This window comes from Paenibacillus sp. 19GGS1-52 (assembly GCF_022369515.1).
In the GTDB taxonomy this organism is placed as follows: Bacteria; Bacillota; Bacilli; order Paenibacillales; family Paenibacillaceae; genus Paenibacillus_AQ.
Genome location: NZ_CP059724.1, coordinates 1,730,148 through 1,845,490 on the forward strand (window position 1 = coordinate 1,730,148; position 115,343 = coordinate 1,845,490).

The window sequence follows — 115,343 nt, forward strand, 5'->3', positions numbered from 1 at the left end:
TTCTACTATGAATATCAAGAGGAAGTTTTTGCCGATATTATCAGTTTTGTGAAGTCTACCCAATCTACTCAATTTAAGGGAGGAAGCGGATTATGAGAAGCCTGCTCGATATTTTAGGGGAGAAAATGAAGACCTATAAGGACAAGACCGCCATTTCGGAAAGCAGTCGTTCAATAAGCTACGGGGATTTAAACGCATTGTCCAACCTTTATTTGCAGGATCTGCGTGGAAGAGGAGTCAAGGCGCATGAAGTGGTCGCCATTGAGCTTGAACGCAGTATTGAAGCAGTAGCAGCGATGATTGCCGTTCTGAAGGCAGGTGCTGCCTATACCGTTATTAACAAGGATTATCCAGAGGATAGAAAACAGTCTATGCGGCAGATCATCAATGTTCAGGTAACCATTACTGAGATCCTGCAGACGGACTCTAGCTTGGCGGACGAATGGAATGTTGTAGAACGATCTCAGGACCAGTTATGCTACATTATTTTCACTTCGGGAACAACTTCTACACCCAAGGCAGTGGGGATTCCAGATCGAGGCGTTCTCCGGCTGCTGGGAGATGAACGCTTGGGGCTTTCTCCAGACAAAACTATTTCTCATATCAGCCCGCTTGAATTCGATGCTTCCATTATTGAAGTTTGGGGCGGCCTATTGTCCGGCATGAGCATCTCCTTATTATCCAAGACTGAAATACTTAACATCTTTCATGTAGAAAAGCGGATTAATCAAGGGATAGACCTGATGTGGATTACTTGCTCCCTGTTCAATTTCTGGGTAGACAAGAAGCCGGAAATGTTTGGAAGGCTGTCTCGTGTCATCGTCGGAGGGGAACAGCTCAGCCTATCGCATGTCAACGAAGTTCTCCAATATACAACCGTGGTCAATGGCTACGGCCCTACCGAAAATACGGTGTTCACCACACTGGATGTTATGGAGAAGGGCACAGTGGTGACCGAAGTTGCCATCGGAACAGCGATCTCCGGCACGGAGGTGCACATCGTTGACGAGCATGGGCAGAGTGGATCAGAAGGAGAGTTGTACGCTAGTGGACAGGGTGTAGCACTTGGCTATATTAGCAACCCAGAGAAGACTAATGAATCCTTCATCAATTGGCAGGGCATAGAGGTGTATAAGACAGGGGATCTGGTGCGTCTTAGTCCAGAAGGCAAGATTATCTATCTGGGCCGGAAGGATACTCAGGTTAAGATTAACGGCTACCGGATCGATCTGCAGGAGATTGAATACACAGCGCGTTCTCTGGGGATTCAGAATTGCCATGCTTTTGTCCGCGATAAGAAAATATATCTAGCCATTACGACACGCTCGGAGAATATTAGCCAATTACTAAGAAAAACGCTGCCCATCTACATGATTCCTTCCAAGATAGCTTATGTGTTCCAGATTCCATTAACCGCAAATGGCAAAACAGATACCAAAGCTATCTATGAAGATTACTTCATGACCAAGAGTAAAAAGCTTATGCAGATTATCCAGCAATACTTGCCTGGCGTCTCATTAAACGAGCATACAAATATTTTTGAGCATGGGATCGATTCTATTATTGTATGGGAAATCGCCCGGGAGATTAACGAGCACTTCAATGCAGACATTAGCTTCTTCGATGTTTTTGAGCACCCGACCCTTAGCCAACTATCTAATATGCTGGGAGAGGAACAATATGCAGCGCACTATCTATGATTTCTTATACCGAAAATATGACTTCTCTATGCAAATGGGGAATATCCCCTTCCGCAGTCGTTTCGCAGCGGGCATGAAGGCTTATTGGGGACTCAAACTGCTGGCCGTCACTGTCTATTTTGCCCTTTTTCTTAATTTTGTTGGCGAGGATAAGTACTTACCGAAAGATACGTATTGGTTTGTTGGCAGCGTGCTAGCTGCACTAATCTTGGTCACTCTCTCTTATCTGAATGTGTTTGGGGCCTGGTTTGCCATTACGCTCAGCAAGCATCGAAAGTGGATCGATACGGTGTTGATTATTTCTGGACTGCTGCTGTGTATTCATTTTCCCGTGTATAGCTTTGGAGAGACGGTTCCGGATCTCAGCACGTTGCGTGATACCTTAATTCTGCCGGGAATTCTGCTGATCATCATTGGGCTATACCGTAAAATTCACTATCGGAGTTCAAGGGTTGTCCCTTTAAGCGCATTGGCAAGTTTGCTGGTAACCACAGGAATCCTAATGAAATATCCGCTGCATTCCATCACACATAGTATTTATTTAGGGTTTATACTGCTGATCAATGCCGGATTTATAGCCGACCTGCTTCTGTTCTACTATTGGCATAGCAAATCGGAGACTAGGAATCGATAAGGGGGATGAGTCCATGATTAGTCCGAACTTAATCGAAATGAAGGAGCAGCATCTGCTGGAAGCCAGCAAAGTGTTAAGCGCGACGGAATACGTAGTGTATTGCAATATGGGGAATGAAAGCAGGCGCAAAGAATTTCTATACGGTCGTTATGCTATCAAAAAAAATATTGCCGACCACTCCCCGACCTTCAAGGGGGAACTAAGCCGCATAACGGTTGACTATGGCAGCTTGCGCTTCCCCATTATAAAAGATCACCTGGTCGAAGTAGGCTTGAGCCATTCCAAACAATATGTGCTCTCCGTCATTTATTCTAAAGACAATATTGTGGGCATCGATATGGAAACGATTCGTCTGGATGTACCGATTGAGGAGATGCTGAGCAGCAACGAGAAGTCGATGATGTCGAATTATGAATTCCCCTCCCGTTTCGCCTACATGTTCTTTAGCTGTAAGGAGGCGTTAGGTAAGGCGCTGAAGATGGGGCTGCTGGCAGACTACTCTATTTACGAGATTGCTAGCATGTGCTCGGAGAGAATATCTGGCGAGGAAGTGTATCGCATTCAATTCAAGAAATTCCCCTTCCTAACGGGATACTCATTTATGAAGAATGAGAAGGAAATCTGCAGTCTGGTAGTTCCGCAAAAGGTAGATATCCGCCATGTGCTGGATTATTTAATAACAGCTTGAACCTCATAGGAAGGTCCTACCTCGCAAATCCGTCACCGTGCATTGGGTGCAATCCCACTTGCATAGCAGGCGGATTTTTCTTTTTGCTAAATCTCCTGGAAAATGATTCTAGCAGATAGGTTTATTTTTGGTACATATAGGATATGAAGACTAGTAAACGCAATCATTTAGGACAGTCCTGATAGGACTTGGGAGCGAAACGATCATGCTTATAAAAAACGTCTAATATTAAGGACAAGAGAGGTGAACAAGATGAAGGTTGAACAGACAGTAAACATGAGTTTTACCGAATCGCTTGCTAGTACAATGGCCGAAAGAATGAATAAGGAGCGTGATGGAGAATACATTGATTACTTGAAGATGAAGCTGGGCCTTGAAATGTTGTTGATTAATCTGGCGAAAATAGGATTGGTCTACGGAGTGGCGCTCACCTTTCATCTGATGTGGCAGACTTTGATTATGCACGGTGCCTACTTCGCTATCCGCCGCACGGCCTTTGGACTGCACGCGAATAATAGCATAATTTGCAGCATACTCAGCTTGGCTCTATTCATAGGTATACCGTTCCTTAGCCAAAACTACATAATGCTTGATAACTATAAAGTAGTAATCTTAGGTATTCTCTTCACAGCTCTACTCTACCGGTATGCACCGGCAGACACCGACAAGTTCCCACTGCTAGGTAAGGAAAGAAGAGAGAAGCTTAGACGAATAACTGTAACCGCCTGTCTGATTATTGTTCTTATCGCTTTGGTTTGTCCTAGTCCCGTCGTTAAAAGTCTGCTTATGCTTGGAGTACTGAGTCAGGTCATTATGGTATTGCCTATCACTTATAAACTATTGAAAAGGAGCTATAATAATTATGAAAACTATGAAGCAAAGAATGTTTGACGGGATTAAAGACGGGGTATCCAGATCCATCGGTAATATGGCGATCAAGAGCGGGGATGTAGCTTTGGAGAGATGCTGTGTAACATTTTTACATGAGCCTAAGATCCCTCAAGAGTTATTAAAAAAATATCAGTAATCAATTGAGATTAAGAATATTATGTTGAGCCTTCCTCTTTAGGGAGGTTTTTTTGCATATTCATCTTTACTAGATTGTGGTTTTTGATTTACAATAATACCGACAGGAAAATCTAACCATTAGTGCATAAATGTACATGATAATCCAGACGATGCATTCGATTTGATACTAGTACTAGTAATGGAAACTATGGGCATAGGAGATAACTGAATGTTAGAAATGATGTCAATTTTGGTTCAAATGATTACGCTTGTCTTGTCTATACATATTTTGTATCACAATAGATGGAATATGTCATATGCATTACTGATGATTCTAGGAGCCTGTGCCATTGGTTACCCTCTGTATCTAAAGATCGGAGTAATAAGCATAACAATCGTATTGGCCTTTTGCATTATTATGTCGTATTTGAAATTGAAAAACATTTTTTTGAGTATCCTTATCCCCGTTATTGCTCTAATCATTTCTGTGCTTAGTGATTACATAACAAGTGTTGTGAATATTAGATTATTTGATTCATCACTTGAAGTTATTACAAGCGACCTAATAAGCTATGGTCTTTATCTGTTAGAATATTCCCTTATTGCTTTTCTCTTTAGTTTTGCTGCTCATTATCTTTTTGTTAAATTTCAGGCTTATGATATGTTTTTTCGAAGATACGGTATTCTGTTTACGGTACTTTGTGTAAGCACGATGGTTATCTTTTACGCCAATATCTTGATCGGGAAGCAGCAAGGGTTTACGAACGAGAATATTCAGGCGAATAGCCTACTGTTTCTTTTTTACTTTATACTGTTAATCGGTGTATTTATAGTATTGACGCGAATTGTTATGAAAGAGACTACAATGAAGAGTAAGCAAGTACAATACGAGCGTCTCCAGGAGTATACGGATAATCTGGAAGAGCTGTACACGGACATGCAGAAATTCCGCCATGATTACATTAACATTTTGCTGTCGATGTCGGAATATATACGAAATGATGATATGAAGAGCCTCAGTACTTATTTCGAGAGTAAGATTCTGCCGATCAGTGAAGGGATGCAGAGCAACAACTACAAGCTGGGAACGCTGCAAAATGTGAAATTACAGGAACTGAAGGGTATTTTATCCTCGAAACTGATCCGCGCGCAGGAGCTTCATATTGATGCTGTTGTCGAGGCGGTAGAGCCGATTGATGTGGTCAATATGGATTCGATCAAGCTCTGCCGCTGTTTGGGAATTATTCTGGATAATGCAATCGAGGAAGCAGGTCAATGTGAGCAGCCCACACTGCGGGTCGCGCTGGTCAATCGATCCAAAGGAGTTCTGATCGCCGTAGCCAACAGCTGCCGCCCGGAAGGACCGGAACTGCACCTAATCTTTGAGAAGGGCTTCTCTACCAAAGGGAATGGGCGGGGCTTAGGATTAAGCAATCTGCGGGAAATCGTGGCGCAATGCGCTGGTGTTACTCTGGATACTTATAAAAAGGATGGGCAGTTTGTGCAGGAGCTGGAAGTGTACTAGACAGGAGGATGTTTAATGCTGGAAATATTTGTTTGCGAGGATGACCCTGAGCAAAGGAAACGACTGAACTCGTACATAGAAAATTATATCATGATGGAGAACCTGGACATGAAGCTGGTGATCTCCACAGGCGTCTCTAAGGATATTATTGAATATTTACAGAATAACCGGGTAACAGGTCTGTACTTTCTGGATGTGGACTTGCAGGAGGAGAAGAGCGGAATTGCTCTCGGGGCAGAAATCCGTCAATATGACAGCCAGGGAGCCATCGTATTTGTCACGACACACTCGGAATTGACTTATTTAACATTCACTTACAAGGTTGAAGCCATGGATTATATTACAAAGGATAAGTTTACGGATATTCAGAAGCGCGTAATCGAATGTATCGATACGGCTAGCCAGCGTTATTTGCAGAACAAGCATAGCAACATCAAGAAATTCCAAACCAAATCCGGTGATAAAGTTATTAGTGTCGACTATAATGACATTCTTTTCTTTGAAACGTCGCCGCAGTTGCATAAGGTGATTCTGCATGCTAGAAACCGCCAGGTGGAGTTCTATGGGAAATTAAAAGATATTCTGGCTGCCGATGCCCGCTTCTATCGCTGTCACAACTCCTATGTAGTCAACAAGGACAACATTGCTGAAGTGGATATTAAGAACCGTGAAATCAAAATGATCAATGGTGAGATCTGTTATGCCTCCAGCCGCTTTCTCAGCGGGTTGAAGGATATCATTCCACACTAATGCAATAAATGTATAGTCAATATCGAACACGCACACTACTTTTATATTTTTTCGGGAAACGGGCGTCTCCTTTACCAAGGACGGCGGAGCCGTTTCTTTTGTCTTTTATAAGGATTTATATATTTGGGGGCCCCCCGCAAAGGACTTGGTTAGGCTTCGAAGTCAAAGCTCCACTTTGTGGGGCTATTTTTTGGGTCTTAAGTTCTCTTTTCTGCATATACGGTAAACTTTTACTCTCCCTGAGGAGGTTTTTTGCTATAATAGTTGAAAGGAATACATATGTTCGCTTTCGAATGGGTTACTGGATGAATACGGTGGAAATTCCTGCCTGAAATAGAGGAGAGATAGTTTTGCGTATTTTGGGAATAGACCCGGGGCTGGCCATCGTCGGCTTTGGCTTTGTGGATAAGGAAGGCAATAAATTGACGCCTGTGCAATATGGTTGTATACAGACGGAGGCACATACGCTTGAAGAAGAACGTCTGCTGCATGTCTATGAGGGTATGGTTCAGCTGATTGATAAATATAAACCAGATGCAGTTGCAGTGGAGAAGCTGTTCTTCAGCCGCAATGTAACTACGGCTTTGCCGGTTGCCCAGGCGCGCGGAGTACTCATCTTGGCTGCTGTACAGCGTGGACTGCCGGTATCAGAATATACCCCGATGCAGGTGAAGCAGGCCGTTGTTGGTTATGGTAAGGCAGAGAAGCGGCAAGTGCAGGAAATGGTCAAGCTGTTGCTGAAATTATCTGTAATTCCCAAGCCGGATGATGTGGCCGATGCGCTGGCTGTGGCAGTATGTCATGCCCACTCTGTAAGTTTAAATTCCAAATTAAATGAGGTATTGCGAAAATGATAGATTTCCTAAGAGGACCTGTTGTTCATTTGGAGGCAGAATATGTGGTTTTGGATGTTCAGGGTGTTGGCTATCGGGTATTCTGCCCGAATCCCTATGCTTTTGCCAAGGTGAACGGACCTGTAACCATATTTATTCATTATCAGACACGTGAGGATGCTACCTTGCTGTTCGGGTTTCCTACTCGAGAAGAGCAAAAGCTGTTCCGTAAGTTGATTGAAGTAACGGGCATCGGCCCGCGGGTTGCACTTGGCATACTGACAGGTGGCACACCGGATCAACTGATCTCAGCTATTTATCAGGAGAATCTGACCTTTTTGATTAAGTTGCCTGGGATTGGTAAGAAGACCGCACAGCGGATGATTCTGGATTTAAAAGACAAGTTGGACGGGCTTGGGACGGCATCTATGCAGACGGGATTATTTGCACTTCCTGTGGAAGAAGATGAGGATCTCCTGCCTTGGCAGGAGGCCAGAGACGCACTTAAGGCGCTCGGTTATACCGAAGGTGAATTGGACAGTGTATGGCTTGACATGAAGAAAGAAGGGGCAGATATAGGGCCTGTTGATGTGCTGATGAAGAAAGCGCTGAAGCTGCTGTATGTAGCCAGATAAAGCCTGACAGCATCTTGGAAGAACGGAGCGATGGAAGATGGATGACCGGATCATATCCGCAAATTTGATGATGGACGAACAGGCTGTAGAATTGAGTCTGCGGCCCCGTTATCTGGCTGAATATATCGGACAGACCCAGGTTAAAGAGAACCTGAAAATATATATTGAAGCAGCCAAAATGAGAAGCGAAGCACTTGATCATGTGCTGCTGTACGGGCCGCCGGGTCTTGGCAAGACAACGTTGGCAAATATTATCGCCAATGAGCTTGGTGTAAGTCTGCGCACAACGTCAGGTCCAGCCATAGAACGCCCGGGCGATCTGGCGGCGCTGCTGACTAACCTGCAAGAAGGCGATGTGTTGTTCATTGACGAGATTCACCGCCTGCATCGGACTGTGGAAGAGGTAATGTATCCGGCAATGGAGGACTTTGCTCTTGATATTATGATCGGCAAGGGGCCGAGCGCTCGTTCAGTGCGGTTAGATCTGCCGCCATTTACACTGATCGGTGCTACAACTCGTGCTGGGATGTTGTCAGCACCGCTGCGCGATCGCTTCGGAGTCGTCAGCCGCTTGGAATTCTATACGATGGATGAGTTGAGCTATATTGTATCCCGCAATGCCGATCTGTTGGGCATCCAGATTGTCGGAGACGCTGCCGAAGAGATTGCCCTCCGGGCAAGGGGAACCCCGCGTATAGCGAACCGCTTGTTGAAGCGAGTACGTGATTTTGCTCAAGTGCGAGGTGATGGAATTATCACTCCTGAGATTACTTCAGAAGCGTTGAAGCTGCTGCAGGTAGACCCGCGTGGATTGGATAGTATTGATCACAAGATGCTCCATTCAATGATAACAGGCTTTCGCGGCGGCCCAGTCGGGCTGGATACGATCGCTGCTACTATAGGTGAAGAGAGTCAGACTATCGAGGATGTGTATGAACCCTATCTACTACAGATTGGTTTCTTGCAGCGCACTCCACGTGGAAGAATCGTAACACCAGCCGGGTATCTTCATTTAGGTATTACTCCGCCGGAACAGCACTAGATCTCAATGAAGTGATTCAGAGAAGCAGATGCTATACAAAACAAGGTTTATGCTTACGAAGCAGTTTTGTACGAAGTGATTCAGAGAAGCAGATGCTATACAAAACAAGGCTTATGCTTACGAAGCAGTTTTGTACGAAGTGATTCAGAGAAGCGGATGCTATACAAAACAAGGCTTATGCTTACGAAGCAGTTTTGTACGAAGTGATTCAGAGAAGCGGATGCTATACAAAACAAGGCTTATGCTTACGAAGCAGTTTTGTACGAAGTGATTCAGAGAAGCAGATGCTATACAAAACAAGGCTTATGCTTACGAAGTAGTTTTGTACGAAGTGATTCAGAGAAGCGGATGCTATACAAAACTTTTAGGAGGATGGAAATGAACCATACAATCTGGAAATGGAGAGGCGCAAGCGTGCTCAGCAGAGGATTGCTGGCAGCAGCGCTGGCAATGGGCAGCTTCCTGATCCCTGCGAATGACAGCCATGCTGATGCTGATGGAACGATACGAGTCGCACTTTATGCTGATATTGGCAGTAAATATAAATCTACTGTGCCGCTGGTGACTCTGCAATCGGAGCAGAGCTTTAACCTTGCCTCCATTCAAGCAGGTAGCGCTCCACTGCAAGCTGTACCAGCCCAAACCAAAATTCGTGTCAGCCTAGATGGTTATAGGGTAAAGGTGCTGGAGTCTTCAACTTGGCAGGCTGCGGCTGATGCTGCCAAGAAGCTGCAATCCACCACTGATAAGCCACAGTTATTCGTGGCTACCAAGAATGGGGCCACCGTATATCAATTGTACACTGGGGTATATGCCAGTGAGAATGCCGCGAAGGATGGACTTACCCGGGTAGGCAAAACGGGACTTATTCCCGCAGGGCAAGCAGCGGCGGTGACCGGTAATAAGCATTTGTCCGCTGGGGGTTATTCAACCCAGCAAGAAGCCAACGCAACACTGAGTAGTATTACTGCTGCCGGATTCGACGCGTGGGTAGTACTCCTGTCTGCGGCCGATGGCAGTGCACGTTATGAGGTATGGGCCGGTGAAGCTGCCAATGACAGTGATTTGGCTACTTTCCGAACGGGATTGGCAGCGGCATTACCACAGCTTGTGCTTTCTGCTGGAGCTGCAACCACGCCTGGATTATTAGTACGTATGGACGCAGGGCTTGATTGGAACAGTGAGTCTCAAGCTGCTCATTATATTGTTAGTGGAAACGACGCGAAGTTTGTAGCTGTTGCTAATGAAGCCGGAATTCAACTGGTGGAACGATCAAAGCGAACCTACCGCGGTAATCTGGAACTAAGCGGTCTGAATGGTTCTCTGGCGGTAATCAATGTGGTACCGCTAGAGCAATATTTGTATGCTGTTGTCGGTGGAGAAGTATCCTCGGGCTGGCCAGCGGAAGCGTTGAAGGCTCAGGCAGTAGCCGCACGCAGCTACGCGTTGTCTCAAGGCAATCGGTTTGATGTGGCAAATGTAGTCGATACGACTCTTAGTCAGGTATACAACGGAATTGGGGCTGAAGCGCCCGTGATCACCAGAGCAGTCGATGCTACCACTGGTGAAGTACTGATGAGCGGTGGCAAAATTGTGGAGGCTGTATTCTCTTCAAACAGCGGCGGTGTTACGGCTGATCCTTCTGAAGTATGGAACAATGGTGGAGATATGTTTGTTAGTGTGGAAAGCCCAGAAGATATCGCTGCCGCCGCTACCTCCAAGAAATGGTATAATGTCCTTCTGGCGAATGGAGTCTCCGGTTATGCTCGTGAAGATAACGTTAAATTAACGGGTAATCAAACCCCTGCGGGTCTAGCTATAGTAACAGCCACAGCCAAAGATGTGAATATTCGTCCCCTGCCTGTGATTGACAGTACGGTAAGTCCGGTAGGTAAGCTGAATCCCGGTGAGAATGCCGTCGTTCTAGATAAGGTGATCGAATCCGGCAGCTATAGCTGGATCAAAGGCCCGTATACTTCGGCAGAGCTGCTGAAGAGCTTGCAGGGCAAGACAAGCAGTTCGCTCCCTTCCTCAATCCTCAGTTTACAGGTTACAGGGCGTGGACCCTCAGGAAGAGCCGTTCAGGTTAAAGCCAACGGTGAGATTCTCAAGGTGAAATACCCTGATTTATTCCGTTCTTCATTCAATGGATTGCCTAGTACATTGTTTGATATTGTGCCTTCCGGCAGTTATACTGTATTAGGCGCTGACGGCTCTACTGCAACAATTAGCAATTCACAGAATGCAGGTGTGCTCTCTGCATCGGGTATGGTGACCGTGGGTGGCAGTGGAACTGTCGTCATGGGCGGAGCTAATACTGCCAGAGTGATCAGCAGCACTTCAGGCTTCCTGTTTATAGGTCAAGGAAATGGTCATGGTCTGGGTATGTCCCAATGGGGCGTGAAGGGTATGGCGGACAATGGGAATGATTACAAGCAAATATTGCAACATTATTATCATAACGTTACTATAGTTAAGGAATGAATACGGACAATGAATGTAGACGCATATGATTTTCAATTGCCGGAGGAGCTAATTGCACAAACTCCGCTCGCTGATCGCAGTGCTTCAAGGCTGCTCTTGGTTAACAAGGAGAACGGGGAGTTGGCTCACCAGCATTTTACCGATATCATTGATCAATTACAGTCAGGAGATACTCTTGTTCTAAATGATACAAGAGTTATTCCCGCTCGGCTGTTCGGAGTTAAAGAAGATACAGGAGCTAAGGCCGAAGTGCTTCTATTGAAGAATATGGGGGAAGATCGCTGGGATGCCCTCGTAAAGCCTGGAAAGAAGCTCAAGACTGGTGCTGTCATTATTTTTAGTGATGAGCTTCGTGCGGTTGTTGAGGATGAGGCTGATATGGGAGGTCGAACGCTTCGCTTCATATATGAAGGTATTTTTAATGAGATACTGGACAGGCTGGGAAGCATGCCATTACCTCCATATATTAAGGAGACGCTTGATGATCGTGAACGTTATCAGACCGTTTATGCACGACATGAGGGATCAGCGGCAGCACCTACAGCAGGGCTTCATTTCACCAATGATCTGCTGGAGCAGATTGCGGCTAAAGGCGTAAATATTGCTTACCTCACACTTCATGTTGGACTAGGCACATTTCGTCCGATGTCTGTTGAGAAGGTCGAGGAGCATGTGATGCATGCTGAATATTTCGTCTTGTCACAGGAAACAGCTGATATTATAAATGCAACCAAAGAAAGAGGTGGCCGGATCATTGCGGTCGGAACAACCTCTTGCCGCACATTAGAGACGGTCGGTAGACAATGTCAGGGCGGTCCACTTGTTGAATGCAGTGGCTGGACGGATATCTTTATTTTTCCAGGGTACCATTTCCAGGTAGTCAATGCACTAATTACAAACTTTCACCTTCCAAAGTCTACATTGGTTATGCTGGTTAGTGCGCTGGCCGGTCGGGAGCATATTCTAGCCGCCTATGAAGCAGCGATTGAGCAGAAATACCGATTTTTTAGCTTTGGCGATGCAATGTTTATTTATTAAGTAAGAGGATGGGTTAACTTATGGCAGCAATTACTTATGAGCACATCAAGACGTGCAAGCAATCCGGAGCCCGACTCGGTAGAGTCCATACTCCTCATGGTGTCATTGAGACACCTGCATTTATGCCTGTGGGCACGCTGGCTACAGTCAAAACAATGAGCCCCGAAGAGCTGAAAGAGATGGATGCCCATATTATTTTGAGCAACACCTATCATCTGTTTCTGCGTCCGGGCCATGATATTATTCGTGATGCCGGAGGACTGCACAAGTTCATGAACTGGGATCGTCCGATCCTGACGGACAGCGGTGGATTTCAAGTATTCTCGCTTAGTGATATGCGTAAGATTACTGAAGAAGGTGTGCATTTCCGCTCCCATCTAAACGGAGATAAGAAATTTCTGTCTCCAGAAGTGGCTATGGACATTCAGAATGCACTTGGTTCTGATATTATGATGGCATTTGATGAATGCCCTCCTTATCCGGCAGAGTATGATTACGTTAAAAAGTCGCTTGAGCGCACATCACGTTGGGCAGAACGTTGCCTGAAAAGTCATGCCCGTCCTGAGGATCAAGGCTTGTTCGCTATCGTTCAGGGAGGTATGCATGAAGATCTGCGCCGCCAGAGCGCGGCTGATTTGACTTCCATGGATTTCCCGGGGTATGCTATTGGAGGGCTCAGCGTCGGAGAGTCCAAGCAGCTAATGTATGATGTGCTGGATTATACGGTTCCGCTGTTGCCACAAGGAAAACCGCGTTATTTAATGGGCGTTGGTTCTCCGGATGCGCTGCTGGAAGGATCAATTCGGGGAATAGACATGTTTGATTGTGTTCTGCCTACCCGTATTGCTCGCAATGGAACGACGATGACCAGTCAGGGAAGACTCGTTGTACGCAACGCACAGTATGCCCGTGATTTTGGGCCGCTTGATCCGGAATGTGACTGTTATACATGCCGGAATTATTCCCGCGCTTATTTGCGCCATTTAATCAAAGCCGACGAAACCTTCGGATTGCGATTGACAACATACCATAATTTGTACTTCCTGTTGGAATTGATGCGTAAAGTGCGTAAAGCCATCATGGAAGATCGGCTGCTTGATTTTCGCGATGAGTTTTTTGCACAATACGGATTATATGAGAATCTTAAAGGCTTCTAGGTACTGGATTGTGCTTTAATGCAATTGAAAGGGGGGAGAAATATGTTTCAATATGCAGCAGCTTCAGGTGGGGGTAGTATACTTGGTCTAGTAGGCCCGTTTGTACTTATGTTTGTGGTATTTTACTTCTTGCTGATTCGTCCGCAACAGAAGAAAACAAAAGCGCGCAACGGGATGTTAAAATCTTTATCAAAAGGCGCTAAGGTAGTTACGATTGGTGGTCTTCACGGCACGATTTTGGAGATTTCCGATGATATTGTAGTGCTTCGCGTCAATGATGTGACCAAGCTTACTTTTGATCGTGGTTCAATCAGCCACTCTATTGTAGAAAAAGAAGACAAAGAGTAGTTACAGAGGTAGTATTGCAAAAAGGGTCTCTATAAGCCATTAGGCTGTGGAGACCTTTTCTTCTGTTTTGCTCATAAAATTAAAAAACAGCAAGCCTCAATAGTCTGAGAGCTTGCTGTTTTTTAATTAGCTTTTGCACGATTTCGAATAGAAAGTGACTCTTCTCCGCTCCGCAGTGTCAGCTTGGCTAGCTGAACCCCCATTGAGGTAGCAAAGACAGCGAGTAGACTTCCGCCTATCATATCGGTCAGCCAATGAATGCCCAGATAAAAAATACCAAATACAATAACGGTTGCGGAAATGGTCGTAATGATCATCCAGCGGCGATTGCCTGAACGGTAAGCCAAGAGGGCCATTGTAACCGAAATAGAGGTATGCAAACTAGGGAAACAGTTGTTAAGACCAGAAAGTGGTCTATATTCCTGTTCAAACCTGGGAAATATATCGAGCATTGTAAATCGGACTCCTGCAGGAATATAAGACCACACTTCGTTTACCGGAAAATACAGATAGAACGGAATGGCTAGGGAATAATTGATAATAATTGCGTAGCAGGTCGCGTACAGCATTAATCGATTCTTACCCAGCACGTAGACTCCGAGGGAAGCAGCTAGCACGGATTGTAGCATGAAAATGTAAAAGAATACAATGATTGGTGTCAGCCATGGAGTATAGAATAATTGCTGCAAGTTGTGGACAAAATGTCCCTCCAATCTAAATACAAAAGCTGTGAAATCGGAGGAGTAATTAATTTTGTTCTCGATCTGCAGCTCATATTTGTTCAAAGCGAGCACGCCGAATGTTCCAACAATTAGCAGCAAAAATTTATAGGAGTATAGGAGTTCCTTCCCTATTTCAACTACAGCCAATAATGGGTTGCGCCGAGATCCAATCCATATCAGTAAAACAACAAGCAGAACGGTGTACAAAACAATATGGTTCATTGATTGGTAAAGCAAAGCAATCGAAGCCTCCCTGATCCTTTTTATAAAAAAGTTTAATGAAAACATTTTAACATATTTTCAAGGAATGGTTTCGATTATTTTTAATTGAAAATTTTTAGGATCTTTGTAAATTCACACCGAACATTCCGCCAAGTGCTCCAATAGCCGCAGCAGCCATAACCCAGAGCAGATCAGCACCAGCAGGAGAATTGTCGAGTGCCATGAACCCAATTAAAAGAACAATAACACCATAAAAGGCACCTGTAAGGCATCCCTGGTACCAGCCCTTTCGTGTGGCTCTGCGTCCCGCAGTTAGCCCGCCGAAAGCAGCGGCAATGCCGTGTACGATATAAGTATACATTGAAAGATCCTGCTCCTTCAAATTGCTGCCCCAGAGTAAAAGCGAGAGGAATAGCGCACCCATCAGCATCCAAAGGAAAGATCGGCATAGACCGGATAACACAGGATTGGCTATTCTCCAAGAGAACATCCGCCGGATTAAGTACATAGTACAACCTCCTAAAAGTTTTGATAGCATAAGCTCCTTGAACGCACTCCGCAAAACTGGCTTCGAAAGCATTGACTAAGTTTTGATAGCATAAGCTTCTTGAACGCACTTCGCAAAACTGGCTTCGAAAGCAATGGAAAATTTTTGATAGTATAAGCTTCATTCGAATGCATTTACTTAGTTTTATTGTATGGGACGGGTTGCTCCAATAGTACAAGAATAGGCACTGCTGAGATTTACCATTAATTAATAAGAAGGTTTCCGAATGTTCCCTGAGCAGAGCGGTCAGAATAGGGTTACATTAATCCGCCTGTGAGGAACGTTTGCGGGTGAGAGCAGGAGGGGAGCGAAGCCAATATGTTTCAGCATATAACCACCCATATCTTTTTGACCGTGCTGATGTATTTCTTCATTTACCTGGCTATGCGTATTATGGGGAAAAGGGAGATCGGGAAGCTGTCGGTATTTGATCTTACGATCTCAATAATGATTGCCGAAATTGCTGTTTTTGTAATTGAAGATATCGAACGACCAGTTTATGACGGAGTGGTGCCCATGGCAACACTTGTCCTGATTCAGGTGCTCGTCGCTCAACTTAGTCTTAAGAGCAGGAAATTGCGTCTTATGATGGATGGGAAACCCAGCGTGCTCATTTCAGATGGGAAGCTCCACCGTAAAGAAATGCGCAGACAGCGATATAATATTGACGATCTGCTGTTGCAGCTGCGCGGTCAGAATATTGATAGTCCTGCTGACGTGGAGTTTGCTATTCTGGAGACGAGCGGTCAACTTACCGTTATTGAGAAAAACAAAGGTGTTACATCTACTAATCAATCTGGAAATAGCAATTCGGAAGCCGAAATGGATAAATCGGGAAAGAGTTCAGAAGAACACAATTCCCCGAATGTTAAGCTTCCCAAGCACCAGATCAGGTATGAGGGACTTCCGATTCCACTGATAATGGATGGAAAGGTACAGGATGATAATCTTGAGATGATCGGCAAAACCAGATTCTGGTTAAGAACCCAGATCCGACAGAAGGGTGTATCTGATTTTCGTGATGTATTTCTATGTTCTGTTGACCACAAGGGAATGATTTATGTGGATCGCTTACGCTCCTGATCATTTGATGATTGCTAATGCTTTATAAAGGGGAGACGGTCAAAATCACGCAGAGAGATAAGGCCTGCCATAAGGCTGACTCCCAAATATAACAACATTCCGCAAGCTGCGGCAAATAAGAATTGAATCCAGTGTGCATCGGCTATAGGGACGGTAGTGTATATATAATGCACGCCGGCACCCATAATAACCATCGCAGCGCCAGTCTTGATCATGTCAGCCAATCGCAGAGGTAATGAAATTAGCTTAACTACGCTGTACCCGTGCAGCAGGGTTACAAGGATGCTATTAACTATAATGGCAATAATTGCGCCATAAATCCCATATTCAGGCTTTGAAGCTAAAGCGAGAATAACTAGGATTTTGACAACAGCTCCAATCAAGGTATTTATTAACGCACGTCCCGGTCGATCCATAGCCTGAAGAGCGGCTTGTAAAGGTGCTTGAACATATAGAAATAAAGCGAATGGCGCCATGAGGCGCAGCATAGGTGCAATATCTGCATTGCCATACATGATATCGCATAACGGTACCGCAAGAATATACATAACTACGGCAAAGGGCGCGCCGGTTACAAGAGCCAGCCGGAGTGCCTGCTGCATCCGTTTATGGATTGTAGGTAAATCACGACGTGCAGCCGCCTCTGACAATGATGGCACTAAAGCTACGGCAAGAGAAGACGTCAGTGCGCCTGGAAGCAGCAGCAGTGGGATAACCATTCCTTGTAAAGCGCCGTATTGTGAAGTCGCAACTGCGGTAGCTATTCCAGCAATGGCAAGGCTGCGCGCAGTAATAATGGATTCCAGCAGATAAGAGATGGAGCCAACAAGCCGACCGGCTGTAACAGGAATGGAGATGCCTAGTAAACGTCTTAGAATGGAGGGATGTCCGATACCGGCTTGCTGAAGTGGAAGTTTGGCTTGGGACTCCACCGGCTTCGCTGGAGTAGGGTGCTCTTCTCTATTGTCTTTTTTAACAATGACATAATATTGCCATAATAGAACCAGCATTCCAGCAATTTCTCCGACGGTTACTCCAAGCATTGCCCCTGCTGCTGCATAAGCGATGCCCTTGGGAAGCAGTAGCCATGAGAACCACAGCATGAAGAATATCCGAATCACCGTCTCCAGAACGGAGGAGAGTGCTGATGGAATCATATTCTGCCTACCCTGAAAATACCCACGGTATATTGCGGATACTGCAACAATCCCGATCATCGGAGTCATGCCTATAAATGTATAGTAAACACGGCTATCTGTTAGAATAACATTAGAGACCCAAGAGGCACTGATTAGTGCAAGGGTAGTGAAAAATACTCCGAGACAAAGGCTAAGGGTGAGTCCTGTGCGTAGAATTCGACGAGACTTATCTGGGCGCTGCTCCCCTTCTGCTTCTGCTACCATTTTGGCAATAGCGAGTGGAATTCCCCCAGTAATCACTGTAACCAATACGATGAAAAACGGATATCCAAGCTGATATAGGCCTACGCCCTCGGCTCCGATAATACGCGGTAGGACAATCCGTGGAATAAAGCCCAACATACGGTTAGTGATGCCGGCGGCAAGCAAAATTAAAGTTCCTTGAATAAAGCTCTGTTTTCTTAAATTAAGCCGCTGTTTCCTCAAAGGGCACTCCTTCTTCCCAACATGAAATGAACACCGATAAACTTGTCTCTTCTTATGGATATGCTGTACCAGTGCTCCTGCATGACTAGCAGACAGTTCATCTTTTTGTTTGCGGAAGAAGGAAAGGAGAGGACCGGGGTCGAATACTTATTTTGAGCATGCGTATATGAGCGATCTTTGGAGGTGTGATCACGTGGAAGCGGAACAATGGAATCATGACGATCTTAGCGTAGAAATCGAAGCCATGTGCCGCAGCAAAGCGGAGGAATTCCGTCTCCTAGGCTATGAGTATGTAACCGGTAAGGATATTTGGGACTGTATCAGCCGTAATTACGCTAAGGAAGGAACACCTCCCTTACATAAGCTGGTGAATGACATTTATTCCTTGAAGGCCAATAGTTATATGAACTATCTGACTATTGCCGCTTATCGGGGGTTGAACTGAATAAAAGGAACGATTTTCTTTTGCAAACGGCTGCGCAAAGCGGTAAAGTAGAGGAGACATCAACTTCACAATTCCTATGAAAACGGATGGCTTGCTAAGAGAGCAGGGTCGGCCGTTTCTTTGTGTGAATATAGCCCTGTCAATACTTGCGCGAATTGACGGTGATTTAGCACGTGGCTATAATAGGAATATTGAGTAATGAAAGGGGAACTAGCAAGAGCATGAAGAGACTTATGAGCTTTATAATTACCGTGGTCGTTTTATTAGGCGTCATGGTATTTACAACTCCTGGACTGCTGGACAAAGTTAGGCTCGGTCTTGACCTAAAGGGTGGGTTTGAGATCCTGTACCACGCTGAACCAATGGAGACTGGGGGAGCATTGACCCGAGCTTCGCTCCAAAAAACAGCGGAGAGCCTTGAGAAACGGGCTAACGCTCTTGGAACAAGCGAACCAGAGGTTACTACTGAAGGGACTGACCGCATCCGTCTGAAGATTGCGGGAGTAACCGATGAGGCTGAAGTACGCAAGAAGATGAAAGAACCGGCAGTTCTGACTTTCCGGAGTGCTGCTGAAGGCGATGCTGCTAATACCTATAGCAAAGTTGAGCTTGTGGGCAGTGACTTCGTAGAGAATGCTGCAGAGGTTGAACGTGACAAATTGAATCAGCCGATTATTAGCATCAAAGTTAAGGATAAGTCTAAGTTCGCTGAAATTACCAAGCGGCTTCTAGGTAAGAATCTCGCCATCTATCTGGATCAGACTTTGTTGTCAGATCCTGTAGTTAGAGCAGAACTTACTGACGGCAGTGCTTCGATCTCAGGCAGCTATACGATAGATGAAGCCCGTGCCTTGAGCGACACGATTAATCTCGGTGCATTGCCGCTGAAGCTTACAGAGAAGTATTCTCAGAGCGTTGGCGCTACACTGGGTAAACAATCTCTTGACAAGACAATCATGGCTGGTCTTATTGGTTCCTTGATCATTTTGATCTTTATGATCATGATGTACCGTTTGCCTGGTGTTCTGGCCAGCTTCGCACTTATTTTGCATACATGGCTCTTGATCCTTATATTTGTTATTGCGGACTTTACTTTAACCCTACCCGGTATTGCCGCGTTTATTCTCGGTATAGGGATGGCGGTCGATGCCAATATCATAACGAATGAACGAATAAGAGAAGAGATGCGTAGCGGCAAGAGTATTTTGTCTTCCGTTAAAGCGGGAAATAAGACCTCTTTCCGTACCGTTATGGACGCGAATGTAACAACAATTATTGTAGCGGCCGTAATGTTTGCATTTGGTACGGGTGCGGTAAAGGGTTTTGCACTGATTCTGATTGTGGAAATTGTGCTTAGTATCGCAACAAACCTTTATTTTGCCCATTGGATGCTGACCGTGCTGGTTAAAGCCGGCATTTTGAAAAAGTCGAAGCAATTTGGGGTAAAGGAGAGTGACATCCGTGCGCTTTAAGAAAGAGTATGATTTTGTACATCTAAGTAGATATTTCTATATTTTTTCCATCGCTCTTACAGTTGCCGGCCTGATCTTCCTGGCTACTATGGGACTTAACTACAGCGTTGACTTTAAGGCTGGTTCCAACGTCGATGTATCACTGTCGAAGAATCTTACACTGGAACAGATTAATCCTGCCATTAGTGATATTGGTATATCCAGTGAACCGAGCATTACGATCGGTGAGAAGCGGGTCAATATCCGTTATGATGAAGTGCTTGGCAGTGATCAAGATGCGGCACTGCAAACAGCGATGAAGAAGATGGATGCCAAAGCATCTTTTGAGATCAATACTGTGGATACAGAAATGGCTAAAGAATTGGCACGCAATGCTATTTATGCCGTACTCATTTCTTGTCTGGGTATTATTGTTTATGTAAGTATTCGTTTTGAATGGCGTTTCGCTTTGGGTGCAATTGTTGCACTGATGCATGATGCATTTATAGTCGTTGCGATCTTCTCGATCTTCCGGCTAGAGGTGGATATGACCTTCATTGTGGCGGTGCTTACGATTATAGGTTACTCCATTAATGATACGATTGTTATCTTTGACCGTATCCGTGAGAATTTACGTTTTGGCAAACAGAAAACGTATGAGGATCTTAAGATTCTGGTCAACAAGAGCGTAGCCCAAACCCTGATGCGTTCCTTATACACAGCATTTACGGTATTCATCGCGGCATTCTGCCTGCTGATACTTGGCGGCGAATCGATCAAAATGTTCTCGCTCGCAATGGTTATCGGCTTGCTCTTTGGTGCCTATTCCTCTATCTTTATTGCAAGTCCGCTCTGGCTGCTGCTTAAGAAGCGCCAGAAATTACCTGTGAAGAGTAGCCCAGCCAAATAAACGCTTGCCATATCTTTTTGTAAGTGTCTAAAGGATCGGTACGAGTATATTTCTAATATTTTTCGACAAGCCGCGTCAAAGGCGACGCGGCTTTCGAAATCTTTGGAGTAACTAACATGAGATTACTTGCTCGTGGTAAGGAGGGACCCTGTATGAATAACAAACAATCACCGCAAAGTGAGACGGTTGCCTGGACAGGGATCGTCAGCGATATTGCTCTGGCTGTAGCCAAGGGAGGCTTCGGTTATATTTCCGGCAGCAAGGCATTGATGGGTGATGCTTTATATTCTGGAGCGGACGCCGCAGCCAAACTGGCGGAGATTCTTCCTTGGCGCTCAGAACAGGGGGAGAAGCATAAATACCAGCAGCGGATCAGTGACCGACGGGGCAATAAGGAACCGATTGTAGCCGTTCTTTTCTCCGTATTAATTCTGATGGGCGGTCTGCAAGTTGCTTTCTCCGCGATACGTGATTTAACGAGTGGACATTTAACAACACCCGGACATTTAGCACTTATTACGGTTGTAGCATCCATTTTGCTTAAAGAAGCAGTATTTCAGTATCAATATCGGTATTTCAAAAAAATCGGCGATGGCAGTCATGCTGCTTATGCGGATAGTCACCGCTTCAGTTTGTACACTTCAATTACTGTATGTATGGGAATTTCCCTTTCCATGGTCGGCGGCTATGTCGATTGGCATCCCTTGCTCTATATGGACCCGATTGCGGCTTTGCTGGCGGGTTGTTTAGTTCTCCGCAAAGGTTATATTCTCATTGTGAGTTCGGTCTCTGGCAAAAAAGTACAGGAGCTTCCCTCGGAAGAGGCGGCTAACTTTATTGAAACCGTGCAACGGGTGCATGGGGTAATTCGGGTAGAACATTTACAGGCTCTGGAACAGGGCCGTTATGTGAATCTGCAGGTCAAGATCAGTGTCAATCCTCGAACTTCAGTTATGGAGGCTCAGGATATTTCGGAATGTGCGAGAAAGTTGCTGCAGCACAGGTTCATTCATGTTGGTGAAGTTCATATGGATGTAGTTCCGTATGACCCTGGGTATCCATACAAAAGCAACCATGAACTGGTGGATAATGATATTCCCACACTGCTTCAGTAGTCTGTAAGGTGAGAGATAGGTGAATAATATTGCTTCATTCAAAAACAACTTGGCATTCTCCGGCAGCCGATCCCGAACTAGTAAAGGATCTGGCCCGGAGCCTTTCTATTTCCCCATTACTAGCCTCATTATTGGTGACCAGAGGGTTGAATACGTCTCATGAGGCTTTACTGTTCATGGATGGCGGAGAAGAAGAACAGCATGACCCATTTCTGTTAAAAGGCATGTTAGAAGCCGTTCCGCGAATTAGAAAAGCATTAGAGGAAGAAGAACATATACTTGTCTATGGCGATTATGATGCCGATGGTGTGTCCAGTACCGCGCTGATGATCTATCTGCTGCGTTATTTGGGCGCGTCCTTTGATATTTATATACCGCATCGGTCGAACGAAGGTTATGGATTGCATAATCATGCGTTGGATTGGGCTGTGCAGCAGGGAGTCTCACTGGTAATTACAGTGGATACAGGCATCAGTGCCTATCACCAGATTGCCTATGCCAATGGACTCGGTATCGACGTGATTGTCACGGATCACCATGAACCACCGGAGCTTTTGCCTGAGGCATTTGCGCTGATTAATCCGAAGCTTCCGGGCTGTCCCTATCCATTTAAAGGGTTGGCAGGTGTAGGAGTAGCCTACAAGCTGGCTCAGGCTCTGCTCGGTGAAGAAACTCCGGCAGCGTGGAGTGAGATCGCCGCTATCGGTACGGTTGCAGATTTAATGCCACTGCTGGGTGAGAATCGTCAAATCGTGCGCAATGGATTATCAAGTATGCGGAATTCGCGATTTCCTGGTATACGTGCACTGCTTGGCGTTAGCGGGGTAACAATGAGCACAGTCAATTCAGTGAATATAGCTTTTGGAATGGCTCCACGTATTAATGCGAGTGGACGTCTGGATCATGCAGGCCGGGCAGTAGCCCTGCTTACTACGGAGCATGCTGAAGAGGCGGAGATACTTGCCGGAGAGCTGGACCTACTCAATAAAGAACGCCAACTGGTTGTTGAAAGAATTGCAACAGAAGCTACGGCTAAGCTGGAAAAAGTGCTCGAAGTAGGAGAGCTTCCTGATATCATTGTTCTTGCCGATCAGGGCTGGAATGTGGGCGTGGTCGGGATCGTGGCCTCCAAGTTGTTGGAGCGTTATTATCGGCCAGTTATTATCCTTGATATCCATCCTGAAACGGGGATGTGCAAGGGTTCTGCCCGTTCAATTCCGGGTCTGGATATCTATGCGGCGCTATCCTCCTGCGCGAGTCTGCTGGACCATTTCGGTGGGCATCCAGCCGCAGCTGGCATGAGTCTTCATCGTGACTCCATTGGGGCATTTGCTATAGCACTCAATGAATACGCCGCCAGTGTACTGACGCCAGAGCACTTTGTGGCGGTTACTGCCGCTGACGCTGAGGTTTCACTCTCTGAGTTATCACTACAAGCAGCTCTCGACTTGGAGAGATTGGCTCCTTTTGGGATGGCTAATCCGTTGCCGAAGTTCATCGTACGCGGAGCTACGGTAAAGGAGACACGCACGATGGGCCAAGGTGGCAAACACCTGAAGCTTGTTTTGCAGCAGGGAGAAAGTACGATTGAGTCGGTCGCTTTTGGTAAAGGATCACTTTCATCGCTGCTTCCAGGAGGGACAAAGGTCGATGTATTGGCAGAGTTATCCGTAAACGAGTGGAATGGCTCACGCAAACCGCAGCTAATGCTGCAGGATTTAGCAGTGCAGGATGCCCAGCTATTCGATCTTCGTGGCGCTGTAGACGCTGTAGAGCAAGCGGGGCAGATTAGGGAGTTACTGCTGCCATACAGTGGCAACGGTCCTTACCGTGCTGCTGCAGTGTTTCAGAGTGGACGTATGTCGCCGCAGAGTGAATTGAAAGGCATGTCCCTTTGGGTATATGATAAGGAAACGGGGATTTCTGCGCTCAGCAATGGGCAGGCGGAAGCGGAGCCCGAACCCGTATCATTGTTGTGCTTGCTGGATATACCAGAAACGCCAGAACAGCTGGATGCGTTACTTACAGTATTTCCAGATGCTGATAATATTGCGCTGCTGCATTCGATTAGGGATGGACGTGAACGGCTGCAAATCCCGACGCGAGACCATTTCAAAGCTTTATATAAAATGCTGGCCTCGATTGCTGCTGTGGCAATAGCGGAGAATGAAGTGCTGCTGCGACTCAGCCGCCAGTCTTCCATGAGTGTGCGTATGCTCAATATGATGCTGGATGTGTTCGAAGAGCTTGATTTTATTGAGCGAAGCCAGGGGCAGATTCTATTTATAACCCAGCCTGCAGCCAAAAGTTTGACTGCATCGCGTCATTTTATCAGACTGGGACAGGTTGCCGAGATGGAGCAGTATTTCATGGAAGGCAGTCGGTCGGAAGTGCAGGAATGGATGCAGTCGCGCCGTTTAGGAGCTTCTTAAGAATAGGCTCACCAAACAAAGCGTATGCTTCCGAAGTAATTTTGTACGAAGTAAATCGATGGTGTGTAGGCTCACAAAACAAAGCGTATGCTTCCGAGGTAGTTTTGTGCGAAGTGAATCGATGAAGTTAATGCTAACAAAACTTGTAGGAGATGATGATTTGGATTTAAAAGAAAGCATTCGTGTGATTCCTGATTTCCCTCAGCCGGGTATCAGCTTTAAGGATATTACTACACTTCTGAAGGACGGACCGCTATATCGCCAGGCGATTAATGAGCTTAAAGCACTGGTTGCACATATGAAGATTGATGTAATTGCTGGACCAGAAGCACGCGGCTTCGTGATTGGCGCACCACTGGCTTACGCACTGGGTGTGGGTTTTGTACCGATTCGCAAAAGCGGCAAGCTGCCCTATGAAACGATCGAGGTTGGTTATGATCTGGAATACGGCAAAGATACCCTTGCTGTGCACACAGATGCAATCTTGCCTGGACAGAATGTCCTGATCGCTGATGACTTACTGGCTACTGGCGGTACCATTGCTACTTCGGTTAGCCTTGTGGAACAGCTTGGTGGAGTGGTTGTGGGTGCAGCTTTTCTGATTGAACTGGTAGAGCTTGCTGGACGTAATAAGCTCTCTGGCATTGAAGTTGTTTCCTTGTTAACCTACGAAGACTAATATTTCCGGCCTAACTTTTCCCGGGAAATAAAAAGCGGAAGACTGTCGATTTCAGACAGCCTTCCGCTTTTTATTATTAAAATTATTAATGATAATACCCCAGTATTCAGGGCTTAATGCGATGCTTTATCGCTTTCGCCTTCATTGGATAAGCCAAGAACTTCAATGAGTTTGAAGAACAGGGCCAAAACCATGCCGACAATGGTTGCAAGCGCCATGCCTTTAAGCTGGATTCCACCGATGTGAAGGGTTGTTCCGCTGATGCCGACAACAAGTACTAGTGCTCCCAGTATCATGTTGCTTGCTTTGGAGAAATCGACTTTTTGCTCCACGAAAATCCGTAGTCCGGAGGCAGCGATGACACCGAACAGCAATAGGGATACACCACCCATAACCGGTAGCGGAATGTTGGCGATGACAGCCGAGAAGGTGCCGGAGAAGGAGAGCAGAATGGCGATTACGGCTGCACCTCCGATAACGTACACAGAATAGACTTTAGTTAAGGCCATGACGCCGATATTCTCACCGTAGGTAGTATTTGGTGTGGAGCCTAAGAAACCAGAAAAGATAGTGGAAATCCCGTTGCCCATAAGCGAACGGTCAAGTCCGGGATCTTTAGTTAAGTCTTTGCCTACAATGTTGCTGGTTACCAGCAGATGTCCTATATGTTCCACAATAACAACAAGGGAAACCGGAATGATGGTCAGGATAACTTGCCAGTCAAAAGAAGGCGTGATTATAGTTGGATGTGCGAAAAAATGAGCCTTGGATATAGCAGTTGTATCTACCTTTTGCAAAACATAGGCCAAGCCATAACCGGTGACGATACCGATTAGAATATGAATGATTTTGGGGAAGCCGCGGAATAGAACTGCTCCAATAACGGTCACGCCCAGCGTCACCATAGACAGCAGAATTGCCGTTTTGTCCGGCGTCCAATCGGTAACCCCTTCAGGAGCGATAAGACCAGCCATACGCGCGGCGACCGGTACGAGTTCAAGACCAATCGTTGCCACGATAGCGCCCATTACAGCTGGTGGAAAGACGACATTAATCCAGCTTGTTCCAGCATAACGGACAATTACAGCTACGAGCACAAAGATAACACCAGTGACGATAAAAGCACCCAAAGCAAGGGAATATCCATGCATATGATCGCCTGTATGTTGTTTAAGAACAAGCAAAACCGGCGAGATAAAAGCAAAGCTTGAACCTAGGTAAGCGGGTATTTTGCCGCGGCAGATAAAGATGTACAGCAGAGTTCCTAAACCGTTCATTAGCAGAATCATGCCAGGGTCTACCCCGAACAGATTAGGCACAAGTACCGTACTTCCGAACATGGCGAACAAATGCTGGAGACTTAAGAGAAAACCTGGGCCCCAAGGGAGTCTTTCGTTAACTTGAATTTCGCGTTGCAATGGATTTCACTTCTCTTTCTTATCTAGTATAATGTTAGGTTGTGGCAAAGCGCCTTTACTAGATTAAATAGAACGGAGCATTTTTACAACTACATTTTCACAACTGCCATCAATTTGCCCCATCTTGACATATAGCCTGACAAGAATGCCACGCCATGGCAAGTGTTGACGTAACTCATCGTAAGCGTCATAATTATAGACAACTTTAGACTGAGAGTAAGACAACCCGGGAAATGATGGAACCTGCAGATTTTGCAACCGTTGCGGGTTCATTTTATTATAGAAAGGAAACGGATACGACGAGAATGGGCATAGAGCGATTAATTGACAAGGCCGGCGCCTATATAAAAGAAAAAGATCTTCTCCGCATCCGGGAAGCTTATGAATTTGCCGATCAGGCTCATCACGGGCAGGTCCGCAAATCGGGGGAGCCATACATTCTGCATCCGCTGGCGGTGGCAGATATTGTCGTCAATATGCAAATGGATGTCATATCCATTATTGCAGCGCTTTTGCACGATGTTGTGGAAGATACGACGGTGTCACTGGAGCAGATCCGCGCGAATTTTGGCGATACATGCGCAATGCTTGTTGACGGGTTAACCAAGCTGGAACGCATTCGTTTTCGCTCCAAGGAAGAGCAGCAGAATGAGAACTACCGCAAAATGTTCATTGCCATGGCTCAGGATATTCGAGTCATTGTAATTAAATTGGCGGATCGTCTGCATAACATGCGTACCCTAAAGTACCAGTCAGAAGAAAGTCAGCGCCGTATTTCCTACGAAACTTTGGAAATATTCTGTCCCATTGCCGACAGGCTAGGGATTTCAGCGATCAAGTGGGAGATGGAGGATATTGCGCTCCGATACTTGAATCCGCAGCAATATTACCGCATTGCCAATCTGGTGCATAAGAAGCGGGCCGAACGCGAGGAATTTATCGAAACCGTGATCGGGCGCATCCGTGCCAAGCTGGATGAAATGGGCATTGAGGGCGATCTCTCTGGACGTCCGAAGCATATCTACAGTGTCTATAACAAAATGAACACCAAAAATAAGCAGTTCAACGAAATTTATGATCTGCTGGCTATCCGCATCATCGTCGAGAACATTAAGGACTGTTATGCCACACTTGGAATTATTCATACTCTTTGGAAGCCGATGCCCGGACGATTCAAGGATTATATAGCTATGCCCAAAGCGAACATGTACCAATCGCTGCATACCACAGTAGTGGGACCGGGTGGAGAGCCAACAGAGGTTCAAATCCGCACTTGGGAAATGCATCGTACTGCAGAATTCGGGATCGCTGCCCACTGGGCCTACAAGGAAGGTAGCAACAATAATAACGTTAATCCAGAGAATCGGATGCCGTTTTTTCGCGAAATTTTGGAGCTGCAGCATGAGGCTAAGGATGCAGAAGAATTTGTGGAATCGCTCAAAATGGACTTTTTCTCAGATCTGGTATTCGTATTCACTCCGAAAGGTGAAGTTATCGAGTTGCCAGCAGGCTCTGTGCCGCTTGATTTTGCTTTCCGCATCCATACGGAGGTTGGCAACCGGACGATTGGTTCCAAAGTGAACGGGCGGATTGTACCGCTGGATCATAAGCTGAAGACCGGAGATATCGTGGAGATTCTGACCTCGAAGCAATCTTTTGGACCCAGCCGTGACTGGCTTAAGATCGCTCAATCCTCCCATGCCCGCAGCAAGATCAAGCAATGGTTCAAGAAGGAAAAACGGGAAGAGAACGTCGAAAAAGGCCGCGAAGCGATCGAACGTGAGCTGAAACGTCTTAATGTAGAAATCTCTGAGTATAGTTCAGATGATAAGCTGGTCGAAGCAGCCAAGAAGTTCGCCTTTAATGATATAGAGGATATGTTGTCGGCTGTAGGTTTCGGTGGGATTACCGCGGCTCAGATTGCCTCCAAGCTAACGGAGAAACTTCGCAAGGATCAGGAAGAGGCAGCGAATCATCTGGAACTTACTTCCGAAATGAAGGAAATTAAGTCTTCAGGCGAGAAACGCAATCAACCGACAAATGGTGTGCGTGTTAAAGGTATCGATAATCTGCTTGTTCGTTTCGCCCGATGTTGTAATCCGGTGCCAGGCGACAATATTATCGGTTATGTGACACGCGGCCGAGGTGTTTCGGTCCATCGTGAGGATTGTCCCAACATTCCAGGTGAAGCTGACGGGGAGGAAGCAGCCCGCGTGATCGAAGTGGAATGGGAAGGCGAGATGGAAGCTAACTACAGCGTAGACATTGAGATTACAGGCCATGATCGCAATGGGCTACTCAATGAAGTGCTGCAGGCCGTTTCTGAGAGCAAAACTAATATTTCAGCTGTCACCGGACGTTCCGATAAGAACAAGATGGCTATGATCCATATGACGATCCTTATCCGTAACACGGATCATTTACAATCGGTAGTGGACCGGGTCAAACGGGTGAAGGATGTATATACAGTTCACCGCATTATGCAATAGGGCAAGGAGTTGAAAGCCTACAATGAGAGTGGTAGTGCAGCGTTGTAAAAAAGCCAAAGTAACCGTTGATGATGCTATAACTGGTGAGATCGGTAAGGGTTTGCTGCTGCTGGTCGGTGTTACCCATGGAGACACAGAGAAGGATGCCAAATATTTGGCGGACAAAATAGCGAATCTGCGTATTTTTGAAGATGAAGCTGGTAAAATGAACTTCAGCGTCAGCGACACCGGCGGAGCGATATTATCTGTATCACAATTTACTTTGTATGGAGATTGTCGTAAGGGCAGACGGCCTAATTTCATGGCTGCCGCTGCTCCTGCTGAGGCACAGGCACTTTACGATTATTTTAATCGTGAGCTGAGCGGGAATGGGCTTCAGGTTGAAACGGGCGTTTTTGGAGCGATGATGGATGTTTCATTGACCAATTGGGGCCCAGTAACACTTATTCTGGATAGTCAGGGCTAGTCTTAGCCCATTAAATATTCATGAGTGATGAGTGATAATATCCACTTGAAGGATGCATGGCGTGGTTCCCTAATAGGAGCAAAGCCTTGCATCCTTTTTCTGTTGCCTAAATCCCAATACAAAGTCCCATACGTGGATAGAGCTCGACTAAGCTGGATAAGCTAGGGACTGATGAACATTATGGGATAGCTGCAAGGGGTGCGTGATGAGACAATCACAGAAGGCGTGGGTTTGGAGAAGTATACCGGCACTGGCGACAGGAAGCCCTGTCGAAGCCTATGCGACCGCGAAAGAGAACGAGGGGCAAACGGAAGTCCATGTATTAAAAGGCAGAAGCCGCAGTCTCCTGCCGCGTAAATGAGCGGTAGAGTGGCGGCTTCTTATTTTTGTTTTCGGTGACGATATTGTCGGTGAATAACGCTGAATAAGCTCCATTATTTATCAAATGGTTATATATTGCCTCAATTCGGGTAATAGAGAAACAAGAACATATCAACCGGAAGGAGAAAAGAACATGACTAAACGAATTCAGGCTTATTTCAGAACTGAGGATGAAGCACAAGGTGCGAAAACTGCATTAATCTCTTACAAGGTTGAGGATCTGCAGTTATCACCACTTACAGATCCTTTAGATACAAGTAGTGACGGTGATCGAAGCCGTACTCGTAATATTTTGGTGCCGCTTGCACCTTTTAACAACTCGGCAATGGCTGGAGGGATGGTGGGAGCTGCGGGCACGACAGGCTCTGTGATGGGTGCGGCTATTTTACCGGGAGTTGTTGCTCCTGACTCGCTGGATGAAAAAGATGTCCATGTAATTAACGAGGATAAAGTACAGAAGAGTGATACTGCAGCGAAAGGAGACCTCGATGGACTTCATTATGTTATGGAGCTGAAGGTCGCCGAAGAGAATTACAACGAGGTTGTGGAAACCCTGCGGGGTAAGAACGCTTATGTAGAGCTTTTTGAGTAAATAAAAATTTCTTTGACGTTCCGGGGACTCTAAGGGTCTACCGGAATTTTTTATTTCTGCACAGCTGCTAAATGCCCTGCAAATTTAGCTCAGTGGAATAAACTGTAGATTGTTATGATAAAAAAGGGATTCCGTAGGGGGAATATCCAATGAAATACAGCGCTTTCTTTTCTGTAATGTAATCGTAATATTACATTCATGATTCCTTAATATAGCGGGTTTATAATAATGGCATGACCCCCTTTTTTATAATATATGATGATGGACCTGCAGCACTAGGCTGCAGGTCATTTTTTTTGTATTTGCTCGGTAGCTTGTTTTTTTGAAAATTTAATTTATACGTTTCACACGACAACTTATCTTTATATTTCTTGAAGAAACGGGTACCGCCTCCATATAAAGGACGGCAAAGTCGTATCTTCTGGATATGATTTCTTGACTTTAGTGCAGTGGTTCAGTAGAATCTAACAATATACGGTTTGACTATAATGTTTTGATGACGGGAACAAGTAATTCGCTGCCCTCAACTCCAGAGAAGAATCCCGCAGAATCGGCTGCTGCCCATAATAAGGACGCATTACCGCTTCCGCTTGGCTGAAAGGATTCTGTTGATGAACGAATGAATGACCTCCCCGAGAACGCACGGCGAAAGCAGGCAATCATATATTGCCGCGACAGTAGCCGCTTGCGCGTAGGCGGGCGTTAACCGCTTAGAGCGGATTTAGTGTTTAGGCTGATCCGGAATGTGGGTGGTACCACGGGTGTATTATTACTTATAATAATCCCTCGTCCCTGTTTGTAATAAACAGGGCGGGGTTTTTTTGTTTTTTTTAGATAAGAATTTTCACGCGATGAGGTTATGAAGGGTTATTTTTCGGGAGGGATAGGCTGTGGCTAAAGAAAGATTCGAGAAACCTACAGGTACGCAGGATGTGCTGCCGGGTGCGGTGGAGAAATGGCAATACATTGAAGGCAAGGCAAGGGAACTATGCTACCGTTTCAATTATCGGGAAATCCGTACGCCAATGTTCGAGCACACAGGGCTGTTCGAACGGGGAGTAGGAGAAACAACAGATATCGTCGAAGGTGAGATGTATACCTTTAAGGATAAGGGTGATCGTGACTTGGCACTGCGTCCAGAGGGAACGGCAGGCGTTGTTCGTGCTTACGTACAGAATAAGCTGTACGGAGAACCGGATGTCAGCAAGCTGTATTACATCGGACCGATGTTCCGCTACGAACGTCCACAGGCGGGAAGATACCGCCAGTTTCATCAGTTCGGGATTGAGGCATTTGGGGCGGTTGATCCGGCCATTGATGCTGAGGTTGTTTCACTAGGTTATCAATACTGCAAAGATCTTGGTCTGAGTGGGGTTAGGGTAGAGATTAATTCTGTGGGCAACGCACCAAGCCGTGCGGCATACCGGGAGAAGCTGCTAGGCTTTCTTAGACCCATGAAGGATACTCTTTGCAGCGATTGCCAGCGGCGTATGGAACGCAATCCGCTGCGAGTGCTGGATTGTAAGAAGGATCAGGATAAATTTGTGGAGGCTCCATCCATTCTGGACAGTCTGGATGAAGAGTGTACTATTCATTTTGAGAAGGTTAAAGAGCATCTTGGTGCTATGGGCCTGGAATACACGATTAATCCTCGTCTGGTGCGTGGGTTGGATTATTACACCCATACAGCGTTTGAATATAAAGCCGCAGGTATCGGGTCCATTGATACGGTTGGCGGCGGCGGCCGCTATAATGGCCTCGTAGAAGAGATAGGCGGACCGGACCAACCGGGGATTGGCCTTGGGATAGGTCTGGAGCGAATTCTGCTGATTCTAGAGAACCAGCAGGTGGAACTGGAAGCTGCGAAACCGCTGGATGTATATTTCGTGGGTCTCGGCGAAGCCGCTGATCTTGAGATTTCGAAGCAGCTGTTCGTGCTCCGCAACCTGGGATTCTCCGCAGAACGTGACTATCTGGGGCGCAAGATGAAGGCGCAAATGAAGTCGGCCGACCGTATGTCGGCGCGGTATACAGCGATCCTTGGCGAGGAAGAGTTGAATAATGGCGTTATTGCCTTGAAATCAATGGCTACTGGAGAGCAACGGACTGTGAAATTAGAGGAATTAGGACAGGCACTGGTATAACACGTGATTTTAACTATGAAGGGGTATGATAAATTATGACAAGAAGTCATCATTGCGGACAATTAACGCCTGACAATATTGGAGAAACAGTAACCTTGAACGGCTGGGTTCAGACCCGTCGTGACCTTGGTGGTGTACTCTTCATCGATCTCCGCGACCGCAGCGGAATTGTACAAGTTGTATTTAATCCGGATTACTCCGGTGAAGCACTGCAGACTGCTGATAAAGTGCGCAGCGAATATGTATTGGCTGTGACCGGTAAGGTTGTTAAGCGTGATGCTGCAACAGTAAACCGCAATCTGCCTACCGGTGAGATCGAAGTACAGATTAGCGAAATTGAAGTGCTCAACACAGCTAAAACTCCACCGTTCTTCATTGAAGATGGTGTGGAAGTGGATGAGTCACTGCGTCTCAAATACCGTTATCTTGACCTGCGTCGTCCGCAAATGCAACGGACTTTACGCCTACGCTCGCAAGCGACTAAGATTTTCCGCGATTTCCTGGATAGTGAAGGTTTCATCGATGTAGAAACACCGATTCTGACCAAAAGCTCGCCAGAGGGCGCACGTGATTATCTGGTGCCAAGTCGGGTACATGAAGGTGAATTCTTCGCGCTGCCGCAATCACCGCAAATTTATAAGCAATTGCTAATGGTGGCTGGTATCGAACGTTACTATCAGGTTGCTCGCTGCTTCCGTGATGAAGATTTGCGTGCTGACCGTCAGCCGGAATTCACTCAGGTCGACGTTGAGACCTCTTTTATGGCACAGGATGATCTGCTCGGGATGATGGAGAAGTTGATGCAACGTCTGTTTAAAGAAACCGTTGGAGCCGATATCACACTTCCGTTCCAGCGTTTGACTTATGCCGATGCAATGGGTAAATATGGCTCCGATAAGCCGGACCTGCGTTTTGGTCTGGAGCTTGTGGAGATGAATGATATAGTGGCTACCAGCGGAGTGAAGGTATTTGCTTCCGTGATCGAAAAAGGCGGCGAGGTTAAGTGCCTGAACGCCAAAGGCTGTGGTACTTGGTCCCGTAAAGAAATTGATGAACTTGGACCGTATGCCTCACGTTATGGCGCAAAGGGCTTGGCTTGGATTCAAGTGAAAGACGGCGAATTCAAAGGACCGATCGTGAAATTCTTTTCTGAGGAAGAGATTGCTGCTGTTAAAGAACGTACAGGTGCTGAGGAAGGCGACCTTCTGCTCTTCTCCGCTGACAATAAAAAGGTGGTTGCTGATGTACTGGGTGCGCTTCGCCTGAAGATCGGACGCCAGCTAGGCCTTATCGACGATAGTGTGTTCAAGTTCGCTTGGGTTACAGACTTCCCATTGTTAGGATATGACGAGGATCAAAAACGTTATGTGGCGGAACACCATCCCTTCACTCGTCCTCGCGATGAAGATCTTCCGTTATTTGATACGGACCCGGGTGCTATCCGTGCACAGGCCTATGATATTGTTTTGAACGGTTATGAAGTTGGCGGCGGCTCGATGCGGATCTACAAGCGTGATGTACAGGAAAAAATGTTCTCGGCACTGGGCTTCTCACCAGAGGTAGCTTACGAGAAATTCGGCTTCCTGCTGGATGCATTCGAATATGGAACACCTCCACACGGTGGTATTGCCTTCGGTCTAGACCGTCTGGTGATGTTACTCGCTGGCAGCACAAATCTGCGTGAGACGATTGCCTTCCCAAAAACGGCAAGTGCTACAGACCTGCTGATGGATGCGCCTTCGCCAGTGGATGCAATACAATTGGAACAGCTGCATATCAAGCTCGCTCCGAAGCCGGAGAAAGAGAAGAAACAACTAGTCTAAGACTTGCGGAGCAAGTTTTACGAAGCGGAACTTGAAAGTCTAAGTTATATAAACATTTAGGAGGCTATACGTCATGCTGCATCAGTTCTCACGTACCGAGCTGGCGATCGGACCGGAAGGTCTGGAAATTATGAAGAACAGTACGGTGGCGGTACTCGGTATTGGCGGTGTTGGAGGCATGGCGGTAGAAGCTTTGGCCCGCAGCGGGATTGGCCGGCTAATCCTGATTGATAAGGATACAGTGGATATCACCAATATTAATCGCCAGATTCATGCGCTCACAACAACGGTTGGGCAGAAAAAAGCAGATCTTATGGTTGAGCGCGTCAAACTGATCAATCCAGAATGTGAAGCCATTGCGCTGAATATGTTCTATACGGAAGAAACTTGCGAAGAACTGTTCAGTTATAAGCTGGATTATGTCATTGATGCCTCGGATACGATTATCTATAAAGTCCATTTAATCAAGGAGTGTCTGGCGCGTGGGATTGCTATGATTTCGAGCATGGGTGCTGCTAATAAGATAGACCCAACTCGCTTCCAGGTCGCTGATATCTCGAAGACAACAATGGACCCTATCGCCCGGATCATCCGCCAGAAGCTGCGTAAGGAAGGCATCAAAAGAGGGGTTAAGGTCGTATTCTCGACCGAACCGCCGATGAAGCCACGTCAGGATGTTACGGATAAAATCGTTCCCGAGAATGCGCCGGATCGACGCAAAGCGCAGCAGCCACCTGCCAGCAATGCATTCGTACCGCCAGTGGCTGGTCTGATTATGGTCAGCGTAGCTGTACGTGATTTGCTGGAGGCCGGCGGCGTTAGCTTATAAGCGAAGCGCTTATCGTGTGGAACATATAAATTCTCTTATTTTTAAAAAAAAAGGACAAAAGGGCGTGCAGCCGCAATCCGGATGCGTACGTCCTTTTGCTGTGATTAAGCGCTGAATAAGCGTTGACTAGAATGCGCTTAATTCATGTATCAGCTGCTATCGGAACTTAATTAGTAGTGGAGGTTGTACAATGAAAGCAAATTTTTGGCGGAATAGCGTGGGGCTGGAACCGGGGCAGGACTGGAAACGGGAATGGGCGGCGGGTATCCTATCTTATTTTGCTTCTGTATATATTGTCATGGTCAATGCAGCGATACTCCATGATGCAGGGATGCCGCTGAGAGCGGGAATGGTGGCTACATTATTGACGGCCATAACCGGCTGTCTGCTGATGGCTTTTGGCGGCAAAACCCCGATTATCGTCGTACCGGGCATGGGTATTAATGCCTTTTTCACATATACGCTTGTGCATTCTATGAAGTTGGATTGGCGGGAAGCGCTTGCCGTAGTAGCCGTAACCGGCGCGTTGTTTGCTATTGTTGCGTTCACCTCACTTTACCGCATTCTGAGTGATGCAATTCCCCATAATCTGCAGCATGCGATTACTGTCGGAATAGGTCTGTTTCTGACCTTTATTGGCCTGCAAAAGAGTGGGATTGTGATCGCGCACCGCACGACCTTTGTGGCTATCGGACATTTTAGCGATCCAGCGGTTTTAACCTCCTGCATTACCTTAGTGCTGGCTTTAGTGCTGTTTATCCGCGGAACGCGCGGCGGGCTATTGATCAGCATGCTGGTGGGTACTGGACTCGCTTACTTGCTTGGGGCAACACATGCGCCGAAGAATCTGGGTTCGGGTCATGTATTCACCGGTTATAGAGATGTTTTCGTCGGCATGGACTGGAGTGGAGTAATCAGTCTGGTGTTCTGGATAGCTGTGTTCCTGCTGCTGTTGATTGTGGTATTTGAAAATATTGGTCTGATCGCTTCCCAGACGCTGATGGCGGGTCATCCAGAGCGCTTCAAAAGCAGTCTGCGGGCGCTTTCTATTGCTAATATTGCAGCTGGTCTATTCGGAAGCAGTCCGGTGGTCGCCGCAGCCGAATCCACCGCCGGTATTGCTGCAGGCGGCCGTTCGGGTCTGACCTCATTAGTCACTGGACTGTTGTTCGGGGCCACATTTCTGTTCATTCCGCTGTTGGCATACGTGCCGGATAGTGCCATCGCTCCGATCCTGATTGTTATCGGCGGGCTTATGGTCCAGAGTGTACGCGAAATGGACTTTAATGACATGACGGAGCTATTTCCTTCCTTCCTGATTATGGTCATGATCCCATTCACCTACAGTATCGTCGACGGAATGGCGTTTGGATTCATTACCTATCCGATCCTGAAGCTTTCGATGGGCAGAGGCAAAGAGGTCCCACCCGCGCTTTATGGAATTGCCGGTCTCTTTGTTGCTAATTTTATTTTGCATGCATTACTGTAGCTTTCAATTCTCTGGTGTGCTACAATGAATATCCTTTTTGCATGATCAGTCATAGAGGGAATAGCTCCACAACACTTTTAGGAGGTAACTGAAATTGGAAGACAACATTCAAAGTGCCTATCAAGAGGAAGAAAGCAGGCTGAACAGCGCGCTTACGGAAATTGATACTGTACTTGAGAAGCTCCGCAATACTCCGGTATATACTGGACACGAGTTTACGGAGCAAGCTTTGGAGGCATCTCGGGAACAGAAGCGCAAAGATCTTGCCAAGCTTAGGCAGGAGCCTTATTTCGGACGACTTGATTTTCAGGGCAATGATGAGAACGAACGCAAGGCGCTCTATATAGGCAAAATCGGTGCAGACCGCGAACAGGTAAGTGACCGCCCGCTAGTTATCGATTGGCGCGCGCCAGTGGCTAGCCTGTTCTATTCCTTTACCGGTGGAGCTGAACCCGCTTCCTATGAGGCTCCAGAAGGACTTATTGAAGGTTTGGTCTACCTCAAACGCAACGTGGTCATCCGCAAGGAGATTCTGGAGCGGGTAGCAGATACCTACAATCGTGACAGTGACGGGCCAGCAGTATCGGACGAATTCCTCGTCTACCGGCTGGGTGAGAATAAAGATAATCGACTTCGCGATATCGTTTCGACGATACAGGAGGAGCAGGACAAGATTATCCGTGCCGCCAAGAATACGGCGCTGATCATTCAGGGCGTGGCAGGGAGTGGTAAAACTACGGTCGCGCTGCACCGGTTGGCTTTTTTACTATATCAATATAAGGATCAGGTTTCCGCGGAAAAAATGATTATTTTCGCTCCGAACCGGATGTTCCTGGATTATATTTCAGATGTTCTGCCTGAGCTGGGTGTAGGCAATATTATGCAAAGCACCTTTCCAGACTGGGCCGCACAAACGCTCGGCCTTGAGTTGCCGGAGCAGAATGCCACGGAGACGCTGAATCGCTGGTTTGAAGCTAAGGGTGGAATGCCGGAGATTACCGAAGAGACACCGGGACGCTTCAAAGGTTCAACGGTGCTGATGGAGATTATTGAGTCCAGTATTAAGCTGCTGGAAGTAAACTCCGTTCCAGAGGAGGATTTCAGTCCCTGGGAAGGTGCAGTGCTGCGGCGGTCCATGATTCTACGCTGGCATAATGAGGAGTACAGTCCGTATCCTCCAGCCAAGCGCAAAGAGCGTGTAATGGCACGGATTCACCGCTGGATTGAGATGGAGCTGAAGAAAAGTTCCTCAACTGCAGCAATGAAGGATCATAAGAAAAAAGGGGCACAGCGCGAGAAGGCATACAGCGCAAAATGGCCTAAGTATGATCCGTTGACGATCTATAAGCAAATTTTTCGGGCCGTTAAGTTGCCGGAGAGCTGGCCAGTTGATCCGCCGGAGGCTATTCCGGCAAGCGTGCTGAAGGAAACCGCCAAAGAGCTGAAAAAAGGGATTTTGCGCGAAGAGGATCTGCCGCCGTTATTATACATTCATTATTTGTTGAACGGAAATGAGGGTGGAGACCGCTTTGACCATGTTGTCATCGATGAGGCACAGGATTTCTCGCCTTTCCAGATTGCTGTGCTGGATTTGTATGTGCGTGGACATTCCTTTACCATTCTTGGCGATTTATCGCAAGGAATTCATGCCTATAAAGGCGTACATGCCTGGGCCGAAATGCAAACCCTGTTTGCTCCCGAGCATACAGCTTATCATGCACTAACGCGCAGCTATCGTTCGACCATGGAGATCATCGAGTTCGCCAACGGAATCCTGACCTCTGGTGTGGGGAGCTCATTGCTCGCCGTGCCGGTCTTCCGGAGTGGTAATCCTGTTCGCCTGATATCCTATGGGGAAGGGCAGGCAGTAGGAAGTAGTGCGGAGAGTGGTCGCATTGGTGACGTTAGAGCCGCTCTGGCGGCGCTCTCTGGCCGTGAATATCGTACAGTTGCCGTATTGACACGAAGTCTTCGTGAGGCTGAGGAGCTGCATGCTGTGCTTACAGAGTATTTTGCGGATATTCATCTGATTGATGGCAGTATGACCGAATATCGTGGTGGTCTATCTGTGCTGCCTGTATATTTATCCAAAGGATTAGAGTTTGATGCCGTAATCCTAGCTGATGCCGATCTTGATCATTACGGCTCTGCCGCTTGGGATGCGAAGCTGATGTACGTAGGCTGTACCCGTGCACTGCATGAGCTGTGGCTGCTGCATAATGGCGGACTTCCTGCTTACGTGCAGGCAACGGTGGGAGAGACTGTCTCCGGCTGGCCGAATGCGGAGTAGATATATTTTCTATTAATAAGCTAGGCTGCGCTATCCGTAAAAGGATGGTGTGGCCTAGTTTTTTTTGTAAAGAGAAAGAATGTTATTTATACTTATTTATGTATATATATTCCTATACTGATACTGGCTAAGGACTATGGAAAGATAGATATCCACTGTCTAGGCAGGTTGGTGGAGAATGGTTATAACTGTTTTTGAACTTGTAACTACCCTGTAGCTATGGCTTAATAATAGGTGTCCGGCCGGGCGATCTTACTTCTAGCAAAGGAGGCTGATTATGATGATTTCAGTATACGAGGTGGTTTCCGTCTAAGGACGGAGACCTGATTACATCGAGGAGGCCAATTAGGCCTCCTTATTTCTAAATATAGAAGGTATTACGTTCATACTTATTTCGAATGTAGACGCCAATCAAAGGGTTTAATATAATAAAGTTACGGTTTTTTCCAAAAAAATGAAAACGAGGAAGGAGGCAGGAAACGTGTATATTACTTTACATGTAGTGGACGGACGCAAAGGGACACACCTGTTGAAGGAGGAAACGAAACGTGAGTTACGTAAATGGAAAGGATGTGCTTCCCCCTGGTTTGCTCGAAGAGCTTCAGGGATACATCCAGGGTGAATTGCTCTATATCCCCAAGAAAAATGAAGCAAGAGTAAAATGGGGCGAAAACAGCGGTTCGAGACAAGAAATCGCCAGCCGCAATGAGGAGATCTTCTGTTGTCATCGAAGCGGCAGTTCAGTGCCTGAGCTGCAGAAACAATACCATTTGTCGGAGGAAAGCATCCGCAAAATCATCTCAAAAATGCGACTGGCGCTAAACCGTTAGTCATAACTTTGAATAAAGAGCAGGGCTCCGTTGACGAAGACGGGTTCATGCTCTTTTTTGTTGTATGGTATGATAGGGAGAGGTTTAGTATCGCTATATACAAGAATACAGCAAGGATGTGGAGCTATGGATTTATTTTCTTTCGGGGAAGATACCGGGGGCGGACGTCTGTTAGCGGATCGTATGCGGCCGGAGAATCTCGATGAATATATTGGTCAAGAGCATATCGTGGGCCGGGGAAAGCTGCTGCGCAGAGCGATTGAGGCCGATCAGGTATCCTCTATTCTGCTCTATGGCCCACCGGGCTGCGGCAAAACAACACTGGCTCATATTATATCTCATCATACGCAAGGGGAATTTGTGCGTCTGAACGCAGTCGAAGCTTCAGTGAAGGACGTACGTGAGGTTATTGAGCGGGCTCAGAGCAATAAGTCACTGTACGGCTCGAAGACCATTCTTTTTCTGGACGAGGTCCATCGCTTTAACAGCTCTCGCCAAGATGCGCTTCTGCCTGCCGTTGAGAAGGGGACCATTACCTTTATTGGTGCGACCACGGAGAATCCATTCCATTATGTAAACGGAGCCCTGCTGAGCCGCTCTACGCTGTTTCAGCTGGAGTCTTTGACCAGTGAGCACAGTCTTATTGCGATGAGAAGAGCCTTGTCTGACAAGGAAAAAGGACTCGGATTTATGGAGCTTCAGGTGGATGAAGACGCGTTGCTGCACATAGCAACGATGGCAAACGGCGATATCCGGCGAGCATTAAATGCTCTGGAATTGGCAGCCCTGACCACAGCACCAGAGATGGATGGGAGCGTACATATTACGCTTGAGGTAGCGGAGGAATCCATTCGCCGACCGATTGTCAAAGCGGATGAGTCGACACAGTATGACGTTCTTTCTGCTTTTCACAAAAGCATTCGCGGCTCCAGTGACGCTGCTCTGTTCTGGTTTCTCTATGCGGTGGAGAAGCTTGGTATGGACCCCATGACCTTTATCCGTCGCCTGATTGCGGCCAGCAGTGAGGATATCGGCCTCGCCAATCCGCAGGCTATGGTCCAGGCCGTGAGTGCGCTGGAGGCTTACCGAAACAACGGCTGGCCTGAGGCGAAGCTGAACATTGCCCAAGCGATTCTGTTCGCTGTAGAGAGCCCGAAGTCCAATGCCGTTACTGCAGCGATTTCAAAAGCGATGGCCAGTATAGATGAGCTTAAATCAGCAGAGGTGCCGCTGCATTTGCGGGATACGCATTATAAAGGTGCCACTGCGCTGGGACATGCCGGATATCAATATCCGCATGATTTTCCAGGACACTTTGTGAAGCAGGATTATTTGCCCAAGGCGATCTCAAGACGGGTCTTTTATCAGGCTACCGAGCAAGGTAATGAAGCAAAGATTAGACATAATCAGGCGCTGCGGCGTGAACATTAATAGAGCTAAGCTAACAAAAAAAGGGACGTTCCTAAGCCACCTTGGCTTTGGAACGTCCTTTTGCTTCTATTACGATTGCAGGGAGGGTACGACCTTCTCCGCAACTTCAATCGTTCCTCCGCCGAGGCATAACTCGCCCTGATAGAAGACAACAGCTTGACCCGGAGTAATCGCCTTCTGAGGTACATCAAAAGCTACGTTTACGGTTCCGTCTTCACGTTGTGTCACAATAACACCCTGATCAGGCTGGCGATAGCGGAACTTGGCTGTACAACGCAGTGGCTCATGCCTAAGCTCCTGACCGTCAATCCAGCTTACACCGGAAGCGATCAGGCTGGTGGAGTACAGGCTATGGTGCTTGTCACCTTGTACAACGTAAAGAATGTTGTTGGCGAGATCTTTCTCAGCCACAAACCAAGGCTCTCCGTTGCCGGAGCCGCCAATACCTAGACCTTGTCTTTGTCCAAGCGTGTAGTACATCAGCCCATCGTGTGGGCCTTTGTTCTCCCCTGTAGCGATATCAACCATTTCACCGGATTTGGCAGGTAGGTATTGGCTTAAGAATTCACGGAAGTTGCGTTCACCGATAAAACAGACGCCGGTGCTATCTTTTTTCTTGGCCGTATAAAGTCCAGCTTCTTCAGCAATTCTCCGTACCTCTGGCTTAGGAAGATGACCAATTGGGAACAGCGTCTTAGATAGCTGGTGCTGACCCAGTGCGTTCAGAAAATAAGTTTGGTCCTTATTGTTATCCACGCCGCGCAGAAGCTTGAACAAACCGTCTTCCTCTATAACCTGAGCATAATGGCCTGTAGCCACATAATCCGCGCCAAGCTGCAGCGCTTTGTTCAGGAATTCTCCGAACTTGATCTCGCGGTTGCACATCACATCAGGATTTGGTGTCCGCCCAGCCTTATATTCTTCAAGGAAATAGGAAAATACTTTATCAAAGTATTCCTTTTCGAAATTAACGGTATAGTAAGGAATATCAATCTGCTCACATACACGGCGAACATCCTCTGCATCGCTTTCGGCTGTGCATACGCCGAATTCATCGGTATCGTCCCAATTCTTCATGAAGATGCCAATGACGTCATACCCCTGCTGTTTGAGCAGAAGGGCTGTAACGGAGGAATCGACCCCGCCGGACATGCCGACGACGACACGAATGTCTTGATTTGCTTTTGTCATCGTAATCACCATTTCTTTACCCAATATACCGGTCATTTCACGAAACACCCGGCTCAAAATGTATTATAACATAACTATCTGTCCATATCGCCCGTTGGAATGTCAAATTCCCCCGAAAAGGAGTGCGAAAATGAAAAAATGTCCACCAGGGGCGAACATTATCGTAAAAAGTTACGTTTTGTTCTCCAAAATTGTCCGTGGATATGATAACATAAACTAAGAGCAAACATCGGAATACGTTGATATGACAATCCTCATGTCTACCAACTATTTATTATACTATAACCAGCAACTAAACCGAAAGAGGTGCCCCTTTGAAAATATCAACAAAAGGACGTTACGGATTAACCATTATGATGGAGCTTGCCATTAGATTCGGTGAGGGTCCAACATCACTTAAGAGTATTGCCGAAAAAAATGGCTTGTCCGAGCATTATCTCGAACAACTAATTGCCCCCCTGCGCAACGCCGGGCTTGTAAAAAGTATCCGTGGAGCCTACGGAGGCTATATTCTAGCGCGCGAATCGAGCACAATTACCGCTGGTGATATTATACGAGTACTGGAGGGCCCTATATCTCCAGTTGATTTCACGGAAGAGGATGATCCGGCGAAGCGTGATCTCTGGCTGCGTATTCGCGATAGCATCGCAGATGTACTGGATTCAACGACACTTTCCGACCTGATTAACTACAAGGAAGAAAATCATGCGGATAATTATATGTTTTATATCTAAATAAGATTTCTTACACAAAGAGTCTCGCCACTGGCGAGGCTCTTTTTATTTTATCTAGTGCGCCAAAGGTTCAAGCAAAAAGAAAACGAAGTTATGATAGAATGTAGTCGCGAAAAGTCAAAATCAGGAGGAAGTTAGCATGAACATACCACCTGTTAAATTTAATACGCGAAATCGCTCCTCTTACTTAAGGGAATTCTCCATTAAAAACAGATTGCTTGGAGCATTTTTCATCACTTCTCTTTTACCCGTGATCTTTGTTACCCTCTATTCCAACGTTAGATACGAAGAATGAATATCAGAGAAGTTAAGCGCTTTTTCCCTTCAGGTATTGTCAGAATCGGCGGTGAATGTGTCACGGGAATTGGTTCAATATGAAACGTTGAGTGAATCCATCATTGTGAATAAAGAAATCCAGAGTGGATTGAAGCAGGCTGGAACCATGACGGATTATGAGAGAAATGAGTTCCAAACGAAATTAAACAATGCTTTAGGTGAACAGGTGTTCAGACTTAGTAATTTATCCAATGTAGTTGTGTTAACGGAAGGCATGGACACTTTCTTTGATATGGGATACGAGTGGTATCCCGGAAATCAAATTACGGAGTCGATCAAGCGGATAAACCAGTTTGCAGGCAATACCACCTGGAATTATATGCGTTCCAACCGCGGAACTGACAAAATAGCGTTCATCACGGCCGGTTCTTTCAATTGGCCGATTGCTTTGGGGTAGATAAAGAAATGGGCTTCAGCCTGTCAACGGACAAGTATTTTAGCAAGCTGACCGCAGGACATTTTATTACGGTGACTGCATCCAGCTCCGGGGAGGAAGTGGGACATTTGGCGGGTAATGATGATAAGCTCTGCTGGAGGCCGTCGGAAGATGACAAAGAGCCCTGGGTGGAAATCGTTTTCCCAGAAGCTGTTATTTTGAACGGAGTGATTTTGCAGGAACAGATTTTGCAGGGACAACGGGTGGAAGCCTTTGAACTCTGGAGTGAGCATCAGCAGCAGTGGAGCAAAATAGCCGAGGGCACTATTGTTGGTTACAAAAAAATCATCCGGGTATCGCAGACGCGCGCAGACCGTGTAAAAGTTGTATTTAAAAAATTCCGCGAATTTCCGACTTTGGCTCATATTCGTGTTGTGAACACTGAGGACTATCAAGCGAATTTATTTACATAATACCCCATATCTAATATACTATAGTTATTAATTTCAGAAATGCTGTGACCCTACCTTAATTTAGGTGGGGTATTTTATTAACGGCATATGATAGGGGGAAGATATGATGTCGCAACCAGGATTATTTTATAGTGGGGGAATTAGCGTATTGTTCTTTTTGTTTTGGCTGGTATCGATCAGCTTTGGTCTTTATGCTTTTGTACTATTTGTAAAGCTTGCGCGCAGAGGAATAGAAGCGTTAGATTTGTACAATTACGCAAAAAACCGAGAAATTCGTGATCGTTATGAGTCGGCTAAAAAGGATGATCTGTTCTAAAACCTATTTCGATACTTTTTTGGAATCTGCGTATCATAAGCGACTGGCAGCTACACTAATCTCACTGATCCTCTTCTGCAATCAATTCTTTGAAGTCATTTCGCACATTACCGACCGCCGATGCAACGGGATAGGCTCTCATTCGATCTGTATCATAAGGCTTCAACAGCTTCATTAATGCCGGTATGTCTTGATTATCCCGACTGAGCCATTCGGACTCAGCTTCGGGCTTCAGAATGACCGGCATACGGTCATGAATGTCGGCCATGAGAGTGTTTGGTGTGGTGGTGATAATGGTGCAGGTACTGAGTTTTTTACCTGTTGGATCTACCCAGATATCATACAACCCTGCCATAGAAAAGATGCCTCCATCACGCATAATGATCCTTAGGGGCTGTTTGCTGTGGGACAGCTTTTTCCATTCATAAAATCCATCAGCGGGGATGAGACAGCGGCGTGTGCTGATCAGTCGTTTAAATGACGGCTTCTCTAACAGCGACTCTGCACGAGCGTTAATCAGCTTGCTTCCGCCTTTATCGTCTTTAGCCCATGAGGGAATAAGCCCCCAACGAAGCTCCCCGAGTTTATTGTGTGAGCCGTTATGGATGACTGCTGGTATATATTGCATGGGAGCTGCGTTATACTTGGGAGCATAGTGGATTATTGTAGCGTCATTCGTAAGGTATCTGAGCATAAGTTCTTCCATTGAGACGGTAATTGTATATCGTCCGCACATGTTCAGCACTCCTAATGTGGTCTAATATGGATAAAGTTGACTAAAGGGTAGAGGTGATTCTGTGATTCTGGTAAGCTCCTGTTTAGCGGGCATGAAGGTAAGATACAACGCACTACATAGTTTAGATCATACCATTCAAAGACTAGTTGAGGAAAACAAGGCGGTTGCCGTATGTCCCGAATTATTGGGAGGGTTAGCAATTCCCCGGGAACCGGCCGAGATCGTAGGCGGAGACGGCGATGATGTGCTGGAGGGTAACGCCAAGGTTATCAATAGTTCGGGGACGGACGTAACTGAAATGTTTGTCAGAGGTGCTTATCTAACCTTAGAGAAAGCACTTGAGGTGGGAGCAACTCTGGTGGTGCTGAAACAGAACAGTCCATCCTGTGGGAGTTCAATGATTTATAACGGGGAATTTAAAGGTGAGAAGATTGCCGGTCATGGAGTAACGGCGGCGCTGCTTAGAAGAAACGGAATTCAAGTGACTTCTGAAGAGAGCTTAGCTGATCTTGAATAAGAAAAACGGCTAAACATGTTAATTTGCATGTTTAGCCGTTTTTTTAATTTTCAGTGAAGCTGTGGGCTTGCTGATATGGCGCCGAAGGCTTTTAATGAAAACTGTTTAATTAACGGTTTGTGGCACCTGATCGAAGGTCTTCAAGACATTGTTGAAAAGGATAGACAAATCGTCATTTGAAGCCGACGAGAGATTAACATTGGAGAGCATATTCTTCACCACAGCTAATGGATTGCTGGCGTTCTTTGTGGACTGATCCGATACGCTGACCGAGCTCAGCTGGCTTTGCAGCTTGGTCAATATCGACTGGATATCCTCTGTGGTCAGTCCGGTATCAAGTGATGTGGCGCTGCTGTCTTCAGTATCCGCTGTTCCCGCTGTTCCCCACATAAAAGGTGGAGCGATACTCTGCATGGATTGAAGCATAGACGGGATCCCACTTGCTCCTTGGGTCTCACTGGACGAAGGACTATCCGCATAGGCTAATGAGAACGGAACAGACTGAATATTTTGGAACAAGGAGGAGATTACATCTTCATTGGCAGTCGAAAGATCGATGTCACTCAGCAAATCCTGCAAGGTAGCCAGGGTACTATCTGTGCTGGAAGAAGTACCATCTTCCGAATCCGCAGAGGATACATTGGTTTGAATTTCACTCAGCAAGGACTTCATTCGATCTGTTGTTAATGGAGGAGCAGAATGTTTTCTTACCGGAGCATAAGTATCTGTTGAGTTATCCTCTGTACTGTCATCGGTCTTGTTATTGCTGAAATACTGCAGGGCTACTTGACTGAAGTCAATTGAATCTGTTCCGGACACATTTTTACTCTTGCTGGTACCAGAAGATTGCGTAGAGGTTGAACTGGTGCCTCCGTTGGTGCTGTTGTCGTAGTAATAATTTTTATTGTAATAGTTATTAATGGATACTGACATTTGCTGTCCCCTTTCGAGCCTTATTCGCTATACACAAAAAGCCCACCATCCTTCATCGGAAATGAAACTGAAAGCAGGCTGAAAGTACGCTGAAAATTAGCTGAAAGTTTGGCTGACCTTAGATACACTGTTAAATGTTACAGAGTATGTTAAAATCCCTTGTGGCAAAGACATCTCCTCAGCGTTATAATCTAATAGTCTGGAAAGAAAACTTCCTAGTCCCAAGAAGCGGAGAATAATACATGAAATCCATCTATTTGGACCACGCCGCCTCAACCCCGGTTCATCCCGAGGTGGCCAAGGTCATGCTGAATATAATGACAGAGCAATACGGCAATGCGTCCAGTGTTCATCATTTCGGGCGTTCCGCCAAGAAGATAGTCAGTGGGGCGCGCGATGCAATCGCGGCCTTTTTAGGCTGTTCACCGGAGGAGTGGGTCTTCACCAGCGGGGGGACGGAGAGTGACAATCTGGCTATATTTGGAGCAGCAACCGCCGCCGCAGCCTCTGGTAAAGGCAAACATATCGTCACGACAGCCATTGAGCATCATGCGGTGCTGAATACCTGTGAAGAGCTGGAGAAGGAAGGTTTTACCGTCACCTATCTTCCCGTAGATGCTACAGGACTTGTATCGCTGGCGGATGTTGAGGCAGCCTTGCAGGAGGATACTACGCTCATCAGCGTGATGTATGCCAATAATGAAGTAGGGACGATTCAGCCTATCTTAGAAATCGGTCAGTTGGCCGCAGAACGGGGTATTCTGTTCCATGTCGATGCGGTACAGGTTCTGGGCTTGGTGCCGCTCTCCCTTCACGAGCTTCCGGTTGATTATATGAGCTTTACCGCCCATAAGATTAATGGCCCTCAAGGAATCGGAGGTTTATATATCCGACGGGGAGCACCGCTGCATCCAAGGCAGCATGGCGGGCTGCAGGAGCGTGGTAGACGCGCAGGGACTGAGAGTCTGGCCGGAGTTGCCGGTTTTGCCAAGGCAGTCGAACTAGCTGTGCAGGGACTTGGTGCTCGAAATGAGCGCGCGCTTGAACTAAGGAATATGCTGCTGCAAGAACTGGACCGCCTAATTGGGCGGGAGAGCTATACAGTCAACGGTAATGCTACGTATTTCTTGCCGAGTATTCTGAATGTTAGCATCCCTGGAGCGAGAACGGATGTGCTGCTTATGAATCTGGATATGGAGGGGATTGCCGCAGCGAGTGGTTCAGCCTGCACTTCAGGATCTTTGGAAATATCCCATGTCCTACAGGCCATGAAGCTTTCTGAGAATCTTTTAGAATCCGCGGTTCGATTTAGTACTGGTTTGGGTAATACTAGTGAAGAAATAGAGTACGTGGCTCGGAAAATTGAAACTATTTTGAAACGGCTGCGTAAGTAGGTTTAGGCGTCCTATTTTAGAAATCCGCAGCTCTTCATTATATTTAAAGCGAGGGGATATGGGCAGCCATGAAACTACAAGATATGATCGGCCTGGCTGTTTACGAAGTCGAAGAAGGTCAAGAAATTGGCACAATTGTCGATATCTCACTGGATTCAAACTGGAATATTACGGGTATTGAACTGGAAAGTAAATCTTTTTTCGCAAGTCATGTGAAAGTTGTGGCATGGAAGGATATCGTCGCCTATGGCGAGGATGCTGTCATGATTCGCAGTAAGGAAGCGATTGAGAAGGCAAATTCCGACCACACCCCCTATACTTTTCTTTCTGGAAAGAACAAACTCAAGGATTTGCAGGTACTAACTGCAACCGGAACGATACTTGGACGAATATCCGATGTTTATTTTGACCAAAAGTTGGGAAACACAATAGTAGCGCTGGAAATCAGTGACGGGCTTGTGACTGATTTGATCGAAGGCCGCAAATGGCTGCCTTGTTCTGAAGGGATGTCCATTGGGGAGAGCGCCGTCATGGTTCCCGCGATGAGCGAAGAACGGCTTCAAAAAGCCATTAATATTGTTAACGGATAGGTGGAATGTTTGATGAAATGTCCAAATTGCAACTCCAAAGACATTGGCAAGATCGGTTCTCACCAGTTCTATTGCTGGGGCTGCTTTATTGAATTAACCGTAAACGGCGAGAAAATGTCAGTTTATCAGGTTGAAGAGGACGGAACCCTCAGTTCGTTGGACGATCTGTTCTCCGGGGAAGAAATTGCTCAGGATTTTCCGCAAATTCACGCTTCTTCCTGATCTCTGGTTTATGTTCAAAAGAGCTACATATATTTCCGTGCCCAATCTTGGGGTGGCTGCAACAGCCACCCCAAAGATTGGGCTTTTTTGCTTTTTGAAAGTTGCATCTTTGTTATACGCGCTAAGGAATTGGTATGTTACCTGCAGGAAGCGGACTCTATACTGAAATCGAACGGCGGCAACGCCGGGATTCTAGTAGGTTCTACATAAGGGGGAATATTGAGATGTACCGTAGATTAATATCCAAGCTTCTGGTGGTGGTTATGCTGTTATCAGTGCTCCAGCTTCCGGGGAACACGAGACGGGCTCAAGCAGCGGGTCAGGATGGACTTCCGAAATCAGCCGCAAGTGTGAGCAGCTCTGATGCAGCCGGAAAGGCAGCATTTACCGATATGAATCAGCATTGGGCCGCGTCGGCAGTGGACAGGCTGGCAGCTGCTGGGATTCTGCAAGGCGATGGACCGGGCAGATTTGGACCGGGCCGCGCGGTTTCCCGCGCAGAGATGGCAGTCATACTAAACAGGGTGTTCCGTTATACAGTTCCGGGTACTGATGATTTCAGTGATGTAAGCGCTTCTTCTTGGTACGGGAAGGATGTGAACTTGGTCCACTCAGCGGGCATTATCGAGGGCTACGCGGACGGCCGGTTTCAGCCGGGAGCGGCTGTCCAGCGGCAGGAAGTGATAACGATGCTGGGCCGGGCTTTCCAGCTGGGATCTGCCTCCGAGACAGTATTGGCCGCGCAGGCAGACGGGTCAGCGGTCAGCGGCTATGCACGCGACGCGGTGAACGCGATGCTTGCGGCGAGTTATATCCGCGGCGATTCGGAGGGCAGGCTGAATCCGCAGGCTCCAATGACCCGGGCCGAGCTGGCGGTGCTTCTCGGCCGGATGATCGGGTGGATCACTCCGGGCGAAGGAAGCTATTCGATTGGTGAGGTGTCTGGCAACGTTATTGTCAACCGGTCGAATGTTCAGATTGAAGGCGGAGCGGTGAACGGGAATTTCTATGTGACTGCCGGAACGGGAGAGGGAGATGTATCATTCTCGGGAATCAAGGTGAAGGGTATCACCCGTATTTCCGGAGGCGGTGAACATTCAGTGGTCTTCGGCAAATCTGCTCTGGGACAGACGATCGTAGACAAGCCCAAAGCGCCTGTGCGGCTCGTCCTGAAGGAAGGAAGCTCAGTTGCCCGGATTGAATTGGTCCAGCCGGCCAAAGTTGAGATTGATGCTGGCTCAACGGTGGATGCCCTGATTGTAGATGCAGGCGCTGCCGGATCAGAGATCGTGAACCGGGGGTATATAGGCTTGCTTGAAACAAAGGCGGACAGTGTGCTTTTCAACGGTACTGCGCTGAAAAACGGTGAGACGATCCGGGGCTTGTCCGGCAGTATCTCCTCACCGAAGGTCAGTGCCACGGCTACCTTCGCACCAACGGTTGTACCTGAGACACCGACACCGACACCGACACCGACACCGACACCGACGGCCACCCCGTCAACCAATGATGATCAATGGGAGCTGGTCTGGAACGACGAATTCGACGACCGCTCCATCGATGAGACCAAATGGAATGTTCAGGATACCGGAACGGTATACAATAACGAATTGGAATATTATCATCCGAACAACGCTTCGCTCGAAACGGAGAGCGGGCAAGGTGTGCTGGCACTGGAAGCGCGGAAGGAAGCTTACGGCGGGAAAAAGTATACTTCTGCCAAGCTGACCTCCAAGATGAAGGGCGACTGGACTTACGGAAAATTCACGGTGCGCGCCAAGCTGCCAATTCAGCAGGGCATGTGGCCAGCCATCTGGATGATGCCAACCGACGAAGAGAAGCAGTATGGACCTTGGCCGGGAAGCGGCGAAATGGACATTATGGAATTGACGGGACCAGTGGCCGGTGAGACGGAGAAGGCTGATCTATACCCGAGAACCGTTCATGGTTCGCTTCATTACGACATCCCGCATATGTCCCAGTCCAAAACTTATGTTCTGCCGGAAGGCAAAACATTCGCTGACGATTATCATGACTTCACGCTCGAATGGCTCCCGGGCCTGATTCGGTATTACGTGGACGGTAAAATATATTTCGAAACGAGCGATTGGGGAACCAAGGCTGAAGGCCAGCCGGATTACTATACGTATCCCGCACCATTTGACCGGCCGTTCTATATGATTCTCAATCTAGCAGTGGGCGGCGATTGGCCGGGCGACCCAGCGGCTGGCTTCCAGTCTGACAAGATGTATGTCGATTATGTCCGGGTCTACAAGTACAAGAAGTTGGATGAATGGCCGGACGTAACGGGAAAGCGGCCAACAAAGCCTGAAACCTCCGTTCCTCAGCGTCCAATGCCTGCGGACGGGAATCAGATTTACAACGGAGATTTCACCGGAGCCGCAGCGGCCGATGGACTTCCTGAATATTGGGAATTAATCGAGAATGCAGGCGGTGCGGGCACAGCTTCTGTCATTGACGATAAGAATAAGGGCAAGGCGGTGAAGGTTGCAATCAGAGAGGCGGGAACTCAAAATTATTCCATTCAGCTCACCCAGAAGCCGCTTATGCTGGAGAAGGGCAAAGCCTATAAGGTAACGTTCGACGCCAAAGCGGATGCGGCCCGTCCGCTGATGAGCAAGCTGACAGAATTCGGCGGCGGATGGACGGCGTATTCCAAGGAACGTAATTTCCAGCTTACCCCGGACTGGCAGTCGTTTGAATACGTCTTTAATATGGCACAGGCTTCCGACAACAATGTCCGTTTTGAGTTCAATCTGGGTCTGAACAACATAGCAGCCTATTTTGCTAATGTTCGGGTGGTAGAGACGGAGCCTCTGCCGGTGGTTCGTACACCACTTGCTGATGGTAACCTGATTTATAATGGAGGGTTCGAGCTGGGAGAAGGAAGACTGGGCTATTGGGCATTTGCCGTTAAGCCGGACTCGGGAGCAGTGGCGAAGGCCAGTGTAACAAATACTCTGGAGCTGCCGCTGATGAAGCGGGAGTTCAGGGCAGACGTCCAGAGCGCCGGAGGGTCACCGGAGGATGTAACTCTCACTCAGACAGGAATACCTATGTCAGCAGCAGGCGTCTATCAACTCGCGTTCGAGGCCAGATCGGATAAGGCGCAGCCGGTCGGAATCAAGCTGGAGAACAGCGGTGGAAATACTGTCTATCCCGACGGGGCAACGTTCACTCTGACGCCGGAGTGGAAGAGCTATACAGCGGAAATAGCACTGTCCGGCGCTTCCGGTACTGAAGGTGTATTATCGTTCCTTCTTGGCCAGGCACCGGGGCAGACTGAGATTGACAATGTACGTCTGGTAAGGATGGTTGATCCGCCTGTATTCAATAGCTACCTGCATCTGCGAGGGGATCAGTACTGGAGATCATCGGGAACCAGCTTGATTCCGAGCGGCGAGGGCGGCAAGGACATCACCGACATGGATAAGGGTGACTATGTTGAATACAAAGTGGTCCTTCCTCAGGCGGCCAGCATTATTCCGGTTATCCGGGTATCCAGTATACATGCGGATTCGGAGCTGAAACTGTCGGTTCTGGATGCTGGCAAGCAGAGTATGGTGACGACATCTGTCTATAGCACTGCAATTGGGGATACTGGAGGCCTTCAATCCTACCGCGCAATCATCGGGGCACCGCTGAAGCTGCCTGCGGGAAGCTATTATATCCGTCTTGGCGGCAGCGGCTATAATCTGGCCTGGTTGGATCTTTCCCGCGAACTGGTCATGAACGGCAGCTTCAAGGACGCTTCCACAGAAAGCTGGACGCTGTTCAAGAAGGACTGGGACGACAATGATCCTGTAAAGGATACCGTAATGACCGCTGTGTATGGAGCGCTACAGGTTGACCTAGGGGGCAGCGGTGATGAGGACTGGAATGTACAGGTTAAGCAAGGAGCAATACCGGTAGAGCAAGGCAAGAAGTATCTGCTTCGCTTCGATGCGGATGCCTCAATAGCCAGATGGATTCGGGTGCTCGTCCAGCATGACGGCTCTACGGACAACAATTGGACCGCCTACACGAATGAGAAAGTGAGTCTGAGCGAAGCTGGCGGACACTATGAATATCTGTTCACCGCTCCGGCAAGCGATCCAGGTGCCCTGCTTCAGTTCAGTCTGGGCAAGATTTCGGAATCCTTGGGAGCGCATAAGGTCAAGCTGAGCAACATTTCCCTGCTTCAGGTAAGTCCGGTGATGGCCGGCGAGGTGTATGGGGAGAATCTAATTCCAAACGGAGACTTCTCTGCCCCGCTGAAGAACTGGAGCAGCTATTCCTCCGACAGCGGTGAATTGTCCATTGACAATGTGAATGGGGCGCTGCAGATGCAGGTCGGTTCCACAGGGACGAACAGCTGGGACCGGCAGGTCTATTATGAGGGAGTGGCCTACAACGAAGGAAATCATTATACGCTCACGTTTAGAGCCAAGGCAGAAGCAGTGCGCAAAATGAACATCAGCATCGGCTGGCTGGATGCCGCGAACAATTACACCTGGCATGGATATGCGAGCAAAGTGGTTGATCTTGGTACGGACTACAACACTTATACGTTGGAATTCGACGTTACCGGAGGAAGTACATCCATCGGCCGGATTTCTTTCGAGCTGGGGAATATTGAGAACGGAGGCGCAGGGCAGCTTGCGGTAGATGTTGACGATGTTGTATTGGTGAACAACGGAGCTGTACCGACACCTTGAGGCAAGCTTTATAATTTGTTATTCAGGCTTGGGATTTGGTATTTAGAAGAGTATGAAACGCTTTTATAATCAAGACATGGAGGATGGGCAACCGTTCTCCATGATTTTCAAACGACAATGGGGGAGATTTATTGTGAAAAAGACAGCAGTATCAATTGGTACACTGCTCATGGCATTTTCAGTGGTCATCAGCGGATGTGGAGGCAACAACAATCAATCAAGTTCTGCTAACAACGGGGGAGTGAAGGAAGAATCCAGTGCGACTGCGGCTCCTGCCACTCCAAGCACGGAACCGGTTACCCTGAACGCTTGGGTGATGCCGAATAGTCCCAAACCGGATGCTGACTTCCTGAAGACGCTTGATCCCTACCTGAAGGAGCATCCGAATGTCACCGTCAAGGTAACGGTGCTTGACTGGGGTTCCGCCTGGACCAAGATCACGACGGCAGCTACAAGCGGCGAAGGACCGGATCTACTCCAGCTTGGAACGACCTGGGTGCCGGCAATTGCCAGCATGGGCGGCATTGACAAAGTGACTGACAAAGTGGCCGATGTGGGCGGCGCCGAGGCTTTCTTGCCGGCCAGCTGGACGACAACCTCCATGGCGGGCGACAGCGAGGTGTACGGAGTGCCGTGGTTTGTAGATGCGCGCGCCATTTACTACCGGACCGATGTATTCAAGCAAGCCGGCATAGATCCGGTAACCGCATTCAAGGATTGGGATTCCTTCAAGGGCGCACTTGAAGCGGTCAACGGACAAACAGTTGATGGCAAGAAGATCGCTGCACTGGGACTTCCGGGCAAGAATGACTGGAACGTAGTGCATAATATTTTCCCTTGGATCTGGGCCGCAGGTGGCGAGGTTCTCACGGAAGACAACAAAGACGTAGTCTTCAACGAAGAGAAAGGGCTCCAAGGCGTTATGTTCTATACAGGACTCGCGCATGAAGGTCTCGTCGATAAGTCCTCGCTCGAAAAGAACTCGTCACAGATTGAGAGTGATTTCGGCGATGGCAAATCGGCAGTGATTATCTCCGGACCGTGGTTGGCCAAGAACTTTGCTACTCCGAAAGCAAACGGCGGCATGGCCGATATGAAGGCAGCGAAAAACTTTGCGGTGGCTCCGCTTCCAGCCGGTCCCGGGGAACAAGCCACCTTTGTCGGTGGCAGCGATCTGACGGTGTTCAGCGGCTCCAAACACAAAGAAGCCACATGGGAGCTTATTAAATACTTGGCCTCCGATGAAGCGCAGAAGGCCTATGCCAATGTATCGGGTCAACTCCCAACCAAATTGTCTCTTCTGGAATCTCCGGATCTTGATGCCAATATGAAAGCATTCTCGGAAGCAACGAAATACGGAAGAACCTATCCGGCCATTCCGCAATGGGGACCTACGGAAACTGCGTTGCAAAAGCACTTTGCTAACATTTGGGATATCGTCGCCGGTGTGAAGGGCACATACGGGGAAGAAAGCATCAAGAAAGAGCTGGACTCCGCAGCGGCTGAAGTCAAAGCGATTATTAGTCAATAACTACTAGGAACTTGGGAGGCCGCCGCGCGATTAGGGCACGGCGGTTTCTTCCATTAACAAAGCGAGGGATAAGAGATGAGACTCCATACTGAAAAAAATCTTCCTGCAAAAGCCTCTTCCAGCAAGCGTGGTCTGTGGCGCAAGCGAGTCAAAGAGAACAAGTTCGCTTACATGCTGATGGTGCCGACTATCATCTTTATGATGCTAGTGCACCTGATCCCGATGCTTGAGGGAATTTGGATGTCATTTTTGAAGCTGAACCAATTTACGTTGGGCAAATTTTTGAAAGCACCTTTTGTTGGGCTGGACAATTATATCGGCCTCTTGTTTAACTCCGATAATCCGGTCCGTCAGGGGTTGAACTTTGCCGTACGCAACACCGCAATTTATGCCGTCATCGTAACTATTGGCGTAATGATTATGGGGCTGATGATGGCCATGCTGATGAACCGTGACTTTCCAGGCCGTGGCATTGCCCGTACAGCCATGCTGCTTCCTTGGGTCGTCCCGTCGTATGTTGTCGGCGTACTCTGGGGCTTCATGTGGCAGCAGAATGGCATTATCAATTATTTTCTGGTGGACGTTCTGCACCTTTTTGCGGACAAACCCTTCTGGCTGATGGGACCCAATACCATCTGGGCGATCATTATTCCGACCATCTGGCGCGGCTGGCCGTTCTTGATGGTTATTTTCCTAGCTGGATTGCAGACCATTCCCGATGACATCTATGAGGCGGCAACCATTGATGGCGCCCACAAGCTCCGCCAATTCTGGCATATTACCCTGCCGATGCTCAAACCGGTCATTGCGGTACAGCTTTTGTTCCAAATCATTAACAATGTCTACTCCTACAATATCGTCGCCACGATGTTCGGCAACGGCGCCGGATATCCGGGTGAGTGGGGAGACTTGATGATGACGGCCTTGACCCGCCAATCCTTCGGCTATTGGTCGTTTGGTTCCGGTTCTGCCGCTTCAATAATGCTGATGATCGTGATGCTGATGGTAGTCGGCGTTTGGTACCGAGCCTTTAGAACGGAGTTGAATGCCCAATGAGTACACACCGTAAACGTTCTGTAAGTTCGTTTCTACTGACTTCGCTGACCTGGATCATCGTTGTGGTGACGATATTTCCAATTCTGTGGATGATTTTTACCTCCCTGCACTCGAACAATCAAATTCTGAACGGCATCACTACCTTCAGTTTGCCGAAGCCGCAGTGGGTTAATTACATCAACATGTGGGACACGGTTAATTTCGCCGTATATTTCCGCAACAGCCTTCTGATCTGCGGCGCGACTACCCTACTTGCCGGTTCTTTTGCCGTCCTGGCGGGATATGCTCTGGCCCGGTTTGATTTTCCGGGATCGAAGCTGTTCGGCATGAGTATCATATCCACTCAGCTTATTCCGGGCATTATGTTCCTGTTCCCGATATACCTAATGTTCCTGTGGATCAAGAATACCTTCGGTTTGCCGATGATCAACACGTACTGGGGAATGATTCTCGTCTATACGGCCTTTTATACCCCAATCAGTATCTGGATTATGCGCGGTTTCTTTGTATCCATTCCAAGAGATCTGGAAGAATCGGCTTCGATTGACGGCTGCACGAAATTCCAGGCGTTTTACAGGATCATTCTGCCACTCTCTGTACCCGGCATTATTGCGACCGGCATCTTTATCTTCCTTACAGCGTGGGATGAGCTTCTCTTCGCCTGGGTATTGACGACCAGCTCGGATGTACAGACGATTCCGGTCGGTATCCGCCTGTTTGTCGGCCAGTACAATACCCGCTATGACCTGCTAATGGCAGCTTCCACTGTTGTAACGGTGCCGGTTATGGTGGTATTTTTCATGACGCAGAAATACTTTATTAGCGGTATGACCGCAGGGGCTGTCAAGGGCTGAGCCGCGGGTATGCCAGGAAAGGTGAGAGTAATAATGCTGAAACTTACTACCGCAAGAGAAGTAACGGCTTCGGCCGAAGATATCCTAAGACAAGCGTTTGCCAAACGGATGGGCACGGGCGCACCTGTTAGCGCAATCTTCACCGATTCGCAACGCCGTGGGGCAGTCGGAATAGTAGGTCTGCCGCTTCGGGTACCAGCGATTCAGGAGCTGCTCACGCTACCCTCCGTGGCTGTGCTGCTGCCTGCTGAAGCCGACGCATCGGCGCTGTTCGCCTTAAACGGAGAAGGTACGGGACTGTGCTTGTATATCCGGTACGCCGGAAGACAGGAAGAGAGCGCTGAAATACCGGAGGCCACTGCAAGAGAAGCACTGGTGCAACTGCAAGGCGCATCGGGCTGGGCAGGAGCGCTTAATGCTGAGGGAGAGCATGTAATCGACCTGCGATCACCCGTGCCGGGTCCGCATTTCGCGGTCAATTTGCTACTCGGCAACCGTCTCCAGTTTCCCCATCCGCTTCAGACTACACCGAAGAGCGTTGTTGACCGATTAGGCGGCGGCAGCTTCCGTTCGCATGCTGCAACCCAGGTGCTGGCCACCCGCTGGGATATGCGTCAGGAGGAGAACGGTTTCCCGGCCAATCGGCAATTTTATCTGTTCGAAGAGGGGAAGCAGATCTTTTATTCCGCAGACCCCGGAGATGAAGGGATTGAATCGGCGGTCTGCCGGCATTCGCAGAATGCTACCGTTATAAACTACCGCACCCGCTGCGGTCTGGAAATCACCCGTACCCTCTTTATCCTCCCACACTCTGAAGGGATGCCTCTTGCGACTGAAATGCAGCGGATAGAGATTGCGAACCACGGAGAAGGTGACCGCTGTCTTCGGCTTGTCTACACGGGGATGTTCGGTTCCGCCGCTCCGGGGGCGCTGTTCGAGGATGTGCTGTACAGCAATGTCATTATGCAGGGCGGCGTACTTCAGGATTCCTCGGGAGCTGTGGCGGCCATCAGTCCCGATTATTATCCGGAAGGGGGCCGTCATGATCTTCGCTTCCACACGATGATCGTACACGGAGCGGGTGGACCGGTGCTGCCGCGCGAATACTGCGTCAGCTACAATGAATTCGTCGGTACCGGCTCGCTGCACCGTCCGTCCGGCGCGCTTAGGCTGAGTAACATTCTGCACCGCAAGGGACCGGGCTTCTTCGCCGTAGCCGGCGAGGTTCATATTTCCGCCGGGAACGCCGTAACGGTCGATCAATTGACCGGACTTGTCTCCGATAAGAGCGGCGCGCACTGGAATGAAACGGTGCTGGCGGACGAGGTAGGGGCGCTGGTCGCCCGTTTCTCCGACCGCAGCGCGGGGGAATCAGCGCTGGTGGAATCGTCCGGCTTCGTGCGGGAGTATGGCCAGTTTCTGCAGGTATCCTCCGGCGACGAGAACTTCGATGTGTTTGTCAACCGCAATCTGCCGTTTCAGGTTCTCTACCAATCGTTCGTCTCTCGTTCTTTTTGCCAGACACAAAAGGGATATAGGGAAATTGGTTTCCGCGAAATTCAGGATTTGTACGCCTCTATGTATTATTTTGTCGGTATGGGACGTAGCGGTCTGGTGAAAAGTCTGCTGAAGGAATGGACCGGCATGGTGTTCGAGCTGGGCTATGCGTATCACAATTTCTTCTGGGCCGGCAAAGAGCCGGGTAAATGGTCCGACGACGCATTATGGCTTATTCAAGCCGTCTACCGCTATGTCATGCTTACAGGAGATCTCGAGTTCCTGGACGAGTCTTGCCCGGTGGCGGGACAAGAAACCTACCGTCCGGTCTTCGAGACATTAAAAGCGATCATTGTATATTCGGGTCAAATTTCGGTCGGCCGACACGGTCTTCCGTTGCTGGACTACGCAGACTGGAACGACTGTTTGAAGCTGGATGATACGTATCTGAACGGCCCGGCCAAGGAAGAGCGCTACCGGAAGCAGCTCGAAGCCGACGGAGTCTTCGGCGATCCGTTGCACAGCGATTATTCCGAGAGCGTCATGAATGCTTTTCTGCTGAAGGTGGCGGTGGATGAATTGTCCGTACTGTCCGTCCGGAAGGGCGAACAGGATTATGCTGCCGAGCTGGATCACTTCGGAACAGAGCTGCGAGGACGCATTCAAGAGCATGCATGGAAGGACAATTTCTTCGCACGAGTGCTGTTCAACCGATATGCAAACGGAGAATACACGTATTTGGGAGCCGCGGGGGATGGTCTGTCTTCAGATCCGGCGGCCGACGGTTCTTACTTCCTGAATTCCTTCAGTTGGAGCATCCTGTCCGGCTGTGCAAATGAAGCGCAGATCACAGTGATGTTAGACACCATAAAGTCGCATCTTATGACTCCATTCGGGCTGAAACTGGTTTCGCCTGTCGCACTAGGACGGGTGTCCTCCCACACAGCTTCGGACGAATACTTTCCAGGCGACCGGGAGAATGGCGGCGTGTTCAAGCATGCTTGCATGATGGCTGCAGCTGCGATGTTCAAGGGAGCCAAGGAAGTGTGTGATACGGAACTTGCCGCTGAGTTGGGCCGCTTCGGTTATTGGCTGCTGGACCGGATCATGCCGTTTAAAACTATGGAAGATCCTTTCACCATCTGCGGAAATCCGAGATTCTGCACCCAATACAATAACAGCGAAACCGGTGAGAACATCGGTCCGATGCTAAGCGGCACCTCGACTTGGCTCACCCTCTCGCTGATGGAAGCGTTGGGTATTGAATATACGGCGCAAGGCATTGCGCTTAATCCGATCCTGCGGGAAGTGCAGACAGATTTCGTCTACACACTGAAGTTCGGAGGTTCCTCATACCGGATTCGAATCATTAAGCCGGAGGGCTTCTGCCGAATACAGGATGGCACAGTCCGTTTGACGCTGGATGGCCGAGTCCTTGAGGAAGGAATTGTGCAGACGGTAGATGACGGCTTACCCCATGAAGTAGAGCTGCGATTTGAAGGTTAAGGGCGTTACAACGCCCGTTCGCGGAACTCATGTGGGGTCATGCCGGCGTATTCCTTGAAAAGCTTAATAAAATAGTGAGCGTTGGAGTAGCCAAGCTCAGCGGAAACTTCATAAATTTTCAGCGGCGTATGAATCAGCAGATACGCCGCTTTTTCCATCTTGACCTGACTGATGTAGTCGCTGATTCTCTTGCCTGTCTCTAGCTTGTACATTTTGGAGAGATAGACCGGATGCATCTGAACATAATCGGCGATGGCTTGGAGTGAGACATAGTGCAGATTGAGGTTGATATATTCATGAACATTCCGGATCAGGACGGTTCGGCTATTCAGCCGCTCCGATTCAAAATGCTCTCTCAGCAGAACAATTACCTCCAGCGCCCATTCCCGTAGCTTGTCCGGTGTCTGGAATGGAGCCTGCTCCAGCAGCGGATTGCCCACAATCTCGCTCAGCATTTTGTTGTTCTTGTGGGCGAAATAATAGAATGCCGTCTCCAGATGCAGACGGGTTTCATGGATATGCTCAAGCGACCGGTCCGGATTTCGGACCAGCTCCGAAACGATGGCATTCAGCTTCTCTTCGATGCCCTGCCAGTTGTTCGCTTCAAACATATGAAAGAGCAGCGGTGGCTCATAGAGCGGCTGGAGAATCTCCACAGACTGGGAACCGCTGTTGTCCGTTGCATCTAGATAAATGCCCGTTTCGCTGCCGATATGCTGGCGGATGGCCGAGATGGCGGATTGATAGAGCGTGTAGATCTGGTCAGGAAATCCTCCCCAGCCTGTAGTGACCACGGAGAGGCCACCTCCAATCAGTGTGCCGACTTGATTCTGCAATTGATAGGCCGCCTGGGCGACATTATTAGCCGAATTGCCGGCAGATTCGCTGTTATCCCTGGACTGCAGCAGAAATACGAGATAATCGTGCACATCCTTGCAGGACCAGATGTGGAAGTGGTCCTGGAACAGCTCCTGTGCGATATTGATGATCGCGTATTCGAACAGCAGCATACTATGCATGTCCTGGCGCCGGAAGAACTCCTCCGGCCTGACGACCACGAGGCATACCGGCAGGGCGGTCGAGAGCGGCAGATCGAATTGGGAAAGTCGTTCTTGCAGTTGTGGCGCGGACAGCTTCCGTCCCTGCAGCAGCTCGCTGAGCAGACGGTCCCGCAGGAGTGGGAGATGCTCGCGGAAGGTCTGCATCGTCCGCTGATAGGAGGACCATGTCTCCCGTTCGCTGCGTAGCTCCTCCTGTAGATTGCCAATGACGGCGATTAACTGGTCATTGGCAATTGGCTTAAGCAGGTAGGCACTAGCTTGCTCTTCTATTGCCTTGCGGGCATATTCGAACTCGGCATAACCTGTCAGCATAACTACACGAATATGCTTCCAGCGACTGCGGATGGTGGTAATCAGTTCGATGCCTGAAATTTCTGGCATATTGATGTCAGTGACTACAATGTCGATAGGATAGCGCTGAAGCAGCTCCAGCGCCTCATACCCAGAATAGGCTTTATGAACCTGTTCGAATCCCATCTCCGTCCAAGGAAGTGAGATGGACAGATCATCAACCACGTAGGGTTCGTCGTCAACCAGTAGAATTTGGTGCATAGAATACCTCTTTCTTCTCCATGCGGAGAGTGATTTTTAGGCCGCCGCCAGGCGAAGGGGTGATTAGAAGGCCGGATGAATCGCCGAAATGAGCCTTGAGGCGCTGCTGGATGTTCCATAGCCCGCAGCCTCCGTCCTCTCGCGTAGTTTCGGAAATTCTGGCTTGCAGAGAGGCAATCGCCTCATCGGTCATACCTGCTCCATTATCTTCAATGGTTACGGTGACCGCTTCTTGCGTATGGCTGGCAGTGATCCGAATGGAGCCTTGACCGATCTTTTTCTCAATGCCGTGAATGATACTGTTCTCGACCAAGGGCTGGAGCAGCAGCCGTGGAATGTGCAGACCCATGAGGTCATCGGCAATATCCATCTCATAGCAGATGCGTTGTTTCCGCAAATTCTGGATTTCCAGGTAATTCTCTAGCAGCTTCAGCTCATCCTGAAATGTGGTGAGAGAATGGTCGACTTTGGTGATATAACGGTAGTACTCGCCAAGATTGAGCGCCATGGCTTCCACGGAATCTGTATCACCGATTACGGCCTTGCTCTTGATAAAGAACAGGCAATTGTAGAGGAAATGTGGATTGATCTGCGATTGAAGCTGCTTTAGCTGGGCGTCCTTGGCCCGGAGTTGCTCCAGATAGACCTGTTCAATTAGTGACTGGATCTTTTCCGCCATCTCGTTGAACTCTTCATTGAGCACTGTGAACTCAGGATTGGTCTTGGTGTGAATGCGGGTAGACCAGCGTCCTTCCTTTATCCTGTTGAGGGAGCGGTGCAAGAGGCTGACCGGACGCTGCACCTGGCGATAGAGTTGCAGCGAGAACAGAAGACTCATAATCAGAAGTATAGCCGATCCCATCAGGAAGGAATAACGGCTGCTCCGGATGGGCTGAAGAATCTGCTTCAGCGGCGAATAATGCACGACCTGCCAATTGATGGCTGAAGACGGAACCGAGCTGACAAGAAAGCTGCCCTCCTTGAGATTGAAGATATCTGAAGTTTCTTGCCCGGTCGAAGGAGCCAGCGTTGCAATGATCTGCTTCGCCATTTCCCGGTCAGTATTGCGGAAGAATATCACCCCGAATGCTGGGTGGAACAGGAAGGTGTCGCCCTTGTTTTGCGACTGGTAGGCATCGAACATCCGTTCAATATTGGATACAGGAAAATACATCGACATCAGCAGTCCCGCCTCGCGGGGGGCATTTCTTCTCTCGACGGGGTCTGACAGCAGCAGCCGGAAGCCCGCTTCAACACTGCTCTTGTCCTCCGGAGTATACTCCCAGCCAGCCGGCAGAGGCTTCTCCAATGCGGAGGAATCAAAGGAAAGAGAGGAATCTGACCCTAGGGTCTCACCGCTGTGCGGCTTGTACAGAACAATCCGGTTCTCCCAAGTGCTGGAGCTCGTCTGAAGGGAAAGCTTCTCCAGCACCGTCATAATGGTCTGAGGGGGATCAATGAGATGACCCAATTGCCGGATCTGCTCATAGTCGCGGACGGTTGGATCTCTCTGAAGTGCGTACATGCTGCCTGCCAATTGGTTGATATTGTTATCCATCTGCTGGGTCAGGAACTCCAGATGGTTCAAATCGGTCGTCTTGATCTGGCTCGAAATGACCCCAATATCCTTGCGGTAGGATAATCCGTAGAATAAAAGTGTGACTGAAATAAGGGAAAGAAGAATCGCAACCATTTTAATGAATAGGTTTGGACGCCAGGCCATAAGATCATCCTTTTCAATGACTTCGCTGTAATAAAAGAAGTGTATCATACGATGCTGAAGTCGATTATGATACACTTTGTTCGACTTCCAGAATTTTACGAAAAGTAGGTGGCTCCATGAAAATTCGTTTACCGCTACTCCTATTGCTCTTGTCATTGTCGGGATGCGCGTTTCGCAGTACCGGCGAAATTCTCCCAGTAGGCTCCTCGGAGAGCACAGTTCCTCAATTCGACATCAAGGCGGGCAAATATAATCCTCCAGTTGACCTGTATACGGTAGGCTCTGTGAACCCCAATCTGACCTTTAAAAAAGGCGAGAGCCTCGAACATAACGTGCATACAATGTGGGCCGAGAATCGGCTCGGTATCCGTATCCGTTATCTTTGGACCATATCCGGCACCTCCGAGACCTATGCCAACAAGCTGAGGCTTGAACTGGCCAAAGGCAATATGCCTGATGTCGTAACGACCCGGGATGCAGACATCGTCCAGGAACTGATCGACTCCGGGCAATTCATGGAAGTCGGTGATTTATTTGAACAGTATGCTTCCAAGGTGTGGAAGAAAGCTGTGGCCGAGGATACCTCGGCATGGGATACTTTTGTGCGGGACGGACGCAAGTATGCCATTCCCATCATGGATTACGAATATAACTCCGATCCGTTGCTGTGGATCCGCCAGGATTGGCTAGACAAGCTTCATCTGGCCGAGCCGCGAAATCTAGACGAGCTGGAACGGGTCATGGATGCCTTTGTTAATCGAGACCCGGATGGCAATGGTCTTAATGACACTTACGGTCTTGCGGTTGGTTTCCGTAACGGCCCGAATACCTGGATGGGCGACAGCAGTTGGATCTTTGGCGCGTTCGGCACGGTTCCCGAGCAATGGAATCGCATGAGCGATGGAACATTGGAATATGGGTCTGTGCAGCCCAGCGCCCGCAAGGCTGTTGCACTCATGAAGCATTGGGTGCAGCAAGGATATTTGTCTACCGACAGTGCGTGGCTTGATGAAGAGGGTGCTGCCAATCTGTTCGTCTCCGGCAAGGCCGGCATCATTGCCGGTCCTTACTGGATGCGCGGCTGGCCCTTGTCATCCCTGACCGACACCGACCCGCAGGCACGCGTCAAGGCCATTGGTATACCTTCCGGACCGAGTGCTATGGCCATGAGAAGGGGCACCTTGCCTGTCAATGGCGCTATTCTGATTAGTAAGAAAATGAAGCATCCTGAAATCTTTTTTACCTATCAAAATTATCTGTTTGATTATTATGCCACCTCGACCGGCGAGTTCATCAATGGTCTTGCAGAAGACTATGATTGGGCAATGGCCGACGGCAAGCCGACAATTATCCCTTCCGCTCTGCCGCTGGGCGGCATCCGGGTCGCTTCCTATACGCTAACCTTCGATGGGGCAAGAATTCCTTCCAAAGTAATCAAGGAAATTCCAAAGGACATTGCCCCTGTGCTGCTCAGCCAGAAGGAAGCTTCCCGCAAGGAACAGTTCACGGGACCGCCAACCGCGACGATGAAGAGCGACGGCGAGCTGCTGAAGAAGCTGGAACAAAAAAGCTTTCAAAAAATAATCTTCGCGGACAGCGGCATCGAGGAATTTGATAAATTCGTCGACAAATGGAAAGCTTACGGAGGATTAACAGAAACCTCAGAAGTCAATGTCTGGGACCGCAGTCGCCAATGAGCGCCATACTGACAAGAAACCGCCTCGATTAAGGCGGTTTCTTGTCGGAGAGACGCCGGAATTACTTGCCCGACGATGGATCCGGAGTATAGCGGAACTGATCATAGTAAGCATGGATGGGGACTTTTCCATCATACGGCTCCAACCAGGAATCCACGCCTATCCCGTTCCAGAGATTCATCATAATCCGGCCCGGAGTGGAGGGAATATTCTCGGTCGCCGTGTGAACCGGACTGCCATCGATGTACCAAGTAATGGAATCCTTTTTCCAGTCAAATCCGTACCAGTGGAATTCCTGTAAGGCGTCAAAGCCGAGGTCGATCATTTTCTCATGCTCCCCCACGCCGCCCATGAAGTAATTCAACTGCACCTGTCGAGGATTTTTTCCCAAAAATTCAATATCGATTTCGTCCCAGGGCTCGCCTTCTGCGGGGCCAGTATAAGTGAAAAAAGAAGAGATAACACCGGGATTGGCGGCCGGTTTCATTCGGATTTCATACTTGCCATAGCTGTACCTTTCCAGCGAACGGTACTCCGCACCGTCGAACTCTCCGGGTGACGAACTGGTGAGCGACAGGGTCATGAGTCCGTCGCCGGCAAATGAGATGTTGTCCTTGCGCCAGGTGCAGTTGAACATATCTCCGTTGGAATAGCCATCCGTTTTCTTCCAGAACTCCGTATTGAATACTGCGAAATCGTCCTTCATGCCTCCGGCTGCAGATTTGGATGCTGAAGTGAAGGCCCATATGCCCCAAACAGTGGCCGATAGAACTGCGACCGTTGCAACCCCCTTGATTAACCTGTTGTATATCAATTCTGTTCCTCCCGTGATGTTTTCTTCCTGAAGAGGGTTGCTCAACGGCCAGGGTTCATCACTCGCTTTTAGTTGCTTGTATATTTCACCCAATCGTAATAGGCGTACAGTGGATTGACGCCATTATATGAACCGAGCCAGGAGTCTACACCGGTTCCGTTCCAGAGGTTCATCATGAGTTTGCCGGGATGGGATGGTATATTGCTAGTTGCCGTATACTTTAATGCACCGTCCACATACCATTTAATGTAGCCTTGCTGCCAGTCGAAAGCGTACGTATGATAACCTTGGGAAGCGTCAAATCCAAGATTAACGATCTTCTCATGATTGCCAACGCCGTTCGTGTAATAATTGAACTGGACTGTAGTGGTATCTTTACCCAGAAACTCGATATCAATTTCATCCCACGGGGTACCATCGGAAGGGCCGGTATAGGTGAAAAAAGAGGAAACGATTCCGCTGTTTTTGGCCGGCATCATGCTGACCTCATATTTGCCGTAGCCATACTTGTTCACAGACCTCATTTCTGCGCCGTCGAACTTATTGTTGCTGGGGCTGGTCAGCGCCAGGCGAAGTTGCCCGCTGCTGGTAAACGAGATATTGTTTGCACGCCAGGTGCAGTTAAACATACTACCATTCGAATAGCCGTCGGCTTTTTGCCAGGTTGCGGAATTGAAATAGGTCAGAGGCTCATAAAAGACGGTGGCTGCCGAAACAGGCGGAGTCCCTGCCAGTAATCCAGCAAGCAGCAGAATAAGACCTGCAACCCCAAATTTTTTCAACCTTATCATATAAAAGATCCCTCCTTAAAAATGAAAACGCTTTACACTAATGATTTTAGCCAATGCCGATTCTTTCCACCATACCAATTCCTGAACCAGGATAACAAAAAAACAATTTTTTGTTGGGAAACAAGAGTATTTCATCACACTCGTACACATATTAATATGGCATGCCTGTTGTGGGCTCAACGCGGTCAGGAGGGATAGTATGGAGGAGTGGTCCCAAAGTAAATGGTTCCGCTGGATGATCGGAGTGCTGCTCTCCCTGATCATTTTGTATTTTGTATGGCTGCTCCGTCCAATGCTGCAGGGGGTATTTGTATTCTTGAAGGCGATCCTTGCTCCATTTCTGGCGGCCATGATTATTTCTTATGTACTTAATCCCGTCGTCAGTATGCTTGCTGGTAGAAAAATGCCGCGTAGTATCGCAGTGCTGCTCATATATGCGGTATTTCTCACTACGATCGCAGTGATTGCCATAAATCTGATTCCAATGTTCATGGAGCAATTAGAGGAACTGAATGAGCATCTGCCAGAGATGACATTGCACGCACAAGGACTAATGCGCAATATGAATTCACGACTCATTCCTCCGGGGGTGGAGATGGGGATGAATAACTGGTTCTTTCAGTTGGAGAATCGCTTGGCAGAGGGGATATCCCATTTTCTCGATAATATAGGAACAACCATCAATTTGCTGTTTAACGCCTTTATTGTGCCGTTTCTCGTATTCTACATCCTGAAGGATTTTGATGTCTTCGAACGGACAGTGGTTTCCTTATTGCCCCGCTCGCGCCGCAAGTCCATCGTGACCTTGTTAAAAGATATCGACGAAGCGCTAGGCAATTACATTCGTGGACAGTTTCTGGTCTGTCTTATCATTGGGGTGCTTGCTTATATCGGCTATGCGATTATCGGAATGCCATATGCCCTGCTCTTCGCGTGTGTAGTGGCTGTGTTTAATATCATTCCCTATATGGGCCCTTTTCTGGGGGCTGCACCTGCGATCGTAATGGCTTCAACCCTCTCCCTGCGGCTTGTGCTGCTGGTTGCGGTTGTAAACACGCTGTGCCAGATGCTGGAGAGTAATGTCATATCGCCACAGGTAGTTGGCCGGAAGCTGCACCTGCATCCGTTGCTGATCATTTTCGCATTGCTGGTTGGTGGTGAAGTGGCTGGCATTGTTGGACTGATACTGGCGGTACCGTTATTTGCAGCAGGAAAAGTGGTTATTCAGCACTTTGTGGCCTATTATATTAGGCGGAAGCCGGTGTAATTGGGTAAATCATTGACTGGAGTAGCCTATGTTGTATATAATGTTGTGGAATATTACGATATAATCGTGATCATAGTTATTCGATGATGAGGAGTATTAATTCGTGAGACCGTTATTGCAGAGAGCCGGCGCACAGGTGCGAGCCGGTAACGGACTGAGAATGAACTCACCTCGGAGTAATGGCGCTAGTCACAAGATCAACCGTAAGCTTGGCTTACAGGGGTTTCCTGTGCTGAATCGTCGTCGCCTCACCCCCGCTAAAGGGTGCAAAGTGAGTGGCAGAATAAAGTATATTCAGCCGCTAACTAGGGTGGTACCACGGGAATTTAAACCTCTCGTCCCTAGCGATAATACGCTAGGGATGGGAGGTTTTTTAGCGTATCGGTGAGTGATGAGATGAAACTCGACTTCATCTCACAATCAGCGCTCGCTTTTCAACCAAAAGTGATCAAAAATCTTCAAAAAGTGAAGTCTTACTTTTGACTTAAGGGGATTTTCTCCCTCTAATTTCATAGAAACCCTCACTTTTTGGCAAATAGAGGGAATTCTCCCCTCTATTTCTGTACAAATCACTAAATTAAGCCTAATGGCCAAATTTAGAAGGAACTTTTCCCTCTAATCCCAGGTTTATCGTATTAGACGTACATTTAGAGGGAGAATTTCCTGCTATTCTGATGTTTCGATCGTTGTTCCTGCATACTCGATCTAATTTAGCAGCAACACTCCAAGGAGGAGCACAAAATGAGCGACAATAAGACAAACAGCGTACCCGCTTTAGGCTACCAGGCTCAGAGCATTGAGCCGAAATGGCAGAAGTTCTGGGACGATAACAAAGTGTTCAAGACTGTTGAAGATCCGGGCAAACCGAAATATTATGCATTGGATATGTTCCCGTATCCTTCAGGTGCAGGGCTGCACGTAGGCCATCCGGAAGGATATACAGCAACGGATATCGTTTCCCGCTACAAACGGATGCGTGGGTTCAATGTGCTGCATCCAATGGGCTGGGATGCTTTTGGGCTTCCTGCAGAGCAATATGCGATGGATACCGGACAGCATCCGCGTGAAATTACCATTAAGAATATCGATAATTTCCGTCGCCAGATCAAATCGTTGGGTTTCTCCTATGACTGGGATCGCGAGATCAGCACTACCGATCCAGGTTATTACAAATGGACGCAATGGATATTCATCCAGCTGTACAATCGTGGACTGGCTTATGTAGCAGAAGTTTCGGTGAACTGGTGTGAAGCGCTGGGAACAGTACTCGCAAACGAAGAGGTCATAGACGGCAAAAGCGAGCGTGGCGGTCATCCCGTCGTCCGCAGACCAATGCGCCAGTGGATCTTAAGAATTACTCAGTATGCGGAACGGTTGCTTGATGATCTGGAGGAACTGGACTGGGACGAGAGCATCAAGGATATGCAGCGCAATTGGATTGGCAAATCTACCGGTGCAGAGGTAACCTTTGCTATTGAAGGCTATGATGAAACTCTGGAGGTATTCACCACTCGTCCGGATACTTTGTTCGGAGCCAGTTATTGTGTATTGGCACCGGAGCATAAGTTGGTAGACATTATTGCAACAGAGAGCCAACGTGCAGCAGTAGCAGAATACCGCGATAAAGCTTCCCGCAAAAGTGATCTGGAGCGTACGGATCTGGCCAAGGATAAATCAGGCGTATTCACTGGTGCTTATGCGATCAATCCGGTAAATGGAGCACAGGTTCCGATCTGGATTGCGGACTATGTGCTCGCTGGTTATGGAACTGGAGCAATTATGGCAGTTCCAGGCCATGATACACGCGACTGGGAATTTGCGAAGCAGTTCGGCCTGGAAATTATCGAAGTGGTACAGGGCGGAAACATTGAAGAAGAGGCTTATGCTGGTGATGGTCCGCATGTGAATTCCGGGTTCCTGGATGGTCTAACCAATGATGAGGGTATCGCAAAAATGATTGCTTGGCTGGAAGAGCAAGGAAGCGGCAAAGGCAAGGTAACCTATCGCCTACGCGATTGGCTGTTCAGCCGTCAGCGTTACTGGGGAGAGCCAATTCCGATTCTGCATCTCGAAGACGGCACAATGAAGACAGTACCGATAGATCAATTGCCGCTATTGCTGCCTGATGTTGAAGCTATCAAACCTTCAGGTACCGGCGAATCGCCGCTTGCGAACGTAACGGACTGGGTCGAAACCATCGATCCGGAGACTGGAATGAAAGCGCGGCGTGAGACGAATACCATGCCACAATGGGCGGGCAGCTGCTGGTACTACTTACGGTACATTGATCCTGATAACGACCAAGAGCTGTGTTCTCCTGAGAAGCAAAAGGAATGGCTTCCGGTAGACCTGTATATTGGCGGAGCAGAACATGCTGTACTTCACCTGCTCTATGCCCGCTTCTGGCATAAGGTATTGTATGATATGGGCGTAGTAGCTACGAAGGAGCCTTTTCATAAGCTGGTGAACCAAGGTATGATTCTTGGGAATAACAACGAGAAAATGAGCAAATCACGCGGGAATGTCATCAACCCTGATGAGATTGTTGGAGCGTTCGGTGCGGATACGCTTCGTCTCTATGAAATGTTTATGGGACCTCTGGAAGCTACCAAGCCTTGGAATGAAAAGGGTGTAGAAGGGATTCATCGCTTTCTGTCGCGCGTATGGCGTCTGTTCGTAAATGAGGATGGTAGCCTGAGCAGCAAAATTACTGCAGACGGCAGCAGCGAGGAGTTCAAGCGGACCTGGCACAAGACGCTTAAAAAGGTAACCGAGGACTTCGAACTTCTACGCTTCAATACAGCGATTAGCCAGTTGATGATCTTCATTAACGATGCTTATAAACAGGACACCTTGTCCCATGCAGCCGTAGAGAATTTCACACAGATGCTGTCGCCGCTGGCACCGCATATTGCTGAAGAACTGTGGCAACTGCTGGGTCATGAAGGAAGCATCAGTTATGTCGCTTGGCCAACCTATGATGAGGCGTATACGGTTGATGCTGAGGTTGAAATCGTCGTGCAGGTTAATGGCAAAATCGTACAGCGCGTTATGATCCCGCAGGATATGGGTCAAGATGAAATGCAAGCCTTTGCTCTGGCACTGCCAAATGTAAATGCCGCAGTTGAAGGTAAAAGCGTACGCAAGATCATTGCTGTTCCTGCCAAGCTTGTTAATATAGTAGTGGGTTAAGCGAAGAACGCAAGTCTACCCGCAGCAACGGAGTAATCCGTGCTGCGGGTTTTATTTTTAAATATAGCTAGGGCAGGCTAAGTTTCTTCTAGTGGTCCAGAGGGTTCTCGATGATTATGGCGCTATGCCCGAACTGCAGATCAAGCTTGGCGACATCTTCATCGTATTTGTCATGGGTAGTCGTAATCAGGCGTTCAAATACGCCTTCCAGACTGCGGCGCAAATGGTTCAGCGCTTCTGCAGTAATGCCTCCTGGAACAGCGACCCGTTCCTGCAGCTCCTGAGGGGTAAACTCACCTTCAGTCAGCAGTCTGCCTGTTCCAAGCAGCATTTCACCTGCCAGCTTGCTGATCAGCATTTCTTCAATTCCGGTGGCTTCCACAGCTGCTTCAATCCATCGCTCAACGAAATAGCTAAGAAACGCAGGTCCGCAGCTGGAGAAATCAGAGGCAATTCGCGTATGTGTCTCGCTTATTTCCAAGGGGACACCTATGAAAGACAGGAGTTGCAACAGGACTAGCCTGTCTTCTTTATGAAGTCTGCTGCCGAATACGCAAAGTGAAGTCCCACTCTTGACGCAGTGTGTGATGCTGGGGATGACTTTGGCAATCTTGGACGGCAGAACGGATTCCAAATGATACAGCTGAACCGGACTGGTGATGGATACGACAATTTGCTCACTGCGGAGACAGGAGCTAATTTCATCCGTCAAAGCTTTAAATTCCAAAGGCTTTACACATAAAAAGATGATATCACTTCCGGTCGCGGTGTCGCGGTTATTCCCGCATATTGAGAGGCCTGGATGGCGCTTTGCAAGCTGCAGCAACCGTTTTGGAGTGCGGTTGCTGGCAAGGACATCGCACGGCTTCAGTGCACCTGAAGAAAGAAAGGCGTCGATCAGCAGGCTGCCCATACTGCCTGTTCCGATAAATCCCACTTTCATTCTGTGGTTCCTCCTTTCTCGTTTTGCATTTTACTTTTATTGACATGGATTCTCTTCGTTAAATGTATGCAGGATAGCCTTGGACCATGACAGGTTTTGCTTGAATAATTGAAGGAGAATATTTCTGATGCTTGATCTTATAAGGGGGAGCAAATTGTGAACAAAGGAACTATAGTATGTGGAATTGCCGCAGCTCTGCTGGGGAGCGGTCTGTTATGGACTGCGGGCAGTAAGGAAGAAGTGGGGATTTCCGGATGGAAGACACTCAATCTTAGTATGGAGCAGGCTATTGGTATTTCTGATTCGAAGACACCGACAGATAAAGTAGAACAGGAACCTGCGCCAGCGCTCAGCGGAGCGGAGGATGGGGATACTGCTGCAGCGGAAACGGTGGGAACAGCAGAATCAGTGACAAGTAGTGCGAAGCCCGTAGTTGCAGACGCAAGTCCTCCGCGTGCCACAGCGGAACCTGCAACCCCTGCATCTCCCACAACTTTGGCAACCCATGCAGCCACGCAGGATGGCATGGTTAATGTGAATACAGCGGCATCTGCCGAGCTGATGAATTTACCGGGCATTGGTGAGAAGAAAGCTCAAGCCATTATCGATTACCGCAGTAGTAATGGGCCTTTTCATAGCTTGTCTGATTTGGGTAAGGTAAAGGGAATAGGGACTAAAATGCTGGAAAAGCTAAAGGCACTTGTCTTATTTTGAACGGCAAATTTTGTGGTGAGAATTATGCAGATAGATGTCCTAGTGAAAGCGCGCGGTGTTATGCTACAATAGTTAACAACTATTTACAAGAAAATGGAGATTGATAATGACAGTGGTCTATCGAAAGAACTGGGATACTTATTTCATGGATATTGCCTGTATGGTCTCTACCCGTTCGCGTTGTCCCCGCCGCCATGTGGGTGCTGTGCTGGTGCAGGGCAAGAAGCTGCTGGGCACAGCATATAATGGGGCACCAATGGGGGTTCCAGATTGTTCGGAAGCCGGATGTATGGTTTCGGAGCAATATGAACGGGAGGTTGTTGACGGTGTAGAGACGATGGTGATGAAGCAGCGCTGCATCCGTACGATTCATGCCGAGCAGAATCTTCTGTTATTCACGGACCGCAGTGACCGGGAAGGCAGCACCGTCTACGTTACAGACGAGCCTTGCTGGACCTGTGCCAATATGCTGGCGAACAGCGGGATTGTGGAGATTGTCTATTATCGTCCGTATCGTAAGGATATGGAGAAGGTTCGGGCAATGATGGCTTCCAAGGGCATTGTATTCCGCCAGCTAGAAGGCTACGAGCCACCGCGTGAAACGATGGTTAGCGTAGCGGAGTAATCGAATATTAGAACTACTGACAATTTCAATCACAAATAAACCGGGGAAGAACCTCTGTGCACGCGTAACAATAGCGTATGCAGAGGTTCTTTTTTTCGTGTCAGGAACGGAGTAAGGGAGGAAGGGAAACTTGAAGGAGAGACTACTGTTAAGTTTTACAGTGTGCTGGGTTACCGGAAGTGCAGCCGCTTGTTTGTTCTCCGGCAGCCAGCTGATGTGGGTCTGGGCCGGATTGCTGCTGTTACTCACGATCTTTGCTATATGCGGAAAGCTAAGCTGGAAATACATGATGGTGTTAGGATTAGCCATCCTATTAGCGGGGTTCTATTGGGAGTGGAATGAGGGGCGTAATCTTAGTTCACTTCCTGTAGCGCTGTCGCACACAACTGCTGAGCTGAATAAAGCCTCCATACAAGCCGTAGGAGTGATTATTTCCAGCGTCGAACGAGACGGGGACCGGGTTGATTTTACGGTGAAGCTGTCGCAGTTGGCTTTAGCTAGTGCAGATAAGCAACAATTAAAAGGACAGGGAGAGCTGATCGCGGTTCAGGTCAAACTGCAGGTCGAAGAGGAGATTGCAGTAGCCGCCCAATGGCAGAGGGGAGATCAGGTGCTGCTATCAGGAGTATTGGAGCAGCCAGCCGTAGCGCGTAATTTCGGGGGCTTTGATTATCGCGAATACTTACATATGAAGAAAATCCATTGGCTGCTGAAGCTGGAGGGGACGGCTAGTGTGGAGGCTACACCTCCATCAATCTGGAGTCCACGAATGCTTCTACGTTGGAATGATCAGGCGCGCTTTGCTCTTGGAGCAGAGCTGGACCATTTATTTGAGAAGCGCCATTCTGGCTATATGAAGGGGCTGGTAATCGGCCTGCAGGATGACCTTGATCCTGAAACGTTTCAACAGTTCTCACAGCTTGGGCTCACGCATATTTTGGCGATTTCAGGCATGCATGTGGCAGTCTATGTCGGTGTGCTGCTGTTTATATGGAGGCGTTGCCGTCTGACCCGGGAAACCGCGCTGACGCTTACTTTAGTATTGGTTCCTCTATATGTGCTGCTCTCCGGCGCGGGTCCATCTGTGGTCCGAGCAGGGCTGATGAGTATGATTGCCTTATTGGCTGCACGGTTAGGTGTGCTGGGGGACGGTTTGAATATTCTAGGAGCGTCAGCACTGGTCATGCTGATTTGGAATCCCTATTTGCTGCTTAGCGTCAGCTTTCAGCTTTCTTTTCTGGTCACAGCAGGCTTGATGGTGTTTGTACCGTTGGCAGAGCCTTTGCTGAGAGGACTGCCCCGTGTGTTGAGGAGTGCCGTGTCGGTCACTTTGGTTGCGCAGTTTGTCTCGTTTCCACTGACTATTTATTACTTCAATCAATTCTCATTGCTGTCCTTTGCCGCCAACCTCGTGCTTGTTCCCTTTATCACCTTCATTGTCTTGCCACTTGGAACATTAGCCCTGTTATGTGGGAGAGTGTGGGACCCTGGCGCGCGCCTGCTTGCTCATGTGACGGAGTTACTGAATAATGCCACCTTCAGCGCCGTGGAGTGGATAAATAGCTTCTCCAGTGGCGTAATGATCTGGCGTTCGCCTTCGTTGCTGTGGATAGCTGCCTATTATGTCTTGTTCTATGGATTGCTCTATGCTGCCAAGCTGCGGACGGAGGCCCGTTATGCCCCGCAATATATGGAGGATGAAACCAAACCGCTGGAGGGACTTTCCTTGCCCAATGGGCGCAATAGTGGGATTAGGGAAGTAAAGCATCGGTATTCTATTCAGGCTCGGACTACTGTGCGCTGGAGTGGGATGGTTGTGCTGATGTGTGCGCTATCTTTAGGAATATTACTGTACAGAGGATACCAGTCGGAGAATCTCTCGGGGGCAGGTTCGATAAGTTATCTTGATGTAGGACAAGGAGACAGTATGCTGATTACAACCCCTGAAGGAGCCCATATTCTTGTCGATGGCGGAGGAACCGTGAGTTTTGGGGGAAAAGAAGCATGGCGTATCCGCCATAGCCCCTTCGAGGTGGGTGCTAAAGTGCTGGTGCCCTTGCTCAAGAAACGGGGCATCCACCGCTTAGATGCAATTATTTTGACTCATGGAGATCAGGATCACGCCGGAGGATTGCAAGCTGTATTGGAGGGGATTCCTGTCTCGGCGCTGCTGTTTAACGGAACCATTGCCGATCGGGAGCCTTACAAGTTGCTGATGAGCACAGCGCTTGCGGCTAATGTTCGGTTATATGGCGTGTACCAAGGGATGTCTCTTGCTCCCGATGGTGCTACGGAACTGTCTTTTCTGTGGCCGGAGCCACCGGAGTTGCCAACCCCGGCCTCTGAAGAGTCTGAACTCCCAACCGTGGAGGATCAGAATCATGAATCTGTAGCCTTTCGGCTAGTGATGAACGGTCGGAGTTTTTTGTTCACTGGCGATATGGATCAGGATGCGGAAGAGAGTATTATGCAAAATGCCAAGCTAAACGGAATCCATAGCGGTCCGCAGATTGATGTGCTAAAAGCTGCTCACCATGGAAGCAAAACCGCAACGGGCGAGGGATGGCTGAAATTCTGGATGCCCACTGCAGCCGTAATCTCGGCGGGAGTCAATAATTCTTATGGTCATCCAAATTCAGCAGTATTGGATCGTTTAGAAGCCAATAATACTGCAATATTCCGAACCGATTTGCAGGGTGAGATTCAGATGCGAGTGCGGGAACAGGCGATTACTGTGCGCTATAAGCTGAGGTAATTGGATGAGGAATCACAATTGGTCGAAACTGAAAGATCCTTCAGGAGAGTGGAGTTGAATCCGTTAGTACTGGTTGTATACTAGAGATATATCAGATCTTCTAACCGGATACTGTCCAAATATTTATGAAAGGAAAAGGCGATGATAAAAAAAATATCTTACCCATTAATGGTATTCTCCATTCTTCTAACAGCATGTTCTTCCGAGGATTTTACTATACATCAGGGGAATATCTCTTCTCAGGTGAATGATACTACGCCTGTAATATCAAATGTTGAAACTAACTTTCCCAAAAAAGATGGTTGGTACGTAGTCCCTAAGAATAGCGGCGAATTGGATGTTTCCGTAAATGCCACAAACGTTGAAACGATTCTTTTTTGGGCGGTCCCAACGGGTACAGAAGCTTGGGGAGAGAGAGAACTTATCGGTTACGATATAAATGGAGAAGATGGTTGGAGTCTAACCTGGAAGATATCTGAGATATCATTGCATCATCGAATTGCTATCCAAGCATTAGGGAGTGATGGGAAAACAATCACCGATGAGACGATACAAATTACTAACGAATAGATCACGATTGAATAGCCTACTCATTTCCAAATTGGAAGTCAGTTGGGCTTTGGTCTCACAAAGAAATAATTGCAGTGAAATGATGAATTGCTTCAATAACTCTTATGGTCATCCAAATTCAGCAGTATTGGATCGTTTAGAAGCCAATAATACTGCAATATTCCGAACCGATTTGCAGGGTGAGATTCAGCTGAGAGTGCGGGAACAGGCGATAACAGTGCGCTATAAGCTGATCCAGTGATCCGAGATTCAAGAAAAGAAAGCATGACTTCTACTTTCGTCCAGCAGCTTGGCATAATATCCACCTTGCTCAAATAGTTCGCGTGGATGGCCTTTCTCTGCGATCCTACCCTCTTTCATGGCGATAATGAGATCGGCTCCGGCAATCGTGGATAGTCGGTGGGCGATGATCAGGGTAGTTCGCCCGTTCGCGATGTTGTCCACGGCTTGCTGGATCAGCTTTTCTGTATGGGTATCAATGTTGGCAGTCGCTTCGTCCAGGACGAATATAGCCGGATTATGGGCAATGGCTCTGGCGAAGGAAATTAGCTGCCGCTGGCCCGCGGATAGGGTGCTGCCCCGTTCGGTGACCGGTTCGGTAATCCCTGCCGGGAAATCCTTGACAAAAGAGTCGGCGCAGGAGGCTTGCAGCGCATATTGTACCGCTTCTTCGGCAATGTCATCGCCTAACGTGATGTTGTCGCGAATCGTGCCGGAGAACAGAAAGACCTCCTGGAGTACGACGGACACATTCCGCCGAAGATCGTCCAAACGGATATCGTTGATGTTTACTCCATCGATCAGAATTTCGCCTTTTTGCACCCGGTAGAAGCCATTGATCAGGCTGATAATGGTTGTTTTGCCTGCGCCGGTTTCACCGATGAATGCGGCGGTCTGCCCTTTTTTAATGACAAAGCTTACGTCCTTTAGCACCCAATCAGCATCGTTATAGGAGAACCATACATGTCGGAATTCAATGGTGCCGTTTAGGCGCTCCATGGGGAGTCCGCTATCCGTATCCTCCAAAGCATCTTCTTCATGGATTAACTCGAAAATACGTTCTGTAGAGACGAGTGCTGACTGTATGGAAGTATACTTGTCGGCAAGGTCGGCGATAGGGGCGAAGAACTGCTTGATGTACGTTGTGAACGCATATAATACGCCGATCTGCAGCATGCCACCGGAGATTTTACCTACGCTGTACCAGACCAGAATGGCAATCGCGAGACTCTGGAACATATCTGATGCGGGTTTGAGCACGCTGTTCAAGCGGACCTGGATCAGCGTTGTTGCGAAATATTGCCCGTTCAGCTTGAGGAATTGTTCTTCCTTCTCCTTTTCCGCACGGAAAATTTGAATTACTTTCATTCCGGAAATACTCTCGGCAATAAACCCGTTGATTCTACCAATGAAATGTTTCATATAGAAAAAGTTCTTTTTGATTCTGTTCTTGATATAAAAGACGAGGAAGACGATCAATGGAATCACGGTGAAAGATACAAGCGTAAGTGATAGGCTCAGTGAAAGCATGATATAGACAATCCCGATCAGCAGCATAATATCTTTGACAAGGGTAATAAGAACATCCGTATAGAACTCGGTGATTTCGGATGTGTCATTGGTTGCCCGTGTGATGAGGCGGCCGGAGGAGGTGCGATCCAGGTACGGAAGCGGGAGTCGCTGGATGATCGAGAATACATTGACTCGCAGCTCGTGGACCAGACTTTGTCCCGCTTTGCCGACAATAAGTGCCTGGATATAAGAGGAAGCTCCGCCTGCCGCGGAAACTATTAGATACAAGAGCGCCAGACCGCCAATCGAATCGAGACCATGAGGAACAGAGCGGCCGATTAGAAAATGGTCGATCACCCGCTGCAGCAGCAGGGGCTGGATTAGGAAAGCCGCATTTACGACAAAGACGCAGAGGCAAGCGAGCAACAGTTGAGGGGTGTAAGGCTTCGATAACCGCAGTAGCTCTTTCACCGCTCCTGCCGCGGCTTTTTTCTCAACTGGCTGGGAGCCCGTCTTCTTGCTGTGTAGTGTAAATATCATAATACATTCCTCCCTTCTTCAGCAGTTGTGCATGTGTTCCTCTTTCACGGATCAGACCTCTATCGAGCACAATAATCTCATCGGCTTCCAGAATGGCCGAGATCCGGTGGGAGATGAGGATGTTGGTCTTGCCTTTCCGTGTTTGCCGCAAGCTGTTAAGGATATGCCCTTCTGTGACGGCATCAACCGCGGACAGCGCATCGTCCAGAATTAGGACCGCAGGGTTCCTGATCAGTGCGCGAGCTATGGCCATCCGCTGTTTCTGGCCGCCGGAGAGGTTAACGCCACGTTCTCCCAGAATCGTGTCATATCCATCGGGGAACCCGTCGATACTGTCAGCGATAAGACTAAGCTGGGCCGCGTTCTCTACTTCGTCGTCGTTATAGTCGTCCTTGAAGAACACAATATTTTCTTTGACGGAGGCGGCAAATACAAAGGTCTCCTGTGGAACAAAGGCGAAGCTCTCCCGCAAAATATCCAGTGCATACTCGTTAATATCCTGGTTATCGAGTAGAATTTGTCCGGGTTCCACATTGTATAAACGGAACAATAAAGCGGCCAGCGTACTTTTGCCGGAGCCAGTTGGACCGATAATCCCTAAAGTATGGCCCTTTGGCAGCTGTAACGAAATATCCTGAAGAGCAGGGACCTCGGCTCCTTCATATTGAAAGGTCAGATGGCGCAGCTCAATATTACCTGATGGTTGAATCCTCAGCGGATGCGGAATGTCGACAATATCCGGTTGGATGGATAGGATGTTTTGCAATCTTCCCAGAGAAGCCATGCCGCGCTGGAAGATCGTTACGACCCTTCCGATGGACACAATGGGACTGGCGATCAGACTTAAGTATCCATTGAAGGCGACAAAATCACCGATGCTAATACTTCCCCGCAGCACCATACGGCTTCCGAGGACCAGATTTAACACAAAACAGACTGCAAAGCCGAATTCAATTAAGGGTGGAAGCGCAGCGGAAACTTTGATGAGATCCATGTTCGATTGCAGCATACGGGAGCTTAGCCCGCTGAATTTCTCCATCTCCGAATGCTCCTGAACATACGCCTTGATTACCCGAATGCCAGATATGTTCTCCTGAACTCGGTCGGAGATTAACCCAAATTGCTCTTGAACGGTTCTGAACCGCATCTGGATCTTACGACCGGTGAACAGCATAAGTACGATAATAAGCGGCAGAGGGGATAACGTTATAAGTGTTAGGCGGACATCTACCGTGGCAAACATGAAGTAAATGGAGGAGAGGCAGAGGACGATTCCGTTAAAAGACATCGCGGTTGCTGGGCCAAAGGTCATGCGGACGGCGGAAATGTCGTTGATGGCGTAAGCGATCAGATCCCCGGTTTTGCGTGTGTTGTAGAAAGAGGGAGAGAGCTTTAACATATGCCGGAATAGTTCTTCCCGATAAAAGCATTCCAGATTACGCGCGTTCGCGATAATCATATTTCTCCAGAGGAAGGTGCAGACAAAGGCGCCAACGGCGATGAGCGCCATCCACGCCACCAGTATTAGCACTTGCCGGGTTTCAAAACGGCTTTCTTTCATCAGATCAACGGCACTGCCAAGCAATTTGGGGAACAGCGTCTGAACAAAAGAAGCAGCGAACATAAACATAAAACCGGCTGCGTAACTATATTTGTGATCTTTGAAGAAACGCAGCAAGACAGAAGATTTCATTACAATTCCACCTTTAAACCCGTATGTCATAACACGCGTACAGATTCTCTTTCCACAAGAGTGCTTAATACAGCAATATTCACTGATGGCTGTTCGGGAGCGGCAAGACGTTGCAGCAATGTTGAGACGACCGTATGGCAAGAATATTCAATATTTAAATCCATGGTGGTCAGCGGGGGCTGTGAGAAAGCCGAGACTTCCGTATTTCCACTGCTGAGAATCGAAACATCTTCTGGAACCTTAATGTTCTGCTCATTGAGCACCCGCATCAGCTCGACGGCAGTGAAATCATGATCACATATAAAAGCGGTTGGCAACAGGCCGCCCGTAATCAGATCGGACAACCTCGAACGGAAATGTTCGTCCACCTCAAAAAACAACGATTCATTTACAGGCAGACCCTGCTCTTCCAGTGCGGAAGTAATACCGGTCAGCTTCTCCTTATTCCGATAAAAGCTGCGTTTGCCGATAAAACCGATCCGGGTATGGCCTCTATCCATCAAATACTTGCATTGTTTGTAGCCGGTGTTGAGGAAACTGAACCATACGCTGTCGTAATCATAAGCTGGTGAATAGCCAGTAAAAAAAATAAGGCTACGTATATTTTCATTAATTAAAGCGACGTAATCCAGATTGAAACTGCCGATAAAAATAACTCCATCGAACTTGAAGCCTTTACTCAACCGGTAAGGAAGAATCAGCTTATTCTGGTTCTCCTTGTCGAGAAATTCTATGCTGTAATCGGTATCTGCTTTTTGCAACGCCTGCTCAATTCCCTGCACCATGTAGCTGAAATTACTGTTATCATGCTCATAAGGTTTCTGATGCAGCACCAGAATACGGGGCGAAGCCTTTTTCTTAAGCTTGATGTAGCCCATTTCTGCCGCTTTCTCCACAATCTTCAGCTTTAGATCGTCGCTGATTCCAGGTTGCCCGGTTAAAGCTCTGCTAATGGATACTGGCGATAGGCCCATTGCTTTGGCAATATGTGTGATCGTTACTTTTTTAGTTTTCAGAATAATCCCCCCGATTCACTTTGTTCCTGTTATTATAATCATCTATTAAGCGATGATCAACGAAAATAATTACGTAAATTAACTTAATTATTAACGTAAAAAATATAAATGAAATTTTTTTAGTTCCAAAACGTAAATAGAGGGAACTTTTTACAACTTCGGAAGTCTTATTGGGCAAGAGGTGAGGAGACATATGCCAAGCGATGAGTTGCAGTATGCAGCAGCATACGCGCCCGTGATCACACTGCGGGAAATGATGGATACATACGGATCGGATGTGTGGAATTATGCTTACTTCCTAACCCGCAGCCGAGAGCAAGCGAATGATATCAGCCAAGATGTGTTCCTGAAGGCCTATCGGAATATTGGAAAATACCGTGGTCAGTCTTCCGTGAAGACTTGGCTGCTGACGATTACCAGAAATACGGCCTTCAGCTGGAGCAAAAACAGCTTTTGGCGCAGATTCATAACGCTTGGTAATCAGCCCCTAGCAGTCAATGCACCTTCTGCAGAACAAGAGGCGCTCGGCAACCAATATGCCAATCGGATCTGGGAGATCATTATGGAGCTTCCGGACAAAAACAGAGAGGTGCTGGTGCTAGATCTCCAGCACGGTCTGTCCATCGCTGAAATGTCCGGACTGCTGGGTATCGCCCAAGGGACGGTGAAATCACGTTTGGCCCGGGCCAGAGACAAGGTTAGAAAGATCATCGAGGAGGAGGAGAGGGAATGAAGCGCAGAACAGATGAAGAGAACCGCGTAATGATTGGGCAGACGGATTGGTATGCGCGGGCAGGCAAGCGGCCGTTCCGTGAAGATGGCTTCACCTTCGAGCTAATGACGCAGATTGAACAAGCAGCAACAGCAGGCTCAATGAAGACACATAAGCGATTCCGTGTACGCAAAAGTTTTGTTTTTACTGGGCTGGCAACGCTCTTTCTATTAGGTACTCTGATTTGGCCGTTCCGTGAATGGCGTAATGGACATCTCGCCTCATCACCGTTAACCCCATTTCAGGCCGCCGCTCCAATGCCTACTGTTACGCCAACCGCAACAGGTAAGGAATACGTACCACCCATTGGTTCAGCGGAGTTTGAGTTTAGCGGTATGAAGTATTATATGCCTCTGCCACTGGATAGAGATAAAGGGAGATCTTATGCCGCTGAAACCTCGGCGGGTATTATCTGGTCACCGGCTCCGCCAATGGTCAATTACTTGAAGCCCAAATATACACATCCAACTGAACCATATTCTCTGTATTTGAGTCCTAAGGATCAGCCAGAGCTTTCGGCAACAACAGCACTCAGGGTGTATACTTATCCGCTTTATGCGGGTGGAGCCCAGTCTTATTATAATTTAGGGTCAATTTATGGTGCTGGAAATTATGCGTTGATAATAACAAACACTTTCACTATAGGCACTGATAAAAGTACGGATACGGAACTATCTGTGGTTGATACCAAAAAGGTAACAGCGAGTAAGGTTGTAGTGCCTAAAAAATTGCTTACTTTGGATTACTCACTCAGTCTGTACAGGTCTTATATCGCTATTGATAAGCGGAATGAAGAGCTCTTGCTTGTCTATTACACCGATGACAAGAAAGGTGGCTTTGATCAGCATGCCAAGCTGTATGATCTGGAATCGGGGCATATACAGCTGCTTCAATCTGTAATTAGAATTGATATTAATGGAACTGCAGAAACTGTTATTTACAGAGTGAAAGGTGAGAAGCGTACAGCGGAGATGGCTCTGAAAATAGGCCGGCAATGGTACCTTGATTATTTTGAACAGCAATGAGGCGGTTTATCTTTACTTTTTCGGTAGATAATTTACTAAAAAAAAGCTATACTTTTTGATAAAGTGTTTTTCTTTAGAGAAGAGTGGAGCGGAAGAGATGAAAAAGCTGACAATTGAAGATGTTGCCCAAAAGGCGGGAGTGTCGAAGAGTACAGTCTCGCAATTTTTGAATAAACGGTATAAATATATGAGCGAAGCGACGAGGAATCGGATTGCTGCGGTGATTGAGGAACTGAATTATAAGCCTAACGGTCTGGCGCGCAGTCTGAAGCAGAATCGTACGCATATGGTGGGCATCATTGTCGCTAATATCGACTATTCGCTGTCGATCCAATGTATCCGGGCGATTGAGAATGAGCTGCAGCGCCACGGAATACAGGTGATTATTTGCAATGCGGACGAGAATGCGGAAAAAGAGGAAACTTACGTGGAAACGTTGGTAGCTCGTCAGGTGGACGGTTTGATCATTTTCCCGACAGGTAATAATCCGTCTGCCTACAGCCGACTAATCGAAGCCCAATATCCGCTTGTGTTTATGGACCGGCTTGTTGAAGGTGTAACTACGCAGAGTCTGCTGCTGGATAATGAAATGGCGGTTAAGATTGGGATTGGAGAGCTGGTGCGGTATGGTCATGAACGAATTGCGCTGGTTACCCTTCCGCTGGGAGAGCATGGAATAACGCCTCGCAAAGAGCGAATAAGCGGATACAAGAAGGCGATGGAGGAGGCGGGCCTTACTCTGCACGACGGATATGTATGCAGTGTGCCAAAAGAAGAATTGGCGGCCGAATTGGAACGTCTCTTGGGACTGCCACAGCCACCAACCGCACTGCTGGCTGCGAATGATATCGCCCTGGCAGAAATATTGAAATATGCGAACCGCAGATCAATCGCCATTCCAAATCAGCTGTCGGTCATTGGAATTGATGATGCGGAGTTCGCCCATATTTATAATCCGGTGATTACGACGATCCGCCAGCCGGCGTATGAGATGGGAATGCAGGCTGCCAAGATTATGCTTTCCTGCATTGAGGATAATGGCTCCTATGTACCTATTACCTACCGCTTCCCTCCGTCATTACAGCAAGGACAATCCGTGAAATCGCCTCAATAGAGGTGATAAAACGTTTTATTAGTTTACAAAGAACGAGAAATATTTGATTGCAGAATAAACAAAAAACCAGTCGAACACTTATGTGTCCTTGGCTGGTTTTTTAGTCTGTATCTACACTCTTTTAGGAATAGCTTTGTTGCTAACTTCTATACTTCCTGGTTCATAAATTTCGCTAGACCTTCGCGGGTTGGCAGGCCATCCATGTCGCCAGGGGACATAACCGCTAAAGCGCCGATGGCATTACCGCGTTTCACGGCTTCAGCTACCGGAAGCTTCTCAAGCATGGCGCTGATAACTCCGACAGCAAACCCATCGCCAGCACCCACAGTATCAATAACCTCTTCAACTTTGAAGCCCTGTACATATCCTTCTTGTTCGGAGGTTTTGTAATAAGCACCTTCAGGACCGAGCTTGATTACAACGAGGGAAGCACCACGCGCCAGATAATAGGCGGCGATTTCTTCTGGCGTGTCCAGTCCGGTGAGAATTCTACCTTCGCTAAGTCCAGGCAAGAACCAGTCACAGCGAGTAGCCAGATCATTAATGGTATTCACCATCGTTTCAGTATCAGGCCACAAGGTTGGACGCAGGTTAGGGTCGAGGGAGACCGTTTTCCCGTTGCTTTTCATAAAGTCCATTGCGTGAATGGAGAACTCATGACAGTTCTTCGAGAGTGCGGACGAGATGCTTGTTACGTGCAGGTGTCCAGCGGAAGCGAAATAGGATTCATCAAAATCAGTCAAGCTGAGCTTGGAGGCAGCGGAATTTTTGCGGAAATACTCCACCTTGGGATCGCCGCTTAGTACCTTCGATTTGATCAACATGCCTGTAGAATACTCATTTGTATAAGTAATACTCTCTGTATTTATATTCTCTTTGTTCATAGCTTGAGCAATAAATTCCCCGAAATTGTCTTTACCAAGCTTGGTAACATATCCAGTTGGGTGTTCCAGACGGGACAAGCCTGTAGCTACGTTACTCTCAGCACCTGCAAGCGCCTTGGAGAATGAAAATACCTCAGACAAGGGTCCAGGCTCATTCGCATAAAACATGGCCATTGCCTCTCCAAAAGTAACAGCATCTAAATGTTTACTCATATTAATTTCCTCCTAAATTTTACTCTGCTTAAGTTTTGTGGCCTACGCTTTAGTTTTAGAACATACTAGTATAAAATAGTTTATACTTTGAAATTATCATATAAATCGGTTTTGTACAATAAGACATTGCTTATTACACAAAATTAACTTGTGTTCTGAATATTGATTTAATTTATATAATTCCTTTATATATAAGGGGTTATAAGGATTTTTCTATAAATAAATCAACATGTTCACATAAAAATATATTGACTGTTGACGACATTATTATTACTATTTCAGTAGTGGTATTAACTTGTTGTTAGTAAATTAGATAAATAAGTTTATCTAATTTTAGATTGTTTACTTACTAAATAGATATAACTAAGAAGGAGAGTTCAATCCATGAAGAAGATAAAAGTTTTGCAAAATGTAATGTCGGTTGGTGTAGTGGCTGTTATTCGTGCTGATAGTGCTGATGAGGCTTTCAAGATGTCCGTAGCCTGTATTGAGGGCGGCTTGAACAATATTGAAGTAACTTTTACTACGCCGGATGCGGATGTAGCCATTAAGAGACTGGTGGCAGAATACGGAGATCGGGCAGTGATTGGTGCGGGTACTGTGTTGGACCCGTTGACAGCAAGAATTGCTATTTTGGCAGGCTCTGAATTTGTAGTGAGTCCTTCCTTTGAAGAAGATACGGCCAAGATGTGTAACCTGTACGGTATTCCATACATGCCTGGTTGTCTGACACTTGGCGAAATGAAAGAAGCCCTGAAGCTCGGCGTAGATGTGCTTAAGCTGTTCCCAGGTAGCGCTTTTGGACCTGATTATATCAAAGCAGTTAAAGGACCTATGCCACATGTGAACATTATGCCTACAGGCGGCGTGGATCTGAACAACATGGGACAATGGATTGCCAACGGTTGTATCGCTGTAGGTATTGGTGGCAATCTTACGGCTCCGGCCAAGGATGGTCGTTATGATCTTGTAACTGAGCTGGCTGCGAAGTATGTAGCGAAGTTTAAAGAGATTAAGGGTGCTTAAGCACTTCTTCATCTAATGTAAGCGAAGCCCGATTTGGGCGGCACAATTATAAAAAAGGCTGTGAGACTGATTGTTGTCAGTTTGCAGCCTTTTTGATTTTCAGATAATAAACTATATAATAGAAGACGGCTGTTCCATAGACTAATCCCTATGAACAGCCATTTGGTGTATGAAGAATCCGAAAGCGATTTATCGCCTATTATCCTGCCGGGAGTGAGAAGAATGCCTGATTACAATGACGAGGCACTGTATCATGCTGACAATCAAGAAGATGCCCGATATGTAGAGATTAGTTGTGCCGCATTTGGCTGCAAGGTGACTGAAGGCCATATCTATAAATTGGAGCGAAACTTTAATAATCCGTATATCTTTGAGTACGGAGAGGCCTATATTGTTGATGATGAAACTAAGGACAATTATTCTGTGTTTCTACTCTGCAAGACAGTTTTATATAAATGAACGGATTTTATGTCTATTTTTAGATATCTAATGTCATTTATGTAATAAAGTTACCTATAAAGAGTATTTGAATGATGAAGGCATCCCCTGTATGATAAGTAAGGATTATGGAACGATCCCAAAGAGCCTGAACGGCTTAACCTTGGGTATAGCATGACGTAACTTGTAAAGTTTGGAATTCTAAAAATATTGATATAGAGTTGCAACAAATTCGCAGTCTTGCGCGTCAGTAAGATTGCATAGAGAGGGGGAACCTTCGTGGTGGAGCAGGGACTCATCAGAGCCGCTCAAGCGGGCGATCGCGACGCTCTAATCACCCTATTGCGGGAAATTGAAGGGCAGGTATATAAGACGGCCTTTTACATTTTGCATAATGAACAGGATGCACTTGATGCATCTCAGGAAGCCTTGATCCGGGTATATACCAAAATTGGTTCCTACGAGGAAAAGGCCCAGTTCAAAACGTGGGTTCAGCGTATCGTTACGAATATTTGCATTGATAAATTCAGAAGAACCAAACCTACAGTTTCTATCGATGAGCACGAAATGGTGTTCAAGGATAAACATAATGTGGAGCGGGAAGTGTTATCTGCTTATTTGGCGCAGGATATACAAGAGGCAATCGATGAATTGCCGGAGCATCACCGCACGGTGATCGTATTGCGTTATTTGCAGGATTTTTCTTACAACGAGATTGCAGACTGTCTGGACTTGCCTCTGAACACCGTGAAATCCTACCTGTTCCGGGCTAGACAACAGCTGCAGAATAAACTTCAGGAGTACCAGAAAGGTGGTGTATCGGGATGAATTGCGCGGAGGTGATGGAATGGATGCACCGCTATTTGGATCATGACTTAAGTCAAGATGAGATGATTGAGATGTTCCGTCATATCGACGATTGTCCTTCCTGCGCGGATGTCTTTGATCGTCTGACCATGCTCTCGCAGCAACTGGAGCACTTGCCGGACGTGAAAGCCCCTTTCAGTCTGGTGGACTCCATTATGCCTCAGCTTGATGAATTGGATCGCGGTAGCCGCGAACAAAGTGGTACTAGTTCTGCAGAGCAGGGCATGATTCCTTTTTCACGTAAAAGCGCTCGTGGCAAGATGACGAAGGGAAACTCAATGGCATCACGGACAGGCATTGGCGCTGTTGCAGCTGCCGTTATACTAATAATAGCTTTGTTCAATATGCCCGATAAAATGCCTGGTGCAGAGGTAGAACAACTAACCAAAAGTGCAGCGAGTTCAGCTGACAGCGGCGAAGCCACACGTAAGATGGATACTGGATCTGCCAACACAGCAGATGGAACTAATATGGATAGCACAACAGATAGCACTAAGGGAATGTTTAGTACCGAACAGAGCTCGGTACCCGCGAATGAAGATGGTATTTCCGCATCTGCCGCAGCCGGGTCGGATGCGCCAGTCGCTACACCGGAAGCAAGACTGGGAACACAACCGGCTAAGAGCGAGAAGCCTGTGTCAGAGAAGATAGTTTCCCCGACTAAGCAGACTCCAAAGAGTACCAATGCAACTCCGCAGGCCAATGATGCGACTGCTCTCAACAGCACAGAGGTTAATCCGAACAAAAGCGAGCCGAGCGCAGAAAATAAGGCTGCAGCCGATGCAGCAGCTCCGCTTCAGGAGACTATGAAGGTTCCTGCAGATCCTCAAGGAATAATGGGCATGCTGCCAAACCTAGTTTCATCTCAGCTGTCCTGGAACTCTCCAGATGGGCGATACGCAGCAGAACTCGCTGGGCAGCAGCTTGTTATTTATAGTCTTCCGCCCAACGGATCAGAAGAAGGGAAGCTGGCAGTGACTTCTTATCCACTCTCAGGGACATGGGTTTCTGGCGAATGGTCGCCGGATAGCTTGCAATTTACGTATGTAACTGAGCAAGCTGGTGCTGAGGTTACGAAAGTATATACTGTACAAGCAGAGGCGGCAACTACTTCTTCACCCGCGCCGACGGTAACACCTGACAGTACTTCGTCTCCTACATCGTCCACAAAATAATCTTGTTGGTGGAACTTTTTGCTTAGTATCGGAATATGCTGTAGTAAGAGGACAGGAATTTTCAATTACAGGATGTGCAGATCATCGGTATGACCGTCGGATGGGGAGTTTCTAGAGCTTCTCACTTCGTCGTTTATATAGATGCGCCGCTGAAACGGGGAAACTTTGGCCATGGCTGCCGGAGTTTCTCCGTTTTTGCATTTGTTTACACCGACTTTTTTGTTACAATGAGGCTCTGGATAAATGTGATAGGGATCAGAATGGATGAAATGAATGGAAAAGGAAGTGGCGTGATGGATGCCAAAACGGCGATCAAAGACATCAAGCAAGGTAAAATTTCGCCGATCTATGTTCTATATGGCAGTGAAAAATTTCGGATGAATGAATTTGCGGCATTGCTGGAGGGACAGTTAATCGCGAAAGAGGATCGTGATTTTGCGGTGATCCCTTTCGATCTTTCGGAAACACCGGTTCAATCTATAGTGGAGGAAGCGGAGACTGTTCCCTTCATGGTGGAGCGTAAGCTGCTGCTGGTGCGGGATGCCTCGCTGTTCACGGCGGGTAAAGAAAATGCTAAACTTGAGCATCGTATTGATATATTAAGTGAATATTTGCAGCACCCTACCGATTTCAGTGTGATCGTGTTTATGGTGAATAATGACAAGCTGGATGAGCGCAAAAAGATTGTCAAAGCTGTCAAAGCCACCGGAACGGTGCTGGCCTTTAACCCTTTAGGTGCTGAGGAGCTGCTGCGCTGGGTAGAGAAGGGAATTCGTGATCGCGGCTGCACAACGGCACCTGGTACAGCTGAAGCCCTGATAGCAAGTGCAGGGACGGGCCTGCAAGGCTTATCTGCTGAGATGGACAAGCTGTGTCTGTTCGCTGGAACAGGGGGGACAGTCAATACAGCAGCCGTAGAAAGTCTTGTGCACCGTGGGACAGAAGAGAATATCTTCACACTGGTGGAAGATATCGCTAATCTGCGCCTCGACAAGGCGCTCAATACATTGAATGAGCTGCTTAAGCAACGCGAGGAGCCGATTAAGATTGCAGCGTTGGTTGCTCGGCAATTCCGGATTATTTTGCAGGTCAAGGATTTATCCGGACACAGTTATTCGCAGGGGCAGATTGCCTCACAGCTGGGACTGCATCCTTATGCTGTCAAGCTGGCTGGTGAACAGGCCCATAAGTTTACGAGTGAGCGGCTGCGGCAAATATTGAATGCCCTGGCCGATCTTGATTATCAGATGAAGACTGGGGCGATAGATAAGGTTCTGGGGCTGGAGCTTTTTATGCTGCGCTTGGGTGCCTAACTTATTAATTTATGAAGTTTTATTTCAATAGACCCTAATCGACAAGCCTGCTCGGCGCTGTTTAAGCAACGCCGAGCAGGCTTGTCGTGCAATAATAGTTCTTTTTTTGTATGGCTAATACGGATTAACTCACATTCGTAGGTTTCCTAGGTTAAGTAGGTCCTCCCGCCCTTGATTGATAGTCTTACACCGTAATGGTTTGCTGGAGCACCTTAAAAATTTCTATGACTTGGGAGAGTGGTTTATGTTAACAGCAAAATATGCCGTTATATCGTTTGATTTATGTACTATTCGGAAAATAGCAGCATATAATGCCGTTATTTTCTTCTGAATTCAGGAAATTAGCTTCTGAGAGTCGAATTAGAGGCAGTAATTCATGTTAATTGGTCTCCAAGAGATATGTGGCTTCAATTAACAGCAGTAATTCATGTTAAATGATCTGTCGCATGGTTATGAGCTCAGGAAAATAAACACAAAAAAACCTAACCGTATGAAGCATAGCGGTCAGGTTCTTCAATGCTCATTATGAAAGTCGTCTTACGCTTGAGCCGTAAGAGCGTTCAATTTCTTCGCCAAGCGGGATTTCTTGCGGGCAGCCGCATTTTTATGAACTAGACCTTTAGAAGCAGCCTTGTCCAGCTTTTTGGAAGCAGCTTGGAAAGCAGTTTGAGCTGTTACAACTTCCGTACCTGCTAGTGCGATATCAGCAGTTTTCACAACTGTACGAAGCGCAGATTTCTGAGAAACGTTCAGTGCACGGCGTTTTTCGTTCGTTTTGACGCGTTTAACCGCGGATTTAATATTTGGCATTGAATTTCACCTCCTGTAAGACATTCGGAATCATCGAAATGATTCACAACTTAAAATAGTTTAGCATGATCACTAGTAAAAAGCAATACTAAATGCTTTCAAATTAAACCTCCAGCCTCTGTATAAACAGTGGCTTTCTCTCGCACACTATCGACAGAAGTAAAAGCAAATGCTTACGAAGCAATTTTATTGCGAAGTAACTCAAGAGAAGTATAAGCTCCATAAAACTAGGTGGATGCTTACGAAGTGAGTTTTGTACGAAGCTATTCAATGGAGATTAGGCTAACAAAACTTAGGGCTTATGCTTACGAAGCAGTTTTATTGCGAAGTAACTCAAGAGAAGTATAAGCTCCATAAAACTTTTAGGAGGCTGGAAACAATGGATCTGGACCTGCAGCTGTATTCGGTACGCACGGATTTGGCGGTTGAGGCTAAGGAAATGGCCCAAGGACCGCAGAAGATGCCGATACCCGGTGTGAACGAAGAGGTGGAAGAGTCGGACGGTATTAAGGTTACCCGGCTTGGAGTAGCCAATGCAGCCGGTTCACAGGCCATTGGGCGTGCCATAGGGAATTATGTGACATTGGAAGTTCCTGGCCTGCGTAACGGAGACACGGGGCTTCAGCAAAGAGTATCTGATGTCTTTGCTCGTGAATTCGAGCAGTTCATGACAAAGATTGGTATTGGAAAGGATTCCTCCATACTTATTGTGGGTCTCGGTAATTGGAATGTTACTCCCGACTCACTCGGTCCCTTAGTTGTAGAGAACTCGCTCATTACGCGGCAGTTCTATGAGCTGGTTCCAGATCAGGTCTCTCCCGGGTACCGTAATGTGAGCGCGATTGCCCCCGGTGTGCTGGGATTGACGGGAATTGAGTCCAGTGAGGTTGTGCAAGGGATCGTGGACCGCACCAAGCCAGACGTTATCATTGCCATTGATGCACTGGCCTCTCGTTCCTTGGAACGCATCAATACTACGATTCAGATCGCTGATATTGGGATTCATCCGGGCTCGGGCATTGGCAACAAGCGGCGTGGACTGACTCAGGAGATTCTTGGTGTCCCCTGTATTGCTATTGGTGTCCCGACTGTATGTTATGCCTCAACGATCGTCAACAATGTGCTGGAAATGATGAAGAAACATTTTGGAGGTGAAGGAGCCGCACATACTAAAGAAATTATGGGCTTGCTAGATGATATCTCTGAACAGGAGAGGCTGGAGCTAGTAAAGGAAGTATTGGAGCCACTCGGGCATGATCTGATTGTTACGCCCAAGGAAATCGATGAATTCATTGAAGGGATTGCTAATATCGTAGCTAGCGGACTGAATGCAGCGCTGCATGATGCCGTTGATCCCGGAAATGTTGGTGCTTATACCCACTGATTGCTGTATACAACGGAGCCCATACTAGCCTGCTGAAGGAGGGCACGCTGGTACGGGCTTTTGCTTGTTAAAATATAAGAAGTTATAACCCGATAACTTATCCTTGTATTTCTCGAAGAAACGGGTACCGTCCATAACAGGACGGTACCCGTTTCTTCTTGAGGATTTGTCAGACTATTAACTAGAGATAAGTGCAAGTCTATCCTCTTATTTACGGTTCTAGTATTACTCTTGTGCTCATAGATTTGGAGTATAAGAGATTACAGAGGGCTGGAGGAGGACATCACAAACATGAACAAAAAATGGTTTCAGCTATGGAACATCGGCCGTTTACGGGGGAGATTGCTGGATGTTTTATCGCTGGGGAGAACGATGCTGCTGCTGGCTGGGGGGTCACTTGTGTTCTTCATGTTGCTTGGAGCCGGAGGATTGGCCGGGCAGCAACTCAACTCTTCACCCATTCCTTCAATGAAAGGACTTGCTGCCTCATTATCAAGCGGGTTTTTCATGGAATTGCTGGGGATGGAGGTTCCGCATTTGCCATCAGGCAAGGAGCCAACGACTTTTTCGAGTGAAAAGGTAACCTCCTTTGTGTTCCAATTGCTGACTAGCGTGAATCTGCATGATCCCAAAAGTCTGCTCTCCCGAGAAGTGCCGGGATTGGCGGGGGATGATCCATTTTTGCTGCGGAGTGGTTCGGGTGGCACAACAGGTGCACCTGCTGATTATCATCCGGAAACAGATGACCTGGCAGCGGGAGAGGGGGGGGCAGATGTGAATGACCCTACATCTATTGCGGATAATTCGGACAAGCCAGAGGATGCCACTCCGCAGCCGCAAAAGACTGCAACACCAGAGGCAACGGGCGGTACTGCCGGAACTGGTAAAGGTGACTCTAGTAACAATGAGCAAGCTGCGCAGGATACTTCACTAAAACGCATCCTTATCTATCATTCTCATCCTCGGGAGGCTTACAATCCTTTGCTAGGGGTAGCAAGCAACAATCCGAACTCGGCGGCACCTTCTAAAAATGTCATGCTGGTAGGAACCTATATCACCAACAGATTGGAACAACGGGGGATTGGAACTATCCACTCACAGGAGGATTATGCGACTAAAGTATCCGATTATAGCTGGAATTTCTCCTATAAATATTCCCGGATTACCATCAAATCTGTTCTGGCAGCGAATCAGAAAATGAACGAGATGATTGATATTCACCGCGATTCACAGCGGCATGATAAAACAACGGCTATGGTTAACGGAAAAAGCTATGCACAGGTGTATTTTATCCTTGGTCATGCGAATAAAGATTGGAAGAAGAATGAAGAGTTTGCGAATAAGATTCATCAACTGCTGGAGAAAAGGTATCCTGGCGTGTCACGTGGCATTTGGGGCAAAGCGGCGGGCAAAGGTAATAACGGGGAGTACAATCAGACCTTATCTCCGAATAGCGTGTTAATTGAAGTGGGTGGAATCGACAATACAGCAGAGGAACTGAAGCGCACCGCAGATATATTGGCAGATGCCATAGCTGATGTGTACTGGAGCAGCCATGATGCGGAGAAAGCTAATGCAGCTGGCACAACAGGTTCCACGAAGCCAGTAGACAGTAAATAGGTCGGCAAAGCCGCAAAGGCTTCACAAACAACGCACCACATATAACGTATAACGTCTGAAAAGGGGTGGAGAAATGACGCGTTTTGGGAAAAAACTGACGATGGTCGGGATATGGGCTGGAATTGGTCTGCTGATTGGCATGCAGTTTGGCGGCAGCAGCGGGATGAAGATGTCTCAGGTATTGCCGGGGTGGAACACCCTCCCAGACACGGCGGCACAGTCCAGCCAAGTGACAGGAATCAAGTCTCAGCCGGTAGCGAGCACTGTGACTCAGGGTGGGAAGACTTATGTATACGTACCCGTAACCATTGATCCAGCTACAGGCGCCTATACCGCCCTCCCTGTGCAGACACAGAACGACGGTACTACGCCAGCATCTAGTGAATTGCCTCAACAGGAAACGAATGATTACAGCACACAGTCTCCGGAGCAAATTCTTATTCCAGTGGAACAAAAGCCCGCGGTGGATGTTCTGGCAGATAAGACCGCAGGACTGCTGCAACGGGCTTCCCAGAAAAGTATCCGCTGGATAGTTTCCCTGTTCGCCTCCACTGATGAATGATTCGGCAGAAGAATTTAGAAGAAACGGTTATTACACGTTATCGTGTTATAGCTGTTTCTTTTTTTTGAAGCCAGTGCGGGATTGATGGGGGAAGCTTGTACTGTTATAATAAGTGGATTAACATCAGGCTGTCTGTGGGGGTAAGGAATGACTGACGTACAGAAAAGACAACAACAAATCCGCAATTTCTCGATTATTGCACATATAGACCATGGTAAATCGACACTGGCTGACCGCATTTTGGAATACACGGGTGCACTCAGCTCGCGTGAGATGCAGGAACAGGTACTCGACCAGATGGATCTGGAGCGCGAACGCGGTATAACGATAAAACTGCAGGCCGTACGCCTCACCTATCGCGCTGACGATGGTGTGGATTATTTTCTCAATCTGATTGATACACCAGGGCATGTCGATTTCACTTATGAAGTCTCCCGCTCGCTAGCCGCTTGCGAAGGTGCTCTGCTGGTCGTAGATGCGGCGCAAGGTATCGAAGCACAGACGCTCGCTAACGTGTATCTTGCGCTGGATAACAACCTGGAGATTCTCCCGGTTATCAACAAGATCGATTTGCCCAACGCTGACCCAGAACGGGTTAAGCAGGAAATCGAAGACGTTATTGGACTGGATACCAGTGAAGCAGTTATGGCCTCAGGTAAATCAGGTATTGGAATAAAAGAAATACTGGAACAGGTAGTAAAGCAGGTGCCTGCTCCAACGGGTGATTCCACACAACCGCTGAAGGCGCTGATCTTTGACTCCCATTATGATCCTTATAAAGGTGTTATCGTCTATGTCCGCGTTGTAGACGGCAGTATCCGGGCCGGCTCCAAGATTAAGATGATGGCTACCGAAAAGACCTTTGAAGTCATCGAGGTTGGTGCATTTATGCCACGTATGACCATCGTGGATGAGCTGAATATCGGCGATGTTGGTTTCATCGTAGCCGGTATCAAGCATGTCGGTGATACCCGTGTCGGTGATACGGTAACGGATGCCAAGAATCCGACACCTGAACCGCTCCCAGGTTACCGCAAAATCAACCCAATGGTATACTGCGGTCTGTATCCAATTGAAACGTCTGATTATAACGATCTGCGCGAAGCTCTGGAGAAGCTGCAACTGAACGATGCTTCGCTCAGCTTTGAGCCAGAAAGCTCAAGTGCACTCGGCTTTGGCTTCCGCTGTGGATTCCTTGGTTTGCTGCATATGGAGATTATTCAGGAACGGATTGAGCGTGAATTTAATCTGCCGCTGATCACAACCGCACCGAGTGTTATTTACCGTATTATGCTGACAAGTGGTGAAACGTTAACCATTGACAACCCGTCACATTATCCGGAAGTCGGCACCATTGATTATATTGAAGAACCTTACGTCAAGGCTGGAATCATCGTGCCGAATGACTACGTGGGCACCGTTATGGAACTGTGCCAGAATAAACGTGGCGAGTTCGTTAACATGGAGTATCTGGATACCACCCGAGTTACGATTACCTATGAGATTCCACTGTCGGAAATCGTCTACGATTTCTTCGATCAGCTGAAGTCCGGTACAAAGGGTTATGCTTCCTATGATTATGAAGTATCCGGCTACCGCCGCTCGAACCTGGTCAAAATGGACATTTTGCTGAACAACGAGCAGGTTGATGCCTTGTCCTTCATCGTTCACCGTGACCGTGCGTATAACCGCGGACGCGTCATTTGCGAGAAGCTGCGCGGCATCATCCCGCGCCAAATGTTCGAGGTGCCGATTCAGGCTTCTGTCGGAACAAAGGTTGTTGCGCGAGAAACCGTTAAGGCTATGCGCAAAAACGTCCTGGCTAAATGCTATGGCGGTGACATTTCACGTAAGCGTAAGCTGCTTGAGAAGCAGAAGGAAGGCAAGAAGCGCATGAAGCAGGTCGGCAGTGTTGAAGTGCCGCAGGAAGCGTTCATGGCTGTGCTGGAAATCGATTAAGTTAAACGCGTAAGCGATGAAACTGCAAGGGAAGCCTGACGGCTTCCCTTTTCTGGCTTTTTAGCTAGGTAAGTTAATCTCAAATTTTAAACAGTAAAGGAGACAGCTATGACAACCCAACCTACCAGCCGTCCCCCTGAGGCCGTATATATTCATATCCCTTTTTGCACGAATAAGTGCTTTTATTGTGATTTTAATTCCTATGTCCTGAAGGATCAGCCTGTTATGGATTACCTGCGCGCCTTGGACCGGGAGATGGAGTTGACGGTTCAGAACACTCCACCTGGCGTGATCAAGACAATTTTTGTAGGTGGAGGAACACCAACGGTGCTGAAGCCCGATGAAATGGCCTACTTCCTTAAATCCATACGCACTCACTTTCCGGACTGGGATGATAATATAGAGTTCTCGATGGAAGCCAATCCCGGGACAACCGATCCCGATAAGCTGGCTGTGATGAAAGACGGCGGCGTAAATCGGGTGAGCTTCGGTGTTCAAGCCTTTCAGAATGAGCTGTTGACCGGCATTGGGCGAATACATGATGTAGATGATGTATATCGCAGCCTGGAGAATGCACGTGCGGCCGGACTCCATAACCTCTCGATTGATCTCATGTTCGGATTGCCGAACCAGACCGTGGCCATGCTGGGCGAGAGTATCCGCAAAGCGCTGGAGCTTGATCTGCCCCACTATTCGATATACAGCCTCAAGGTAGAAGAAAACACGCTTTTTCATACAATGTTTAATAAGAATAAGCTCCCCCTTCCTAATGAAGAGGATGAGTTGGAAATGTATCTGCTGCTTATGTCTTCGATGAAGGCAGCGGGCTACGATCAATACGAGATCAGTAATTTCGCTAAGCCTGGGATGGAAAGCCGTCATAATATTACGTACTGGCACAATGAGGACTATTACGGTCTGGGTGCAGGGGCGCATGGTTATGTTAAGCGTCAGCGTCATGTAAACATTAAGGGAGTCAATCCTTATATAGAAGCCACAAGTAAGGGTCTGCCACAGCTTGATTCCTATCCCATTTCGCAGCTAGAGGCGATGGAGGATTTCATGATGGTAGGTTTGCGTCTGCGGGAAGGGGTGTCCAATACGGCATTCCAAGCGCAATTCGGACAGACGCTTGAGGATGTATTCGCCAAATCATTGGATAAAATGGTGCATGCGGGCTTGCTGGAGCACATCGGGGGCATCTATCGACTGAGCAACCAAGGTGTCCTTTTTGGAAATGATGTATTTGGGGAATTTGTCGGGGCGCTGACAGAGGTTTAATTTTAAAATAACTCTTGAATTGTAATTCACTCTGTTGTATATTTATTCATATTATTAAACAGAGGGGTGATTCAGAGTGCTTGCCAAAACGGAAATGATCCGCCATTCTTCTTCTAATGGAGATGCAAAGGTGATATGTAGAAATGCCAAGGTGGAAGATGTAGAACCACTGTATCTGATGATAGAAGAATATGCTCAACGCGGTATCATGCTGCCCCGTTCTCGCAAGGCTCTGGAGCGCCAGATCGATCAGTTCGTTGTTGCTGAGATTAATGGTAAGTTTGTGGGCTGTGGTTCGCTCTTCAGACTGGGGAATGATCTCGTAGAAGTTCGTTCGATTGGCCTGAGTGACGAGGGTAGAGGCAAAGGAATAGGCACTTTGATTTTGGAGAAGCTGGTTGAAGAAGCCAGACGCCAGAAAATCCCGAAGATCATGGCCCTCACCTATGCTGTCGATTTTTTCCTGAGAAATGGATTCGCAGTGGTCGAGAAAGAGATTTTCCCCGAAAAAGTCTGGACCGACTGCATAAACTGTAAGAAGCAGAATGCCTGCGATGAAATAGCTGTACTCAAGATGCTGAACTAATTGTGGCCTACTCAAAGTCGCTTTGTATAAATAAACCACTATCTACTTAGACATTTAATTGTCTAGGAGGATCGTGGTTTTTTTGTTGTCGTTATTTATTTTTGTAATTAGTGTCGAAAAATCTTCATAAGTTTCGAAATTTATAGGTTGTAAACGCTAACCATATATAATAATATACTAATATACCACTTTTGAAAACGCTATCTAAACTTTTCATCCATCACTCTTATAAATTTGTAAAGGAGATATAAACACATGGAATTTATCGGAACTGACTTTATCTTAAACAATAAGACCGCAAAAAGACTCTATCATGAGTTTGCAGAGCCACAGCCTATTATCGACTATCATTGCCACCTGGACCCGAAAGAAATTGCTGAGAATAAACCTTTTGCGACAATTACCGATCTTTGGCTGGCGGGAGACCATTATAAATGGAGAGCAATGCGCGCCAATGGCGTTCCTGAAGAGAAGATAACAGGTAATGCAAGCCCTGATGAGAAATTTAAAGCTTGGGCCGAAACCGTTGAATCCTGCGTGGGCAACCCGTTGTATCATTGGACTCATCTAGAATTGAAGAAGTACTTCGGAATCAATGAAGTGTTGAATGGCGCTAATTGGGAGAAGGTGTGGAATCAATGCAATGAAATGCTTAAACAGCCACAATTTACACCCAGAGGATTGATTGAACAATCAAACGTAGAAGTAATCTGCACGACGGATGCTCCCTGTGATACGTTGGAATATCATGAAACTATTTCAAAAGTTGCGGATTTCTCGACCAAGGTACTGCCGACATTCCGTCCGGACGAAGCTTTGGACCCTTCAACAGAGATACTAGTGAATTTTGTCACAAAATTACGAGCATGCACTTCCCAAAAAATAGAGGATTTCAAAAGCTTCCTGCGTGCGCTTGATGAACGAGTGGACTACTTCCATCAGAGAGGCGGCCGGTTGTCAGATCATGGCTTAATGAAGATTGAGTATTCGGCATCAACTGAAGTGGAGCAAGAAGCGTTGTTCCAGAAGAAAATGAGCGGAATCGCTTTAACGTCAGAAGAAGAAGTGAAATTTACAACTGCTGTGATCTTGTCTCTTGCCAGTTCTTACAAAAAACGAGATTGGACAATGCAAGTTCATTTTGGAGCTATCCGCAGCAATAATACCGCTATGTATCGTAAGATTGGAGCCAACACAGGATATGATTCCATTTATGACCAACCTAATATCGCCGAGAACTTGAATCCGTTGTTGAACGCGATGGAGGAGAATGACGCTCTTCCCAAAATGATCCTGTACAACCTAAACCCAGGGGTAAACGATATTGTTGCCTCGGCTATCGGGAATTTCCAGAAATCCGGTTCGGTCAAATCCAGCATTCAGTTTGGCTCAGGCTGGTGGTTCAGTGATACCAAGCGGGGCATGATCCGGCAATTGACTACTTTGGCTGACCAAGGACTGTTAATGAATTTTGTGGGAATGCTGACCGACTCACGCAGTTTCATCTCCTATACAAGACATGAGTATTTCCGCCGTATTCTCTGCAATTTGGTTGGCCAATGGGTGGCAGACGGAGAAATACCGGATGATCAGGAGCTACTAAAGAAGCTGATTGAGAACATTAGTTATAACAACGCCAAATTCTTTTTCAAATTTTAAAAAATATAGCACATTACCTTGCAATCATTCATTAGGAGGAAGTTCACCATGTCGAAGAAGAACAAAATAGTAACCATCCCGGTCAGTATCGGTTACGGATTAACGGATTTGATGGGCGGGGGTGCTTTCACCATTATCGGAGCATGGCTGCTATTCTACTATACAACTTTTGTCGGAATGTCTCCGGTTAAGGCTGCATCGATAGTGGCAATCGCGCGAATCGTTGATGCCATCGTAAGTTTATTTATGGGCACCATCACCGATCATTTCTACAAAACGAAGTTAGGCAAAAAATTCGGCAGAAGAAAATTCTTTCTGCTGATCGGCTCACCCTTAATGCTGATGTACTCCTTGCTATGGGTAACGGGTATGAGTTATTGGTTCTACCTGATCTGTTACCTCTTGTTTGAAATCATTGCGGCTATGGTATTGATTCCGTGGGAAACGCTTCCTTCAGAAATGACCAAAAAATTCAATGAACGAACTAAGCTATCTACCGCCCGTATGTTCATCTCTGCGTTAGGTACGTTCCTAGCCACGTTTATCCCAGGACGATTGATCGCTTATTTCGGGGATGACAACGCTTATGCCTATTTTCTTAATGGCTTGATCTTCGCTATTCTGTTCGCTATCTGCGTATTTATTTCCTACAAAGTAACTTGGGAAAGAGACCTGACGCCAGCCATGATAGAAGAGATGGAGCAGAAGGCAGTAAAGAAAACGTTTGGCGAGCAAGTATCCGCACTGGGAAACTTATTCAAAGATTATGGCTCCACTTTCAAGATCAAGGCTTTCCGCAAGCACTTAGTTATTTATTTACTGTCTTTTACGGCAAAGGATATATTCAACACGGTATTTGTATTCTTCTGCGTGTTCGCGTTGAACATCTCATCGTCACGGGCGGCCGACTTGCTCTCTTTAAGCATCATCGGGTTGCCAGTTACCCTGCTCGCCGGGTTGGCCATTATTAAATTTGGTCCGTCGAGATTGTATGCCATCTCCTATACAACGATGTTTATCTGTATTCTAGGTTTCTATGGTGTCTATCTGTTTGATCCAGCATCCAAGATCGCCATTCTGTTTGTGCTTGCTGCAGTTTACCAAATCGGTAGATGTATTCTGGAATTCACACCTTGGAACGTATTTCCGTTCATTCCCGATGTTGATGAAATGGTCACCAAAAAAAGACGCGAAGGTTTGTTTGCAGCCGTTATGACTTTTGGTAGAAAAACGACAGTTGCCATTGCAACCTTCTGTGTAGGTCTTGTCTTGCAAGAGAGCGGCTTTGTTAAAGGAGAAACACATCAAACCGCGCTGGCTATATCAACTATTTCTAATACCTTGTTAATTGGATCAGGTACCTTGCTGCTATTGGCTCTGCTGTTCGCTTTGACCTTCAAACTGAACAAAAGAACGCATGGTATCCTGGTGACGGAAGTCGAACGTTTGAAAAACAATGGCTCCAAACAGGATGTTACTCCGGAAACTAAGGCTGTAGTCGAAAACTTGACAGGCTACCGCTATGAGGATGTCTGGCCAAGCTGATCACACATTCATAAGTTCTTATCATCTACTAAATAAGGAGTGATCTTGTATGAAAATGACGTTCCGCTGGTTCGGCAGTACTGATGATAGCGTTACGCTAGAACAAATCCGCCAGATTCCCGGAATGACGGGGATTGTCGGGGCTTTGTTTGATATACCTGTCGGAGAAGTATGGCCCATAGAGAAAATTGCCAAGTTGAAAAAAGAAGTCGAGGATGCTGGTCTGGAGCTTGCGATCATTGAAAGTGTCAACATTCATGATGACATCAAAATTGGTCTGCCGACTCGGGATAAATACATCGAGAATTACAATCAGACCATCCGAAATCTGGCTCAGTATGGGATCAAGGTCATCTGTTACAACTTCATGCCCGTGTTTGACTGGACCCGCACGAACTTGGCGAAAGAGCTGGCTGACAAATCCACCGTCCTGTCCTACGAACAGGGAATTGTCGACAAAATCGATCCTACAGCTATGTTAGAAACCTTCAAGAGTTCAGCAAATGGCTTCTCCTTGCCAGGCTGGGAGCCGGAACGGATGGCAACTCTGAAGGATCTGTTTAGCAAATATGAGGGACTCACTGAAGATACGTTATTTGATAATCTGCAGTATTTTCTGGAAGGTGTTATTCCGACTTGCATTGAGTGTGATGTGAAACTGGCCATTCATCCGGATGATCCGCCATGGCCTATCTTTGGCCTGCCGCGTATCGTTAAGAACGAAGCGGATCTGGAAAGAATTGTTGGACTGGTGGACAGCCCTTATAACGGATTGACTTTATGCTCAGGCTGTCTGGGAGCGAACCCATCCAATGATATTCCGAAGCTGATTCGACGGTTTGGAGCGATGGGCAGAATTCACTTTGCGCATGTCCGCAATATTTACATTCACGAGAATGGTGACTTTGACGAATCCTCACATCTCTCCTGTGACGGCTCACTGGATTTGTTTGAGATTATGAAGGCTTATCATGATATTGGTTTTACCGGTTATATCCGGCCCGATCACGGAAGAATGATCTGGGGAGAGAAGGCCAGACCTGGATACGGATTGTACGACCGAGCGTTAGGGGTAACCTATTTGAACGGCCTTTGGGAAGCAATCGGTAAAATGGCACAAGTTGAATAGATAGCACAACAAAACACCCCTTAGATTACATGGGATAACCCTGAAGGTTGTCCGATGTTTTTCTAAGGGGTGTTTTTTAAAAATAGTCCGGATATTTTTTTAATACTATATCTTTTTCGTCTACCATAAGATGCAAATGCTCGGATACTAAATCTTCGGCTCTTTGGGCATCCCCAAGCTTAACCACATTGAGAATTTCCTTGTGGTGCTCAATCAGCAGGTTTAAATCCAGTTCGACAAGTGAGCTTCGGATCCACCGGAATCGATTGAGGTGAGCGTTAAAGGATTGCAGCCAATTCCAGGTATTTTCTTTGCTTTCAATCTTATAGAAGGCGTAATGGAATTTCTCATCCAAGTCGAAGAATTTCTCGGGTTGATTTTTCTTGGAGTAAAATTCCTGCAGATCGATGATATCTTGAATATTGGCAATTTGCTCAGGAGTGATATGTGTGCAGCTGTTAGCAACAATGACTTTTTCAATATTTTGTCTGACAAAACGGGCTTCTTCAGCCATTTTCAAATCAATTTTGGAAACGTAGGTTCCACTTTGGGGAACAATCTGCAGCAATCCTTCTTCACTCAACCTCAGAAAGGCTTCGCGGACAGGGGTTCTGCTAATGTTGGTTTGTTGGGCGATCTCCAATTCGGAAATCTTTTGTCCAGGTATGTACTCCATGGTCAGGATTCTGTTCTTGATCACACTGTATAAAATATCGCGATTATTTGTATAGGAAGGCATATGTACTCTCCTTATATATTAATAAACAAGTTTGAGAGGGACAAAATCAGGCTAACACACATATTATTTTTAGTCAATTATGAGCCTGTAAAGTCTTATCAGATACTTAATAATAACAGGAATAGTATTGATTGTGCTGTGAAGAAGCTGACACTTAATGTCCCCGAAAAAAACTCTTCATTATAGAGACAAATCACCAAACCTGGATAAATCTCTTGAAAAACACCTAAAAAGTAACGTTAATGCCGTAATTTAAGGTCTGCGATGAAATAGCAGTTCGCAAAATGATGATCTGACTTGACAATGCCAAGGTCAGTTTGGTATTTTTGTATTAGTGGTTAGCACTCATCTGCTTCGAGTGCTAACGAATCGGAGCCACAGCCGATAGGAGGGAATAACATGTTAACAGACCGACAGAGAATGATACTGAATGCTATCGTAGATGATTATATCTCCTCGGCTGAGCCAGTAGGCTCACGCAGCATTTCTAAACGCGGGGATGTAGGCTACAGTCCTGCTACAATTCGTAACGAAATGGCTGATCTCGAGGATCTGGGATATCTCGAACAGCCGCATACCTCGGCAGGAAGAATTCCATCTCATAAAGGGTACCGTTATTATGTGGATCATCTGGTACCGTGGAATTCCGCCGAATCGGCAGAGATGGGCACGATCCGCGCTTTTTTCGCCGAGAAGCTAAACGCGATGGAGCAAGTCATCCAGCATGCGGCACTGGTGCTTTCCAATATGACGAATTATACTTCCATCCTGCTGGGACCGGAGGTTTTTCATACTTCATTGCGCCATTTTCAGCTGCTTCCACTGGATGATAGAACCGCTGTCGCAATCATCGTTACCAGCACGGGTCAAGTAGAGAACCGGACCGTAAATATTCCGCCAGAGGTTTCTGTTTCCGAGATGGAGAAAGTGGTTAACCTGCTAAATAGCAAGCTGGTGAATGTACCGCTCTATAAGCTGAAGACCCGGCTCTATTCGGAGATTGGCGAGGAGATGCAGCGTCACATTTCTCATTATGAAGAATTAATGCAAGTGCTGGACACTGCGCTGGAAAGCGATCAGGAGCAGCGTATCTACCTCAGCGGAGCAACGAATATGCTGAATCAGCCGGAATTCAAGGATGTCGACAAGGTGAAGACTATTCTTGATCTGCTGGAAGAGACACCTACACTGCTTAAGATGATGGCTCCAGAATCAGGCGGAACCGGTATTCAGGTCCGCATCGGAACAGAGAATAATCACGTGGCGTTCGCCAATTGCAGTCTTATTACTGCCACTTATTCACTGGACGGACAGGCGCTTGGAAGTATCGGCATCCTGGGCCCGACCCGGATGGAATATGCGCGGGTAATGGGTATCCTGGGCATTTTGTCCCGAGATTTGACAGCGATGCTGGCACACTGGTATAAGTGAACAGAGTCGTGATTGATTATAAGGAGGTGAAGACAACTTGAAAGAGGAACAAGTTCAAGATTCCAATGAAATTAAAGATCAGGTTATTAATGAGGAGCTCACAGCTGATGCTGCTGAAGCAGTCTTGGAGGCCGACTCATTTACCGCAGACGAAGCAAATGAAGAGGCTTCCGGCAACGGTGGAGAGACCCAGCGTCTACAGGAGCTGGCTGATGAATATCAGGGGCGCGCGCTGCGTGTGCAGGCTGATTTTGACAACTTCCGCCGTCGTACCTTGAAGGAGAAGGAAGAGTTCTCCAAGTATGCTACCTCGAAGCTGGTAACAGAATTACTTACGGTTCTGGACAACTTCGAACGTGCACTGGTCACGGCTCCGGCTAACCCTGAATTTGAGGCTTTTACAAAAGGTGTGAATATGATATTCCGTCAGTTGGATGGGGTATTGAAAGCTGAAGGGCTTACGGCTATGGAAACGGTAGGACAGCCTTTTAATCCTGAATATCATCAGGCCATCATGCAGGTCGAGAGCGAGGAACACGAGGAAGGTATCGTGACGGAAGAGGTCCAGAAGGGCTATCTCCTGAAAGATAAGATCCTTCGTCCCGCCATGGTCAAAGTCAGCATGTAGTCTGTCTATATAGGACGGGCAGTCACTGCCCGCCATGAAGCGGCAGGACCTTCGCCGGAAACATTATCCGGTCGTATAGTTGTGCGCAGGCGCTTAGACAATTAATCGTATGACAATAGATACTATTTAGGAGCTAAAGCTCCATATAATTTTGAGGAGGCACATTATAGTGAGTAAAGTTATCGGTATTGACTTAGGAACCACGAACTCTTGCGTTGCAGTTATGGAAGGCGGCGAAGCCGTTGTAATTCCAAATCCAGAAGGCGCACGCACAACCCCTTCGGTTGTAGGCTTCAAGAAAGACGGCGAACGTATCGTCGGTGAAACAGCTAAACGTCAGGCCATTACGAACCCTGATCGTACGATCAGCTCGATCAAACGCCATATTGGTACTAACCACAAAGAAACTATCGATGGTAAAGATTACTCTCCACAAGAAATTTCAGCAATGATTCTACAAAAGCTGAAATCCGATGCTGAAGCTTATCTTGGCCAAACGGTAACTCAAGCGGTTATTACAGTTCCTGCTTATTTTAACGATAGCCAGCGTCAAGCTACTAAGGATGCAGGTAAAATCGCTGGTCTGGAAGTTCTGCGTATTGTGAACGAACCAACAGCAGCGGCTTTGGCTTATGGTCTGGAGAAATCCGAAGATCAAACCATCCTCGTCTATGACCTTGGTGGCGGTACGTTCGACGTATCTATCCTTGAACTCGGCGACGGTTTCTTCGAAGTAAAAGCTACTAGCGGTGACAACCGTCTGGGCGGCGATGACTTTGACCAAATCATTGTGGATTACCTGGTATCCGAATTCAAGAAAGAGCAAGGCATTGATCTTAGCAAGGATAAATCGGCTGTGCAGCGTCTGAAAGATGCAGCTGAGAAAGCTAAGAAGGAATTGTCTGGTGTACTATCAACTACAGTTTCACTTCCGTTCATCACCGTTGTTGACGGAGTGCCGCAGCATTTGGAGCTTAACATTACCCGTGCGAAATTTGATGAATTGACTTCAGCTCTGGTTGAACGTACTTTGGGACCTACTCGCCAAGCGCTTTCGGATGCTGGCATGACTCCAGCCGATCTTACCAGAATTGTACTTGTAGGTGGTTCTACACGTATTCCGGCTGTACAGGATGCTATCAAGAAGCTTACAGGCAAAGAACCGCATAAAGGTGTAAATCCGGATGAAGTGGTAGCACTTGGTGCTGCTATTCAAGCGGGTGTATTGACTGGTGATGTTAAAGACGTAGTATTGCTCGACGTAACTCCACTGTCCCTGGGTATCGAAACTGCGGGCGGCGTATTTACGAAGATGATTGAACGCAATACAACGATTCCTACAAGCAAATCACAAGTGTATTCCACTTTTGCCGACAACCAACCAAGCGTAGAGATTCATGTACTGCAAGGTGAGCGCCAAATGGCGAACGGCAACAAGACGCTGGGACGCTTTATGCTGGGTGAAATTCCTCCAGCTCCACGCGGTGTACCACAGATTGAAGTTACCTTTGATATTGATGCCAATGGTATCGTTAATGTATCAGCGACAGATAAAGGTACGAATAAGAGTCAGAAGATCACGATCACTTCTTCAAGCGGTCTGAGCGACGCTGAAGTTGAGCAAATGATGAAGGATGCCGAGCTTCACGCTGAGGAAGACCGTCTGCGTAAGGAACTGGTAGAAGCGAAGAACAGCGCTGACCAACTCGTGTATTCAACAGACAAAGTGATCAAAGATCTTGGCGACAAAGCTGATGCTTCGGAGATCGAAAAAGCCAATGAAGCTAAAGATAAAGTCAAAGCCGCACTGGAAACCGACAATATTGAAGAGATCACAGCTGCTACTGAAGCGCTGACTGAAATCGTCCAACAGTTGTCTGTAAAGCTGTATGAGCAAGCTGCTCAAGCAGAACAAGGCGCTGAAGAAGCTGCTGAAGGCACTACTAAGAAAGACAATGTAGTAGATGCTGATTATGAGGTTGTTGACGATGAGAAGAATCAAGGGTAACCTTAAACGAATAGTATAAGCACAAACGGTTCGTCGTCCTGTTCGAGGGAAGGCGCCCGAACTAATAAGTTCTTATATTTTGCAAGAAGGGAAGGTCAAGACCGGGGCATCCCGTGTTTTGACTTTCCTTTTATAATGTTAAGAAGCATCAACTGAGTATTGATGTACGGAGGTGAAAGCAGTGGCAGATAAACGCGATTATTATGAAGTACTGGGCCTTGCAAGAGATGCTTCAGACGATGAGGTGAAGAAGGCGTACCGCAAGCTGGCGCGTCAATATCATCCGGACGTGAACAAAGCAAGCGACTCCGAAGCCAAGTTTAAAGAAGTAAAAGAAGCCTACGATATTCTGAGTGACGGTCAGCAGCGCGCCCGATATGACCAATATGGTCATACTGATCCTAACCAAGGTGGCTTTGGCGGCGGTGGTGGTGGTGGTGATTTCGGTGGCGGCTTGGGCGACATCTTCGACATGTTCTTCGGTGGCGGCGGACGTCGTGACCCGAATGCACCGCAACGCGGTGGCGATTTGCAGTATACGATGACCATTGAATTCAAGGAAGCGGTATTCGGTAAAGAAAACGACATTACGATTCCGCGCACTGAGAACTGTGACACCTGCTTCGGTTCCGGGGCTAAGCCGGGTACTAAACCGGAAACCTGTTCCGTATGTCGGGGGAGCGGTCAACAAGAATTTGTGCAGAATACACCGCTTGGGCAGATGCGCAACCGTCGTCCCTGCTCGCATTGTTCGGGAACGGGTCAGATCATCAAGGAAAAATGTACGACTTGTAACGGCAATGGTAAGGTCAAGAAGCAACGCAAGATTCATGTGCGTATTCCTGCCGGAGTTGATGATGGCGCGCAGCTGCGCATGACTGGCGAAGGGGAAGGCGGCGTGCGTGGCGGCCCTTCCGGTGACTTATATATTGTGATCCGCGTCAAACCACATGATTTCTTTGTTCGTGAGAATGATGATATCCTGTGCGAGGTACCCCTGACGTTTGCACAAGCTGCGCTTGGCGACGAGATTGAGATTCCAACCCTTACAGAAAAGGTTAAGCTGAAGATCCCTGCGGGTACGCAGACAGGCACCTTCTTCCGCCTCAAGGGCAAAGGCGTTCCGCGTTTACGCGGCACAGGCCAAGGCGATCAGCATGTTCGAGTGATTGTTGTAACTCCAAGCAAGCTTAGTGATGAGCAGAAAGAATTGCTCAGTCAGTTCGCATCTTACAATGGTGAGAGCACACATGGTAAGGAGCAATCCTTCTTTGATCGTGTGAAACGTGCGTTTCGCGGGGATTGATCTATTTTCCATTTCCCGACCATTCCATAAAATAAATTAGAAGCTGTCCCTAGCCATTAATAATGGCTAGGGACAGCTTCTTTTTTTATATTGGCCAAGCATAAAACATCTTTAATTATGACAATATAATCAGGTAACTATATAAGCTGAGCTGGAGAAGTCTGAATTTAAGCGAGAGCAGGGATATGATGTCAGAGAGATATATACTGGCCTATTTCAAGAGCCCGGAGGAAGCGGAAGGCGTCTCACGAAAGCTACAGGCATTGCGGGTAATTGAACATTCTATTGACCGCTTCAGCAGATATGGAGAGACCGGCTTGAGATCAGGAGTAAACCCGGTGACTGGCAATATAGCCAGTATGGCTTCCATGACTGCTGAGAGAGCACACACAGGCATCCTTGCTGCTGCAGATACAAGTGCTAGTGGAATGAGCCATGGAGGCGATGGAGGGCCAACTGGGAGGAATATTTTGCTTACCGTTGTATTGAACTCGGAATCCTATGATCAGGTGTTAGGTTTAATTGAAGAGGCTGGTGGATTGATCTGAAGGACTGCCTTTATAAATTGGATGAAAAGGAGCTTGAGATTACACGATGGACAGAGAGAATTCTAAAATTTACTCCAAAACTGATAAGCTGAAAATGCTCTACGAGGCTAAGAATGAAGATGTGGAATTCTCGGCAGCAGAAGCCGATCAAGAGGATGTTGAAGCACAGGCACGGTCAGTAGAGGCGGACAAACGGCAACTGCACGAGATACTGAAGAAAGAATAATAGGAATTGTTCCAAGGATGCCCCACTGATGTGGGGTGTTTTTGCGCAAATATAAGAATTTATAGGTTTCACACTATAACTTATCGTTTCTACTTGTACAGCATGTATAATTAGCATATACATACGAGGATCTATGCAAGGGGGACAATATGGACACAATTATATTATGGGGTGGATTTGCACTAGTGATTGCATTGCTAACCTTCCTGAATCAAAAGCAAATGTATTCTTCCAGAGTTAAGCGGGCCTACCGAGAGCTGCGGGAGCTATCGGAACAAGTCAGTAATGAGCAATCATCATCAGCTGATTTAAACCGCTGGGAGTCGGGTCTGGCAGAAATGGAGAAGCATCCGAACGAATATAACAAACTGGATTTTGAAATCGGGCTGCGACGTGCCTTTGTTCTATATCTGGAACGGCATTATCCGCAGGATGCCAGATTACCTCAGTTGCAGGAAGCTGCATCACATCGGAAGGATTCGGTCTGGGGAATTAAAATGGGTGACTACGGATCAAAAAAATAAAGGTGGCGCGCATCATACCGGATTCTCTAACATGGTTACTACGGAGCAACTGTTCGATTTTGCTGAAAGGGTAGGCATGGAGTGTGTGGTTATCGATAAAGATACGAATACATGGGCCATCCGCAGTGTGCGGCGCCTGAATGATATCGCTTGGAAGCTTCTATAATTTCATGAATAAATAACACTCAGAAACGGGTGCCATGCTCTTCACAGAGTAGGGCATACCCGTTTCTTGCTTTATAATGGAGTAAATAAGGTTTCCAAGAATAATAAAGTAGAGATTTTGCAAAAGAAAGGAAGAATTTTTTTATGAGCAACATACTGGAACATATGAGAGTAGCGGCGGCAGAAATGGAAGGTGGTGCTGCTTTCACCCTGCCTCGAGTCGTTGTTGTAGAGCCTAGAGCACTTAATAAGGTAGTTCCGTTCATGGAGGAACAGGGCTGGAAGACTCCGCTGCTGGTTGCCGATATACATACGCTTAAAGCCGCAGGAGGGAGTGTGGAGAAAGGGTGCAAGGAAGCTGGAATTCCGATTCATATTACGCTGGTGCTGCCTAATGCAATAGGGGATGTTATCGCTGATGAAGCTTCGGTGGTGCAGGTTCTTTTGGCAGTTCAGCACAATAAAGCGGATGCGATCATCGTCTTAGGTTCAGGTACACTGCATGATGTAGCCCGATATGCCGCGTATACCGCGGGGATTCCCTTTCTGTCCATACCCACCGCTCCTTCGGTGGACGGCTTTACTTCCAATGGTTCGCCGCTGATTATCCGTGGTAACAAGCTAACGATACTGGCTGCGGGTCCAGTTGCTATTTTTGCGGATACGGATATATTGCGGAAAGCACCAGCGGCAATGATCGCTGCCGGCTTTGGAGATATGCTGGGTAAGTATACGTCTTTATTTGACTGGAAATTTGGACGTTTGACGGCAGACGAACCCTACTCTACAGTTGTAGCAGCTATTACTGAAAAGGCACTTTCAGCTTGTGTGACTCATGCGGAAGATATAGGCAGTCATAGCGAGTTGGGTATCCGTGTACTGACAGAGGCTCTTATTGAATCCGGTTTGGCTATATTGCTGTTTGGTCAATCCCATTCCGCTTCGGGGGCAGAGCATCACCTGTCTCATTATTGGGAGATGGAGTATATTCGTACGGGAAGACGACAGTTGCTGCACGGGGCCAAGGTAGGGGTAGCCTGCGCGGAAATTTCCTCGCTGTACTATGAATTGGCAGATTTACCGGGATTGGATAATAATAGCCAATGGGAGCGGGTACGCAACGAAGTGAACCGGCTGCCAACATCTGATCGGATACGCGAGTTGCTACGTACCGTACACGGACCTTCAACGCTGGAAGAACTGGGTGTGAGTAATGATCTGTTGCGTAGAAGCCTTGAGGAGGCGCATTTGATCCGGATGAACCGCCATACATTGCTGCGGGCGTTTAACGAGGGTACGATAGCGACTGTATTGGCGGAATAAAGAACTTTTAGGGTTCTGCTCTAATTCCACTATCTTGCCGCAGCGTCGGAGTAAGGAAGTTAACCACGGATTCCGGATTGCTTTTGCGGAAGCCTCCGGGCGTACAACCCACCCAAGCTGCGAATTGGCGACTGAAGCTCTGTACGTTCACATAACCGAGCCGGTAGGCAATTTGCTCGATCGTATCATTGCTGCTGTTTAGCATCTGCATCGCTTCCTGCTGTTTCAGGATCATCAGATACTGGCGCGGGGACATGCCATAGGCTTGCCGGAACAGGCGGTGGCAGTGCCGGCGGCTGATGTTCAGGTGCCGGGATATTTCCTCCAGCCAGTCACTGCCCAAGGATTCTCCATCTTCTCCAGTAGCGAGGCTGCTGGATTCCTCAGAGATCGTTGGCTTACGCAGCAGGTTCTCTATTTCTTTGGCAATCAGGTAGGCAGGCTCACGCTGCGCAGCAGGCAGTCTGCGGGCAGTGTTCTCGTTAAAATACGTTTGAATGGCTTCCATCAGGTTCAGCACCTTTAGCATGACCTTTGCGGTCCGAAGCGGTACCTCCTGCAGAGCGACCATAAGCTCGTTAATCCAGGGCAATAGTACTTCAGTCAGCGGATGCCCCTGCCGATAGAAAGCTTTGTTCTCCGTTTCGAATAAATGCAGCAGCGCAGCTTCCTCAATCTGTACGTGTGCAGCAAAGAAGGAGGCTCCTTCACTGTGCTGAGCTCCATACCCGTGAATCTGCATTGGTGAGATGAGTACAAGGTCACCGGGGGCAAGCTCTTGCTCTGCATTTCCATGAATAGCAGTAAGCCTGCCCTCCAGCACCAGCAGGAATTCGAACATCATATGATGCACGTGCCGGCCACATACCCATCCCGGAGTAACAGCGCGGAAGTGGGGGGCATAAAGGCAAATCTCCGGGCGGATATGCGGGAAATAAACCTCAGCAGCCTTAGTGTGAATCACAATCTGTCATCTCCTTCCAGTCCGATTATGTTAAACCTTAAGCCCAAATAAGACCGATCATGTTATAGAAGATTATTGCTTACCGTTCTATACTGACTAGTGATTTGAATTATAGTCTAAAAAGCGGGTGGATAACATGGCAAAACCGGAAATGACGCTTGATTACATGAAATGGTTTCAGGAGGAGAACAACAAGAGTGCCAAAATGAATCCGTTCGCGCTGCTGAGCCGGCTGTTTCGTGAGCATGGCCGTGAGGTAGGGCTTTCAGCTTTCTATTACATGCTCAAGGCATCGCCAGTATGGTTGCTGCCTTTGATTACGGCCAATATTATTAACATCGTGAGCTATCCTGAGCGGCATACGATGGGTGAATTCTGGATCAATCTGGCTGTTATCATTATTTTTATTCTGCAAAATATTCCGACACATACGCTGCATATCAGCTATATCAGCAAAGCTGTGCGGCATGTAGAGGCTGGACTGCGCAGCACACTGGTGCGTAAGCTCCAGCAGCTGTCACTTAGTTACCATGGGGACATGAATGCCGGAAGGCTGCAGTCCAAGGTGCTGCGCGATGTAGAGGCGATTGATTTCCTCTCCAGACAGATGTTGATGACGATTATCCCAGCAGGGATTAACCTGATAGTCATAATCGGGCTTACGTTGTACCATAGCTGGCTGGTCGCTCTCTTTTTCGTGCTAATGGCACCTGCCTCTATCTATCTCGTGCGGGTGTTCAAGAATAAGATGTCCAGCCGTAACCGTGAGGTGCGGAGGAATATTGAGACGATGTCCGGCAAGGTATCGGAGACGGTTGAGATGATTCCGGTTACCCGTGCGCACGGTCTGGAGGATGTGGAAATCCGCAAAGTGGATGCTGCATTGCAGGATATCCGGGAGCGGGGGCATCGGCTGGATGTACTGGAGGCTTATTTTGGCTCCTCAAGCTGGGTTGTATTTCAACTGTTCCAGGTCGGCTGTTTGTTCTTTACAGCTTATCTTGCACATAAGGGCTACATGGAAATCGGTGATATCGTGATGTATCAGGGCTTTTTCAATATGATTATCGGCTCGGTCAGCTCCATTCTTAATGTGTACCCGAACCTGGTCAAAGGGACAGAATCACTGCATTCCGTCACGGAAGTACTACTGTCCTCGGATACGGAAGAATACAAAGGTCGGACTAAGCTTGAGGATATCCGCGGTACATACAGCTTCGAGAATGTTGCCTTCAACTATAAGGAATCGGATCGACATGTGCTCGACCAGTTCTCATTGGAGGTTAAGGCGGGAGAACGAATTGCTTTTGTGGGGGAATCGGGTTCTGGTAAATCAACGATACTTAGCCTGATTATTGGCTTCTATAAACCTCAGAGCGGTGTAATCAAGGTGGATGGAGTTCCCATGGCTGAGCTCAGCATGAAAAAATACCGTCAATCGTTAGCCATTGTGCTGCAGAATAACATTTTGTTCTCCGGTACCATTCGTGAGAATATTTCCTATGGTCTGCCCGACATCTCTGATGAAAAGGTACAGCAGGCTGTCTATATGGCCAATCTGCAGGATGTGATCGATGGTTTGCCGCAGGGGATTGAGACCTCTGTTGGAGAGCATGGCGGTCGGCTGTCCGGTGGCCAACGCCAACGGATCGCGATTGCACGAGCCCTGGTCAGAGATCCACGGATTATTATTCTCGATGAAGCAACCTCGGCGCTCGACAATGTGTCGGAGCGTCATGTACAGAGCGCGATAGAGACGCTGATGACAGGACGCACCACCTTTATCGTCGCCCACCGTTTGTCCACCGTCCGCAATGCTGATCGCATTGTTGTGATGAAGAAAGGGCGGATTGTCGAGATAGGTACCTACGATGAACTGCTGGCGATGAATGGCGAGTTCTACAAGCTGAAGAATTTGTAGATGTAGTAGATCGCTTTAAATTAAGCAAATTTTTATGAGGGCTTCATGTGGCTTTAAGCTAAGGGCTTTATAGTAATCACATGACCCCCTTATAATATACTTTGACCCCGCCAAACGTTGGTGGGGTCACTTTTTTTTGTGTTTGCGAACATTAACAGAACATCTGCTTATTTCCGATAAATAACAGATATATGAATTCATCATCATGGGGGAATTATTATGGATATCTCAGATTATCAAGAGGTTACCGATCAGCTTATTGTCAAATCTATGGAACAAAACCTGGCGATTATACGTTTTGGCCTGGATCGTCGTGTGACCTACGTTAATGATATTTTTGCCCGCTCCATGGGTTATATAAAAGAGAATATGTATGGAATGCACCATAAAGATCTTTGTTTCCCCCAATTTGTGAACAGTCCGGATTATGAAAAGTTCTGGCAGGACCTACTGTCAGGAAAAAGCTATCAAGATAAAATTGAACGGATGGATTCGCAA

100 protein-coding genes (2 of these 100 cut by a window edge) are annotated in these 115,343 nt (G+C 47.5%); 81 read left to right on the top strand and 19 right to left on the bottom strand.

The window, feature by feature from the left end; translation table 11 throughout:
* The 15 genes from H1230_RS08080 to yajC form a co-directional block, all read left to right on the top strand.
* Positions 1-96, top strand: partial view of a thioesterase II family protein gene (locus H1230_RS08080; RefSeq protein ID WP_239714993.1) — the 3' portion only. It extends 648 nt beyond the left edge of the window; only the last 96 of its 744 coding nucleotides appear in the window; its start codon lies beyond the left edge, outside the window; its stop codon occupies positions 94-96.
* Positions 93-1,700 carry a non-ribosomal peptide synthetase gene (locus H1230_RS08085; protein ID WP_239714994.1) on the top strand — a complete coding sequence of 536 codons (1,608 nt, stop codon included), beginning with the start codon at positions 93-95 and terminating at the stop codon, positions 1,698-1,700. The genes H1230_RS08080 and H1230_RS08085 overlap by 4 nt, the downstream gene beginning before the upstream one ends.
* Entirely contained in the window at positions 1,681-2,334 is a 654-nt protein-coding gene (locus H1230_RS08090) for a hypothetical protein (protein WP_239714995.1), read from the top strand. Before H1230_RS08085 ends, H1230_RS08090 begins: the two co-directional genes overlap by 20 nt.
* A 13-nt stretch (positions 2,335-2,347) precedes the next feature.
* On the top strand, positions 2,348-3,022 hold the full coding sequence (locus H1230_RS08095; RefSeq protein ID WP_239714996.1) for a 4'-phosphopantetheinyl transferase family protein: 675 nt from the start codon (positions 2,348-2,350) through the stop codon (positions 3,020-3,022).
* 252 nt (positions 3,023-3,274) lie between these two features.
* The gene (locus H1230_RS08100; protein ID WP_239714997.1) at positions 3,275-3,913 is read left to right on the top strand and encodes an accessory gene regulator B family protein; all 639 of its coding nucleotides are present in this window, start codon (positions 3,275-3,277) and stop codon (positions 3,911-3,913) included.
* Entirely contained in the window at positions 3,885-4,049 is a 165-nt protein-coding gene (locus H1230_RS08105; protein WP_239714998.1) for a cyclic lactone autoinducer peptide, read from the top strand. Before H1230_RS08100 ends, H1230_RS08105 begins: the two co-directional genes overlap by 29 nt.
* Before the next feature lie 210 nt (positions 4,050-4,259).
* Positions 4,260-5,555: a sensor histidine kinase gene (locus H1230_RS08110; RefSeq protein WP_239714999.1), complete on the top strand. Its 1,296-nt coding sequence runs from the start codon at positions 4,260-4,262 to the stop codon at positions 5,553-5,555.
* Between the two features lie 15 nt (positions 5,556-5,570).
* Complete coding sequence (locus H1230_RS08115; protein WP_239715000.1) at positions 5,571-6,305, top strand: LytR/AlgR family response regulator transcription factor; 735 nt, start codon at positions 5,571-5,573, stop codon at positions 6,303-6,305.
* Between the two features lie 350 nt (positions 6,306-6,655).
* Positions 6,656-7,159 carry a crossover junction endodeoxyribonuclease RuvC gene (gene ruvC / locus H1230_RS08120; protein WP_239715001.1) on the top strand — a complete coding sequence of 168 codons (504 nt, stop codon included), beginning with the start codon at positions 6,656-6,658 and terminating at the stop codon, positions 7,157-7,159.
* Positions 7,156-7,773: a Holliday junction branch migration protein RuvA gene (gene ruvA / locus H1230_RS08125; protein ID WP_239715002.1), complete on the top strand. Its 618-nt coding sequence runs from the start codon at positions 7,156-7,158 to the stop codon at positions 7,771-7,773. Before ruvC ends, ruvA begins: the two co-directional genes overlap by 4 nt.
* 37 nt (positions 7,774-7,810) lie before the next feature.
* Positions 7,811-8,815, top strand: coding sequence for a Holliday junction branch migration DNA helicase RuvB (gene ruvB, locus H1230_RS08130; RefSeq protein WP_239715003.1), 1,005 nt, complete (start codon positions 7,811-7,813; stop codon positions 8,813-8,815).
* A gap of 372 nt (positions 8,816-9,187) precedes the next feature.
* Positions 9,188-11,299: a SpoIID/LytB domain-containing protein gene (locus tag H1230_RS08135; protein ID WP_239715004.1), complete on the top strand. Its 2,112-nt coding sequence runs from the start codon at positions 9,188-9,190 to the stop codon at positions 11,297-11,299.
* 9 nt (positions 11,300-11,308) lie between these two features.
* A complete protein-coding gene (gene queA / locus H1230_RS08140) occupies positions 11,309-12,337 on the top strand; it encodes a tRNA preQ1(34) S-adenosylmethionine ribosyltransferase-isomerase QueA (RefSeq protein WP_239715005.1) in 1,029 nt (342 codons plus the stop codon).
* Positions 12,338-12,357: 20 nt separating this feature from the next.
* The gene (gene tgt, locus H1230_RS08145) at positions 12,358-13,494 is read left to right on the top strand and encodes a tRNA guanosine(34) transglycosylase Tgt (RefSeq protein WP_239715006.1); all 1,137 of its coding nucleotides are present in this window, start codon (positions 12,358-12,360) and stop codon (positions 13,492-13,494) included.
* A gap of 42 nt (positions 13,495-13,536) precedes the next feature.
* Complete coding sequence (gene yajC, locus H1230_RS08150) at positions 13,537-13,842, top strand: preprotein translocase subunit YajC (protein ID WP_239715007.1); 306 nt, start codon at positions 13,537-13,539, stop codon at positions 13,840-13,842.
* Positions 13,843-13,964: 122 nt separating this feature from the next.
* Here the strand turns inward: yajC and H1230_RS08155 are convergent, their stop codons facing one another.
* Positions 13,965-14,801: a phosphatase PAP2 family protein gene (locus H1230_RS08155; RefSeq protein ID WP_239715008.1), complete on the bottom strand. Its 837-nt coding sequence runs from the start codon at positions 14,799-14,801 to the stop codon at positions 13,965-13,967.
* 100 nt (positions 14,802-14,901) lie between these two features.
* The gene (locus H1230_RS08160; protein ID WP_239715009.1) at positions 14,902-15,294 is read right to left on the bottom strand and encodes a TIGR04086 family membrane protein; all 393 of its coding nucleotides are present in this window, start codon (positions 15,292-15,294) and stop codon (positions 14,902-14,904) included.
* 357 nt (positions 15,295-15,651) lie between these two features.
* Between H1230_RS08160 and H1230_RS08165 the strand changes: the two genes are divergently transcribed.
* Complete coding sequence (locus H1230_RS08165; protein WP_239715010.1) at positions 15,652-16,416, top strand: YetF domain-containing protein; 765 nt, start codon at positions 15,652-15,654, stop codon at positions 16,414-16,416.
* A 14-nt stretch (positions 16,417-16,430) separates the two neighbouring features.
* Here H1230_RS08165 and spoVB read toward each other — a convergent pair whose 3' ends face one another.
* The gene (gene spoVB / locus H1230_RS08170; protein ID WP_239715011.1) at positions 16,431-18,041 is read right to left on the bottom strand and encodes a stage V sporulation protein B; all 1,611 of its coding nucleotides are present in this window, start codon (positions 18,039-18,041) and stop codon (positions 16,431-16,433) included.
* Positions 18,042-18,234: 193 nt separating this feature from the next.
* On the opposite strand from spoVB, the gene H1230_RS08175 reads away from it, so the two are divergent.
* The 6 genes from H1230_RS08175 (at position 18,235) to H1230_RS08200 (ending at position 25,073) form a co-directional block, all read left to right on the top strand.
* On the top strand, positions 18,235-18,486 hold the full coding sequence (locus H1230_RS08175; protein ID WP_275591162.1) for a post-transcriptional regulator: 252 nt from the start codon (positions 18,235-18,237) through the stop codon (positions 18,484-18,486).
* Positions 18,487-18,707: 221 nt separating this feature from the next.
* On the top strand, positions 18,708-19,958 hold the full coding sequence (gene secD / locus H1230_RS08180; protein WP_239715012.1) for a protein translocase subunit SecD: 1,251 nt from the start codon (positions 18,708-18,710) through the stop codon (positions 19,956-19,958).
* The gene (gene secF, locus H1230_RS08185; protein WP_239715013.1) at positions 19,948-20,847 is read left to right on the top strand and encodes a protein translocase subunit SecF; all 900 of its coding nucleotides are present in this window, start codon (positions 19,948-19,950) and stop codon (positions 20,845-20,847) included. Before secD ends, secF begins: the two co-directional genes overlap by 11 nt.
* A 152-nt stretch (positions 20,848-20,999) precedes the next feature.
* Positions 21,000-21,962: a cation diffusion facilitator family transporter gene (locus H1230_RS08190; RefSeq protein WP_239715014.1), complete on the top strand. Its 963-nt coding sequence runs from the start codon at positions 21,000-21,002 to the stop codon at positions 21,960-21,962.
* Positions 21,963-21,991: 29 nt separating this feature from the next.
* Positions 21,992-24,394 (top strand): single-stranded-DNA-specific exonuclease RecJ, encoded by a 2,403-nt coding sequence (recJ, locus tag H1230_RS08195; RefSeq protein ID WP_239715015.1) that lies wholly within the window; start codon positions 21,992-21,994, stop codon positions 24,392-24,394.
* 160 nt (positions 24,395-24,554) lie between these two features.
* Positions 24,555-25,073 (top strand): adenine phosphoribosyltransferase, encoded by a 519-nt coding sequence (locus tag H1230_RS08200; protein WP_239715016.1) that lies wholly within the window; start codon positions 24,555-24,557, stop codon positions 25,071-25,073.
* 113 nt (positions 25,074-25,186) lie between these two features.
* Here the strand turns inward: H1230_RS08200 and uraA are convergent, their stop codons facing one another.
* The gene (gene uraA / locus H1230_RS08205; RefSeq protein WP_239715017.1) at positions 25,187-26,491 is read right to left on the bottom strand and encodes a uracil permease; all 1,305 of its coding nucleotides are present in this window, start codon (positions 26,489-26,491) and stop codon (positions 25,187-25,189) included.
* A 305-nt stretch (positions 26,492-26,796) separates the two neighbouring features.
* On the opposite strand from uraA, the gene H1230_RS08210 reads away from it, so the two are divergent.
* The 11 genes from H1230_RS08210 (at position 26,797) to H1230_RS08260 (ending at position 41,255) form a co-directional block, all read left to right on the top strand.
* Positions 26,797-28,980, top strand: coding sequence for a RelA/SpoT family protein (locus H1230_RS08210; protein ID WP_239717186.1), 2,184 nt, complete (start codon positions 26,797-26,799; stop codon positions 28,978-28,980).
* A gap of 22 nt (positions 28,981-29,002) precedes the next feature.
* On the top strand, positions 29,003-29,446 hold the full coding sequence (gene dtd / locus H1230_RS08215) for a D-aminoacyl-tRNA deacylase (RefSeq protein WP_239715018.1): 444 nt from the start codon (positions 29,003-29,005) through the stop codon (positions 29,444-29,446).
* A 205-nt stretch (positions 29,447-29,651) separates the two neighbouring features.
* The gene (locus H1230_RS08220) at positions 29,652-29,807 is read left to right on the top strand and encodes a hypothetical protein (RefSeq protein WP_239715019.1); all 156 of its coding nucleotides are present in this window, start codon (positions 29,652-29,654) and stop codon (positions 29,805-29,807) included.
* A 153-nt stretch (positions 29,808-29,960) separates the two neighbouring features.
* Positions 29,961-30,419 (top strand): hypothetical protein, encoded by a 459-nt coding sequence (locus H1230_RS08225; protein WP_239715020.1) that lies wholly within the window; start codon positions 29,961-29,963, stop codon positions 30,417-30,419.
* 890 nt (positions 30,420-31,309) lie between these two features.
* Positions 31,310-32,563: a histidine--tRNA ligase gene (hisS, locus tag H1230_RS08230; protein ID WP_239715021.1), complete on the top strand. Its 1,254-nt coding sequence runs from the start codon at positions 31,310-31,312 to the stop codon at positions 32,561-32,563.
* A 35-nt stretch (positions 32,564-32,598) separates the two neighbouring features.
* Complete coding sequence (gene aspS, locus H1230_RS08235) at positions 32,599-34,386, top strand: aspartate--tRNA ligase (protein WP_239715022.1); 1,788 nt, start codon at positions 32,599-32,601, stop codon at positions 34,384-34,386.
* A gap of 73 nt (positions 34,387-34,459) precedes the next feature.
* Positions 34,460-35,215, top strand: a complete 756-nt coding sequence (locus H1230_RS08240; RefSeq protein WP_239715023.1) for a tRNA threonylcarbamoyladenosine dehydratase — start codon at positions 34,460-34,462, stop codon at positions 35,213-35,215.
* Positions 35,216-35,405: 190 nt separating this feature from the next.
* Positions 35,406-36,704: an NCS2 family permease gene (locus H1230_RS08245; RefSeq protein WP_239715024.1), complete on the top strand. Its 1,299-nt coding sequence runs from the start codon at positions 35,406-35,408 to the stop codon at positions 36,702-36,704.
* A gap of 94 nt (positions 36,705-36,798) precedes the next feature.
* Entirely contained in the window at positions 36,799-38,994 is a 2,196-nt protein-coding gene (locus tag H1230_RS08250) for a HelD family protein (RefSeq protein ID WP_239715025.1), read from the top strand.
* A 548-nt stretch (positions 38,995-39,542) separates the two neighbouring features.
* Complete coding sequence (locus H1230_RS08255; RefSeq protein WP_239715026.1) at positions 39,543-39,824, top strand: CD3324 family protein; 282 nt, start codon at positions 39,543-39,545, stop codon at positions 39,822-39,824.
* A gap of 126 nt (positions 39,825-39,950) precedes the next feature.
* Positions 39,951-41,255: a replication-associated recombination protein A gene (locus tag H1230_RS08260; protein ID WP_239715027.1), complete on the top strand. Its 1,305-nt coding sequence runs from the start codon at positions 39,951-39,953 to the stop codon at positions 41,253-41,255.
* Positions 41,256-41,324: 69 nt separating this feature from the next.
* Here H1230_RS08260 and mnmA read toward each other — a convergent pair whose 3' ends face one another.
* Positions 41,325-42,446, bottom strand: coding sequence for a tRNA 2-thiouridine(34) synthase MnmA (gene mnmA, locus H1230_RS08265; protein WP_239717188.1), 1,122 nt, complete (start codon positions 42,444-42,446; stop codon positions 41,325-41,327).
* 314 nt (positions 42,447-42,760) lie between these two features.
* Between mnmA and cymR the strand changes: the two genes are divergently transcribed.
* From cymR to H1230_RS08285, 4 genes are all read left to right on the top strand, one after another.
* Entirely contained in the window at positions 42,761-43,180 is a 420-nt protein-coding gene (gene cymR, locus H1230_RS08270; RefSeq protein WP_239715028.1) for a cysteine metabolism transcriptional regulator CymR, read from the top strand.
* Positions 43,181-43,532: 352 nt separating this feature from the next.
* Positions 43,533-43,913, top strand: a complete 381-nt coding sequence (locus H1230_RS08275; RefSeq protein WP_239715029.1) for a hypothetical protein — start codon at positions 43,533-43,535, stop codon at positions 43,911-43,913.
* A gap of 8 nt (positions 43,914-43,921) precedes the next feature.
* A complete protein-coding gene (locus H1230_RS08280; RefSeq protein WP_239715030.1) occupies positions 43,922-44,365 on the top strand; it encodes a discoidin domain-containing protein in 444 nt (147 codons plus the stop codon).
* Positions 44,366-44,468: 103 nt separating this feature from the next.
* Positions 44,469-44,681: a hypothetical protein gene (locus H1230_RS08285; RefSeq protein WP_239715031.1), complete on the top strand. Its 213-nt coding sequence runs from the start codon at positions 44,469-44,471 to the stop codon at positions 44,679-44,681.
* 61 nt (positions 44,682-44,742) lie between these two features.
* On the opposite strand, the gene H1230_RS08290 is transcribed toward H1230_RS08285, so the two are convergent.
* Positions 44,743-45,417, bottom strand: a complete 675-nt coding sequence (locus tag H1230_RS08290) for an SOS response-associated peptidase (RefSeq protein ID WP_239715032.1) — start codon at positions 45,415-45,417, stop codon at positions 44,743-44,745.
* A gap of 61 nt (positions 45,418-45,478) precedes the next feature.
* Here H1230_RS08290 and H1230_RS08295 point away from each other — a divergent pair, with 61 nt between their 5' ends.
* Positions 45,479-45,934: a 2-thiouracil desulfurase family protein gene (locus H1230_RS08295; protein WP_239715033.1), complete on the top strand. Its 456-nt coding sequence runs from the start codon at positions 45,479-45,481 to the stop codon at positions 45,932-45,934.
* Between the two features lie 105 nt (positions 45,935-46,039).
* On the opposite strand, the gene H1230_RS08300 is transcribed toward H1230_RS08295, so the two are convergent.
* Complete coding sequence (locus H1230_RS08300) at positions 46,040-46,867, bottom strand: hypothetical protein (RefSeq protein WP_239715034.1); 828 nt, start codon at positions 46,865-46,867, stop codon at positions 46,040-46,042.
* 242 nt (positions 46,868-47,109) lie between these two features.
* Between H1230_RS08300 and H1230_RS08305 the strand changes: the two genes are divergently transcribed.
* The 8 genes from H1230_RS08305 to H1230_RS08340 all read left to right on the top strand — a co-directional run bounded on the left by H1230_RS08305 (position 47,110) and on the right by H1230_RS08340 (position 60,235).
* Complete coding sequence (locus H1230_RS08305) at positions 47,110-48,261, top strand: cysteine desulfurase family protein (protein ID WP_239715035.1); 1,152 nt, start codon at positions 47,110-47,112, stop codon at positions 48,259-48,261.
* Positions 48,262-48,329: 68 nt separating this feature from the next.
* Positions 48,330-48,851, top strand: a complete 522-nt coding sequence (locus H1230_RS08310; RefSeq protein ID WP_239715036.1) for a PRC-barrel domain-containing protein — start codon at positions 48,330-48,332, stop codon at positions 48,849-48,851.
* Between the two features lie 12 nt (positions 48,852-48,863).
* Positions 48,864-49,073, top strand: a complete 210-nt coding sequence (locus H1230_RS08315) for a hypothetical protein (protein ID WP_042179559.1) — start codon at positions 48,864-48,866, stop codon at positions 49,071-49,073.
* Between the two features lie 224 nt (positions 49,074-49,297).
* Positions 49,298-53,791: a carbohydrate binding domain-containing protein gene (locus H1230_RS08320; protein ID WP_239715037.1), complete on the top strand. Its 4,494-nt coding sequence runs from the start codon at positions 49,298-49,300 to the stop codon at positions 53,789-53,791.
* Positions 53,792-53,924: 133 nt separating this feature from the next.
* Entirely contained in the window at positions 53,925-55,322 is a 1,398-nt protein-coding gene (locus tag H1230_RS08325) for a sugar ABC transporter substrate-binding protein (RefSeq protein WP_239715038.1), read from the top strand.
* Positions 55,323-55,397: 75 nt separating this feature from the next.
* Positions 55,398-56,378 (top strand): carbohydrate ABC transporter permease, encoded by a 981-nt coding sequence (locus tag H1230_RS08330; RefSeq protein ID WP_239715039.1) that lies wholly within the window; start codon positions 55,398-55,400, stop codon positions 56,376-56,378.
* Entirely contained in the window at positions 56,375-57,232 is an 858-nt protein-coding gene (locus H1230_RS08335) for a carbohydrate ABC transporter permease (RefSeq protein ID WP_239715040.1), read from the top strand. The genes H1230_RS08330 and H1230_RS08335 overlap by 4 nt, the downstream gene beginning before the upstream one ends.
* Before the next feature lie 33 nt (positions 57,233-57,265).
* On the top strand, positions 57,266-60,235 hold the full coding sequence (locus H1230_RS08340; RefSeq protein ID WP_239715041.1) for a GH36-type glycosyl hydrolase domain-containing protein: 2,970 nt from the start codon (positions 57,266-57,268) through the stop codon (positions 60,233-60,235).
* Positions 60,236-60,240: 5 nt separating this feature from the next.
* Here H1230_RS08340 and H1230_RS08345 read toward each other — a convergent pair whose 3' ends face one another.
* Both H1230_RS08345 and H1230_RS08350 read right to left on the bottom strand, forming a co-directional pair.
* Positions 60,241-61,848 (bottom strand): response regulator, encoded by a 1,608-nt coding sequence (locus tag H1230_RS08345; RefSeq protein ID WP_239715042.1) that lies wholly within the window; start codon positions 61,846-61,848, stop codon positions 60,241-60,243.
* A complete protein-coding gene (locus H1230_RS08350; RefSeq protein WP_239715043.1) occupies positions 61,826-63,571 on the bottom strand; it encodes a sensor histidine kinase in 1,746 nt (581 codons plus the stop codon). The genes H1230_RS08345 and H1230_RS08350 overlap by 23 nt, the downstream gene beginning before the upstream one ends.
* A 341-nt stretch (positions 63,572-63,912) precedes the next feature.
* Here H1230_RS08350 and H1230_RS08355 point away from each other — a divergent pair, with 341 nt between their 5' ends.
* Positions 63,913-65,268, top strand: a complete 1,356-nt coding sequence (locus tag H1230_RS08355) for an extracellular solute-binding protein (protein WP_239717191.1) — start codon at positions 63,913-63,915, stop codon at positions 65,266-65,268.
* Positions 65,269-65,329: 61 nt separating this feature from the next.
* Here H1230_RS08355 and bglS (H1230_RS08360) read toward each other — a convergent pair whose 3' ends face one another.
* The gene (bglS, locus tag H1230_RS08360) at positions 65,330-66,016 is read right to left on the bottom strand and encodes a beta-glucanase (protein WP_481857165.1); all 687 of its coding nucleotides are present in this window, start codon (positions 66,014-66,016) and stop codon (positions 65,330-65,332) included.
* 134 nt (positions 66,017-66,150) lie between these two features.
* Positions 66,151-66,873 (bottom strand): beta-glucanase, encoded by a 723-nt coding sequence (gene bglS, locus H1230_RS08365; protein ID WP_239715044.1) that lies wholly within the window; start codon positions 66,871-66,873, stop codon positions 66,151-66,153.
* Positions 66,874-67,072: 199 nt separating this feature from the next.
* On the opposite strand from bglS (H1230_RS08365), the gene H1230_RS08370 reads away from it, so the two are divergent.
* Together H1230_RS08370 and leuS are read left to right on the top strand one after the other, a co-directional pair.
* Positions 67,073-68,140: an AI-2E family transporter gene (locus H1230_RS08370; protein WP_239715045.1), complete on the top strand. Its 1,068-nt coding sequence runs from the start codon at positions 67,073-67,075 to the stop codon at positions 68,138-68,140.
* A 741-nt stretch (positions 68,141-68,881) separates the two neighbouring features.
* The gene (gene leuS, locus H1230_RS08375) at positions 68,882-71,332 is read left to right on the top strand and encodes a leucine--tRNA ligase (RefSeq protein WP_239715046.1); all 2,451 of its coding nucleotides are present in this window, start codon (positions 68,882-68,884) and stop codon (positions 71,330-71,332) included.
* An 88-nt stretch (positions 71,333-71,420) separates the two neighbouring features.
* Here leuS and comER read toward each other — a convergent pair whose 3' ends face one another.
* Positions 71,421-72,275 (bottom strand): late competence protein ComER, encoded by an 855-nt coding sequence (gene comER / locus H1230_RS08380; RefSeq protein ID WP_239715047.1) that lies wholly within the window; start codon positions 72,273-72,275, stop codon positions 71,421-71,423.
* A 156-nt stretch (positions 72,276-72,431) separates the two neighbouring features.
* Between comER and H1230_RS08385 the strand changes: the two genes are divergently transcribed.
* The 4 genes from H1230_RS08385 (at position 72,432) to H1230_RS08400 (ending at position 76,939) form a co-directional block, all read left to right on the top strand.
* On the top strand, positions 72,432-72,989 hold the full coding sequence (locus H1230_RS08385) for a helix-hairpin-helix domain-containing protein (protein ID WP_239715048.1): 558 nt from the start codon (positions 72,432-72,434) through the stop codon (positions 72,987-72,989).
* A gap of 106 nt (positions 72,990-73,095) precedes the next feature.
* A complete protein-coding gene (locus H1230_RS08390; protein ID WP_239715049.1) occupies positions 73,096-73,614 on the top strand; it encodes a deoxycytidylate deaminase in 519 nt (172 codons plus the stop codon).
* Between the two features lie 130 nt (positions 73,615-73,744).
* Complete coding sequence (locus H1230_RS08395; RefSeq protein ID WP_345773411.1) at positions 73,745-76,369, top strand: ComEC/Rec2 family competence protein; 2,625 nt, start codon at positions 73,745-73,747, stop codon at positions 76,367-76,369.
* 141 nt (positions 76,370-76,510) lie between these two features.
* On the top strand, positions 76,511-76,939 hold the full coding sequence (locus H1230_RS08400; RefSeq protein ID WP_239715050.1) for a hypothetical protein: 429 nt from the start codon (positions 76,511-76,513) through the stop codon (positions 76,937-76,939).
* Between the two features lie 249 nt (positions 76,940-77,188).
* Here the strand turns inward: H1230_RS08400 and H1230_RS08405 are convergent, their stop codons facing one another.
* Genes H1230_RS08405 through H1230_RS08415 form a run of 3 tightly spaced genes read right to left on the bottom strand, consistent with a single transcriptional unit; the run spans position 77,189 to position 81,658 of the window.
* On the bottom strand, positions 77,189-78,991 hold the full coding sequence (locus H1230_RS08405; RefSeq protein WP_239715051.1) for an ABC transporter ATP-binding protein: 1,803 nt from the start codon (positions 78,989-78,991) through the stop codon (positions 77,189-77,191).
* Entirely contained in the window at positions 78,945-80,684 is a 1,740-nt protein-coding gene (locus H1230_RS08410) for an ABC transporter ATP-binding protein (protein ID WP_239715052.1), read from the bottom strand. Before H1230_RS08410 ends, H1230_RS08405 begins: the two co-directional genes overlap by 47 nt.
* 26 nt (positions 80,685-80,710) lie before the next feature.
* The gene (locus H1230_RS08415) at positions 80,711-81,658 is read right to left on the bottom strand and encodes a LacI family DNA-binding transcriptional regulator (RefSeq protein ID WP_239715053.1); all 948 of its coding nucleotides are present in this window, start codon (positions 81,656-81,658) and stop codon (positions 80,711-80,713) included.
* A gap of 235 nt (positions 81,659-81,893) precedes the next feature.
* Between H1230_RS08415 and H1230_RS08420 the strand changes: the two genes are divergently transcribed.
* From H1230_RS08420 to H1230_RS08430, 3 genes are all read left to right on the top strand, one after another.
* Positions 81,894-82,433: an RNA polymerase sigma factor gene (locus H1230_RS08420; protein WP_239715054.1), complete on the top strand. Its 540-nt coding sequence runs from the start codon at positions 81,894-81,896 to the stop codon at positions 82,431-82,433.
* Positions 82,430-83,497: a hypothetical protein gene (locus H1230_RS08425; protein ID WP_239715055.1), complete on the top strand. Its 1,068-nt coding sequence runs from the start codon at positions 82,430-82,432 to the stop codon at positions 83,495-83,497. The genes H1230_RS08420 and H1230_RS08425 overlap by 4 nt, the downstream gene beginning before the upstream one ends.
* A 97-nt stretch (positions 83,498-83,594) precedes the next feature.
* On the top strand, positions 83,595-84,611 hold the full coding sequence (locus H1230_RS08430; protein ID WP_239715056.1) for a LacI family DNA-binding transcriptional regulator: 1,017 nt from the start codon (positions 83,595-83,597) through the stop codon (positions 84,609-84,611).
* Between the two features lie 146 nt (positions 84,612-84,757).
* On the opposite strand, the gene H1230_RS08435 is transcribed toward H1230_RS08430, so the two are convergent.
* Positions 84,758-85,708 (bottom strand): sugar kinase, encoded by a 951-nt coding sequence (locus tag H1230_RS08435; RefSeq protein ID WP_239715057.1) that lies wholly within the window; start codon positions 85,706-85,708, stop codon positions 84,758-84,760.
* A 384-nt stretch (positions 85,709-86,092) separates the two neighbouring features.
* Between H1230_RS08435 and H1230_RS08440 the strand changes: the two genes are divergently transcribed.
* The 5 genes from H1230_RS08440 (at position 86,093) to holA (ending at position 90,527) form a co-directional block, all read left to right on the top strand.
* Positions 86,093-86,734, top strand: a complete 642-nt coding sequence (locus H1230_RS08440; RefSeq protein WP_239715058.1) for a bifunctional 2-keto-4-hydroxyglutarate aldolase/2-keto-3-deoxy-6-phosphogluconate aldolase — start codon at positions 86,093-86,095, stop codon at positions 86,732-86,734.
* 222 nt (positions 86,735-86,956) lie between these two features.
* Entirely contained in the window at positions 86,957-87,193 is a 237-nt protein-coding gene (locus tag H1230_RS08445; protein WP_239715059.1) for a hypothetical protein, read from the top strand.
* Positions 87,194-87,451: 258 nt separating this feature from the next.
* The gene (locus tag H1230_RS08450) at positions 87,452-88,000 is read left to right on the top strand and encodes an RNA polymerase sigma factor (RefSeq protein ID WP_239715060.1); all 549 of its coding nucleotides are present in this window, start codon (positions 87,452-87,454) and stop codon (positions 87,998-88,000) included.
* Positions 87,997-89,214 carry an anti-sigma factor family protein gene (locus tag H1230_RS08455; protein WP_239715061.1) on the top strand — a complete coding sequence of 406 codons (1,218 nt, stop codon included), beginning with the start codon at positions 87,997-87,999 and terminating at the stop codon, positions 89,212-89,214. The genes H1230_RS08450 and H1230_RS08455 overlap by 4 nt, the downstream gene beginning before the upstream one ends.
* Before the next feature lie 293 nt (positions 89,215-89,507).
* Complete coding sequence (gene holA, locus H1230_RS08460) at positions 89,508-90,527, top strand: DNA polymerase III subunit delta (protein ID WP_239717195.1); 1,020 nt, start codon at positions 89,508-89,510, stop codon at positions 90,525-90,527.
* Between the two features lie 537 nt (positions 90,528-91,064).
* Here the strand turns inward: holA and rpsT are convergent.
* Positions 91,065-91,337 (bottom strand): 30S ribosomal protein S20, encoded by a 273-nt coding sequence (rpsT, locus tag H1230_RS08465; RefSeq protein WP_154121263.1) that lies wholly within the window; start codon positions 91,335-91,337, stop codon positions 91,065-91,067.
* 379 nt (positions 91,338-91,716) lie between these two features.
* Between rpsT and gpr the strand changes: the two genes are divergently transcribed.
* The 9 genes from gpr (at position 91,717) to uxuA (ending at position 103,062) form a co-directional block, all read left to right on the top strand.
* Positions 91,717-92,721 carry a GPR endopeptidase gene (gene gpr / locus H1230_RS08470; RefSeq protein ID WP_239715062.1) on the top strand — a complete coding sequence of 335 codons (1,005 nt, stop codon included), beginning with the start codon at positions 91,717-91,719 and terminating at the stop codon, positions 92,719-92,721.
* Between the two features lie 291 nt (positions 92,722-93,012).
* On the top strand, positions 93,013-94,341 hold the full coding sequence (locus H1230_RS08475; RefSeq protein WP_239715063.1) for a stage II sporulation protein P: 1,329 nt from the start codon (positions 93,013-93,015) through the stop codon (positions 94,339-94,341).
* 73 nt (positions 94,342-94,414) lie between these two features.
* Entirely contained in the window at positions 94,415-94,903 is a 489-nt protein-coding gene (locus H1230_RS08480) for a hypothetical protein (RefSeq protein WP_239715064.1), read from the top strand.
* Positions 94,904-95,050: 147 nt separating this feature from the next.
* Positions 95,051-96,862, top strand: a complete 1,812-nt coding sequence (lepA, locus tag H1230_RS08485) for a translation elongation factor 4 (protein ID WP_239715065.1) — start codon at positions 95,051-95,053, stop codon at positions 96,860-96,862.
* 108 nt (positions 96,863-96,970) lie between these two features.
* Positions 96,971-98,143 carry a radical SAM family heme chaperone HemW gene (gene hemW / locus H1230_RS08490; RefSeq protein ID WP_239715066.1) on the top strand — a complete coding sequence of 391 codons (1,173 nt, stop codon included), beginning with the start codon at positions 96,971-96,973 and terminating at the stop codon, positions 98,141-98,143.
* Positions 98,144-98,237: 94 nt separating this feature from the next.
* Positions 98,238-98,729 (top strand): N-acetyltransferase, encoded by a 492-nt coding sequence (locus H1230_RS08495; RefSeq protein WP_239717197.1) that lies wholly within the window; start codon positions 98,238-98,240, stop codon positions 98,727-98,729.
* A 255-nt stretch (positions 98,730-98,984) separates the two neighbouring features.
* Positions 98,985-100,388, top strand: coding sequence for a glucuronate isomerase (gene uxaC / locus H1230_RS08500; RefSeq protein WP_239715067.1), 1,404 nt, complete (start codon positions 98,985-98,987; stop codon positions 100,386-100,388).
* Between the two features lie 48 nt (positions 100,389-100,436).
* Positions 100,437-101,933 carry an MFS transporter gene (locus tag H1230_RS08505; protein ID WP_239715068.1) on the top strand — a complete coding sequence of 499 codons (1,497 nt, stop codon included), beginning with the start codon at positions 100,437-100,439 and terminating at the stop codon, positions 101,931-101,933.
* A gap of 49 nt (positions 101,934-101,982) precedes the next feature.
* Positions 101,983-103,062, top strand: a complete 1,080-nt coding sequence (gene uxuA / locus H1230_RS08510) for a mannonate dehydratase (protein WP_239715069.1) — start codon at positions 101,983-101,985, stop codon at positions 103,060-103,062.
* Positions 103,063-103,138: 76 nt separating this feature from the next.
* On the opposite strand, the gene H1230_RS08515 is transcribed toward uxuA, so the two are convergent.
* The gene (locus H1230_RS08515) at positions 103,139-103,801 is read right to left on the bottom strand and encodes a GntR family transcriptional regulator (protein WP_239715070.1); all 663 of its coding nucleotides are present in this window, start codon (positions 103,799-103,801) and stop codon (positions 103,139-103,141) included.
* A gap of 399 nt (positions 103,802-104,200) precedes the next feature.
* On the opposite strand from H1230_RS08515, the gene hrcA reads away from it, so the two are divergent.
* The 9 genes from hrcA (at position 104,201) to H1230_RS08560 (ending at position 111,960) form a co-directional block, all read left to right on the top strand.
* Positions 104,201-105,232, top strand: coding sequence for a heat-inducible transcriptional repressor HrcA (hrcA, locus tag H1230_RS08520; RefSeq protein WP_239715071.1), 1,032 nt, complete (start codon positions 104,201-104,203; stop codon positions 105,230-105,232).
* A 37-nt stretch (positions 105,233-105,269) separates the two neighbouring features.
* Positions 105,270-105,860 carry a nucleotide exchange factor GrpE gene (gene grpE, locus H1230_RS08525; RefSeq protein ID WP_481857124.1) on the top strand — a complete coding sequence of 197 codons (591 nt, stop codon included), beginning with the start codon at positions 105,270-105,272 and terminating at the stop codon, positions 105,858-105,860.
* A gap of 169 nt (positions 105,861-106,029) precedes the next feature.
* Positions 106,030-107,868 (top strand): molecular chaperone DnaK, encoded by a 1,839-nt coding sequence (dnaK, locus tag H1230_RS08530; RefSeq protein WP_239715072.1) that lies wholly within the window; start codon positions 106,030-106,032, stop codon positions 107,866-107,868.
* A gap of 181 nt (positions 107,869-108,049) precedes the next feature.
* Positions 108,050-109,174 (top strand): molecular chaperone DnaJ, encoded by a 1,125-nt coding sequence (gene dnaJ, locus H1230_RS08535; RefSeq protein ID WP_239715073.1) that lies wholly within the window; start codon positions 108,050-108,052, stop codon positions 109,172-109,174.
* Positions 109,175-109,362: 188 nt separating this feature from the next.
* A complete protein-coding gene (locus H1230_RS08540) occupies positions 109,363-109,722 on the top strand; it encodes a hypothetical protein (RefSeq protein ID WP_239717202.1) in 360 nt (119 codons plus the stop codon).
* Between the two features lie 46 nt (positions 109,723-109,768).
* Complete coding sequence (locus H1230_RS08545; protein WP_239715074.1) at positions 109,769-109,948, top strand: YfhD family protein; 180 nt, start codon at positions 109,769-109,771, stop codon at positions 109,946-109,948.
* A gap of 149 nt (positions 109,949-110,097) precedes the next feature.
* Positions 110,098-110,472: a hypothetical protein gene (locus H1230_RS08550; RefSeq protein ID WP_239715075.1), complete on the top strand. Its 375-nt coding sequence runs from the start codon at positions 110,098-110,100 to the stop codon at positions 110,470-110,472.
* Positions 110,450-110,638, top strand: coding sequence for a hypothetical protein (locus H1230_RS08555; protein ID WP_239715076.1), 189 nt, complete (start codon positions 110,450-110,452; stop codon positions 110,636-110,638). Before H1230_RS08550 ends, H1230_RS08555 begins: the two co-directional genes overlap by 23 nt.
* Before the next feature lie 143 nt (positions 110,639-110,781).
* Entirely contained in the window at positions 110,782-111,960 is a 1,179-nt protein-coding gene (locus H1230_RS08560) for a sn-glycerol-1-phosphate dehydrogenase (protein WP_239715077.1), read from the top strand.
* Between the two features lie 7 nt (positions 111,961-111,967).
* Here the strand turns inward: H1230_RS08560 and H1230_RS08565 are convergent, their stop codons facing one another.
* Complete coding sequence (locus H1230_RS08565) at positions 111,968-112,924, bottom strand: helix-turn-helix domain-containing protein (RefSeq protein ID WP_239715078.1); 957 nt, start codon at positions 112,922-112,924, stop codon at positions 111,968-111,970.
* Between the two features lie 136 nt (positions 112,925-113,060).
* Here H1230_RS08565 and H1230_RS08570 point away from each other — a divergent pair, with 136 nt between their 5' ends.
* A complete protein-coding gene (locus H1230_RS08570) occupies positions 113,061-114,845 on the top strand; it encodes an ABC transporter ATP-binding protein (RefSeq protein ID WP_239715079.1) in 1,785 nt (594 codons plus the stop codon).
* Positions 114,846-115,064: 219 nt separating this feature from the next.
* Positions 115,065-115,343 carry the 5' portion of a methyl-accepting chemotaxis protein gene (locus H1230_RS08575; protein ID WP_239715080.1) on the top strand. The gene runs 633 nt beyond the window's last position, so 279 of the gene's 912 nt are visible here — the first part of the coding sequence; its start codon is at positions 115,065-115,067; its stop codon lies off the right edge, out of view.

What these genes read in the sequence shown, in the direction of transcription:
- H1230_RS08085 (WP_239714994.1), top strand. Translation starts at nt 93, where the DNA reads ATGAGAAGCCTGCTCGATATTTTAGGGGAGAAAATGAAGACCTATAAG.
- secD (WP_239715012.1), top strand. Translation starts at nt 18,708, where the DNA reads ATGAAGAGACTTATGAGCTTTATAATTACCGTGGTCGTTTTATTAGGC.
- H1230_RS08345 (WP_239715042.1), bottom strand. Translation starts at nt 61,848, where the DNA reads ATGCACCAAATTCTACTGGTTGACGACGAACCCTACGTGGTTGATGAT.
- H1230_RS08225 (WP_239715020.1), top strand. Translation starts at nt 29,961, where the DNA reads ATGACTAAACGAATTCAGGCTTATTTCAGAACTGAGGATGAAGCACAA.
- tgt (WP_239715006.1), top strand. Translation starts at nt 12,358, where the DNA reads ATGGCAGCAATTACTTATGAGCACATCAAGACGTGCAAGCAATCCGGA.
- H1230_RS08540 (WP_239717202.1), top strand. Translation starts at nt 109,363, where the DNA reads ATGTCAGAGAGATATATACTGGCCTATTTCAAGAGCCCGGAGGAAGCG.
- H1230_RS08495 (WP_239717197.1), top strand. Translation starts at nt 98,238, where the DNA reads ATGATCCGCCATTCTTCTTCTAATGGAGATGCAAAGGTGATATGTAGA.
- H1230_RS08245 (WP_239715024.1), top strand. Translation starts at nt 35,406, where the DNA reads ATGAAAGCAAATTTTTGGCGGAATAGCGTGGGGCTGGAACCGGGGCAG.
- H1230_RS08400 (WP_239715050.1), top strand. Translation starts at nt 76,511, where the DNA reads ATGATAAAAAAAATATCTTACCCATTAATGGTATTCTCCATTCTTCTA.
- H1230_RS08410 (WP_239715052.1), bottom strand. Translation starts at nt 80,684, where the DNA reads ATGAAATCTTCTGTCTTGCTGCGTTTCTTCAAAGATCACAAATATAGT.
- H1230_RS08320 (WP_239715037.1), top strand. Translation starts at nt 49,298, where the DNA reads ATGTACCGTAGATTAATATCCAAGCTTCTGGTGGTGGTTATGCTGTTA.
- H1230_RS08095 (WP_239714996.1), top strand. Translation starts at nt 2,348, where the DNA reads ATGATTAGTCCGAACTTAATCGAAATGAAGGAGCAGCATCTGCTGGAA.
- H1230_RS08330 (WP_239715039.1), top strand. Translation starts at nt 55,398, where the DNA reads ATGAGACTCCATACTGAAAAAAATCTTCCTGCAAAAGCCTCTTCCAGC.
- H1230_RS08425 (WP_239715055.1), top strand. Translation starts at nt 82,430, where the DNA reads ATGAAGCGCAGAACAGATGAAGAGAACCGCGTAATGATTGGGCAGACG.
- aspS (WP_239715022.1), top strand. Translation starts at nt 32,599, where the DNA reads ATGACAAGAAGTCATCATTGCGGACAATTAACGCCTGACAATATTGGA.
- H1230_RS08115 (WP_239715000.1), top strand. Translation starts at nt 5,571, where the DNA reads ATGCTGGAAATATTTGTTTGCGAGGATGACCCTGAGCAAAGGAAACGA.
- H1230_RS08550 (WP_239715075.1), top strand. Translation starts at nt 110,098, where the DNA reads ATGGACACAATTATATTATGGGGTGGATTTGCACTAGTGATTGCATTG.
- uxaC (WP_239715067.1), top strand. Translation starts at nt 98,985, where the DNA reads ATGGAATTTATCGGAACTGACTTTATCTTAAACAATAAGACCGCAAAA.
- H1230_RS08240 (WP_239715023.1), top strand. Translation starts at nt 34,460, where the DNA reads ATGCTGCATCAGTTCTCACGTACCGAGCTGGCGATCGGACCGGAAGGT.
- uxuA (WP_239715069.1), top strand. Translation starts at nt 101,983, where the DNA reads ATGAAAATGACGTTCCGCTGGTTCGGCAGTACTGATGATAGCGTTACG.
- H1230_RS08430 (WP_239715056.1), top strand. Translation starts at nt 83,595, where the DNA reads ATGAAAAAGCTGACAATTGAAGATGTTGCCCAAAAGGCGGGAGTGTCG.
- H1230_RS08405 (WP_239715051.1), bottom strand. Translation starts at nt 78,991, where the DNA reads ATGATATTTACACTACACAGCAAGAAGACGGGCTCCCAGCCAGTTGAG.
- mnmA (WP_239717188.1), bottom strand. Translation starts at nt 42,446, where the DNA reads ATGACAAAAGCAAATCAAGACATTCGTGTCGTCGTCGGCATGTCCGGC.
- H1230_RS08440 (WP_239715058.1), top strand. Translation starts at nt 86,093, where the DNA reads ATGAAGAAGATAAAAGTTTTGCAAAATGTAATGTCGGTTGGTGTAGTG.
- H1230_RS08285 (WP_239715031.1), top strand. Translation starts at nt 44,469, where the DNA reads ATGATGTCGCAACCAGGATTATTTTATAGTGGGGGAATTAGCGTATTG.
- H1230_RS08110 (WP_239714999.1), top strand. Translation starts at nt 4,260, where the DNA reads ATGTTAGAAATGATGTCAATTTTGGTTCAAATGATTACGCTTGTCTTG.
- H1230_RS08435 (WP_239715057.1), bottom strand. Translation starts at nt 85,708, where the DNA reads ATGAGTAAACATTTAGATGCTGTTACTTTTGGAGAGGCAATGGCCATG.
- H1230_RS08515 (WP_239715070.1), bottom strand. Translation starts at nt 103,801, where the DNA reads ATGCCTTCCTATACAAATAATCGCGATATTTTATACAGTGTGATCAAG.
- gpr (WP_239715062.1), top strand. Translation starts at nt 91,717, where the DNA reads ATGGATCTGGACCTGCAGCTGTATTCGGTACGCACGGATTTGGCGGTT.
- H1230_RS08390 (WP_239715049.1), top strand. Translation starts at nt 73,096, where the DNA reads ATGACAGTGGTCTATCGAAAGAACTGGGATACTTATTTCATGGATATT.
- H1230_RS08165 (WP_239715010.1), top strand. Translation starts at nt 15,652, where the DNA reads ATGTTTCAGCATATAACCACCCATATCTTTTTGACCGTGCTGATGTAT.
- lepA (WP_239715065.1), top strand. Translation starts at nt 95,051, where the DNA reads ATGACTGACGTACAGAAAAGACAACAACAAATCCGCAATTTCTCGATT.
- ruvA (WP_239715002.1), top strand. Translation starts at nt 7,156, where the DNA reads ATGATAGATTTCCTAAGAGGACCTGTTGTTCATTTGGAGGCAGAATAT.
- H1230_RS08545 (WP_239715074.1), top strand. Translation starts at nt 109,769, where the DNA reads ATGGACAGAGAGAATTCTAAAATTTACTCCAAAACTGATAAGCTGAAA.
- H1230_RS08290 (WP_239715032.1), bottom strand. Translation starts at nt 45,417, where the DNA reads ATGTGCGGACGATATACAATTACCGTCTCAATGGAAGAACTTATGCTC.
- H1230_RS08300 (WP_239715034.1), bottom strand. Translation starts at nt 46,867, where the DNA reads ATGTCAGTATCCATTAATAACTATTACAATAAAAATTATTACTACGAC.
- H1230_RS08090 (WP_239714995.1), top strand. Translation starts at nt 1,681, where the DNA reads ATGCAGCGCACTATCTATGATTTCTTATACCGAAAATATGACTTCTCT.
- hemW (WP_239715066.1), top strand. Translation starts at nt 96,971, where the DNA reads ATGACAACCCAACCTACCAGCCGTCCCCCTGAGGCCGTATATATTCAT.
- ruvB (WP_239715003.1), top strand. Translation starts at nt 7,811, where the DNA reads ATGGATGACCGGATCATATCCGCAAATTTGATGATGGACGAACAGGCT.
- comER (WP_239715047.1), bottom strand. Translation starts at nt 72,275, where the DNA reads ATGAAAGTGGGATTTATCGGAACAGGCAGTATGGGCAGCCTGCTGATC.
- H1230_RS08310 (WP_239715036.1), top strand. Translation starts at nt 48,330, where the DNA reads ATGAAACTACAAGATATGATCGGCCTGGCTGTTTACGAAGTCGAAGAA.
- H1230_RS08505 (WP_239715068.1), top strand. Translation starts at nt 100,437, where the DNA reads ATGTCGAAGAAGAACAAAATAGTAACCATCCCGGTCAGTATCGGTTAC.
- H1230_RS08100 (WP_239714997.1), top strand. Translation starts at nt 3,275, where the DNA reads ATGAAGGTTGAACAGACAGTAAACATGAGTTTTACCGAATCGCTTGCT.
- H1230_RS08355 (WP_239717191.1), top strand. Translation starts at nt 63,913, where the DNA reads ATGTGGGCCGAGAATCGGCTCGGTATCCGTATCCGTTATCTTTGGACC.
- rpsT (WP_154121263.1), bottom strand. Translation starts at nt 91,337, where the DNA reads ATGCCAAATATTAAATCCGCGGTTAAACGCGTCAAAACGAACGAAAAA.
- H1230_RS08305 (WP_239715035.1), top strand. Translation starts at nt 47,110, where the DNA reads ATGAAATCCATCTATTTGGACCACGCCGCCTCAACCCCGGTTCATCCC.
- H1230_RS08560 (WP_239715077.1), top strand. Translation starts at nt 110,782, where the DNA reads ATGAGCAACATACTGGAACATATGAGAGTAGCGGCGGCAGAAATGGAA.
- H1230_RS08420 (WP_239715054.1), top strand. Translation starts at nt 81,894, where the DNA reads ATGCCAAGCGATGAGTTGCAGTATGCAGCAGCATACGCGCCCGTGATC.
- holA (WP_239717195.1), top strand. Translation starts at nt 89,508, where the DNA reads ATGGATGCCAAAACGGCGATCAAAGACATCAAGCAAGGTAAAATTTCG.
- H1230_RS08415 (WP_239715053.1), bottom strand. Translation starts at nt 81,658, where the DNA reads ATGGGCCTATCGCCAGTATCCATTAGCAGAGCTTTAACCGGGCAACCT.
- H1230_RS08315 (WP_042179559.1), top strand. Translation starts at nt 48,864, where the DNA reads ATGAAATGTCCAAATTGCAACTCCAAAGACATTGGCAAGATCGGTTCT.
- H1230_RS08335 (WP_239715040.1), top strand. Translation starts at nt 56,375, where the DNA reads ATGAGTACACACCGTAAACGTTCTGTAAGTTCGTTTCTACTGACTTCG.
- H1230_RS08220 (WP_239715019.1), top strand. Translation starts at nt 29,652, where the DNA reads ATGAGACAATCACAGAAGGCGTGGGTTTGGAGAAGTATACCGGCACTG.
- H1230_RS08160 (WP_239715009.1), bottom strand. Translation starts at nt 15,294, where the DNA reads ATGTACTTAATCCGGCGGATGTTCTCTTGGAGAATAGCCAATCCTGTG.
- H1230_RS08280 (WP_239715030.1), top strand. Translation starts at nt 43,922, where the DNA reads ATGGGCTTCAGCCTGTCAACGGACAAGTATTTTAGCAAGCTGACCGCA.
- yajC (WP_239715007.1), top strand. Translation starts at nt 13,537, where the DNA reads ATGTTTCAATATGCAGCAGCTTCAGGTGGGGGTAGTATACTTGGTCTA.
- H1230_RS08210 (WP_239717186.1), top strand. Translation starts at nt 26,797, where the DNA reads ATGGGCATAGAGCGATTAATTGACAAGGCCGGCGCCTATATAAAAGAA.
- H1230_RS08190 (WP_239715014.1), top strand. Translation starts at nt 21,000, where the DNA reads ATGAATAACAAACAATCACCGCAAAGTGAGACGGTTGCCTGGACAGGG.
- H1230_RS08105 (WP_239714998.1), top strand. Translation starts at nt 3,885, where the DNA reads ATGAAAACTATGAAGCAAAGAATGTTTGACGGGATTAAAGACGGGGTA.
- H1230_RS08340 (WP_239715041.1), top strand. Translation starts at nt 57,266, where the DNA reads ATGCTGAAACTTACTACCGCAAGAGAAGTAACGGCTTCGGCCGAAGAT.
- H1230_RS08370 (WP_239715045.1), top strand. Translation starts at nt 67,073, where the DNA reads ATGGAGGAGTGGTCCCAAAGTAAATGGTTCCGCTGGATGATCGGAGTG.
- queA (WP_239715005.1), top strand. Translation starts at nt 11,309, where the DNA reads ATGAATGTAGACGCATATGATTTTCAATTGCCGGAGGAGCTAATTGCA.
- H1230_RS08455 (WP_239715061.1), top strand. Translation starts at nt 87,997, where the DNA reads ATGAATTGCGCGGAGGTGATGGAATGGATGCACCGCTATTTGGATCAT.
- H1230_RS08480 (WP_239715064.1), top strand. Translation starts at nt 94,415, where the DNA reads ATGACGCGTTTTGGGAAAAAACTGACGATGGTCGGGATATGGGCTGGA.
- H1230_RS08475 (WP_239715063.1), top strand. Translation starts at nt 93,013, where the DNA reads ATGAACAAAAAATGGTTTCAGCTATGGAACATCGGCCGTTTACGGGGG.
- H1230_RS08445 (WP_239715059.1), top strand. Translation starts at nt 86,957, where the DNA reads ATGCCTGATTACAATGACGAGGCACTGTATCATGCTGACAATCAAGAA.
- bglS (WP_239715044.1), bottom strand. Translation starts at nt 66,873, where the DNA reads ATGATAAGGTTGAAAAAATTTGGGGTTGCAGGTCTTATTCTGCTGCTT.
- dtd (WP_239715018.1), top strand. Translation starts at nt 29,003, where the DNA reads ATGAGAGTGGTAGTGCAGCGTTGTAAAAAAGCCAAAGTAACCGTTGAT.
- leuS (WP_239715046.1), top strand. Translation starts at nt 68,882, where the DNA reads ATGAGCGACAATAAGACAAACAGCGTACCCGCTTTAGGCTACCAGGCT.
- hrcA (WP_239715071.1), top strand. Translation starts at nt 104,201, where the DNA reads ATGTTAACAGACCGACAGAGAATGATACTGAATGCTATCGTAGATGAT.
- H1230_RS08570 (WP_239715079.1), top strand. Translation starts at nt 113,061, where the DNA reads ATGGCAAAACCGGAAATGACGCTTGATTACATGAAATGGTTTCAGGAG.
- H1230_RS08350 (WP_239715043.1), bottom strand. Translation starts at nt 63,571, where the DNA reads ATGGCCTGGCGTCCAAACCTATTCATTAAAATGGTTGCGATTCTTCTT.
- H1230_RS08135 (WP_239715004.1), top strand. Translation starts at nt 9,188, where the DNA reads ATGGAAATGAACCATACAATCTGGAAATGGAGAGGCGCAAGCGTGCTC.
- H1230_RS08260 (WP_239715027.1), top strand. Translation starts at nt 39,951, where the DNA reads ATGGATTTATTTTCTTTCGGGGAAGATACCGGGGGCGGACGTCTGTTA.